Raw genomic sequence first — 90,557 nt, 5'->3', positions numbered from 1 at the left:
GTCTTAGTTTTTTATTATTTTCACTATAAATAATTCTTAAATTGCGAACCATACTATTGCCATATATAATTCTTAAATTGCGAACCATACTATTGCCATATATAAAATAATATGGTAACCTGTTTCAGCAATAATCGGAGAGCAGAAACAAGAAAAGAGGTAAATGATTATGAAGAAGAAATTAATCACAATTGTACTTGGTGTAATGCTTTGTATGAGCATATTAGGAGGCTGTGGACAGAAAGAGACAAAGCAAAATAATACTGCAACCAGTAACAGCGGGGATCAAAATAAGGAAACAACCGAAGAAAAAGAATTGGTTGGAACCATTGATGAGATAAAAGATTTTATGTTTATCATTACAGACGACGATGACACACCATATAGTTTTACTTTCGACAAAAAACCGAAGGGATTGGAAAATATCAGTAACGGTGATACTGTAACCGTAAAATATACAGGTACAATTTCAGAGGTAGATCCGTTCGATGGCGAGGTGATATCTGTTGAAAAGACAAAATAATACCACTTTATCCGCTAAAATATGTGCTGTCATTTTGCTTTCATCTATGGTGCTGAGTGCCTGTGCGGATACTCAGATGACGCAGGAACAGAAGATACCTGCGGATACTCAGCCAGCGCAGGAGCAAAAGATACCTGCTGCAACTTATATGGGAGGGGATAATACTTCTGCCGAGGTCTGCAAAGCGTTAAAGGATGCGGGAGCTTCGCATGTAGATGTATTTCAGGACTGGGTGACTGATTTTGCAGATTCCGCCGGAAAAAATGCAAAATTGGAAGACAATTGGTCAGATCCCCGGAAACTGAAAGCAGATACAGGTAAATGTATGGATGGTTGGGAACAAAATCATGACTATTCGGATACCGACTGCAGAATGACCGCATTTCTTCTGTTAGACGGGATGCTGACGGCTGAATCAACAGAAAAAAAGTATAAGGTACTTATTTAATGTTTGATACAGATGCGATAGATAATGTAGACAGATACGAAATCATAAAAAAGAAAAAGGATATGTTTACTACCCTCTATGGCGAAAAAAAAGTAACAGACAACAAACATCCTGAAACTACATTTTCTAACAATTGGAAGGATCACGGATTTCATATAGACAGCGACAGAATATCTCTTCTCAGCATTGTAATATCCGATCCTGATTCTGATGTCGTTTTTGTAGGTCATACAGGAATACTGATAAAGTATAGCGACTACTATTTATTTGTAGAAAAAATTGCCTTTGAACAGCCATATCAGGCAACAAAAGTTCGTACGATAGATGAATTGCTTCATATTTTATCATTGCGACCGGAATATTTCGGAGACGAGGAGGAAGCCGGACCATTTGTTTATGCTAACGGTAAATATCTCCAAACATTAAAGAAAAGTAATTAACAGCTTATAAAAAAGGATAGGGAATCAACGATAACTATGAAAAAATAATTCTTTCCCTGAATACAGGAATGGATACTTCCTATGATGGCATTAAATCCGTCAACTTGATCGACTGGTTGATTTCAGAATAAAAGTCCAAGAAAAGCATCTCCTCTGAGGTGCTTTTCCCGGCTTAAGCCGTACCTCTCTTAATCTATTTGTACAATAGTTTATATACCGAGTGATGGGCTAGAAAAAATGAGGTCAATCTGATAAGGATTTTTGAGGACACCCTGAAACTATGCGCTTACGATTCTTTACACTAACCTCTCTATATTTCGCACTTGCACCATTCCTTGACATTATAGTAATGTTCAAAAAAAGCTCTCTGTGCAATGCACAGAGAGCTTTTTATATGTAGACCTCTATTTATTTGTGCTGTCTGCATCAATTACAGACTGAATCTGCTTCATAAGGGCATCATAGTTGTCCTTGTTATCAATTCCGCCGAGCATTGGTTCGCCTACAATATTGCCATTTCTGTCAACAAGTATAGTTGTTGGAAAGGCCATGATTTCTGAGGCATATTTACCGGCAGCACTAGAAGAGTCAATTGACAGATTACGATATTTGACACCCTGGCTTTCAAGAACAGAGGCAGCCTCTTTGATAGCTGTTTTATTGCCATCGAAGGTCTCAGTGTTGATGCCAACAACTTCTCCGCCCATTGATTTGATAGCATCATTTAATTCGTTAAGCTGGATAATTCAGCGACACATGGTTTGCAGCCGGTAAACCAGAAATTGACGACTGTTACTGCATTACCGGAAAACAGGCTGTCATCAACCTTATTGCCATCAAAATCCTCACCGGAAAAATCACTGAATACAGATGAGGCTTTAGAGCTGTCCTTCTTGTTATCGTCTGATGATGTATTTTTGTTTTCAAGCTTTGCTATCTGTTCCTCGATTTTTCGTATGGTTTCAATATCCTCATTAAGTGTTTTAAGTTCATCGTCTGTGAATGAATTCTTGTTTGATTCTACAGTACCTGCAAGATAATCAGCATAATTTCCGTTTGGATCGGCGTCACTTTTGTTCATCATGCCAAATGCCTTGTTCCACACATCAGCGTGATCTGCAAAAAGCTGATTTTCCTGCTGATATAAATCATCAAGCCTGGAATCTGATTTGCCGGATGCTTCTGAGCCGGCTTCAGTCTGATTGTTCTTAGAATCTGTGTTGGAAGCTTGCTTTACGCCACATGCTGTAAGTGATAATGCTATGCAGAGTGTAAAAATAGAAATAAATGATAATTTGTTTTTCATGAGTAATTTCTCCTTTAAAATAATAGTAAAATATTTAATAGTTATCTGTTGTCATTTTTTTGACATGACTTTCCCATAAACCGGTAGCAGATGGCGTCCTTCGGACAGGCCTTTATGCAGGCACCGCAGCGTATGCACTCGGGGTGATCCGGTGTCTTACACACATCCACATCCATCTTACATGCCTTTGAGCATTGACCGCATCCGACACATTTGCTGCTATCAACGGTGATTTTGAGCAGGCTGACCTTATTAAATAATGAGTAGATTGCTCCAAGCGGACAAATCCATTTACAGAAGGGCCTGTAAAATAAGATACTTAGTACAATCACTGCAATTAAAATCATACACTTGAAAGAAAAAAGCTTTCCCAGCGCAGAACGGATAGCAGCATTTCCAATAGATAACGGTATAGCACCCTCTAAAACACCCTGAGGACAGATATATTTGCAGAAGAACGGGTCTCCCATTCCTATAGAGTTCGTTACAAGCATTGGAAGAAGTATAACGAAAACAATAAGAATGACATATTTTAGGTACCTAAGAGGCTTTAGTTTGGCTGTGGATAATTTCTTTCCGGGGATTTTATGAAGTAAATCCTGAAACCATCCAAATGGGCACAAAAAACCACATATAAATCTGCCGAGAGTTACACCGAGTAAAATAAAAAATCCGGTTATGTAGTATGAAAACTTAAATTTTGATGACCCGACAACTGCCTGAAATGCCCCTATTGGACAGGCTCCTGTCGCGGCTGGGCAGGAGTAGCAGTTTAATCCGGGTACGCATACTGTTTTTGCATTGCCCTGATATATTTTACCCTTAAATAAATTTAGAATATGAATATTGGTCAGCAGCGTTGCTGCGGCCTGTATCCAGCCACGTATTTTTGCCAATTTTCTTGATAGTAATTTCTTTTCCTTATCCAATTCCGACACACTCCAGACATAGTTTTATTGCTTTACCAAGCACGGTAGCCGCCTCACCTCTGACTGCACCATAGCTTATCATGGATACACCAAGGATAAGCAGAATGATTTGACATGTTTTTTGGTATTTCAACATAATGTTGCTCCTTTTTGTTGTATGGTTGACCAGCTGACTTTGGTATTATACAATATAGGTTGTAAAATTATTGTTAAGAAGCAGGAGAACATTTTGAGATTATTAATTGTTGAGGATGAGAAACAAATATGTGATATGGTTGCAAAGAGTCTGTATGCTGCCGGTTATGAGGTGGATACCTGTTATGATGGGAAAGAGGCTCTTGAATGTATACTGTCGGAGAATTATGATCTGATAGTTTTGGATTTGAATCTGCCGGGGATGGATGGCATGGAGCTTCTTAAGGAGCTTAGAAAATACAATGATGAAACTAAGGTTTTGATATTATCTGCAAGAGGTCAGATTGCTGATAAGGTAGAGGGACTGGATGCAGGAGCAAATGATTACATGGAAAAACCATTCCATCTGCAGGAGCTTGAGGCACGTATCAGAAGCCTGACAAGAAGGAAATTTGTACAGAATGATATATGTCTTAAATGCGGAGAAATAAAGTTTGATACGATTAAACGCGAGGCATATGCAAAGGAAGAGCCGGTTCCACTGACAAGAAAAGAGAATGGTATTTTGGAATATTTACTTATCAATATAGGCAGACCGGTGAGTCAGGAGGAGCTGATAGAGCATGTGTGGGATGCCACGGCAGACAGCTTTAGCGGAGCAATCAGGGTACATATGTCTTCACTTAGAAAAAAGCTTAAGGCGAAGCTGGGATATGATCCCATTCAGAACAAGGTAGGTGAAGGCTATAAAATACGGGAGGAGTCTGACAGATGAAAAGAATGTCGCTACAGTGGAGACTTACGTGCATTACTACATTGTGTATTGCTATTATATGTGGCTGCCTGACTATGTTTGTCTATAAAAATGGTGTGCATTACATCGATTCTCTGCAGGATGCGGTAGAGTCACAGGGGGATGAAAAAGGAAACAAATCAGATGAAATATATATCAGTATACCGGACGATAAGTGGGATGAGTTTGCGGATAAATTTTCGGTTCAGGTGTACAATAATAAGGCCGACTATAAAAGAAACAGTCTGATAATCACGGTTTTGCTGGCGCTTTTGGGAGGTGTCGTCACTTACTTTATAAGCGGGCATGCACTCAGATCAATCAGGGAGTTTTCAGATAAAATTGAAGAGGTACAGGCTCAGAATCTGTCTGATTCAAGAATAGAGGAAAACAATGTTAAGGAACTGAACCAGCTGGGTATTTCTTATAATAAGATGCTTGAGCGTCTGTCGGAAGCATTTGAGATACAGAGACAGTTTACTGCAAATGCAGCACATGAGCTGCGTACTCCATTAGCGTTAATGCAGGTACAGCTTGATTTATATAATTCTGCCTCTCACCCGGGAAATGATGCAGACACTTTGCAGACCATAAAAATGGTTACGGAACAAAATGATAAATTAAACAGGATGGTAAAGACTCTTCTTGACATGAGTGAGCTTCAGACGGTGGGAAGGGATGATAAAATTATATTGGATGCTATTGTTGAAGAGGTTTTGGCAGACCTCGAGCCTCTTGCCGTGGAAAAGAATATAAAGCTGATTGGAAAATGTGAGGATGCCACTATGATAGGCAGCGATATCCTTATTTACAGGCTTGTATACAATCTGGTTGAGAATGCCATCAAATATAATCATCCGCTCGGACAGGTTACCGTAACCGCATGTCAGAGAAACAAGCATGTTTATCTGTCTGTAGAAGATACGGGAAGCGGAATACCAAAGGAGCTTAGGGAGAGAGTGTTCGAGCCATTCTTCCGTGTGGATAAATCCAGAAGCCGGAAGCTGGGTGGCGTAGGGCTAGGTCTTGCTTTTGTCCGTGAAATCGTTAGAGTACATGATGGCAGTATTTGTATCAAATCAGGCAAGACTGGGGGAACGATTTTCGAGGTGACTTTTGCACAGCATTCAATGTCGAAAAATAAGCAGTGATCTGTAATCTACTCACAGACCGCTGCTTATATTTTTGTTGAAACGATAACCTCCCCCCCATACCGTCTGTATGTAGATTGGCTTACTTGGATTATCCTCTATCTTCTCCCGAATATTCCGGATATGGCTCATGATGATGTTGTAATCGCCGGAATAGGATTCTCTAATCTTGAAGGAAATTCGTGAAATAGATTACATAGTATCAAAAGCAAGTAAACTATGATAATTCCTCTCAACCATTTCCCTCGCAACTTATTTTTTTTATCTCTTTTCTTTGCCATATTGTTATTTATGCCTTCATCCTTCTTGACCAGCTCCTTATAGCGAATGGCATACATAGAATACCCATCAAGACAGGAATAGTAATAAGTAGATATGGTGACCAGATAAGCTTCCCAAAAATACGAAAAGTATTAGTTCTGAAAATATCTGTTGAACTTCCTACCAATGGTATTAAATCCAATGCTTTTTGCATCCCATAAGGAAGATATTCTGCAATCATCATTGGTCCATATACAACAGTCAGACTAAGCAGTAAGGTAAGTACATTATTTTTTACAGCCGCTGATATAAACATAACAATTCCGGCAAAACCTATTGCTCCAAGCAGTACAAAAGCATATTCATAAATTTCTGCCTGCAGCATATTCATAGGTGCAACAGCAATCAGCTTGATATTCTGAATCGGCATATCCCATCCGGCAGTTCCCATAAAAAACAACTGTGATATAACAATTGAAACAGCAAGTAATGCAAAAAACTCCACTGTAAACGCTAAACCAGTAAGAATTTTGGCAAGAGCAATTTTCCCCCAACCATTTCGAGTCGTCAATACCAGTGTGCTTGTATTATCATGCCATTCGCCAGCAAATAAAGAGGATAAAACAATACCGAGAAACAAAGCCATCACAACTCCCAGATCCGCAACCATACTACCAAGAAGCGTTGACCAGCCTTCTACCCACTCATAACGAAATGGTTTTTCTACCTTTCCCTCTATCTGATGTAAATACTCTTTTTCAGCTCCTACCTGACCACTGACCTCCAAAAACTCATCAAGCACCTGCTGTCTTCTTTCATAGAAGCCTGTTAACTTATCCGGATCAACATAGCTTATCATCGTTTTATAATTACCGGTATCTCGAAGCTCCGGATACAATGTTCCAAGCCAACTATTAACTATCTTCCAGTCTGTCTTTTCCAGTTCTTCCTCCATACCGTCAGCTTCCATTTGCTGATAATCACTTACTATTTGCTGCAAGGTTTCATCCGTCAATTCTCCACCAAATGAAAGTGCATATCCCTGACTATCCTTTATTACTGTATATCCATCAAAATTATTGCCAAAAGCACTTGTATAGTCATCTGAACTGCCAAAACTGAACCATTGAAACGAAAGTATGCTTCCAAAAATTACATAATAAACAAAACACAACAACACACATATTTTAACAATTTTCTTTCGCCATAACTTTTTATGCTCTAACCAAAATAGTTCCATTCTATTTCACTCCTTCCTCTGTGGGAAAATAAAATAAATAAAGATCTTCCAATGTAGCTTCACAAGGCACCGCTCGCTCACTAGGCATATTGTCTGAAATAATACGCAATATAATTTCTTTTCCTTCGTGCCGTAAATTAGCAACCGTTGTTTTTGTCTGCCATTGTCTAGCTTCTTGTGGAGAAACAGAAAGCTCCCAACCTTCCTACTTTCATCAATACATAAATGATTTGCAATCGTGTATAGATAAGCCTTAAATTTCTTTTTCCCTTTATATCCGGATAAATTCTTAAACAACTTCAAAAATGTTTCCTGAGTCAGGTCTTCTGCTTTTTCCAGATTAGAGCAATGCCACCTACAGTAACGTAAAATAGATGTATAATAGCGTTTTATCAATTCTTCTGCTGCATTTTCATTTCCAAGTAGAATCTGTTCCACTAATTCGTCATCACTCAACACGCATCAGGCTCCTTTCCATTGAATATCTGTATATATATAATAACGGGTTATGCACTTAAAATGATTAAAAGATTCCTCATTTTTTCTTAAAACGAATGAAACGATTAAACCAATATTTTATCTCAACCCCTTTCAGAAATATCAACTAAATCAAACACTACCTTTTTCTCCGCTTAGAGTAATACTTCCCACACCACACAATTTTCTCTATCCCTAAGTATTGCATTTTACAGGCAGTATTATCAATCCTTAAATTTCTTACAAAAATATTTTTCCGCACTTCATCTTTAGAAAGTTGGTGATGATATGAAAATTTACTGGAATAAAGAAAGCAATTCCAAAAATCTGATAGGTCAGAAAGTAAAGGAATTGCGAACTGAAAGGCAGCTTTCGCAAAAAGCACTGGCAGAACAGCTCCAACTTGCCGGATATGAATTTAGTGATTTGACCGTATTACGAATAGAACAAGGGATACGCTTTGTACCAGATTATGAAGTGGTTGCCCTTGCTGAATTTTTCCATGTATCTTGTGAATATCTTTTAGGTGTCAGAAGCGAAAAATAAGCAGTGATCAGTATTTCTTCTTTACAGACCGCTGCTTAAATTTTTGTTGAAACGATAGCCTACACCCCATACCGTCTGTATGTAGATTGGCTGTTCTATCTTTTCTCGTATGTTGCGTATATGGCTCATGACGATGTTGTAATCACCGGAATAGGGTTCTTCCCAGACAAGATCATAGATTTGCTCCTTGCTAAACACCCTCCCCTGACTACTTGCTAACAGATACAGTATTTCAAATTCTCGATTTGTAAGCGTAACTTCTGTATTCCCAGTAATAACACTTCTTTTCGATAAATCTACTATCAATTCGCCTATTTGAATATTTTTTGTTTCCTGAAGCATATTACACCATTAAAAATTCTTGCTATTACTTATTATCTGTAACATTCTCTGATAAGTCTCTTCTTCGTCATCAGAAAATGATAAAACTAATATTTTTCCCATTCTATCACCTATACTAATGAAATATTCTCACTGCCATATTTCATGGATATATGCTTAATCAATACATCCTCTGATTTCTTCCAATGAGAAAATTTTATTTTCTTTCATATATCTCCAAATTCCATCTATGATTTCTACAGTCGCATAAGGATTATGAAAATTTGCAGTTCCAACAGCAACAGCCTTTGCTCCCGCCATAATAAATTCAAGAGCATCTTCGTATGTTGAAATACCACCCATGCCAATCACAGGCGCATCAACGCTATGACAGACCTCATAAACCATTCGCAGTGCCACAGGCATAATACCGGGACCAGAATACCCTCCGATTCTATTTGCAAGTACAGGTTTACGCTTATGTATATCTATTTTCATTCCTCTTAGTGTGTTAATTAGCGAAATTGCATCTGCCCCACCAGAAACAGCAGCTTTTGCTATTTCTGTTATATCACTGACTTCCGGTGACAGTTTTACAATCAAAGGTTGTTTTGCGTAATGACGAACAGCACCCACTATCCGTTCTACAATGTGCGGATCTGTGCCAAAGCTCAATCCACCTTCTTCCACATTTGGACAGGAAATATTAAGTTCCAAAAGATCAATATCACAGTCTGCAAATTTCTCTGCAACCGAACAATACTGTGCCAAAGTATGTCCACAAATATTGACGATTATCTTCGTATCATGAAATCACAAAATCAACTCTTACCAAACAGTTAAGGGAATTGGAAAATGACGGATGGATCAATCGTCAGATTTATCAAGAAATACCTCCCAGAGTAGAATACACTCTTACAGAATTAGCCGAAAGCTTTGTTCCAATTTTAGAGCAAATGAAAGAATGGAGCGAAACACATTTATGCTAATCCTCCGAAAAGGTATCACTGGAAGTGCTCTGCACACAGATGGCACAAACACCAGACTGGATGCCTGATATACTACTTCGAGCAGATGGGTATATCACTGAATTTTATAAAAAAGACTAACGAAAATGGCAGTACTGATCACAGAGACCGATACTGCCATTATGCTTTATTTATTCAATTCTGCTACCATTCTTTTAAGGATTTCATCAACCTGACCGGCGCGTTGTCTGCGCTCGAAGGAACCATTACTAAAATGATCTTCTCTTAAAATCGCAGTAAGCAATGCAGTACATAATTCATAATCTGCATTTGCCACACGCTGTAATTCCTCATTACAATTGATCGGTTCTGTTGTCATGTAATCCGCATAGTTACTTTTTAGATCACCGAGATCTTCAATCAAACTATAATAAGTTCTTTCTCTTCCTGGATGATCAATGACATCCTGAATCATCTGTGCTTTTTCTTTATTTGTCATTGTTCCTTATACCGCCTTCTCAATACCATCAAAATGTGCTGCTGCAATTTCATCTAACTGTTTGGCAATCTCGTCAAATGGTTTATTCAGGTCCAACGTTTTAACGCTAATCTGATTACCATGCATTTGATATACATTATCTGGTTGAATCAAAGCGTCCGTTCTTGCGTACAGCAACATTCCAGAAACCTTGTTATCCTCATCTCCAAATTGATATTCACGATTTTTTACATAAGTAAATATCTGATACAGATTATTTGAATGCAAAGTATGTTTATCAAACTGAACCTGTGTTGTATTAGAATAATACTTGGCATCAATAATCAATACTGTATTTTCTTTTTGAAGGTGAATATCGCTCTGCATTACTGGAAGCATATCTCCAATACCATCATCTAAAGACCACGGTATCTGTGAAGCACTGACGGTTAATTTCGGATAATGCTTTTTATAATATTCGAGAATGAACTTCTCATACAAACGGCACATTCTCTGCTCATCAAGAAAATCCATCAGCTTTGTAGTTCCATCTATGTTTGTTTGGAGCAAACCTTTCACTACTGTTCAATCTTTTTCTGTATGAAATGTTCAATAACATTATTGAACATAATGTCATCAAATTTTTCTCCGGAAAATACGTTATCACAAATTTCTATTAACCAATCGACATCTTTGAACGGAAGCTTGTTCTTCAATAAACGAAGCATTTCCGCAATGTTGGGCTGAATATCTTGCGTTTGATCTGCAAGATAGCACGCATCTTCTGGTTCCGTCAACAACTCCACAGATTTAGAATATATCCATAGTTCTTCTGCAATATCTCCTATTGGAAATTCATCGACATCGGTGACTTTTTTTTCAGGCAAATCATATTTTTCACTAAAGCAGTCAAGCATTTGTGCCGTCACATCCACAGGATATGGATGTAATAATTTATCAAGCGATGAATAATTTTCTGATTCAATTGCCTTCTTGACATCAACAAGCATCTGTCGAGGGAACTGTAAAGCAGCAGAATTTATTTCTTCAAACTCGTTAGCAGATAATATGACTAGATAATCAAAGGGAGCATCAGAAAATGCGATACAACCCAGAAGCCATTCGGTTAAATTGCTTTCCGATGCCATATCAAAATTATCAACTATAATTGGATAATATCTCAACATATCAATGGTATAAATTTTATCAGGAAAATGAATCAAATACTTGGATTTTAATGCCAAAAATCCTTCTTCTGCGATTTTTCTTTCATCTCGACAATACCCATCATACCAATTCCTAATTTGATATTTATCAAAATACTTATTTGGCGAATGTGCCTGATAGTATCTACAGCACATTATTAGTCGCTCTATATTTTGCGTTTCCATAACACAAAGAACCATCTGTCTTTCCTGAAAACCAAAATCAATTGCAATTTCTGCAAAGTAATTCTGCATCGTTACAAGAGAACTTTGAGCTGTTATGAGGTTTACCATAGCCAATCTTTGTTTTTGTTCTTCCTTAGCAAGAAAACCCGCAAACTGATTCATAAAGTTTTGTATGCTTTGAAAGTATTTATTCTTTATTTTTCCTAATCTCTCAGGCACTGTAGCTTTTTCTTCAAAAGGACGATCTTCCTTAGGATATCGTTTTTCACCTGTGGTAATTAAGGCGAAGTCTTCACGAAGTTTATCTACTTCCCCTGCCAAGCCCCCTAATGTTTTTCCGCTAAGAAGTTTATAAATACAGGCACAGCACTTATCTGCAAGCAAACATATATGTTCTCTCACATCAAACCAGTAATTTAACCATTCTGTCACGGTATCAAATTCGTAATTGCTCATAATGGTCTTGTTCCATAGCGACGTAAGATTCTGATGAAACATGATTACAATGTTTCTAATGGACATTTCTTTATGTGCATCGTCGGGAACAGGATAAGCCGCGAGCAAATCAACTGTCGGCTTGAGTGCATCCGCGCAATACAAATCAAAAATAGGCAAGGCTTTGCAAAGGAGTTTCAACCTTGAGACGCTCTGCTCATTTCCCGTTTTAATATTGTGCAATCGAAGGATATATTCAATGTGAATCGCATTTTTTTCGGAATCAATAAATACCCTATGTGATCTGGTCCACTGCTTGAGGTACGTAAGAATACTCTTAAGATTTCGTTCCACAAATTCCATATATTTCTTTCTGTTCCCGCAGTAGGAGAGATACATCAGCGTAGAAATGCACTCCAGCGTCAATTTTTCCGGCTTGCTCCAAAGATCGTCCAGAGAAAATCCGACCGATACATTCCACTCTGGATTGATGTTATAGATCCACTCAGAAATGGAGGCATAGGACATGATGTCCTTTATTCCGTCAAACCGAAGGGTGCACAGTTTCCTATATAGACAATCGCAGAAAACATAGACATACGTTTCCTGCAAACGGCAGGTGGGAATACGCTCCCGTAATCGGCAAAGATATTCTATATTCTTATTATCCGGAAATGTTTCCCGCATTTTGTCCAGCGTATCCATCGACACACCGAAATCCTCAAATACAGCAAAGGGGCACATTTCGGTCGATATAAGGAAAAGACCGCCGTGGGCATCTGCATCGTCAAACATAGCCCGATTGGAAAGGAAATACTGCATCACACTCCCTGAAAAAAGCCCCTGTATTGCAGAAGTATAGTTTGAAAGGTCTTTTTCATCCCATAGACTCTCGACCGCATCGCGGAAAAATGTCTCTTTGTTCAGGGTAAACTCCGGCAGATGAGAAAACAGTATCGATAGGTCCGCTTTGTCCGCCATTTTCATAACTGAAATGGCGGTATTGTCAATTGGCAGGAATTCATGCAGCCTCTCAACAACGTGCTTTGACCGAATTGGATGCAGCCCCTCAATATACCCGCTCTCTTCATTTACATGCACAAGGAACTCGGATTCCATACATTTTAAGAGCTCCCCAAAATCCGATCCAGAATCTTCTGATTGACTCGCATAAAGGTTGACAGCAGAAAGCCTGACTCCGCAAAGATCTGCGAAACATACTTTGCGCAGGATTTCACATTTTGCTTTGCCAGAAGATGATTGTCCTATTTCGGATATTTGTGAGGCTATTCTTTCTGATAACATCTCACCATGAGTAAGCAAGTAGACATACTCTATAAGTAGTTGCCTTTCTGCAATCTTATTCCATGCTCTTTGCCAGCTTGTTATGCTTGGGTGAAGCTGCTTAGCCTCTCCGAATAGATTGAATATCTCTATTGCTTCCTTTTCTTCTAAAGCCGGCTTAATTACTTTCAAAGACTGAATATTGCTCAAGTCGCCACTATAATTATACCAATCCATCTCTCGCGATGTGATGAGCAACTTATAATGACAATGCAATTCGGATTGTAAGAGCTGAACAAGATAATTCCATTTGCTGAGATGGTCATCCAGATTGTCAATTAAGATAAGAATCTTTTCACCAAGCTGAATTCTTGCTTTGAAATATTGGACAATATTCCCAATTTCTTTTATCTCATCACACCATAGTAACTGATATGGTATATATTCATTTTGGAGAATATAAGCTGCCCGCAAAGCCAGCGTGGTTTTTCCTTGCCCACTAGAAGCTTTAATTACAGTAACCATGTTTTCGCAAATAGAATTAATAACATCTTTTTCTAAACTCGGTCGTTTGATTGGAAACCCACTTACTATATCTGCTGGTGTTGCTTTTTTTCCTTCGTAAAAACTACACCCTTCATCAATGCTAGGCTTAGAGTAGTCCAGTTTACGAATCCAACTATGAGCTGGATTTTGAGGACCCTTACTGATATCTATTTTGACAGATTGGATTTTGGAATCTAATTCTGCTTTGGTCACATAGGCCCGCTGCTCCATTTTTTCAAAGCAAAGAATTTTTATGCTATTTGCAAATAATGAAACATTGTCTGTGTTAATCTCATAAATTCTAATTAAGGTTTTTTCAATTTCAGTAGCAAGTATAGATTTTTCAATCTTCTCAAATGACAGATGTGAAATAAATTTATCGAAATCATAAACAGACCAATTCCAAGAAGGATTGTTTTTCTTGATATTTGAAATCACGCCAGCCCAATAGGTGCGTGATTTTTCGTCTAACTTAGATGCAAATATCTTACTTAGATGGCCTTTTGCAACAGGAAAATCATAAACAAGCTTAAAAAATCTATTTTGATCCAGCAAATATGCTTCAAGAAAATTTTTGAGCACATCAGTTAAAAAGCTGGCATCCTGTTTGTTGACAGAATATTTCAACTGTATATGAGTAATATCATTACTACCATTTTTCTGCATGATACAATCAATATCTTCAATCCCCTCAAGCTGGAAAAAATTGCTTGGATTTGATGACGAAAGAATTAAATAACACGAATACAAAAATTGATATGAATACCCCCTGAGTGCAATTTGTCCGCCATCCCTAGAAATACTTAATTCCTGAATATTTGCTTTTGGAGCTGTAACCTTTTTGTTTTTCTTCTTTGTGCTTTTTCCCATATTTCTCCTTTCGTTCTCTTATTACATCTACACGTGCTCTAATCTGTACTTATCAAATTTTCCAATTCAGAATATCGAAAGATTCTATTTCTATTAGGAAGTTTAATGGCATTCATCAATTCCATTTCCTTGTAATGAATAAAACATTTTAGATACTATAATAAAAATCCCGCTGCTTTAATAATACCATCTTCTTAACCCATTTTCTATATAATCTCTTCCAAACAGCGAAAAGCTCCCGAAGGAGCTTTCCATTACCTTAAATATACACTAATTCTTTTAACACAATCTCTTCCGCTGCATTCCGGATGTTATTTACAGCTCCAACCCACACCATCTGATCACGAGCTTTCAATTCTTCCGTAACGCCTTGCTTCTCCATCATCTGACGCACCAGAATATCCATTCTCTCCTGTGCTTCATCGTCCACAGTATTCAGATGTTCTGTCAGTCTGTCTTCCAACATATACAGTGAATACATTGCCGGACGATACTCTTTCAGATATGTTTTCCGCATCATTCCATATTTCCCATAATGCGGTTCTTCATCTGTACTGACAAGATTCGGATAGTAAATTCCGTCTGCGCCAAGTGTGTAGGTTCCACCCATTTTTTCAAATGTGCTTTTCATGTGTTATTCCTCCTTGAAATCAGCGATATCCTTAGATCATCGCATAATATTTCAGGGCAGCCTTGATAGCATCTTCTTTCTCTTTCGGGCATTGCGGAACTCTTGCATTTTCTGATTTTGGAAGATTATAGTTTTCTCCCACTTCAATTCCACATTTGCGTTTTACCTGAGAAATATATAAACTTGGAACCTTCAAGCCAAATTCTTTCAGCACATAATCTTTGATTTCCTGATAGGTTGCTTTCAACTCGGCACAGGTGGCATCCAGCTCGTCCAGGTCTAAGTCGATCTCTATCGTGTCATCTGGTTTTTGTTGGGACAAAAGAACAACCGTCTCCACATGCACCGTCGAGCAAAATAAATCCACGCAGCTCACCCGCTCCACCCGGTATCCGCTCTCCTGCAGCACCACCAGATCTCTCGCCAGACTCGTCGGCTTACATGAGATATATACGATCTCCGGCACACCGTAGTCGATGATCTTCTTGAGTGCCTTCGGATGGATTCCGTCACGCGGCGGATCCAGTACAATATAATCCGGCTTTTCCTCGATCTCGTCGATGACCTTTAAGACATCTCCGGCAATGAAGTCACAGTTTGAAAGTCCGTTAAGTGCCGCATTTTCCCTTGCTGCCTCCACAGCCTCCTCGACGATCTCCACGCCGATCACATGACCTGCTACCGGGGCAATAATCTGGGCAATCGTTCCTGTTCCGCTGTACAGATCAAAGACCGTTTTTCCGGACAGAGCATTGTTCAGAGCGTTCGACGGAGTTTTTCCCGGATCTTCCGTCTGAGCCGCCTTGTCCGCGAAAGTATCCGCAGAAGTATCAGCAGGTGTATGTGCATTTGCCGCACCTGTCAGTACATAATCTCTGGCACGCTGATAGAGAACCTCGGCGCCCTTTGTATTCGTCTGGAAAAAGGAAAATGGTGTGATCCTGAACTGGAGCCCGAGAACGGTTTCCATGAACCAGTCTTTTCCGTAAATGATATGCGTTTCGTCACTTTTGACGACATCGCCGAGACTGTCATTGATGATATGGAGAAATCCGGTCAGGGTTCCTTCCAGAGACTGCTTCTGAAGAAGCTCTGAGAGTTTGTTCAGATGCTCCTCCATCACGACGTCCTCATACTGGGAGGAGGTGACGAGGGCTACTAAAAGCTCTCCTGTTGATTCGGAGCGGCGCACAAGCAGATGGCGTAGAACACCCTCATGGCTGTTTTTGCGGTAATATGGGATCTGATTGTCAGCACAGTAATCACGAACCGTATCCAGAATAAGACGGAAGTCTGGATGCACGATACGGCATCCATTGACATGAATGATATCGTAAAAGCTGCCCTTTTTGTGGAGACCAAGCGTTAATGGTCCGTCCTTCACCTCATCGCCAAAGGAAAATTCCATTTTATTGCGGTATTCCCACTGCTTCGGGCTGGATAAAATTCCATCAAAAACAAAATCAGATATTCCGTCACATACCGGATGCAGCAGATCAAGCACCTGATTTTTCTTTAATTCAAGCTGTTTGTCATATGGAATTGTCTGATAACTGCAACCACCACATGTCCCAAAATGCGGACACTCCGGTTTTGCCGTTTCAATCGCGGAGCGCTCTGTTACCTCCCGCAGGATTCCCTTTGCTTTTCCTTTTCTTGCTTTCTTGATCGATACACGCACCTTCTGCCCCGGGATCACGCCCTTTACCTCAACACGGTGCGTCTCACGCTCTCCTGCTTCATTGGTCTCTTCGATCAGCACAACTCCCTTGTTTGGGAAGTCCACGTGCTCTACAATTCCTTCTACGATCTGTCCTTTTTTCATGTCAGTCTCCATCACATTATTTTGTTTCAAAGTTACCTAATACTTTCAGATTGCTGGCACATTCATGCATGGTTGCCAGTGCATTTTCTACGGAGGATTCATTCAAATTTCCCTCAAGATCAACGAAGAAACGATATTCCCATTTCTTTCCGTGAAGTGGTCTTGATTCAATCTTCGTCAGGTTCATTTCATTGTAATAGAAATTGGCAAGCATGTTATAAAGCGCACCCGGCACATGCTTCACTTCGAAAGCAACACTGATCTTATTGGCATCCTTTAAGAATACCTTCTGATTGGAAATAATGATAAACCGGGTAAAGTTCGTACTCTGGTAATTGATACGTTCCTGTAAAACATCAAGACCAAAGACCTCAGCCGCTCTGGTGCTTGCAATAGCACCATGTGTCTTGTCCTTCTCCTCGGCAATCTTCTTTGCCGCGCCTGCCGTGCTGGCATACTCGATTCCCTGAATATCATGCTCCTCCAAAAACGGAGCACACTGCAAAAGTCCCTGCGGATGGGAATAGACTTCTTTAATGTCCTCTGTCGCAGCGCCCTTCACGCCAAGCAGTGCCTGCTCCACCTTGACCACATGCTCTGCCACGATCGTAATATCATGCTCCACCAGCAGGTCATAAATATCGGTAATACTTCCGGTAGAAGTATTTTCAATCGGCACAACGCCGTATTTTGCCTCACCGTTTGCTACGGTTTCGATCACATCCCGAAAGGTTGTCTTATTAAATGCAGTGATCTTATCGCCAAAATACTCTGACATCGCCTGCTCGGAGAATGCACCTCGCTCCCCAAAATATACGACATGTGTGTCCTCATTGACATCCAGATGATCCACCTGCTCAAACGGGATAGTTGCCGCGCCCGGTCCCAATGTCTGATACTGATATTTTCTGCTGATAGACATGATCTGGCGGAACAGATCTTCTACAGCTGTCTCATTAAATTCCGTGCTGGCATAGCTGCGCAGTGTTTCCAGCTTCTGCTGCTCTCTTTCCGGATCATAGACCTTTTTGCCGGTGCTTCTCTTGTAGGCAGCAACATCATTTGCCACCTCCATACGCTCCTCAAACAGTCTGGTGATCTCCTTATCGATCCTGTCAATCTTTTCTCTGCTTTCTTTTAAATCTACAACCATGTTTTTATCCCCATATCCTTTTCATTCTGTAAACGATTCCTGTCTTTTTATGTTACCATATGCAGGTTCATCCCGCAAGATTTCTTCCCCGCAGAAGCTCTTCCCATATCTATTTGCGGGCAACACCTGTCACCGTAATATACCGTATCCTTTTCGATAAGAACATATATTTTACAGGAAAATATCATCGGTATACGCCATGATCCTCTGGCGAAGTCCCTCGTATTTCTTGCACATATTTAAAATATCATCCTTGGTATATGCAGCTGCCGCTTCGTTGGCATCCCTCAGGATCGATGCATCCTGATAAATATCAGCCAATGCAAAATTGAGCTCTCCACTCTGCCGGATTCCGAACAGATCTCCCGGACCACGCAGCTTCAGATCCTGCTCTGCCACATAGAAGCCGTCGTTGGACCCTCCGAGAATTCCCAGCCGCTCCATTGTTTCCTGCGAACTGTTGCCTGCCATGAATATACAATAGGACTGCGCACTTCCACGACCGACACGACCTCTGAGCTGATGAAGCTGTGCCAGGCCGAACCGCTCTGCATTCTCTACCATCATGACCGTGGCATTCGGAACGTTGATCCCGACCTCAATTACCGTTGTTGAAACAAGTACATCGATCTGACCATCCGCAAATCGCTCCATAATATCATTTTTGGCTCCGGCTTTCATTTTGCCGTGAAGACATTCCACACGGATGGACGGCGCCAGCGTTGCTTTCAGCGTATCCGTATAATCCGTGACATTTTCCGCTTCCATATTGTCACTTTCCTCGACCATCGGGCAGATAATGTATACCTGATGCCCCTGCCGCACCTGCGCCTGAATAAATTCGTACGCCTTCGGACGGTACGCCGTCCCCACAACGCAGTTCTTGATCGGCAGACGGTCAGATGGCATCACATCGATGACGGAAATATCCAAATCCCCGTAAAGAATGATCGCCAAAGTTCTCGGAATCGGCGTTGCACTCATGACAAGCATATGCGGCTCCAGCCCCTTCTCCGAGAATGCCTCTCTCTGCCGGACGCCAAAACGATGCTGCTCATCCGTGACAACAAGTGCAGATCCTTATAATGCACCTTGTCCTGGATCAGCGCATGCGTTCCGATGACAATATCTGACATTCCCATTTCAATTGCTTCATAAGTACGTCGTTTCTGTGCCGCTGTCATGGAGCCAACCAGCAGGTCCACGCGGACATGAAACGGCTCCAGATATTCCTGAAATGTCTTAAAATGCTGCTCGGCAAGCACCTCCGTCGGCACCATGATCGCACCCTGATGACCATTTTCCACGCAGGCAAGCAGTGCAAGCACTGCCACGATCGTCTTACCGGAACCGACATCTCCCTGCACCAGCCGGTTCATGACAATGCCGGATGCCAGATCCTTCCGGATATCCTCCCAGGCATGCTCCTGACCGTCCGTCAGTTTAAACGGCAGGCTTTCCGTAAGCTTTGCCGGCATGTCAAACTGCTCCATCACATAAGGAGATTCCTTCTGATGTTTTCCCTGCTTCATCTGATGAAGTGCCAGCGCAAAAAAGAAAAACTCCTCAAACACGATCCTTCGTCTTGCCTGAATATATTCCTCCTTGTCCTTCGGAAAATGAATTGCCTGAACCGCCTGCTTACGCAGAACAAGCCGGTACTTTTTGCGCATTTCAAGCGGGAGATAATCTCCGGTCAGATCTGTCTCCTTCAAGGCATTTGCCACCGCCTTGCTGACGGCATGATTGGTAAGCCCCGCCGTCAGCGGATAGACCGGCTGCAGCTTGGAAAGCAGCTTGTGATACTCCTCCTCACTCAAAAGCTTTGGCTGCTGCAGACGGTATCTGCCGTTCTTATTGATCACCCGTCCCCGCATGATATAACGCGTCCCCATATGGAGCGTACGCAGGATAAACGGCATATTAAACCAGGTCACTTCGATCTGACCGGTGCTGTCCTTTAAAAATGTACTGACAATCTTCAGATTGCGGGCATACTGCATCCGCGGCTTTGCGGCAAGTGTACCGCAGACCACCACGATATGTCCCTCCTGCACCTGATCGATCGGACGGATATTTTCTACAATCTCATATTCTCTGGGATAAAAGAAGAGAAGCCCTTCCACCGTACTGATGCCCAGTTTGGCAAAAAGCTTCTCGCTCTTCTCTCCGATCCCTTTAATCTCACGAATACTGTCGGATAACTGCATATAAATCCTCATTTCTGAGCAACTACTCTACTGATACAAAGTATGAATATACCGGCTGTCCACCATACTGAACCTCAACCTCCAGATCGTCATGATCCTTCAGGATCAGATCAGCAACAGCCTCTGCGTCCTTCTCCGTCACATCGGCTCCATAGTAAAGGCTGACTAACTCGCTCTCATCGTCTAGCATGCCCTTTACCAGCTCCAGTGTAACCTCCTGCAGCCCCTTTTCAACGGCAACGATCTTCTTATCTGCAATGCCCATATAATCGCCCTGCTTGATATCCTTGCCATCCATCTGCGTATCACGAACCGCATAAGTCACCTGACCGGACTTGACATTCTTCATCTCCTCCGTCATCTGTGCCGTGTTCTCATCGACAGGCTGACCCGGCATGAAATTGATCATTGCCGCAATTCCCTGTGGAATATTGGTCGATGGGATCACGATGACCTCTTTGTCCTCTGTCAGATCTCTCGCCTGCTCTGCTGCCAGAATGATATTACCATTGTTCGGCAGAACATAGACATGATCTGCATCCACCTTCTCCACTGCCTGCAGAATATCATCCGTGCTCGGGTTCATGGTCTGACCGCCCTCGATCACTTCATCTGCACCGAGATCCTTAAAAATATCACTCAGACCTTCTCCCGCAGAAACAACAACAAAGCCGTCTGCCTTATGCTCCTTCGGCTCCTCAGCTTCTGCCTCCGCCTGCTGCTTTGCAACTGTCTCCGCATCGCGGATCAGCTTCTCCTGATGCTCCTCACGCATGTTGTCAATCTTCATGCTGGTCAGAGAACCAAATGTGAGTGCCTTCTCAAAGGCAAGACCCGGATGATTGGTATGAACATGCACCTTGACGATCTCGTCATCCGCAACAACGACAACGCAGTCACCGATATCCTGAAGATATGCCTTCAGCTCCTTCTCCACCTTATCCTGATCTCTCTCAAGCATTATGATAAATTCGGTACAATAACCAAACTTAATATCTGCCGCATCCTCAGAGGTCCTGTCGTCACTGCCGGTGATGCCTTTGCATCCACACCCGTCAGATCAAGGTCTACTTCCTTGCCCTGCAGTGCTGCCAGTGCACCACGCACAAAGGTCATCAGTCCCTCTCCGCCGGAATCTACCACACCTGCCTGCTTCAGGACAGGGAGCATATCCGGTGTACGCTTTAATGTATCCTCCATGTATGCGCTCACTTCCTCGGCAAAGGAAACCATATCATGGCTTTCTCCCTCCATCAGAAGCTCAACGGATCTCTCCGCACCCGCCTTGATCACGGTAAGGATCGTACCCTCCTTCGGCTTCATAACCGCCTTATAAGCAGTATCCGCTGCATGCTGGATACTGTTGCCAAGATCGGTCACCTCAAGATACTCCAGTCCCTTTAACTCCTTCGTGAAGCCACGGAAGATCTGGGACATGATAACGCCGGAGTTACCCCTCGCACCACGCAGGGAGCCGCTGGACATTGCCTTACACAGGCTGTCAACCGTAACGTCCTGCAGCTTATTGATCTCACGAACCGCCGCCATGATCGTCATGGTCATGTTTGTGCCCGTGTCACCGTCCGGTACCGGAAATACATTTAACTCATTAATGTAATCCTTTCTTGACTCCAGCGCCTTGGCACCTGCCAGAAAGCACTTTTTCATCATCAACGCATCTATTCTCTCAACACTCACTTTTTCTTCCTCCTAGAGATTATTTCCTTCTGACATAAAAGTCCGTATCAGTCATCGACAATTCTTACGCCCTCGACTGCAACACTGATACTATCAACTTCCATACCCGTATATGTCTCTACACGGCAGCGAACGTTTTCCAGAATATTCTGGGCAACTGCACGGATGCTCACGCCATACGCAACAATTACATGAAGCTCAATATGGATCTTGTTGTCAACCACCGTTACATTCACACCACGGCTGACATTCTCTCTTTTCAGAAGCTTCGTCACACCGTCCTTGACATTGACAGATGCCATACCGACAATACCGAAGCACTCTGTTGCTGCTGATCCGGCATACTTGGCAAGAACCTCACGGTCAATGACAATATCTCCCATCTCATTACTCATTTTACCCTTCATAGTCCATCCTCCATTCTTTATCAATTCTATCTGATCCGGTCATCTTTCGATGATTCCAGAAAAATGTTCAAATTCACAGCATAATAACATATTCTATAGTATACCCTATTCTTTTCAAAAAAGAAACCTTTTCTTGTGAGGATTCTTTCAAAATGGAGGTACCCTGTGAAACGAATGCTAGGTTTTATCTTATTCTGGATCGCGATCGGCATGTTGCTCATGCTCTGGATCGGCAGCGGCTTTCTTGCGTTCTGCATTATCGTCCTCTGTCTGCTCCTTGGATATTATCTGTTCTGCGGATGTTAAAATGGGCAAAACCTTCTGTTTGCCACTGAATCCATTTCTCTGAAAGCTGCTTCCGCAAACCCTTACGCATCCTTCAAAAATGCCTTGTAACACTTATATGCCTCGTAAACATCCGCCTTGCTTGTCACCTCCCAAGGTGCATGCATGTTGAGAACCGCTACACCGCTGTCAATAACCTCCATGCCGTACAGGGAAAGAATATAAGCGATCGTACCTCCACCGCCGATATCTACCTTTCCAAGCTCAGCCATCTGGTAATTAACGCCATTGTCATCCATGATCCGGCGAAGCGCTGCCAGATATTCCGCATTAGCATCATTGGAACCGGACTTACCACGGGAGCCGGTGAATTTACTGAATACAACGCCCCGTCCCATAAAGGAGGCACTTCTCTTCTCAAAAGCATCTGCAAACAGCGGGTCATACGCAGCGTTAACATCAGAAGAAAGCATACGGCTTGCTGCCATGCATCTTCTCAGCTTAAGATCACTGTAATCTCCCTGCAGATTTAACAGCTCTGCCACAACATTTTCAAAGAAATGAGACTGCATACCGGTTGCACCGACACTGCCGATCTCCTCCTTATCTACCAGAAGACAGCAGGCTGTCTTGTCTACATCCTTTGCCTCTAACATAGCTGCCAGAGAGGTATACGCACAAACTCTGTCATCCTGTCCGTAAGACATGATCATGCTGCGGTCAAAACCCATTTCTCTTGCTCTTCCTGCCGGAACAACCTCTAACTCAGCAGACATGAAGTCATCTTCCTCCATGCCGTAGTTTTCCTTTAAGATTGCAAGAACACCGGCCTTGACAGCATCCTTCTCCTCGTCCTTCAAAGGCATACTTCCGACAAGAATATCTAACTTCTCGCCCTCGATCACCTTTGCCGCCTTCTTCTCCATCTGTGCTCCTGCCAGATGGATCAGCAGATCGGTCACGCAAAATACCGGATCCTCCGTTTTCTCACCGATGCTCACATCCACTGAGGTCCATCCTTCTTCACAATAACACCGTGAATTGCTAACGGCAGTGTCACCCACTGATATTTCTTGATACCGCCATAGTAATGAGTATCAAGATATGCCATATCCTCTGACTCATATAACGGATTCTGCTTTACATCCATACGAGGAGAATCAATATGTGCTCCCAGAATGTTCATGCCTTCCTCCAACGGTTTCTCACCGATCTGGAATAATGCGATCGTCTTATTCATATATGCCGCATATACTTTGTCGCCCTTTTGGAGCTTTTCCCCCTTCTTCAGAACCTCTTCCAGAGGCTGATAGCCATTCTGCTCAGCCTGACGGATCGTCTCCTTTACACATTCCCGCTCTGTCTTGCCGACAGAGAGAAATTCGATATAGTCCTGATTTAACTGCTCCAGTTCCTTTTTGTCTTTGTTTTCATAGGTTTTCCATGCGTTAATACGTTCCATGAAAGTCACCAGCCCTTCTATTTATTTTTACCGGAATGGTAATCTCTGTTTTCCAAACCGGCTGCTACCTTTGCAATCTGCTCTCTGATAAACTGCTCTATGCTTCCGGCACGGCTCTTCTTCTGCTCCACAAACCGGATTCTCCGCAGCAGACCCGCCAGAAGCGGTTCCAGCCTTGTATAGTAATCCTGATACCGCTCCATGGCAATATCATACATTTCCCATACACTCTTGTCAAAATGCTCCTTCGGATTCCATGGACTTGTCCACCTTCTACCCAAAGTATTCATGGCATCTCTCCGGTCCGGCATCCGGTCTGCCACCATCATATTGGCGATCACCGGTCTTCCGAGCACCACAGCCTCAAACCGGCGGACATGCTGCCGTTTCCTTCCGCTGTGATCATAAACATGACGGATCACACCACGCATACAGCGATAGGATGCCTTGATATTTTCATCGAATATCATCAGATGATAGATTCTCTGCAGTGTCCTGCTCATCAGACGTGCGATCACACTAAGCTCTGCCTCCGAAACACGGATCCGCTTCTCCGGATAATAACCCGACGGCATAATTCCCTTTTTTACCATCAGTATCTTCTGATCGATCACCGCCTCCAGCCGCTGATGCGCCGGAAACGATCTTGCTCCGGCGTCCTTTACGCCATCCCTGTAGCCGGATCTGGCATAAATATACGGATGAAGCTCTGTATCCAGCGTATAATGGGACACAAAGCCCAAAAAATAACTGATTCCGATCTCCAGTCCCTGCTTGTTGGAAAGCTTCAGAAGTTCATCCAGAAATACCTCAAAAAACCGGTTGATCTGCGAGGTATGAAGTCTGCTTCCCAGATCCACCTTACGATGCACCAGCTTCATAAACGGATTAAAGAAAAACAGATCCGGTCCCTGGCAGCCCAGCCGGAACACCTCCGGATGCTTTGCCACAACCTCGTTCAGCTTTCCCTTTGTCTCTTGCAGTGCTTCCTCTCCAAATATCTCATGTGCTGCAAATGCAGGCATATTCCCTCCATTCTGTCCGGCACGGCATACGCCGCCGGCTCCTTGTGCTTTTCGGTGATCCCGCGTATCTGTAAACGCCGGCATATACTCCACGCCACAGATATATCACCTTCTCCAATAACCCACAAATCCATTGTCTTACCCAATCCCAACTAATACAGCTCCCGCCGCAAATCCTTTACCTTCCCCAGTCCCCGGCTAAGACAACTCCCGCCGCGGCCAACACTGAAAGCAGAGTATGAAGAAGCTTTGCTTTCAGATATCCGTCTATCTTAATCCCGCTCCCCTGCAGCACACTGTATGTCTGCGCCACACTCGACAGACCTCCAAACGCCGCGATTCCGCAGGCGATGATCCATTTGACCGGTTCCGCCATCGGATACGCCTTCAGATACTCTCCTCCGGTGGTGATCTCGATCACGCCAAGACCGATCAGCTTTGCAAATTCATGGCAGGGCACGATCTTTTCCACAAACTCTGCCAGAATCGAAAACAATATTATATAACCGCCCACCTTCGTCACAGTAACGAAAGAATTAAGGATTGACTGATCCAGTGCATCCATCACCGACACACGATCCTCCTGATAACAGTATTTTACCACATTTTGCCTGTTTTGATAACCGGAAGACACCTTTTTCCGCAAAAAAAGAAATGCATTTAATACGGCAGTACCATACACAACAACCAGCACAACCCATGGCTTTGTAAGCCCCATACAGTACACACCGATATACTCCAGCAGAAACATCGGACTGGCATTATTGCAAAAACCGGTCACATATTGTGCCTCTTCATAAGAAATTTTCTCATCCAGAAGAAGATCCGCCGCCGTTTTTGCGCCCAGCGGATAGCCCGACAGAAATCCAACCGCCATGGCATAGCAGCCATTTTCTGACAGACCAAGCAGACGATGTAAAAACGGATAAAGAAGATGTCCGATCTCTCCTGCAGCTCCGGTCTTCATCATCGTCCCGGAGAATACCATAAACGGAAAAAGTGCCGGCAGCACCACCGTAAACCACAGCAGCAGTCCATCCTTCGATCCCTGATTGACCACTGCCGGGCAGAACAGAAGCACTGCCGGCACCAAACATATACTGATCCAGATCAATTTCTTTTTCATAGGACTCGCTCCGGCATCTCAAACACATTTTCTGCATCTTATGCCACTGTTTCTCGCATTTATCCTATGAAATTTTCCGGAAAATATTCCTGTCATTCCTTAAAACAAGCTTTTATAATCCTCCACATTCAAAGTATTCTCCAAATGACCGTTAAACAGAATTCCTTTTCCTGCACGAAGTGCCGATTTACCGGGTTTGATGGTAAGATCCCCACCTCCGTTAATGCAGATATAACCATCGCTGCATAACGCATCATCTGCCGTCAGTTCACCATTGCCGGCAGTCTGTGAATTGTCCGCTGTGATACTGCCACTGTCAGGTGAAACGTAAAGGGTAGTTCCCGCTTTAACCGCCTTACAGCTTCCTGCTGCTGTCAGATCCTTTCCCGCCTTATTCTGTGCAGTTACTGTCATTTCATCAGGGTTCAGATACAACGTACGGAAGGCGCTGATACCGTCTCCGTTCCGAGCGGTAAGCTGATATTTACCGCCGTCTATACTCATATTACCAAGCTCTGCCAATGCTGGATCTGCTTCAATATCCGCCGCATCAAGTGTTGTCTTTAATGCATCCCCTGCCGCATCTATGGTCAGATCGGCATTTTTCACGAAAAGACCTGTTTTGCCGGAAATACCATTATTGCCGACAGATGCGTCCTCTGCATTTCCGGTTGTCACTTTAATCGTCGCATCCTGAAGCTTCAGGAAGTTCTTACACTGAATGCCATTGCCGTTCTCCGAGCTGATCTGCAGGCTGCCGGAGCCGTTCAACGTCAGAGGTACATTTTTCTTACTCATGATACCTGCGGTATGATCATCAAGATTTAAGTCTGCCGCTCCCTGATCCTCAATCACATTCTCTCCCAGCACGGTAATAATTGCTTTGGATATATCGGTATCTCCGTTTTTGATCGTGATGACACCATTATCCGTCTTTGACGGAGCGGATGCCAGACGAACCCCATCCAGAATCATATGCAGCTCCTGTGATGCTGCCGCAGCGGCATCTGCATCATAGGAAACTTCTATCGTTGCCGCAACCGCATCACCGGATGCTGATCCCTCCGAGTTGATCAGATAAGTTCCCGGTTTCGTGATCGACAACTTGTTTTTCTTTGACAAGGAGGCAACAACATTGCCGTCACTGTCCTTAAATTCCTGTTTGGCTGCTGTCTTAGGAAGCGTGATTTGCACGGCATTGTCAATAGAAACGTTACTGTCACTCTCCTCAAATGTTCCCTTGTAAGCTATAACGTAACCATCTGCCGCATCTCCACAATATCCTTCCTCACCCGGCTGCAAAATATTGACCGGCTTCTCTGTCGGTTCGCTGCTGTGTGCAGGATTATCCGTCGCATCCGGTGTGTCAGAGGTCTCCGGAATATCTGTAACCACCGGCTCCTTGGAATCAATCGGCTCCGGCGTTGTGACCACCGGATCGGTTTCAACCGGAGGATTCGTTACAAACGGTGTTGTGGTCGCATCCGGTGTCTGTGACACTGCCGGTTTGTCCGATGTTACCGGAGCTGTCGGTGTCGTTGCCGGTACTGTTGTCGGAAGCGGCGATGCCACGATTGCTGTCGGTGCACTGACTGCTGTTCCGGTCGGTACATTCGTTGCCCCGGCTGCCTTGATCTGATAGCAGTAATCGCCTCTGTTTCTGTTCGTACCTGCTGTTTTATTAAGCTTTGTCGTTGTCATTTTCTGATTGGTGCGTACCGGATACACCTTCAGAGTTGTCGTTTTGGTAAAGGTAAACTTCTTAGAAGTGCCAGCTTTTACCTTTGTCTTTTGAGCAAATTTGTCAGAGGTCGTATAATAAACCTGATACCCTTTTTGTGCCTTTAACGTGGTTGTGACACTTTCCTGATATACGCCCGCTTTCTTTGACATGGTAAAGCCCTTTGACGGAACTACTTTGATCGTTACTTTGGCAGATTTCTTTCCACTGCTTACCTTCAGCTTTGTCGTTCCCTTTTTCTTTGCAAGGATCAGACCGCTTTTGTCAACGGATGCAATCTTTTTCTTAGAGGATGTAAAAGAAAGCTTCGCATTCTTCTGATTTGCTTTGACCAAAAAGCTGCTTCCCGCAGGCATGTACTTCACCGCCGGCATATTTTTGATCATTACTTTTCCTGCTGCTGATACATCCGGACATACACCGCTTGACAGAAGCAGTGCTCCCGTCAACAGCCATGCCGTCAGCTTACCTGTAGTCCGCCTGAACCCTGTTTTCGTTTGTTTCTTCATAATCTGTCATCCTTTCTCTTATTGTGTCTAACTCTTAAGAACTCTCTCCCCGCCGGCTCATGATTCTGCAAAAGACCACAGCAGCCGCTGTGCTGACTGTCGTAGCGATCAGTCCCGGTACCACAATGGCTGCGGGATTAACCGCACCATACTGCGCCCGGTAGGCGATCACACTCACCGGGATCACCTGCAGCGAGGAAATATTTAAAACCAGAAATGTACACATCTCATCACTGGCTCTTGTCAATGTAATCTTATTAGGATCAGCCTGCTCCCCGGTTTCCTGCCGCTTTCTTTCGGCAAGCCTCTGTCTTTCTAACGGGGCAAGCTCTGCCATCGCCTTTAAGCCCATGGGAGTTGCCGCCCAGCCAAGTCCCAGAATATTGGCAAGGATATTGGCAGTCAGATACTCATTCACGCGGTGTTCTTGGGGAATCCGTGGAAACAAAAAGCTTAGAACCGGACGCAGTCCTCTTGTCATACGATCCAGAAGTCCCGCCTGCCTTGCGACCTCGATCAGTCCTGTCCACATGGACATAATTCCAAGCATTGTCACCGCCATATTTACCGCCTCACCGGCACTGTCAATCGATGCATTGCTCACCGCCTCAACCTGACCGGTGACAATCCCTGCCCCCAGCCCTGCCAGTATCATAAATCCCCATAAATAATTAAGCATAGGTTACCTCCAGATCAATCTACCTGTAGGTAATCTATGCTTATGACATACGTTTTAGTATACCCAATCGCGCGGATTACTCCTCGGATTCATCTTCCGGAGCTTCCTCGCCACCCTCATTCTCGTCGTCTTCAAAATCCAGTGTTACGTATTTTCTGGATTCCTCATCAAGCTCATCGTCTTCGTCGTCAAAGTCGAAATCATCATACTCGTCATCCAGCTCTTCGTCCGGCTCACCGATCAGCTTCTTGGTCAGATAGTATGCACCTGCTGCCATCACGGCAATCGATGTGATACCCATAACACCCTTGAGTAATTTTTTCATGTCTAGCTACCTTCCTTTCCTCTACTTTAATACGTGGTCAGCTTTCTGGTGATATGGAACAGATATGGATCCAGTCCCTTCTCCATCGCCAGTGCTGCCTGAATATCATAATCTACAAACTCTCCGTTCGTATAACCTACGACACGGTTTGTCTTACCCTCACAGAGAAGCTCCACTGCCTTTGCACCCATTGCAGATGCATATACACGATCCTTACAGGTTGGATTACCGCCACGCTGGATATGACCCAGGACGGTTGCTCGTGTCTCAACACCTGTAGCTGCCTCAATGATCTTTGCCATCTCATAGGAATTGCCAACACCCTCGGCATTAACAATTACATGATTCTTCTTGCCAATCTTGTGGCGCTGCTGTATCTTCTCAATAATCTTCTGTATATTTCCATCATATTCCTCTGTCGTCAGAATATACTCTGCACCGCTGGCAATACCTGTCCACAGTGCGATGTGTCCTGCGGTACGTCCCATAACCTCCACAATACTGCAGCGTTCATGTGACTCTGAGGTATCACGGAGCTTGTCCATCGCCTCCATCGCAGTGTTGATCGCCGTATCAAAACCAATGGTATACTCGGTACATGCGATATCCAGATCGATCGTTCCCGGAACGCCGACGGTGTTGATGCCTAACTCAGCAAGCTTGCTGGCTCCCTGAAAGGATCCGTCTCCACCGATTACAACGATGCCGTCAATCCCGTGCTTGCGGCAGATCTCTGCTGCCTTCTCCTGATACTCCTTTTCACGGAACTCCTTACAGCGTGCGGTATAAAGAATCGTACCGCCAAGCTGAATGATATTGGATACGGACAGCGTATCCATCTCCACGATTTCCTCATCCAGAAGACCCGCATATCCTCTCTTGATTCCCATTACCTTTACGCCGTTTGCAATACCGGTACGCACAACTGCGCGAATGGCTGCATTCATTCCGGGCGCATCCCCACCACTTGTCAATACACCAATCGTCTTTACTGCACTACTCATCTTGTCCTCCGTTTCACATAACCGGAAATGCATCTCCAGAATAATATGATCTGCATTCCCTTTTATTTTATCTTTAACGAATCATTTCCAACCTATTCATCGTACCCTCTATTGTACGTCATTCTCGTTTTTTTTTCAAGCAGAAACCAATGATCCTACAACTTTCTCTCCTTCAATGCACTTTCCACAAAATCTTCCAGTACATTTTCGCGGATGACCTGTCTTGCGTTGACATTGCGTCCCGGCGGAAGCTTCTTCATCTGCCTCTCCTCCTCCAGATAAACAATGATCTGATCCGTTCCGTCATATGGAGATAATTTCTCATATAGCTGTGGTTCCTTCTGTTCAAAATCTTCTTTATTTTTAAAACGAAGCCACAGCTCGCATGGAATCATGGAAAATGGAATGATATCCCTTGCAATGATCTTGCCGTCACGGTCGCCGCCCATGTCAGCGCGTCCTCTGATAAACACCTTGGTATCTTCCTGACACAGCTCCTTTTTCTTGCTGTAAATGTCAGGGAACATCAAAACCTCTACAGCACCGTACATATCCTCCAGCGTCAGATATGCCATCAGCTTATTGGTCTTTGTCGTCTTGACGGTTCTTGCCGTGATCATTCCACCGATCACAACATTTTGCTGATGTTCGATCCTCTCCGGCTCCTGACCGGTTTCCTCCTCGCTCTGCCGTACGAAATCCCTGGAGGTACAGGTGGAATTCTGCCGGATCAGAGAAACATATTCCTCAAGCGGATGACCGCTGATATAGATGCCAAGCACTTCCTTCTCATAAGCAAGAAGGTCTTCCTTTTCAAACTCCTCAAGATTCGGGTACGTCACCTCATTTGCATGCTCCAGATCTTCATCTCCCATATCAAACAAAGACAGCTGACCGGACATCGAATCCTTTTTCTCACGATTCACACTGCTTAACATGCTCTGGTAAACCTGAAGCTTCTGTCTCCGGTTGCCCTCCATGCCATCAAATGCACCTGCCTTAATAAAACTTTCCAGACTGCTCTTATTGACCTCCTTGCTGGTCAGACGCTTCATGAAATCCTGCATGGAGCTGAACGGACCACCACGCTCACGCTCCTGCACAATATTGTTGATCACGCCGGAGCCAATTCCCTTGATTGCCGAAAGCGCATAGCGTATTTTACCGTTGGATACAGAAAAATAACTGTAGCCTTCATTGACATCCGGCGGCAGGATCTCAATTTCCATCCGCCGGCACTCCATCACATACTCGACAATCTTTCCTGTATTTTCCTTAACGGAGGTCAGCAAAGATGCCATAAACTCTACCGGATGATAGCATTTCAACCATGCTGTCTGGAAAGTGACCATTCCATATGCAGCCGCATGGGATTTATTAAATGCGTATGCGGCAAAGCTGATCATTTCATCATAGATCTTATTAGCAACTTCCTCCGGAATGCCATTGGCGATACATCCCTTTACGCCCTCTTCCTCATTACCGTACACAAAGTTCTGGCGTTCCGCCTCCATGACCGTTGCTTTCTTTTTGGACATGGCTCGACGCACCAGATCACTTCGTCCATAACTGTAGCCGGCGAGACTACGGACAATCTCCATAACCTGCTCCTGATAAACGATGCAGCCGTAGGTGGTTGCCAGGATCGGCTCAAGCTGCGGACAGTCATAATGAATGCTCTCCCGGTTGCTTCTTCCCTCCAGATACTGCGGAATAAAGTCCATCGGACCCGGACGGTACAGGGAGATACCGGCGACAATTTCCGCCATGCTTTCCGGCTGCAGCTCCTTCATGAACTGCTTCATCCCGGAGCTCTCAAGCTGGAAGATTCCCTCGGTGCGTCCGCTCGAGATCAGCTTCCATACATTCTCATCCTCCAGATCCAGATGCAGCATATCCTCATCGCTCATGCCACACATTCCGGCAGCATTCTGCACAACCGTCAGCGTACGAAGACCAAGGAAATCCATTTTCAGAAGACCAAGCTCCTCCAACGTTGTCATCGTGTACTGCGTTGTGACATTGCCCTCTGAGCCCTTGGATAACGGTACAAAATGATCCACCGGCTCCGGTGCGATCACAACACCTGCCGCATGGATCGAGGTATGCCTCGGAAGCCCCTCCAGCTTCTGGGCCATGTCGAGCAGATACTTTGTCTGCTCATCCGTCTCATAGAGCTGACGAAGATCCGGTATATTTGCAATTGCCTTAGCGATCGTAATATCCTTCTCCATCGGAATAGACTTGGCGATCGTATCCACATAGGAATACGGCATATCAAGAACCCTGCCGACATCACGGATCACTCCTCTTGCCGCCATCGTACCAAAGGTGACAATCTGCGCCACATGATCTCTGCCGTATTTGCGGGTTACATAATCGATGACCTCCTGCCGTCTCTCATAACAAAAATCCACGTCGATATCGGGCATGGTCACACGCTCCGGGTTTAAGAAACGCTCAAACAGGAGATCAAACGCCAGCGGATCGATATTCGTGATCTCCAGACTGTATGCCACAATACTTCCGGCAGCAGAGCCACGTCCCGGTCCTACCACGATTCCCTGCTCTCGCGAATAGTGGATGAAATCCCACACGATCAGGAAATAATCCACAAATCCCATATTCTTAATGGTATTTAACTCGTAATCCAATCTCTCCTGAATCTCCGGGGTCACATCCTCATAGCGCCGCTTGATTCCTTCATAACAAAGATGCTTCAAATACTCCCATGATGTGTATCCCTCCGGCACATCAAATTTCGGCAGCTTATATTTTCCAAATTCAATCTCTACATGACAGCGCCCGGCGATCTTTCCGGTATTCTCCACCGCCTGCAGCGCATATGGGAAAAGCGCCCTCATCTCCTCCTCGGATTTAAGGTAAAACTGACCACCCTCGTATCTCATACGATCCTCGTCCTGTACCTTATGCTGTGTCTGGATACAAAGCAAAATATCATGCGGCTCCGCATCCTCGGCACGGATATAATGCACATCGTTAGTCGCAACAAGCTCCAACCCCGTCTCCTGACTCATGCGCAAAAGCCCCTGATTAACGATCTTCTGCGCATCAATACCATGATCCTGAAGCTCAAGATAGAAATGATCCGGTCCGAAGATCTCCGACAGACGCAGTGCTTCCTTCTTGGCTTCCTCATAAAAGCCCTGACGCAGATTCGACGCAACAACGCCCGCTAGACAGGCACTAAGTGCAATGATGCCCTCATGATATTTCTCGAGCACCTCCGCATCCACTCGCGGCTTATAATAAAACCCCTCCGTAAACCCGATAGAGACAATCTTCATCAGATTGGCATACCCAAGATCATTCTCTGCCAGAAGCACCAGATGGTTATATCGATCCTCCCCCCGGACATTCTCCCGATCAAAGCGCGACCCCGGTGCCACATAAACCTCACAGCCGATCACCGGATTGATTCCTTCCTTTTTCGCCGCCCGGTAGAAATCAATCACCCCATACATATTGCCATGGTCGGTAATGGCGATATTCTCCATGCCAAGTTCCTTCGCCCGGCTCATCAGCTCGCCGATCTTACAGGAGCCATCTAACAGAGAATACTCTGTATGCAGATGCAAGTGTGCAAATCCCATAATCCCAAATCCTTCCTTATAAAGCCAAAAAGCCGTCTGATACAAGATCAAACGCTTATTATGTTCTACAATTATGCCTGTGATGTGCTCAGATACTTAACAATGTCGTCCATCGCATTCTGCTCGTCATCTCCATTGGCAGAAACAACAACTTCCTCACCTGCTGCGAGTCCGAGTGTCATCATTCCCATGATACTCTTGGCATTGACCTTCTTGTCCTCTACCTCAACATAAATGCTGCTGGAATACTGGCTTGCTACCTGAACAAGAACAGCAACCGGTCTTGCCTCCAGACCACTCTGAATCTGAATTTTAATTTTTTTTGTAATCATGGTTACATTTCCTCCTTTTTGAACAAAAACATTAATTTTGCTCCCTCAATTCATCTGCAATATTTCCCAATTTGCGCAGCCGGTGATTGACTCCCGATTTCCCGATCGGTGGCTGAAGCATCTCTCCCAGCTCCTGTAACGAAGCATCCGGATATTCCAGACGCAGCTCTGCCGTTTCCCGCAATCCCTTTGCAAGCTTTCGTAACCCCATATTACATTCTATATACCTGATATCCTCAATCTGCTTCGCCGCTGCAGCAACGGTTTTCCCAATATTCGCCGTCTCGCAGTTGACCTGACGATTCACAGAGTTGCGAACCTCCTTCACAATCCGTATATTTTCAAAGTCCATCAGCGCCACATGTGCCTCCACGACATTCAAAAAATCAACGATCTGTGATCCTTCCTTTATGTATACCACAAAATACCTTTTCCGTTTGACGATCTTGGCTTCCAATTCAAAAAACGCCAGAATCTCCTTAATAAAAGAAGCAAACCCCTCCGAGAGAACTGCAAACTCAAGATGGTATGCTTTCTCCGGATCCGACAATGAACCGGCAGACAGAAACGCCCCCCTCAAAAAGGCACGCTTACAACAGGCATTTTGAATGAGACGATGCTGCTGTCCCAGACAATCCCCTGTAACTACTCCCTGTTCATTCATCAATTTCAATGCTTTCAGTATAGATATAATCGCCTGCTGCCCGGTGACATCAATATAATACTCCCGAACCTCACCGTGAATATTATGGTTTCTGACACGAACATCAACCGGATTATGAAATACACTAACTAATAACATATAAGATTTTCGAGCGACTGTCAAGTTTTCTGTCCGTATTTCCAGATATTCGCCCCCATCATCTCGGCGGCGTATCCTTCCATTCAGATCAAACAGCGCTGCAAGCTCAGCAATCTGACAATGTCTTGCTGCCGGAAGCTGTTTTAAAAGCTCCTGCTTTACCTTGCCGGAAAATGACATATCCTTTCTCATTTCAGCAAACCCTTCTCACTTTCCCTGCTTCCTGTCCTTCTCGATATCACGGTGCTCCACCTTAATACTGTACGGAAGCTGCTTCATGTGCTTTGCCAATGCATTGACGATCGTCACGGAGCGGTGCTTTCCTCCGGTACAGCCAATGCTGATAACAAGCTGATTCTTGCCCTCGAGAATATAATTTGGGATCAAAAATTCCACCATCTCAAAAAGCTGCTTTTCAAAGGTAACCGCCTGTGGCGACGACATGACGTAATCATACACTGGACGGTCATTGCCTGTCTGTGGCTTAAGATCCGGTATATAATATGGATTCGGCAGGAATCGCACATCAAACACAAGATCGGAATCCTCCGGAATGCCATATTTGAAGCCAAACGACAGGATTGTCACAAAAAAGCTCTCGTATTCTTCCTTGCCAAGGAATATCTTATCAATCTCCTGCTTGAGATCGCGCACCAGCATATGACTGGTATCTAAAATATAATCCGCTCTCTTCTTGAGCGGCGCAAGCTCTTCTCTCTCCGCCTCGATCGCCTTGTCCACACGCCCCTGCAGTGCCAGCGGATGGTTACGTCTCGTCTCCTTATACCGCTTGATCAACACGGAGCTGTCTGCTTCCAGAAACAGGATTTCATAACGGATCCCTGCTATAAGCATCTCATCCAGTGTATCATCCAGCTCTGAAAGCCCCTGCTGATTACGGATATCAATACCGATCGCCACCTTGTCCAGACTGTTCTCCTCAAGCATCATTCCCGTCATACGCGGGATCAGACGAACCGGAAGATTGTCCACACAAAAGTACCCCATATCCTCTAACATTTTCATTACGGAATTTCTACCGGCACCGGACATTCCCGTCACTATCACAAATCGCATCGTTATCCTTCTCTTTCCCAATCTGTATCCGGTTCGCCGGCTCACACCTGTTCCGGTACAAATCTGATCGTATTATACTTATTCCACGGATTACTCTCCGCCTTTGACCCCTGCATCATATTATCCAAGTCTCTTTACTTCAAGCTCCAGTTCTACTCCAAACTGCTCATAGACGGCTTTCTGCACATGTTCGATCACCTGCATCGCGTCATGGCAGGTTCCCTTTCCGACATTCACCACAAAGCCGCTGTGCTTCTCGGAAACCATGACATCACCGCAACGGTAGCCTTTCAATCCGGCATCCTGGATCAGCTTTCCGGCAAAATAGCCCTCCGGTCTTTTAAATGTACTTCCCGCACTTCCGTACTCCAACGGCTGCTTTTCTCTTCGCTGTGCATTGAGTTCACGCATCTTCTCCTGAATCTGCTCTGTATCGCCATCCTTAAAAGCAAAATCGGCAGACAGCACGATCAGCTCCTGTTCCTGGATCACGCTATGGCGGTATGAAAGATCCAACTCCTGCGCAGAGAGTTCTCTGATCTGTCCTTCCATATCCATCACCCGGACAGACACGATCACGTCCTTGATCTCCCCTCCATAGGCACCTGCATTCATCGTTACTGCACCACCGAGCGTCCCGGGAATCCCACCTGCAAATTCAAATCCTGTCAACCCCTTTCCGGCCGCCTGCATCGCTGCTTTGGAAAGAAGTACGCCACTTCCGGCTTTCATGAGCGTCTTACCGTCCGATGTCTTTTCTTCTACAAAGGAAATTTCATCGAAGCCCCGCAGAGAGATCATAACACCACGGTAGCCCTCATCTGCCACCAGAAGATTACTGCCATTGCCAAGAATAAAAAACGGAGTATCTGTCCGCCGGCATGCACAGACAAGGCCGGCAAGTGTCTGCTCATCTCCGGTCTCCACATAATAGTCTGCCGGTCCGCCGATACGGAATGTTGTATGTGATGACATCGGCTCATCCCTGTGAACATGCTCTGCCCCGGCAATCTCCTGTAATTTTTCATATTGAATCATATTTTCATTCCTTCCATCCAGATCACTGCAAACAAAAAGCTTTTGACTTCCATATTATCATGCCGGAGTCAAAAAGCATTATACAATATCAAAACAACAAGTTCTTTACATTGAAAAAATCCTGCTGCGAATACCCGCTGCAAGGATTCATAGCGTGCGCGAGAAGATTCGAACTCCCGGCCTTCTGATCCGTAGTCAGACGCTCTATCCAGCTGAGCTACGCGCACAAATTATCTCTCGTACTTCACATCTCTGTTCCGTACTTGAGATATTATATATTAGCTTTTCAAAAAATGCAAGCCCTTTTTTTAATTTTTTTTATTTATTTTTCTTACAGGCTTAAAACAAAAGGATTGCCATGTTACCAAGAACGAGTGTTGCCACGATGGAACACAGGATCAACATACCGTTTTTCTTGCGGAGAACATACAGCAGGATCAGGTTCATCCCATAGATCAGCGCAGAGATACCGAGAGCGATCCATGCCGGGCAGCCAAGCTTTGCCCCGGTACTGATATTCTGTGAGAAAAGGGACAGCATAACTGTCAGCAGGGTACCTGCAATGATCGGACGGATCCAGCGGCTCAGCAGCCGGAATACGCTAAGCGATTCAAAGCATTCATAAATATGGGATACCAGACAGAATACTCCGCCGGACGCCATAACACTGCATGCAAATCCGGCCAGTGCCACAAGGCAGCCTGCCGGAATGCTTCCGCTGCTCATCTCAAAGCCCAGCAGATAACCGATGCCGGACAAGGTCTTACACAAAATAGATCCCGGAAGAAGATTGACTAACGGTACCAGATGACCATAAAAGTCAGCCTTCTCAACAATTCCGGAATTGACAAACATACCGTCCGCAACAGACAGATACGCATCACCGCCTCCAAAGGAAAGGATGGAGGAAAGAAAGCCCTGTCCCAGAAATTCCAGAACATGTCCACCATATAACAGTGCCGGTACAGAAAGCACCGCAAAAAACAGGATCCATGCCATCTCCTCCTGAAGCATCCTTTTCGGAGAAATTTTCTTTTTCTGTCCATCATCCAAAATGCTGCGAACCAGTCCCCAGACTGCCAGAATCACCATCACTGCCCGAAGTCCGTTATAAATATAAGTCTCATACGGCAGATCAAAGCTTAGACATGCAATATATCCCAGGATCAGCACACCGGAAACTGTCAGATTCTTCCGGGTAAACTTGCAGTGTGTGTACAAAATACCAAACATCGACACGCCGAGCACCTGCAACGTTGACAGATGTACGATCGGCGTTCCTTCGAATCCCAGGATTCCATACACTGCTTTCCCGCAGGTCAGCAAAAATACGCCCACCAGGATTACAACCGCACGCTTCCAGCGCCCCTTACTCTCTGCCCGTGCCTCTGCCAGAGTCTTTCTGGAATATTCGGTAAGCAGACATGCAATAAATGCGGAGATACCTATCGAGAGGATCTCTATCTGTGTCAGTACATTTGAATGAAGACGTGACATTGCGACAAGCATTGCCACCGTGATCAGTGCTCCCGGAAATGCAAGCATCAGTGCAGATACTATCATTCCGCCGACACCATATGCCCGCTTGCCAAGTCCGGTGGAAATCTCCATCGGCAGCGCTCCGGGTGTGATGCTTGCCACTAATACATCCTTATTAAACTCTTCCTCCGTGACAAGCTTCCTCTCCTCAACCACTTCTTTTTCGATAACCGGAATCAGAGCACTTCCGCCGCCAAAACCGATAAATCCGATTTTTAAAAGCGCAAGCATCATACCAAATTCACTCTTAAAATCTTTTTTGTTTTTTTCAGTTTTCATGGTATCTCTTCCTCCGTTTCGTTTTGTATTCCATATAGGCTTTGTACCTTAAATATCTCTTGATAAGCTTACTTTGCGTCAAGCTCCAGCTTATTCTTCATGGAGTTGATAATGTAAAAGCCCTTTGCATTCAGACTGTCCTCACGGTTGTAAAGCATCGGGGTATCATCCATCTGACGAAAGACAGCTCCGGCTTCCTCCACGATACACTGCATCGCTGCCGTATCCCACTCCATCGTCGGATAAACGTAATACACCTCCGCATCGCCTTTTGCCACAACACAGCCCTTTAAGGAGCTTCCCATCTTCACAAAATTACTGATCTGATACTTCTCCAAAAGCTGATCCATCTGCTCACAGCCATGGGAGCTGCTCATCACCATACGCAGCTCTTTCATATCCGTACAGTCGGATACCTGAAGCTTCTCCCCCTTTTTATCCTTCGTGTCAAGAAATGCGCCCTGACCCTGTGCCGCATAATATAGCTCACCTGTCACAGGTACATAGATCACACCCATAATGGAATGATGCCGGTAAGACAGTGCAATATTAACCGTAAACTGACCATTTCTCTTGATAAACTCCTTGGTTCCGTCCAATGGATCTACCACGAAGCAGTAATCGTTCTCCAGGCGGGACAGATCATCCTTCTCCTCCTCGGAAAGGATTGCATAGTCCGGAAATGCTTTCTTAAGCGCATCCACAATAATACGGTTTGATGCCTTGTCCGCTGCTGTAAGCGGCATATCTCCATCCTTATAAGTAATCTGCATATCCTCGGCATTCTCATAAACATCCATGATTGCATAACCTGCCTGTACCGCAGCTTCCTTTGCCACAGCAAGCTCTTTTTCCAAATCCATATATTTATCCTCCGTTTATATCATTTTCAATATGATTCATTATAAAATATATTATTTATCATATATATTCTTAACTACAAAGAGGTTTGGCTGCCGGAACAGCCAAACCCTCTTTTATCGTTTTCATACTAATCATACTGCATTACTATGAATATTGCAACCTGTTTTTAATTTTTATCGTCGATCCATTAAAATCCCCCGGATTACAGATACTTCTTCAGCTCTTCCATCAGGTAATCTACAGATTCCTCAACCGTCATACCGGTTGTATCAATCGTGATCTCCGGATTCTCCGGTGCCTCATAAGGACTGGAAATACCTGAGAAGTTTGGAATCTCACCGCTGCGGGCTCTCTTATAAAGACCCTTGACATCTCTTCTCTCACACTCCTCAAGAGGTGTGCTGATGTAGATCTCGATGAAATTGTCATTACCGATGATATCTCTTGCACTGCGGCGGTCACTTGCAAATGGGGAAATAAAGGATGTCAGTGTGATCAATCCGGCATCATTCATCAGTTGGCAACCTCAGCCACACGACGGATGTTCTCGATACGATCCTGCTCCTTGAAACCAAGGTTCTTGTTCAGTCCCATACGAACATTATCTCCATCCAGAAGCATTGTATGCTTGCCCTGTGCAAAGAGTCTCTTCTCTACCTCATTGATCAGAGTAGACTTTCCGGCTCCGGACAGACCTGTCATCCAGATTGTCTTCGGCTCCTGTCCCTTCTGCTGTGCACGAAGATCTCTTGTGATGTCCATATTATGCCATGTCAGGTTGTCATCACGGCGAAGCGGATGCTCAACGACACCACATGCAGATGTCATATTGGTGATACGATCGATCAGAACGAAACCGCCAAGTTCCTTATGATGCTTGAACTCATCGAATACGATCGTGTCAGAGCAGGCAATGTCACAGCAGGCAATCTCGTTCTTATAGAGCTTATCTGTCTGAACATGGGTACCTTCATTGACATCAACCTTATACTTGATATTCATAACAACAGCAGGCACCATCTTGGTTCCAAGCTTCAGGAAATAGTTCTTTCCTGCTACAAGCTTATTATCATCCATCCACAGAAGAGTGGATGTAAACATCTTATTGGTATGCAGATTCACATCCTTACAGAGCATACAGCCTCTGGATACATCGATCTCTGTATCAAGCTGGATCGTTACTGCCTGACCCTTGGAGGCATTATCAACCTCCTTATTTGTATTAAGGATGCTCTTTACCTGAGCTGTCTCACCACTTGGCAGAGAGGTAATCTCATCTCCGACGTGAATCTCGCCAACCTCAACCTGTCCCTGAAAACCACGGAAAGTGCGGTCCGGACGGCTTACACGCTGTACCGGCATAACGAAACCTGTCTCGTCGGAATGATCGGTAACATCGATCGTCTCCAGATAATTCTGAAGAGTACCACCCTTGTACCAAGGTGTCTTTGCAGACTCTGTCGTAATATTATCACCAACTGTTGCAGATACCGGAATAATATGCATTGTCTCGAAATCATACTCTCCGGTCATGATCTTGATCTGCTTTACAATATTCTTAAACTCATTCTCATCGTAATCAATAAGATCCATCTTATTGACCGCATAAACAACATGCTTGATACCCATCAGTGCGCAGATACGTGTATGGCGTCTTGTCTGAACCAGAACGCCCTTGGAAGCGTCCACAAGGATAACCGCCAGATCTGCGAAGGATGCACCAACCGCCATGTTACGGGTATACTCCTCATGACCCGGTGTATCTGCTACGATAAAGCTTCTCTTTTCTGTCGTAAAATAACGATATGCAACATCGATCGTGATTCCCTGCTCACGCTCTGCCATCAGTCCGTCAAGCAGTAAGGAGTAATCAATTGCACCACCGGTACTTCCCACTTTACTATCAAGCTCCAATGCCTTTTCCTGATCCGCGAAGATCAGCTTAGCATCATAAAGCATATGTCCGATCAGTGTGGACTTTCCGTCATCTACACTACCACATGTAATAAATTTCAGTAAACTCTGCATCTTAGAAATACCCCTCTCTCTTTCTTCTTTCCATGCTGCCTGCCGCCTCATTATCAATAACACGGCTGGTTCTCTCGGAAGATACTGCACTCAATGTCTCCTCAATGATCTCATCCAGTGTCTCTGCATCAGATTCTACACCACCGGTCAGCGGATAACATCCTAATGTACGGAAACGAACCTTCTTCATAACCGGCTTCTCGCCTTCCTTCAGACGCATTCTGTCGTCGTCCACCATAATGATGTTGCCATCACGATAAACAACCGGACGCTCCTTGGCAAAATAAAGGGATGGAATCTCGATATTCTCCTGACGGATATACTGCCAGATGTCCTTCTCTGTCCAGTTGGAAAGAGGAAATACTCGCACCTCTTCACCCTTGAACAGCTTTGTATTGTATAACTTCCACATCTCCGGACGCTGGTTCTTCGGATCCCATGCATGTGCGGAATTACGGAATGAGAAGATACGCTCCTTGGCACGGGATTTCTCTTCATCACGTCTGCCACCACCGAATGCTGCTGTAAATTCATACTTGTCCAGTGCCTGCTTCAGTGCCTGCGTCTTCATGATATCTGTATATGCAGAACCATGATCAAATGGATTAATTCCCTGCTTTACACCTTCCTGATTGGTATATACAATCATATCCAATCCGTATTTCTTTGCCATTTTATCACGGAACTCGATCATTTCGTGGAATTTCCATGTGGTATCCACATGAAGAAATGGGAAAGGCGGCTTCTCCGGATAAAATGCCTTCAATGCAAGATGAAGCATTACCGAACTATCCTTTCCAATCGAATACAACATAACCGGCTTTTCACACTCAGCTACAACTTCACGCATAATGTAAATCGCCTCAGCCTCCAGCTCTTCCAAATGTGATAATTGATTCATTGTTTTCCTCCATATATTATTCTTGTTGTGATCTTTCCACTCTGATCTCATTTTTCAGATGGTAGATCTGATTATCAAATTCTACATATACCTGATATTCACCAAGCTCCAGCTGGTCTAACGCCATGCAGAAGCTTTCCTTGCGCGGTCTGGTCTCCAGCCCCTCAAAGCACTGAACATACGACTGCGTTTCGCCGATCAGATAAACATTCTGGACTGTTCCCGGACAAAAAGCAAACAAAAACAGCGTATCGCTCACCCGGATATTCCCAAAATATCTCTTCTTGAGCTTCTCTGCAACAGCCTCCGGCAGGGTCTCCCCATTCACAGACTTATACAAAGCCGGCGGTGCAATGGTTCCCTTTACGGCATCCAGATCATGCTCCAGCGGCACAGAATAAGCCTCTATATCCGGCTTAAACTCCCATGCACTCCGGTAGCGCTTACACAGGCGCAGTCTGTTGATCATCCTTCCGGACTGACCATCCAGTTCCTCGATACATGCCTTCAGATTGTCGGAACGTCTCATCAGCATTCCTGACAGAGATAATATTCTGTCACTCTTCTGCCGATAAAAACATCCTGCATCCCTCTGGCTCTTCACCACAGCAATGCTACGTTCCTTCTGAAAACTCTTTCGGACCGGATCGATATTATAAAAGTCAATCCGTGAATCATCATCTGATTCCGCTCCCTCTGCGGGAACATTTCCCTTATTCTGTATACAGTACAGGCGGAGTTTTAAGCTTCCATCCTCCTGTACCTGAATATTCGGGCTTTCCGGCATATAGCCATCCATCTTCTCCCGATCCACAGACTTCAAAAGCTTGTCCGCAAGCACAGTGCCTCTCCAGATCGACTCCGGAGCCAGTGCCCAGTTGACGGACTGCTTCTCCCAGTCGATCGACAATACCGTATGATACCGTCTCATTGTTAAGATCAGCTGTCCCTGCACATACTGCATACCGCTCGCAACAATCCAGTTGCCCTCGATACGATACTTATCTCCCAGCAGATCCTGAAGCAGACACTTCTTTCGGATCTGTCCGGTATTCCTGTCCAGTTCGATAATGCAGTCATCGGCATAGCCTTTCTCTGACGCCGTCAGCAGGAACAGGGAATCCCCTTTCTGCGCCGCATACCGTCCAACCGGATAATCCAGCACATAGGTCTGATACACTCTGCCCATGTAATCCATCTCATGATACCGGCAGGCTCTGATGCTTCCGTCCGCCGCCATACAGTTCACAGTGGCATCCACATAAAGAAATCTGCCGTTTTCTAATGGGATCATACCCGTCTGATCCGTCTTGATCTGCAGCGAATAGCGTACCTCTCCATTCTGGTCAAATACCACCGGTTTAAACCGGAATCCGTTTACAAGAATGAATGGAAAGCAGGAAGACTCTGAATGCTCTACCTTTGTCACGATATTCTGCTGTCCGAGCGGAATATCTCTTGTGTAAATCCTTAAATCTCTTCGCTGGTACACCTCTCCTGCACTGTCGATCAGTTCCAGGATCAGTTTATTGGTATATCCTTTATAAAGTCCCATGATCGGGACACGATGTCTCGTCGTCATGCGGGTCTCGCCAACAAAATCCGTCCCCTCCGTCTTGCCGAGGATACGATAACGCACCCTGTATTCCTTCGGTGTATTGAACAGAAGCATGGCTGTCTGTACCGATGCACCATAGGGATTCGGGATCACAAGCAGGTGACGAAAACTGAAAATGCGGTCATCCAGAATCTGCTCAAATGCCATATCACGAACCTGACTCTGCCACGCTCTCGGCATCTCCTTTCGAAACGGAGTGTATATCCGCTTTTCACGGTCGATCTGAAATTTATTGCGGTAATTCAGATCCAGCTTTCTTAAATCTTCATCGCTGTAGGTTGTCTTTGTCGCATTTTTAATGTCAATGCGTCTTCCAAATATTCCCACTGATATTATCGTGCAATTGTGTCATTTTTATGAAAAGATCACTTCGGATCCTTCAAAACACACCGCACTCCTCCTTCCAAGTGATTATAACATATTCCCTCAGTAAAAAGCAAAAAATTAGTCATTTTCTGTTTAAAGTTTCATAGTCAGCTGGATTCTCTGTTTTTTCAGATCCACACTCATCACCTTGACATCAACAATATCTCCGACACTGACAACATCCAACGGGTGCTTCACAAAGCCTTTGTCCGACAACTGGGAAATATGAACAAGACCGTCCTGATGCACGCCGATATCCACAAAAGCACCGAAATCAATTACATTGCGCACGGTTCCTTTCAGGATCATCCCCTCCTTCAAATCCTTCATTTCAAGAACATCTGTGCGAAGGATCGGTTTTGGCATTTCATCACGCGGATCTCTTGCCGGTTTTTCCAATTCCTTCACAATATCCTCCAGCGTGATCTCGCCTATTCCAAGCTCCTGTGCCATTTTCTTTTTGTCATGGATACGACCGGCAATTCCCTTTACGCCGGCTTTCTTAATATTCTCTGCAGGCTTTTCCTCAGCAAACTCCGGCCGGCTCTCGCCAAACGCCTTTGCAAATGCGGCACCAAATGCAGAACCGGTATTACGGACAACAAATTCTTTCTTTTTCTTTGTTTTTGGAGCCACGCCACGCTTTCCTGTATTGGCTTTGGCGATCTCACCCTGCAGTTTTTTGACCTCTTCCATCGTCATATCTAACTTCTCCAGAAGCTGTCCTGCTGCCTGATAAGACTCCGGATGCACACTCGTTGCATCCAACGGATTGTCTCCATCCGGGATACGCATAAAGCCCGCACATTGTTCAAACGCCTTCGGACCAAGCTTTGCCACCTTAAGCAGCTGCTTCCGATTCGTAAAACGACCGTTTTCCTCGCGGTATGTGACAATATTTTTCGCAATCGTCTTGGAAATACCTGATATATATTCCAACAGGGAAGCGGATGCCGTGTTCAGATCTACTCCTACTTTATTCACACAATCCTCCACAACACCGGTAAGCGTCTCCGACAGCTTTTTCTGATTCATGTCATGCTGATACTGTCCTACACCGATCGACTGCGGATCGATCTTCACAAGCTCTGCCAGCGGATCCTGGATTCTTCTTGCAATGGATGTGGCGGATCGTTGTCCTACATCAAAGTTCGGGAACTCCTCCGTTGCCAGCTTACTTGCAGAATAAACCGATGCCCCCGCCTCATTGACGATCACATACTGTACCGGTTTCTTAATTTCCTTTAGCATCTCGGCAATGATCTGCTCGGATTCTCTGGATGCCGTTCCGTTTCCGACGGAGATCAGGGAAATATCATACTTGTCAATCAGCTTTTTGACAACCCGCTTCGCTTCATCGACCTTGTTCTGTGGTGCTGTCGGATAGATAACCGTAGTATCCAATACCTTTCCGGTCGGATCCACAACCGCCAGCTTACAGCCGGTACGAAATGCCGGATCCCATCCAAGCACTGTTTTGCCGGCGATCGGCGGAGCCATTAAAAGCTGCTCCAGATTTTTTCCAAAGACACGGATTGCTCCATCCTCAGCCTTCTCTGTCAGTTCATTGCGCACTTCTCTCTCGATCGCCGGTGCGATCAGGCGCTTGTAGCTGTCCTCCACCGCTTCCTCAAGTACTGCTTCGGTATTCGCATTGTCTCCGGCGATCACCTTCTTGTGAAGATACTGCAGAATCCGCTCTTCCGGCGCGATCAGCTTTACAACAAGGATCTTTTCTTTCTCGCCCCGGTTTAACGCAAGCACACGGTGTCCTGCGATCTTGCTGACCTGCTCCTGAAACTCATAATACATTTCATAAACAGACTGCTCTTTCTCGTCCTTTGCAGTGGATGTAATCACACCTTCCTCCATGGTGAGCTTACGGATATATATACGATAATCCGCCTCATCGGAAATCTGCTCCGCAATAATATCCCGCGCACCGTCAATAGCATCCTTTACACTATCAACGCCCTTCTCCTCCGAAAGATACATCTGTGCTTCCTCTTCCAGACTTTTCACTGTCTCCTGTGCCATAATGATCTGTGCAAGACCATCAAGCCCCTTCTCTTTGGCGATTGTTGCTCTCGTTCTTCTCTTCGGGCGGTACGGACGATACAGATCATCCACAACAACCTGTGTCTGTGCTTCCAGAATCTGTTTTTTCAACTCCTCTGTGAGCTTTCCCTGTTCCTCAATACTTGCCAGTACCTGCTGCTTCTTCTCCTCGAGATTGCGCAGATACGTCAGTCGTTCGGAGAGATTTCGAAGCTGCTCATCATCCAGCGAACCGTGTGCCTCCTTACGGTAACGGGCAATAAACGGAATCGTATTGCCTTCATCGATCAATTTAATAACCGATTCAACCTGCCACTCCTTAATCTTTAATTCTTCTGCAATCTTTTTCTGAATATTCATTTTAATCTCCATGAAAGAAAGCGACTGATTCCAGTCGCTTTCCATACTCTCTATCCTTTTTTACGCGACAACATATGTAACGGTGCTAAATTCAGGGAAATCCCCTGTAGACACCGCAGATTGCTGCACTGTTATGCAGTCTCCAAATTTCTGCAGGCAGGTCTGTTATGCAAGACCGGTCTGATCAACACGGATCTTGTTAATGACACCCTCCAGCTGCTCTGCAGCCTTCTGGTACTCGCCCTCGCTCATCTCTTCCGTAACAAACGCAAACTCATCATCATATCCTGCATCAACCATCTTGACATTGCCAAACAGTTTCTTCACCTTGTCAGACTTCTGTGCTTTGATACCGCTGACACGGACAAAGAATACATTTCTTGCATCCTCTGCTGCCACCAGATCAAGCTTCTCTGCATCCCAAAGTGTAATGATATTGACACCTGCATGCTTTGCCGCATCCATGACATCAGAGACAACAGCACTTGCAGTTGCAAGCTTTCCTGCTCCCTGACCGTAGAACATAACATCTCCGACCATATTTCCTTTTACAAGGATCGCATTAAATACGCCGTCTACGCTGTAAAGCGGATGCTCCGGATAAATAAGCTGTGGAGCAACCATTGCACTGACCTTATCGCCAACCTTCTTGCTGGAGCCAAAGATCTTCACCTTTGCTCCCATCTTCTTTGCATATGCGATATCACGGTCTGTGATCTTTGTGATACCCTCTGTATAAATATCCTCGAAATCGAGCTGCTTACCATATGCCAGAGAGGTAAGGATCGCAATCTTACGACATGCATCATATCCCTCCACATCAGCTGTCGGATCCTTCTCAGCATATCCCTTGTCCTGTGCATCCTTCAATACGGAATCAAAATCCGAGCCTTTCTCTGTCATCTCTGTCAGAATATAGTTCGTTGTTCCGTTTAAGATACCGGAGATCTCGAGGATCTCATCCGGTGCAAGGGATGTCTTTAATGGGCGGATGATCGGAATACCACCGCCTACACTTGCCTCAAAGAGGAAGTTGATGTTCTTTTCCTCTGCCAGTGCTAAAAGCTCCGGACCATATGCTGCCACCAGTGCTTTATTGGAGGTACATACGCTCTTGCCGTTCTCCAGACATTTTCTGACAAATTCATAGGCAGGGTGAACTCCTCCCATGGTTTCTACAACAATAGAAATCTCCGGGTCATTTGCAATGATCTCAAAATCATGTACCAGTACCTTTTCAACCGGGTCTCCCGGGAAGTCGCGCAGATCCAGTACATACTTTACTGAGACATCCTTGCCAACTCTCTTTGCAATGATGTCCTTATTCTTATCAAGGATCTCCACTACTCCAGAGCCTACTGTTCCATAACCTAATACTCCTACTTTTACCATGATCGTCCTCCATCCATTTGTCTTAGTGATTTGTTTTTGTGATCCATGCAAGATATGCATTGATAAACGGATCAATATTACCGTCCATCACACCCTGCACATTGGATATTTCTTCGTTCGTTCTGTGATCCTTTACCATTGTATATGGCTGCATTACATATGAGCGGATCTGGCTTCCCCAGCCGATCTCTTTTGACTCGCCGCGGATACCGTTTGCCTTTTCCTGCTGCTCCTGCTGCTTTAAGATAAACAGCTTTGCTTTCAGCATCTGCATTGCTTTATCCTTGTTCATATGCTGGGAGCGCTCATTCTGACACTGTACCACGATACCGGTCGGATAATGCGTGATACGGATTGCCGATGACGTCTTATTAATATGCTGTCCGCCGGCACCGCTGGAGCGGTATGTGTCGATACGGATATCATCGTCTGCGATCTCAATGTCAAGATCCTCCTCAATATCCGGCATAACATCGCAGGACACGAATGAGGTCTGACGCTTTCCTGCCGCATTAAACGGCGAGATACGGACCAATCTGTGAACGCCATGCTCCGATTTCAAATAACCGTAAGCATTCTCACCATTGATCTGCAAAGTAACAGACTTGTAACCCGCCTCGTCACCATCCAGAAAATCGAGCATCTCAACCTGAAAGCCTCTTTTCTCAGCCCATCGCTGATACATACGGCACAGCATGCTCGCCCAATCGCAACTCTCGGTGCCGCCGGCACCTGCATGAAGCGTCAGGATGGCATTATCCTTGTCGTATTCTCCGCACAGAAGCGTCTCAATACGGATGGCTTCATATTCCTTGCAGAATTCCTCATAGCTCTCCTGCACCTCCGGAACCATATCCGTATCGTTCTCTTCCTCTGCGATCTCAATAAGCATCAGCATGTCTTCCCTGTCTGCACAGAGCTTCTCGTAGCGCTCGATCACATCCTTCAGATGCTTACTTTCCTGTACTATCGCTGTAGACTTCTCGGGATTATCCCAAAATCCCGGTTCTTCCATTGTCTTATCCAGCTCTTCAACCCGGTCTTTTTTGTTAGCCAGGTCAAAGTGAATCCCCCATCTCTAACAATGGCTGGGCATAATTTGCCAGGGACTGTTTGATCGCATCAAACTCAACCATCTTATTCACCTCTTTCTTTCCCTTTAAAATATTATGATGTTGGAGGCAAAAGTCATTTGCCCCTGTATCATATTATCTCTCTATCCTTATCGCTGTGTCATTAATATTTTCTGCCACAACACTGTTTATACTTCTTACCGCTTCCACACGGACACGGATCATTTGGCTGGATCTTCTTACTTGTTCTCTTCTTCGGAGCCTTCGCAACAGACTCATCCTTATTGGTTCCTGTCGCCTTGGCAACCTGTTCTCTCTCAACCTTCTGCTCAATCTTGATATGAGTCAGAACCTTGATCGTCTCCTCTGCAATAGAATCAATCATCGCATCGAACATATCAAAACCGGCAAACTTATACTCAACAACAGGATCTCTCTGTCCATATGCCTGGAGACCGATACCCTGACGAAGCTGATCCATATCATCAATATGATCCATCCACTTGCGGTCAATAACCTTTAACAGGATAACACGCTCTACCTCTCTGAACTGCTCCGGCTCAGGGAACTCAGCCTCCTTCGCCTCATATACCTTAACAGCCTCTTCCTGAAGCTGTTCGATCAGCTCAGCCTTTGTACCATGCTTCTTCTGCTCCTCTGTCAGCTCAATTCTCTTAAGCGGAACAACCGGCAGAAGCACATTATTCAGCTCATCGATATCCCAGTCCTCTGCACTCTGTTCTTCACCGATCACATGGCTGACAAGCTTCTCCACCTGCTCCTTTAACATGCTCAGGATCGTATCACGCATATTCTCGCCATCCAGAACCATACGGCGCTCCTTGTAGATGACTTCTCTCTGCTCATTATTGACCTGATCAAACTCTAACAGATTCTTACGAATACCGAAGTTGTTACCCTCGATCTTCTTCTGTGCACTCTCGATCGCACTGGAAAGCATTTTATGTTCTACCTGCTCACCGTCCGGCATTGCATCAAACAGCCCCTTGATACGATCGGAACCGAACAGACGCATCAGATCATCCTCAAGAGAAATATAGAAACGGGACTCACCCGGATCTCCCTGACGACCTGCACGACCACGAAGCTGGTTATCAATACGGCGGGACTCATGACGCTCTGTACCGATGATCTTAAGACCACCGAGCTCCTTTACACCCTCGCCAAGCTTAATATCTGTACCACGACCTGCCATGTTTGTTGCGATCGTTACAGCGCCCATCTGTCCGGCATCAGCGATAATCTCTGCCTCGAGCTCATGGAACTTCGCATTTAATACCTTGTGCGGGATTCCCTTCTTCTGAAGCATCTGACTGAGCATCTCTGAGGTATCGATCGTGATCGTACCCACCAGAACAGGCTGTCCCTTCTCATGTGCCTGTACAATATCAGCAACAACTGCATTGAATTTATCCTTCTTGGTCTTATAAACCGCATCATCATAGTCAATACGGGCAATCGGAAGATTGGTTGGAACCTCAATAACGTCCATACCGTAAATATCACGGAACTCCTTCTCCTCTGTCAATGCAGTACCGGTCATACCGGACTTCTTCTCATATTTATTAAAGAAGTTCTGGAATGTGATCGTAGCGAGCGTCTTACTCTCACGCTTCACCTTCACATGCTCCTTCGCCTCAATTGCCTGATGCAGACCATCAGAGAAACGACGTCCCGGCATAATACGTCCGGTAAACTCATCGACGATTAGTACCTCATCATCCTTTACTACATAGTCCTTATCTCTTGCCATCAGAGAATGTGCACGCAGTGCAAGGTTGATATTGTGCTGCAGCTCCAGATTGTCCGGATCTGCCAGATTATCAACACCAAAGAAACGCTCCGCCTTGCGGACACCCTCTTCTGTGAGGTTCGCATTCTTCTCCTTCTCATCAACAACGTAATCACCGGTCTCCTGCTCATCCTCTGCCATCAGGATATCCATCTTGGAAAGCTCCTTGCGGGTACCTCTGGTCAGCTGCTTCACAAAAATATCACATGCTTCATAAAGCTTTGTGGACTTTCCGCTCTGTCCGGAAATGATCAACGGCGTACGAGCCTCATCGATCAATACGGAATCGACCTCATCGATAATCGCATAATGAAGCTCTCTCTGTACAAGATCCTTCTTATAAACAACCATGTTATCACGAAGATAGTCAAAACCAAGCTCGTTATTCGTCGCATATGTGATATCGCAGTTGTATGCGTCACGTCTCTCATCATTATCCATGGAGTTTAAGATCACACCGACCGTGAGACCAAGGAACTCATGTACCTTTCCCATCCACTCCGCATCACGCTTTGCGAGATAATCATTGACCGTGACAATATGAACACCCTTGCCCTCCAGTGCATTCAAATATGCCGGAAGTGTTGATACCAGTGTCTTACCTTCACCGGTACGCATCTCTGTGATACGCCCCTGATGGAGGATCACACCACCGATCAACTGTACACGATAATGTCTCATATTTAAAACACGCGTTGCAGCCTCTCTGACTGTCGCAAATGCCTCAACCAGAATGTCATCCAGTGTCTCGCCATTCGCCAGTCTCTCCTTAAACTCCGGAGTCTTTGCCTGCAGTTCTTCATCGCTCAGCGCCTCATATTCAGGAGCTAACGCTTCGATTTTATCTACAATCGGTGTAATTCGTTTCAGCTCGTGCTGGCTATGAGTGCCAAAAATCTTTGTAAATAAGCTCATATTATAACCTTACCTTTCCAATACCTGCTCCTGATCGCAGGAAAATATAATTTCAGATAATTCCGAAATTACACTCAAGTATAGCATTTTTCACATTTATAAGCAACTTTTATTTTACGACACGGCGCTGAAGCATTCTGCAGCCACAAAAAAAACGGGTATCCCTCCCGGATACCCGTCTGTATATCATACACCCCACTGTATAATACCTTTCTTATATCACCATCGTCTAGAACTCCGGCTCGATCAGACCATATGTATTACCTTTTCTCTTATATACAACATTCACCTCGTCTGTAGAAGCATTGCGGAATACATAGAAACTGTGTCCGAGAAGCTCCATCTGCAGACATGCCTCCTCAGCCTCCATCGGCTTCATGGCAAATCTCTTGGAGCGGATAATCTTGATCTCCTCGTCATCCTCAATATCCTCTTCTACAAATGCCTTGCTCAGGCTGACTGCTGACTGCTGCTGATCGACAATCTTGTTCTTATATTTACGGAGCTGACGCTCAATAATCTCTTCTACAAGATCAATAGATACATACATATCATCGCTGACCTGCTCTGCTCTGACGATATTGCCTTTCATTGGGATGGTAATCTCTATCTTCTGTCTCTCCTTCTCTACACTCAGGGTCACATGAACTTCTGTCTCTGGTGTGAAATATCTCTCCAGCTTGCCGAGCTTGTCCTGAACGGCAGCCTTCAATCCTTCTGTTACGTCGATGTTCTTACCACTGATAATATACTGCATAAGTCCCCAACTCCTTTACTGTTTAGAATGGTTATATTATACTACACTACCCCGCAATTTGCAAGCAAAAATGAACAAATTGCACAAAAGCATATTCGAACTTCTCTCTCAATAACGTATCGCCGATGCCGATCATATTTCTTATGACGAACAATTTTGAATATGATTTTTGCCTTTTCAATATTTTAAAGCTCTGGAAGGCTGTGTTTGAAAATTATCTTGTCGTTCTACGGTTTTCGAAAAATCTAAATGCTTTGCTGTTTCGATGTTTGATGAACGTGTCTTCCCGTACTCGCCTCAGGGTGGGATTCAGATGTTTCAAAGGGCACTTGCGCTCGCCACTACTTGCACCTTGTTGTTTAAGGTGCTATGTAGTGCTGCGTAGCGCAGTGTAGCGGGAGCGTGCCCGCTGAAATAACTGAACCCACCCAGGAGGCTCAGTCGTCCAGACACGTATTTCATCGAAACATTGCAAAGCAAAGATTTTTCAGAAAACCTAACGATCTGCGTCAATTTTCAAACACAGCCTTCCAGAACAGTTAAACTTCAATGGCAAAAATCATAATGATATATCCTGATCATAAGAAATATGACCGGCATGTACATACTTTCCGGAAGAGAAGTTTGAATATTAAAGGGGATCATCGTTTAATTGTCACACAATTTGTCTGTCAAGATATTTTTCTGTTTTTTATATTTTTATCCTTTTTCACAAAACAAATTTTCTTGTTGACAACTATTTTTTTGTGTAAAAAATGGGTAAAAATTGTGGACAATGTGGATAACTTCGTGAATAACTCCATTTTTCCACATATTTTCCTTCCACAAAATGTGGATAACTATTCACATTTATCTCTTATCTTTGACATTTCTACTAATATAAACTCGTTTGTTTGTGCAATATGTACAATATATCCATTGTCAATCATTTTTTTCGAAAACAAATTGTCTTTTTTATCCACAAATTGTCTGACAATTCATTATTCTTATCCACATTAAGCTTCCCGCTCTCCTCATATATGCAGGGACAAAAGGGCAAAACCAGCGTTTTGCCCTCCAAGAATTGCTTCGCAATTCTCGTTGGCATTCCACCACGTTACGAGCATTTTCCTATACCGGAACAAAAAAGGATGCCGGAAAATCGTATCATTTCCGACACCCTCAGGAGTCTGTTTGTATTGAAGCTTAAATGAATTATTTTGCTGCAATTGCCTCGATCTCAATCAACACATCCTTCGGCAGGCGTGCTACCTCTACGCAGGAGCGTGCCGGATATGGCTCCGGGAAATATTTTCCGTATACTTCGTTGATCTTTCCGAAATCATCCATGTTCTTGATGAATACCACTGTTTTGATCACCTTGTCCATAGAGCTTCCTGCTGCCTCGACAAGATTTTTCAGATTGCCGATTGCCTGATCCGCCTGCTCTGCTGCTGTTGAACCAACAATCTCTCCGGTTGCAGGATTTACAGGGATCACTCCTGATGTGTACACAAGACCATTTACCTCGATTGCCTGTGAATATGGTCCGATTGCTGCCGGCGCCTTATCTGTACTGATTACGTTCTTCATCTTATCCTCCATTCCGCCCACAACCTTCTGTCGTCATGGGACCCCAAATTTCTTATCCATACGGATCTGTTCAGCCAACCTGCCGGGTCGCTTCCGTTTCAAAGTATAACACGTTTCCATTTAGGATTCAAACCATACCTTACACATGGTCAAAAAAGTAAAAATAGAAGGATCGTAAAATAACCAAAAATCATTTCGACAGCTTACCTTCCAATATCTAAGCTGCCTTTTTGTTCTGATTTTATTATCTTCCTCTTTCCCATTTTTTCTTCTTATGGTATGATTATCAAGGTTATAAGGGAACTTTCCATTATCATTGTGAAAGTCCGGGTAAATCATCAAAAACGAAACGAGGATTATTATGTCTGAAAAAATACAACTTGGAAAAACACAGGAACTGATCGTAGTGAAAACCACAGACTTCGGAGTCTATCTTAATACGCCGGGCGGTGAGGATACAGATAAGATTCTTCTGCCAAAGGCGCAGGTTCCAAAGGGAACCCAGCTTAAGGATGCTTTGACGGTATTTGTATACCGTGATTCTGAGGATCGACCGATCGCTACCATGGAGGAGCCGGAGCTTGAATTAGGAGGCGTTGCCCGCCTAAAGGTAAAGGAAGTGACGAAGATCGGTGCTTTTCTGGAAATGGGACTTTCGAAGGATCTGCTGCTTCCATTCAAACAGCAGCTTTATAAGGTAGAGCCGGGAGATGCCGTACTGGTAACGATGTATCTTGATAAGAGTGAGAGACTCTGTGCTTCGATGCATGTTTACGACCGTCTGCGAAATGATTCCGATTACCAGAAGGATGATGAAGTATTTGGCCGTGTCTACGAGATCAGCGATAATTTCGGTGTCTTTGTCGCAGTAGATGATAAATACTCCGCTCTGATCCCGAAGAAGGAGGTCTTTGAGAAGTACCGCATTAACCAGCCGGTCTATGCGCGTGTCTCACAGGTTCTGGAGGACGGCAGATTGTCACTCAGTGTCAAAAAAAAGATTCCGGAGCAGATGGAAGAGGATGCCGAATTTATCCTGCATCGTCTGGAAGATGCCGATGGTTTTCTGCCATATCACGACAAGAGCGCGCCGGAGGAGATCAAAGCACATTTCCATATGAGTAAGAATGCGTTCAAGCGTGCGATCGGACGTCTGATGAAGGAGGGCTATATCACCATCGGTGATGACGGCATCCGCATGAAATAGTACAATTTTTCCTATATCCTAAATAAGGACGAGCTTATGTCAATCATATGCCCGTCCTTTTGTCATTTTATTCTATATAATTTTATTTAATAACATCCTATTCGGTAAAATTCTATTCGACAAAGCTTCCGAACTGACGGAAACGCTCGTACCTCTTCCGCGTAAGCTCATCCGGATCCATCGCAAGAAGTCCCGGAATTTCCTCAAGCAGCGTTTTTTGAAGTTCTGCTGTCACATCGGTCAGATGATTTTCAAGGCCATCCTCCGGCTCCGCAAACATTCTGTCCGCAACATGATTCTCTAACAGGTCTTTCGCTGTCATTTTCATTTTCTCTGCAGCCTCCGCGACTCTGGTCGGATCCTTCCACAAAATACTGGAAAATCCCTCCGGCGATAAGATGGAATATACAGCATGCTCTAACATCCACACCTGATCTGCCACGGCAAGTGCCAGCGCACCGCCACTGCCTCCTTCACCGATAAAAATGCTGATGATCGGCGTCTTTAAACGGGACATCTCCATAAGGTTTCTCGCAATTGCTTCTCCCTGTCCGCGCTCCTCTGCACCGACACCCGGAAATGCACCGGCTGTGTTGATAAACGTGATCACCGGGCGTTTAAACTTCTCCGCCTGTTTCATCAGACGAAGTGCCTTACGGTATCCCTCCGGATTTGGCTGTCCGAAATTGCAGTTGACATTTTCCTCTAAGGTATGTCCCTTCTGGATTCCGATGACGGTAACCGGTTGCCCCTTCAGACTGGCGATTCCACCAATCACTGCACCATCATCTCCAAATAAACGATCTCCGTGAAACTCCATGAAATCATCAAAAATCTCTTCGATAAATTGCTTCGTGCTTGGCCGGTCGATCTGGCGGGCAATGGTCACGGATCTCATACTCTCATTCATTTCCATTCCCTCGCTTTCCCGTCTGATGAAGTTTCAAAATTTTTCCAAGCTCGCCGCGAAGCTCCTCACGGTGAACAATTCTGTCTACAAAACCATGATCCTGCTGAAATTCTGCTCTCTGAAATCCCTCCGGCAGCTTCTGGTGGATCGTTCCCTGGATCACACGCTGACCGGCAAAACCGATCAGTGCTTTAGGCTCTGACAAAATAATATCGCCTAACATCGCAAAGCTTGCTGTAACACCACCCGTTGTCGGATCCGTCAATACGGTGATATATAACAGCCCTGCTGCATCGTGGCGTCCCAGTGCCTCGGACACCTTCGCCATCTGCATCAGCGAAATGATTCCCTCCTGCATTCTGGCTCCACCGGATGTGGTGAAGATAATGACCGGAAGCTTTTCTCCGGTCGCATACTCCACTGCTCTGGTGATCTTCTCACCAACAACGGAACCCATGCTTCCCATCATAAAATGACTGTCCATAATAGCAATTACCGCATCGTTGCCTTCAATCTGGCAACGACCGGTAACAACGGCCTCCCGAAGTCCGGTTTTGTCCTGTGCCTTTCCTACGATCCGATCATAATCCGGATACTCCATCGGATTCTCCGGGATCATATCCGCATCGAACTCCTGAAAGGAACCTTCATCACAGGTAACCGCAATACGCTCTGCCGGTGTCATACGAAAATGTGCACCACAGCTCGGGCAAAGCTTATACTCCGTGATCTCCTTCTTGTAAATGATCATCTTACAGGTATTACACTTGATCCACATACCATTTGGTATCGACGGCCCCTGTTCTTTTTTCTTTTTATCTGATTTTTTCCTGTCTGTCTGTGGTTCCAGAGAAAAATATTTTTTCCTTTTGCTGAATAAATTCACAAGATCCATCCTTTCTGTCTGTCCCATTTTATGTACAGATGAAATGTCATGCTTTCATAATATAAGCAGAACTTCTTGGATTCAGTTCAAATCCTACGAAAATTATTTCAAAATCTTCTCCTCGATAAATGAGGTATCAAACTCCCCGGCAATATAATCGGGATGGCTCAGTATCATCCCCTGAAAATCAATGTTTGTATCTATGCCATCAATAACAAATTCATAGAGAGCTCTGCGCATTTTGGCAATTGCCTCCTCGCGGTCCCTGCCGTGCACGATCACCTTTGCGATCATAGAATCATAGTATGGCGGGATCACATAATCCTGAAATACTGCCGCATCCACACGAAGTCCAAGACCTCCTGCCGGCAGCAACAAGGATCGGATCTTACCCGGGCATGGTGCAAAGTTTCTGTCCGGATTCTCTGCATTGATACGGCACTCGATCGCATGTCCACTGATATGAATATCATCCTGCGTCATAGAAAGCGACTCACCGGCAGCGATCCGGATCTGTTCCTTGATAATATCAACGCCCGTTACCATCTCCGTAACCGGATGCTCCACCTGCACTCTTGTGTTCATTTCCATGAAATAAAATTCCCCGGATCTGTCATAAAGAAACTCGATCGTGCCTGCACTCTGATAACCGGCAGCCTTTGCTGCTCGGACTGCAGCCGCACACATTTCCTCGCGTTTCTCCTGTGTCAGTGCCGGAGACGGTGACTCCTCCAGAACCTTCTGATTCTTTCTCTGCAGAGAACAGTCTCTCTCTCCCAAATGAACCACATTGCCCTGCTGATCTCCTAACACCTGCACCTCAATATGTCTGGCATTCTCGATAAGCTTCTCCATATAGACAGCATCATCGCCGAAGCCCGCCATTGCTTCTGATTTGGCAGATTCATATGCATTCTCCAGCTCATCACGGCTGCGCACAATACGAATGCCCTTTCCGCCGCCACCGGCTGATGCTTTGACCATCACCGGATAACCAAGCCGGTCTGCCACCTCATATGCTTTATCAAGACTCTCAATAACGCCGTCGCTGCCCGGTATTACCGGAACTCCGGCCTTGATCATCATTTCTCTTGCGTTTGCTTTGTTGCCCATTGCATCGATCACGGACGGACTTGGTCCAATGAATTTGATGTTGCATACCTCACACATTGATGCAAATGTACTGTTCTCGGACAGAAAACCAAAGCCCGGATGAATTGCCTGAATCTTCTTCTCTACAGCCACACTGATTATGTTCTGCATATTCAGATAACTCTCAGCCACCTTCGCACCACCGATGCAGACAGCTTCATCTGCCATCTGTGTATGCAGAGCATCTCTGTCTGCCTCCGAAAATACAGCAACCGTTCTAATTCCCATCTCACGACAGGCCCGTATAATACGAACAGCTATTTCACCACGGTTCGCAATTAATATTTTGTCAAACATGCGCTCCTCCATCCCTTTTATGATCAGCCGATCATAAAGATAAATTCTGCCTGTGCAGCAACCTTTCCATCCACATAGGCTGTTCCCTGACCGATTCCGGCATTTTTCTTAAGCTTTACAATAGAAACCTCCATACGAAGGGTATCTCCTGGCACTACCTTCTGCTTAAATTTTGCATTCTTGATACCACCAAAATATGCGGTCTTACCCTTAAACTGCTCCTGGGAAAGAATTGCCACCGCACCGGCCTGTGCCATCGCCTCAACGATCAGCACTCCGGGCATAACCGGTTCTCCCGGAAAATGACCCGCAAAAAACGGCTCGTTCATCGATACGTTCTTGAGCGCTGTTACACTCTCTCCCGGTACCATATCTAAAATGCGGTCTACTAACAGAAACGGCTGACGATGCGGAATGATCTCCATGATCTGTTTAATGTCCATTAAATAATCCATTTCGGTCTCCTCTCTTTATCCGATTCTGAATAACGGCTGTCCAAATTCTACGAAATCACCATCCTGAACCAGAACTTCTTTGATTGTACCTCCGACCGTACTTGGAACCTCATTCATAAACTTCATTGCCTCAATAATGCAGAGTGTATCTCCCTCCGCAACGGTATCTCCAACCTTTACAAACGGATCCTTGTCCTGTGCCGGCTTTGCATAGAAGGTTCCAACGATCGGTGCTGTAACAACACTGCCTTCCTCCTGTGCCTCAACAGCCGGTGCAGAACCGCCTGCCATTGCCTCTCTTGCCCCATTCTGTACGGACGCAACAATGTCCTGCAAATCTGAAAGTGATGGAGCCTCCGGGATCTCCGGCTGTACCGGTAACACCTGCTGGCTTGCTGCCTTGCCGCCATTTCCACGCACCAGACGAAGTCCGTCATTCTCTCTCGTCAGTTCCATTTCTGCCAGATCTGTTTCCTCAAACAGATCGATCAACTGCTTAATCTCTTCGTAACGCATGCTTCCTTCCTTTCCAATCTGCCCTCCGGCAGATATATCCATAAATAATTCCTACTCAGCCTTCCACTTCTTAAAACACAGCACGGCGTTGTGTCCGCCAAAACCGAGAGAATTTGATAATACATACTCCACGTTATCCACCTGACGACCCTCATTCGGGATGATGTCCAGATCACATTCCGGATCCGGTGTCTTGTAATTGATCGTTGCCGGCAGGAAATTATCCTGTATTGCCTTAACACAGATAATCGACTCGATCGCACCGGCTGCTCCCAACAGATGACCTGTCATAGACTTGGTCGAGCTTACCGGCACCTTATATGCCGCATCTCCCATTGCAAGCTTGATTGCTGCTGTCTCACCTATCTCATTGGCATGTGTACTTGTTCCATGTGCATTGATATAGGATACCTGCTCCGGTGTAATTCCGGCTTCCTCCATAGCAAGCTCCATTGCCCTTGCAGCACCGGAGCCATCCGGCAGTGGTGTTGTGATATGGTATGCATCTGCATTGGAACCATAGCCAACGATCTCGCCATAGATCTTTGCACCACGCGCTTTTGCATGCTCTAACTCCTCCAGGATCAGTACACCTGCCCCCTCAGACATAACGAAACCGTCTCTGTCCTTGTCAAACGGCTTACACGCATCCTTTGGATCCGGATTCTTGGATAATGCTGTCAGATTCGTAAATCCTGCAATACCGATACGGCAGATGGCTGCCTCAGCACCGCCCGCAAACATGACATCCTGACGTCCATCCTTGATCTGACGGAATGCATCACCGATCGCATTTGTTCCGGTCGCACATGCAGTCACCACGTTCTCGCAGATTCCCTTTGCACCATAACGGATCGCAATATTTCCTGCTGCCATATTGCCGATCGTCATCGTGATAAACAACGGAGAAACCCTTGCCGGTCCCCTGTCGTTCATCTTGGTAACCTGCTCCTCCATGGTCATCAGTCCACCGACACCGGAGCCTACAATAACACCGACTCTGTCCGCATCTTCCTTTTCCATATCAAGACCACTGTCCTCAAATGCCTGCACTGCTGCACCAAGCGCATACACTGCAAACAGATCGTTTCTCTTGACATCCTTCTTTGTCATGTAAAGCTCCGGATCAAACCCCTCTACCTCTCCGGCAATCTTTACCTTGAACTCTTCCGTGTCAAACTTTGTGATCATCTTGATTCCGCACTTGCCCTTCCGGATATTATCCCAGAAAGTATCCACTGTGCTTCCGAGAGGTGTCACCGCACCCATTCCTGTTACAACAACTCTTCTAGCCATATTTCTTACCCTCATTTCTCTCAGTCTCTGCAACTGTCTGTTCGCTACATTACCATTCCGCCATCAACATTAAGCACCTGACCGGTAATATAATTATTCTCTGCAAGGAACACTGCTGCTCTGGCAATATCCTCAACCTTTCCGGCTCTCTTAAGCGGAATTGCATTTAAGATTGCCTCCTGCACATCCTCCTTCAACACTGCTGTCATATCTGTTTCAACAAAACCCGGAGCGATCGCATTACAGGTGACTCCTCTTGACGCCAGCTCCTTTGCGGTAGATTTGGTCAGACCAATGATACCCGCCTTGGACGCCGCATAATTTGCCTGTCCGATATTGCCGTTGATGCCGACTACAGATGCCATGTTAATGATTGCTCCGCTTCTCTGTTTGAGCATTACACTGCTCGCATGGCGGATCATATTAAAAGTTCCCTTCAGGTTGGTATTGATCACATCGTCAAACTGCTCCTCAGTCATCCTCATCAAAAGCATATCCTTCGTAATACCTGCATTATTGACAAGCACATCCACACTGCCAAGCTCCTTCTTGACCGTTTTGATCATGTCAGCCGCAAATGCAAAATCACTGACATCACCCTGTACCGGCTTGCAGATCACACCAAACGCCTCGATCTCCTTCACGGTCTCCTCATCCAGATGACTGTGATAATTCAATACGATATTACATCCCTCTTCGGCAAATGCCAGAGCGATCGCCTTGCCGATGCCCTTGGCTGCTCCTGTCACAATGACGTTTTTTTCTTTTAACATAATTCCTCCTAAATCACATCTTCCAGGATCTACACGATCTCATGAAGCTTTTTGATTGTTTTGTCCAGAGAGGATAAATCCTCTACATTCATGATATTCACTCCCTTGAGTGTTCTCTTCACAAAACCGGTCAATGCTTTTCCCGGTCCTAACTCAATAAAAGTATCCGCCCCCTGCTCATTCATGTTGCGGATGATATCTGCCCATCTTACCGGACAGCAGATCTGCTTTGTCAAAATCGGAATGATGTCATCCTTTGATGGCACCACCTGTGCATTCACATTGGTATAAACCGGTATCTTCATATCGCTGATATGCATTTTCTCAAGCTCCGGCTTTAAACGGTCGGAGGCTGGCTGTAACAGGCTTGTATGGAAAGGACCGCTCACCTTCAGCTTAACGGCAAGCTTTGCCCCCTTTTCCTTGGCAAGCCTTGCTGCCTCTGCAACCGCCTCTGTCTTACCGGCGATTACGATCTGACCCGGCGCATTGTAATTGGCAGGGACCGCCAGTCCCTTTCCAAGAGCCGTTGCCTCCTCACATGCCTCCTCGACCAGATCTTGATCCAGTCCGATGATCGCATACATTGCTCCCTCACCGGAAGGCACTGCCTCTGTCATAAATCTCCCTCGCTTCTGCACCAGTGCAACGGCCTCCTCGAAGTCCATCGCTCCGCTGGCAACATAAGCGGAATATTCGCCAAGGCTTAATCCGGCTGTCATATCCGCACGGATGCCCTGCTCCTCAAGCACTTTGAATGCCGCAATACTCATTGTTAAAATTGCAGGCTGTGCATACTCTGTCTCTCCTAATTTCTGTTCATCCTGAAAACAAATATCCTTAATCGAATATCCCAATACGGCATCTGCCCGATCAAATATATCCTTAGCCACACTGTAATTCTGGTACAGTTCCTTTCCCATACCTGCATATTGTGCACCCTGTCCACTAAACATAAATACAGTTTTCATGAAAACTCCTCCACGCTTTAAAAGACAGTGCGATCCGATAACAAAATGATGAGAACCCCGTTGGACGAGGTCCTCAACTTTACGGTCTTCACTGTCCGTTTCATCTGCTTGCTGGCGATAATCGTCTTATTTGTTGTTCTCAACAAAGTCTACGATATCTTTTACGGTAACAATAGATTCCGGATCTTCAATTGATACTTCAAACTCGTCTTCAATATCATTGATGATCTGGAAAACATCCAAAGAATCAGCGTCAAGATCATCCTTTACATTTGTATCCAGTGTGATCTCCTCTTCATCCTTTCCAAGCTGTGAAGCAATGATTTCTCTGATCTTCTCAAATACCATTTTCAGTTCCTCCTAAAGAAATTAGTTAATTTTGTTTTATATTGACTGTGATATCACAGTAATACACATGCTCATCCTACCATTGTATCAGCAGTGTTCCCCATGTCAAGCCTCCTCCGAAGCCGCAGAGGATCAACTTGTCCCCCTCATGAAGAAGTCCCTTTTCATTCATTTCATTGAGCGCGATCGGAATACTTGCTGCGGAAGTATTGCCATAATGCTCAATATTGGTATAAAAGCGATCCATCGGAAGCTTTAACTTCTTTGCTGCCACCTCAACGATCCTTGCATTTGCCTGATGCGTGATAAAATATGTAATCTCATCCTTTGATACACCGGACTTTTCAAGCACATTCTCGATGCTTGACACGATCTTCTTGGTTGCAAACTTAAACACGGCTCTTCCATCCATCGTGACATGACCACATTCTGCCTGCGGCTCTATCTCGTTAAAAGCATTGGCAGGTGCCAGACGCCGTGCTGTAAGAACAGCACAATCCTCACCCTTTGCTCCAAGCTCTTCCATCAGAATACCCTGCTGTGATTCAGAACGCTCCAGCAGCACGCCTGCTGCGCCATCTCCAAATAACACACATGTCGAGCGGTCCTGCCAGTCAACGATCTTGGATAATATCTCTCCTCCGATCACCAGCGCGTTCTTATACACACCACAGCGGATAAACTTATCCGCAACACTCACACCATACAAGAATCCCGAGCAGGCTGCCGTCACATCAAATGCTACTGCATTAACTGCACCGATCTCCTTTTGTACCATACACGCAGCACTCGGTGTGCAATAATCCGCCGTAACGGTCGCAACAACAATAAGATCAATATCCTCCGGTGCGATCCCGGCTCTCTCTATAATCTGTCTGGCGGCTTTCGTCGTGTAATACGATAAATCTTCGCCCCCCGAAATATGTCTTTCTCCAATCCCCGTTCTCTGTCTGATCCACTCATCACTGGTATCCATAATCTGTGCCAGATCATCATTGGTAATCACCTGACTCGGAATACCCGCCCCCGTGGCCACTAATCTTGATGTAACCATTTTCTGCTCCTGTTCCTTTTCATATTCACATATCAAGTATATGACACAATACCTCATTACGTCAACACTTGTTTGCAAACGAATTAGGCAAATTTAGATACCAACTCCAGAGAAGCCAGCAAAACATCTGCCTCCAGAGGCTTCGGAATCAAATGCTTGACACCGATGCTTTTCACTTCCTCCATGGTTCCGGCATCACAAAGAGAGCTTAACATCAATATCTTCACAGCCGGATCCTGCTTTTTGAGTATCTCTGCTGTCTCAAGACCATTGAGCCCCGGCATTATGATGTCCAGTATAACAATATCCGGCTTCAATTCCTTGTAAAGCTCGATTGCCTCTTCTCCATCCTTGGCATAACCGATCACTTCATATCCGTTATCTTCCACGATATCCTTGATCTGCTTAGATGCAAAGGGGGAATCATCAACCACCATAATTGTTGTACTCATACGTCGTCTCCTCCATTCTGTTGAAACTCAAACTGAATAATAAACCGAACAAATCCCTGACCATTCCGATAAACAAGCATAATATGATACGCCTGCTCATCTCTGCCATAATCCGGATCGTTTTCTCCAAAATATTCCGGCACAGACAGCTTGGAAACACTGTCCGTCAGCGTATTGATCTTGGATACGATCCTTCCACAGACAACATTCATATATTCATTGATATATAATGCCCGCTCCTCCTCCGGCGGCATGCCGCTCCATACATTCCCGACAGGATCTGGCGATACATATCATGGTTCATTTCGCAACGGATGTTCGCCAGAAAAAATCCTCTTGTGTGTATCATAACTGTAATGATATCACTGTCTCTGCACTGCTTCGAGTCGATCTTTTCCAGATCAACCCCTGCCAGAATCTTCGTCACTGCCATGACTTCCCGTCCGGGGATGCGAAGTATGTCCCGAATATCTTCCAAAACGCTCCACCTCCTCCGTACTTTACTGGTTGTCTTAATCAGATTATCAGTAAGTATCTTTAAAACAAGTCATTTTCTTCAAGGCCAAAACGCTTATTTCTTATTTGTCGAAAAAACGCATTCTTGCATTCTCCGAGGTCCTCTTTGGTTCATTGCCGCCCTTAGGACTGCTGTATAAATTCTCAAAGGATCTTGTCATCGTCCGCTTACATTCCTTGCAGAATCGTCCGGTCAGGATCGGCGCACCGCACTTCTCACACTGGATCACCACCCCGGATTCTTTTGAAAAGCTCAGACGTTCCTCTCGGATCCAGCGCTTCAGCTGCTGAATCGGTACCTCTGTTTCCTCAGAAATAACAGAGATTGAACTGCTCGGATTCTTTAAAATATATTCCTTGACAACACTGAACTTTTCTTCCATCTTGCGGCGGCACTTCGGACACAGCGGTGATCCGTCAAAATTAAATATTGCCCCACACATTTTGCAATTTCTTACGTCCATATCCTACTCTCCTTAATTGCCTTGTCCAATACATACACACAAAAAATAAATCCTGCGGATCCCTGTCTCTTTCAACACGGCAGAACAAGCCTCCATCGTGCTTCCCGTCGTGTAAATGTCATCCATGATTATAACACACTCCGGTATCTGATTCAACTCCCGCACCTGTCTGCCCACCGAAAATGCCCCTGCCAGATTCCGCTTACGTTCTCCCGCCGAAAGCTCCTTCTGCGGTCTGGTATCCTTAATTCTGGCAATCATTTCTGTTCCTACCGGCAGTCCGCTAAGCTTGCCAAAATGTCTGGCAAGAATCTCTGCCTGATTATATCCCCTTCTGCGGTAACGTGCCGGATGAACCGGCACCGGCACAAGCATTCCGGCACCGGTTTGTTTGACCCAGCTCCCATAATGCCTGTATAATTCTTCCGCATAAACAGCACCATATTCCCTGCGGCTGCTATATTTGAAGCGTGCCATCGATTCCTGCATGATACCGTCATAGACAAACAACGCTCTTCCCGCCTCAAACGAACGACTGTTATCCCTGCAGTCCCCGCAAAATTCCTCATCTTCCTCAAGAGGCTTTCCGCATCGCATGCACCGTGGTTCCCGTATATATTGAATATATGTGTGACAGCCGGCACAAATCCCATGCATTCCTGCCGGAAGCACGTCATCACATACCGGACATCTCGCCGGATAAATAAAATCAAGCACTCTGTCACGAAAGCATCCCTGCATCTGCCACCTCCAGTTCCTGAATCCGCTGGCACAGGCTGGAATATCTCTTCTTCTCGTTGATATTGCAGATCATCTGATCCACCATCCTTCTGCTGCCAACGATCGTCACGCACTTTTTGGCACGCGTCACTGCCGTATATAAAAGATTGCGGTTAAACAACATCTTCGGTCCGCTCAGCAGCGGAATGATCACTGCAGGATACTCACTTCCCTGCGACTTATGTATAGTGATCGCATATGCAAGCTCTAATTCCTCCATCTCACTAAATTCATACTCCGCGATCTTTCCTTCCTCAAATTCCACCGTCACGCTCTCCGTCAAGGCTGAGATCGTCCGGATCACTCCACTGTCTCCGTTGAAAACACCCTCTCCCTCTTCGCAGACATCTCCATAAGGATTATACTTCTTCCATTTGAGCTGATAGTTGTTTTTGATCTGCATCACTTTATCATTCTCGCGGAATAAAACACCGTGAAATTCTCTTTCAACCTTGTCCGGCGATGACGGATTCAGATACTTCTGCAGTACATCATTCAGATTCAGCACACCCAATTCACCTTTACGCATCGGTGCCAGAACCTGAATATCATACGGAGATGCGTTGACATACGGTGGCAGTTTCTGGACGATCAGCTGGATCACCACATTGATGATATCCTGAGGCTGATTCCTCTCGAGACTGAAAAAGTCCCTGCTCTCCTTCCTATATTCCACAGGCTCTCCCCGGTTGATCCGGTGGGCATTTAAAATAATATCGCTCTCTGCCGCCTGACGGAATACCTTTTCCAGACGAACCACATGACAAAACTTTGACCGGATGATATCCTTCAGCACATTGCCCGGTCCCACAGATGGAAGCTGGTTGGCATCTCCCACCATAATCAGGCGCGTTCCCGGCACAAGTGCCTGCAACAACGCATGCATCAGATAAATATCCACCATAGACATCTCATCAATGATCACCACATCTGCCTCCAGCGGCTGCAGCTCGTTTCGTTCAAAATGCATACCGTCGCGGTCATCCCCGTCCACAGCACCATTTAACTCGAGCAGACGGTGGATCGTCTGCGCTTCATAACCGGTCGTCTCGGACATTCTCTTTGCCGCTCTGCCGGTCGGCGCCGCCAGAAGAATATCCATTCCCTCTTCCTCAAAAATACGCACAATGGTATTGATCGTTGTGGTTTTTCCGGTACCGGGTCCACCCATGATCACCATCACACCATTTTGCAGTGCCTGAAAAACAGCCCTACGCTGCATCTCATCCAACTCTATCTTCTCGGAACGCTCCACCTCCCGGACCTTCCTTTCCAGATCAGATTCCTTCACCGGAAAGTCCAGATTCAGATCAAGCAGCATTCTGGCACAATTCATCTCCATATAATATAACCGACCGTAATAAAGACATCGCTCTCCGTCAATCTCCCGGCAAATGATCTGTTTATTCATGCACAGCTCGTCCACATGGCAGTCGATCAGTGCCGGCTCCAGTCCTAGAAGCTGCGCCGTCACATCGACAAGCTCTCTCTGCGGCAGGTAACAATGTCCCTGTACCGTGGACTGCTGCAGACAATAGACGATCCCCGCCTGAATACGGAAATCCGAATCCTCATAAAATCCAGCCTGACGCGCGATCTCATCTGCAATCTTAAAGCCCACGCCGGAAATATCCTCTGCCAACTTATACGGATTGGTTCTTAGAACCTCATACATTTCCTGACCATACTGTCTGTATATCTTGACAGCCAGATTCATACTGATTCCATAATCCTGCAAAAAGAGCATCGCCTGTCTCATCTCTCGCTTCTCGTTAAACTGACCGGCAGCCTGGATCGCAAGCTTCATGCTGATCCCCTTGACCTCTGCAAGCCGCTCCGGTTCCTCCTCAAAGATCCGAAAGGTATCCTCCTTAAACTTCTTGACGATCCTCGCCGCAAGTGCCGGTCCAATCCCCTTGATCGCACCGGAACCTAAGTACTTTTCGATCGCCATGGAATCCTCCGGCTGCTTCTCCTCATAGGAGGTCACCTTCATCTGCTCTCCGTATTCTTTATGAAAGACCATATCTCCCCGGACAACAAGATACTGTCCCTCCGCCACATAAGAAAAACAGCCGACGCAGCAGATGTCATCGTCCCATTCCGGGTGCGACAAATGCAGTACCGTGTATCCGTTCTCTTCATTACGAAAAACGATATTCTCTACATATCCTTCGATCTCTTCCATTTCATCCCCCTTTTCCGCCATCTTCCTTCTGCCAAATCTTCCTTTTACAGAAAAACAGCCACTGCAAATAAACAGCGGCCCGTTTGTATGTATATTGTGATTACAGCTTGTACTGTTGCTTCAGATTATCGTATAACTGCTGCGCAAGACCGATCTGACCACTTTCCGTGACCGTATCTGCAAGCTGCTCATTGCGCATATCAGCAAACATCTTGGTGTATTCGCCTTCTTCGTCTTCATTCTCGACAGTTTTCTTGGCTTCCTCGATCATCTTCTGTACGAAATATGACTCAAAGCTTTTGCAGGCTTCCATCAGTTCTTCGTCGGAAGAATCCTTACCGATCCCACCGATCTTGTCAGAGGTTCCTGCTGCAGATGCACTGCTGATCCGTGATGCATAACTGTCGTATAATGATGATACATCTAAAACTGAACTCATAGGAGCTGCTCCTTCCTAACCGGATAAGCTGCACACAGCCATCCGTTCACTGATTATGACCGCAGGTTGTTCGCCTGCTGCAACATCTCATCGGATGCGGTAATTGCCTTGGAATTCATCTCATAAGCACGCTGTGTAACGATCATGTCAACCATCTCGTCCACTGCCTGCACATTGGATGCCTCAAGATATCCATTCTTAACAATACTGCGCTTTAATGCAGCATCATCCCCCTCAATGCGGGCATCTCCGGAAGCATCTGTCGCCAGATAATAGCTGTCACCCGCCTTCTCCAATCCATTTGGATTATTGAACTGTGCCATACCGATATTGATACCAAGCGGAAGTGCATTGCCATCATCTCCCACATAACCGATACCGCCATAGTTATCAAAGCGAAGCTTCGAGGTATCCACATCCTTATCAAAGCTTATCTCCTTGCCGGTCGAATCCAACACTGCATATCCTTCCTGTGTCGTCAAAGACCATCCGCCGGATGTATTTTTAGAAAGATTAAAATGACCGTTTCTGGTATAGCAGATCGTACCGTCCGGCTTTTGCACCATGAACAGTCCATCTCCCTCAACCGCAAAGTCAAATGCAGCATTGGTCGTTGTAAAGGATCCTTGTGTAAACTGCGTTGCGATCGATCCCACCTTCACACCAAGTCCGACCTGCGCTCCGATCGGCTTCTGATTCCCCTCGGAATCGGTCGTCTTCTTCTGGATATTCTGATATAAAAGTGACTGGAAACGTGTCGTCTCCTTCTTGTAACCTGTTGTATTGATATTGGATAAATTGTTGGACAACGTATCCATACTGGTCTGCTGTGCCTTCATGCCGGAAGCAGCCGTCCAAAGAGCTCTCATCATAATGCTATCTCACACCTTTCATCAAACCTTGCCGACATCATTAACCGAATGATTCAACAGGCTGTCCTGTGTCTGAATCATCTTCTGTCCTGCCTCATATGCCCGGGTGATCGTGATCATGTCCACCATCTGGTCGATCACATTGACATTGGACTGCTCCGTATAGCCCTGTTCCAGAGAATAGGTTCCCTTGATCGCCGTTGCACCGTCCACTGTCTCCCAGAAATTATCTCCGTGCTGTTTAAGATAATTATAATCCTCAAAATCCGTGATCTGAATGGTATCCACATAAACATTATCCGCATATACGGCACCATCTCTGTCGATCACGATCTTAGCAGCATCCGTAGGAACCTGAAGGTCTCCCCCCTCTCCCTGCAGATGATTGCCATCACTGTCAACAATAAATCCATCTCGCGTCGCGGTAAAGCAGCCATTCCGGGTGTAATAGGTCTTATCTTCCCCTTTGGCATTAGTTGCGCGAACCGTAAAAAAGCCACTTCCCTGAATCGCAATATCGTATGTATTCTCCGTCTGTCTCAGAGAACCCTGATCCCAGTTCGTATAAGTCTCACCAATCTTAACCCCAAGGCTCATCTTTCCGATCGGCTCATCCACAAAGCCATTGGAACGGTCACGGATCTTGTAGGTCAGCATCTCCTTGAATGCCTGACTGGTCACCTGCTCCTCTTTGTAACCGATCGTTGCCGAATTGGCAAGATTATTGGATATAATATCCAATCTCTTCTGCTCATTATACATGCCTGTATATGCGGTATATAAACCTCTTGTCATGGGCGGCCTCCTTCTTAGAACATCCCGGAAACTTCAACTGACCGGATGGAAATCCAGTCAGTCTGTCTCATAATATATTATCGGCAATCTGCCAATATTTCTTAATCCTCATCGCGCTTTCCGCTCAAAAATTCCACGAACTGACCGGTACCGATCGCTACTGCGGTCATCGGATCCTCTGCGGTCATTGTTGTGATGCCTGTCTTCTCCTCGATCAGCTCCTCCAGACCATAAAGAAGGCTTCCGCCTCCGGTCAGGACGATTCCACGGTCAGAAACATCTGCTGCAAGCTCTGGCGGTGTCTTCTCCAGTACGCTGTGAACAGCTTCCACGATCTGAGATGTGATCTCCTTTAAGGCATCCATCGTCTCATCGGAGGTAACAGTGATCGTCTTAGGAAGACCTGTTACAAGGTTACGTCCACGTACATCCATGGAAACAACCTCCGGACGCTTATATGCAGATCCAATCTGAATCTTGATATCCTCTGCGGTGCGCTCACCGATCAGCAGATTATGTGTCTTACGCATGTAACGTACGATCGCCTCATCAAAGTCATCGCCGGCAACCTTGATCGAAGTGCTGACAACGGTACCACCAAGGGAAATAACAGCGATATCTGCTGTACCGCCTCCGATATCAACGATCATATTACCACATGGTCTGGAGATATCGATACCGGCACCGATTGCTGCCGCAATAGGCTCCTCAATGATCGCAACCTCACGTGCACCTGCCTCGTAGGTTGCATCCTCAACCGCCTTCTTCTCTACCTCTGTAACACCGCTTGGTACACAGACGCTGATGCGCGGCTTTCTGAAACGTGTCTTACCACATGCCTTCTGAATGAAATAGCGCAGCATCTTCTCTGTCACGGTGTAATCAGAAATCACACCCTGACGCAGCGGTCTTACTGCCACAATATTACCAGGTGTACGTCCAAGCATCAGACGTGCATCCTCTCCGATTGCTTTGATCTTATTCGTATCACGATCAAATGCAACAACTGACGGCTCCCTTAAAACAACACCCTTTCCCTTTATATATACAAGTACATTGGCTGTACCAAGATCAATTCCGATATCACTACCAACCATTTTATTTTCTCCTTTCCATGCATCCTATTTCTCTATTTTTTCCGTTTTGTAACAAAAATAAACGTATTCTATGTTATTATATACCATTTTTCTGAGTTTTCAAAGTGTATTTTAAATTTCTGGCAATATTTCAGAAAAAAGTTATAATTACGCATTGAAACTGTACGATATGTATATTACACTGGATTCATATTGGATGAAAATCGGGATTTGTGCTGGTTTTCCATGCAGAAAATACTATGCCTGCAATCTTAAACATGCAGGCTGAGAAAGGATTATAAAATTTCTATGACAACTACTGCTGTTTTTAAACACCGTGAAATACGCGCCGTCAGCCATTTCTGTGCCTGGCGCATTTCCAGATATATACTGATCATTCTGCTTGTTCCTCTTTCTGCGCTGCATTATCCGTCTGCGTTTTATATTATCGCAGCACTGGCTGCACTTCCTGCCGCCGTCAATCTGGCGCTGGATTCCTCTTACCCGGAGCGAAACAATGAGGCTCTCCGGCAGGCAGCACATCCGGACATCATGAAACAGTATCACTTTTCCCGCACCCGTTATCAGGCAGAGCGCTTCGGCTTTGTACTTGCTCTGATCCTGCTTCTTGTGTGGCAGTGGATCCAGCCCACCGAATACTGGTATGACTTTCCGCTCGGCCGCGTTCCGGTCATGGCGCTTTTCTTCTACTATATCAGCCAGACCGTCTTTTATTTCTGTTATCGTTTTGCGATCCGCAAAGCGTGCCGATGATTCTTATAAATTATAAAGAAGACGGTTTCTTCGTCTGCTCCTGAAAATACTGATAAATATCCTGTACGGTCTGATAGGTCAGGCTGGATGTGTCCTCCGTTTTCGCCGCCTCCTTTAAAACCTCCGACATGGACTGCGCCATCTGAGCTGCCTCTGAGCGCTGTGCATTCAGATATGACTCTAAAATTCCTGCAAAGCCGGAAATGCTCTGCGAAGCCCCCAGAAGACTGTCACTGCTGTCTGATCCTCCAAGAAGCCCGCTTAAGCTCTCAAGTCCCTGCACACCACTCAGTGATGAGGTAAGACCTGAACTGACCGCATTCATAAGTCCCGATGTCCCGGAGCTATCACTGTCATCTCCGGAAAGTGCATGAAACATCGTACTCATGGAGTTGTGGTCGATCATATACTGATAATATAAATCCCTCGAAAGATTCGACAGGGATGAAACAGATGAAATATCTGACATAACAATCCTCCAACGTCCAAAACAATATCTACTGCCCTTAAGAATACCATGTGATCTAGCGGCAGTCAACTATCGTGTACTGCAGTTCCCCGTAACGCTCATTGATCCTCGGAATATAAATAATATCCATCACACAGCCGCTTGCATTCCCCTGCTCCAGAGATTCCCACACCACCTCGGAATATTTGGCGCAGATTTCCTTCTTCATGCACTGATCGATCTGAAAATCCACCAGATTATAACGTCTGCCCTGATCACGCACCATAAAACTCCCTACCTGTCCCTCTTTGCCACGGATCTTCACAGAAAGAATCTCCAGACCACGCTTTGCAAAAAGAGCACCCTTATTCTGCTCGCCTACCGGCTGCAACAGATTCAGTTCACGCACCAGATTGCCGCTCACCTCCGCAAGCGCCACCTCACGGTCGATCGTTATCTTTTCGATCAGATCCTTCGGAGTCAGTCTGCACCGCTCATTTAAGGCATCCCGAAGAGACTCAAGCTTCTCCTCCTTCAGCGAAAATCCCGCAGCCATGGCATGACCGCCATATTCAAGCAGAAGCGATGCACAGGCATTTAATTCCTGCTGCATGTGATAGCCCGGGATTGATCTGCCGGAGCCCTTCAGATGATCTCCGGATCTGGTCAATATCATCGTCGGACGGTAATATTTCTCCTTGATCCTTCCTGCCACAATGCCCGCAACACTCTCCGGACACTCCTCCACAAATACAACAAGCACGTTTTGGTCCAGATATCCTTCCTCTTCAATCTGTTTTACTGCCTGTTCGGTTGCCCGTGCGGTAATATCCTTGCGCTCCTCATTCAGCTCGATCAGATGCGCCGCAATCGCATCCGCTTCCTTTTGATCCTCCGCAAGCATCAATTCTACACCAGTAGAAGCATCCCGCAGACGCCCTGCCGCATTAATGCAGGGACCGATTCGGAAACCAATACAGCCGGAATCAACCTCTCTGTTTAGATCCAGTTGCCGGATCAGCGAAGAAAGCCCCTTGTTAGTGCTGTTTTGTATCAGCTCCAGACCACGGCTTACAATGATTCGGTTCTCGCTCTGCAGCGGTACCACATCACAGACGGTTGCCACCGCCGCCATGGACAAAAGCTCATCCAGAAATGCACTTTCCTCCCGCCCCTCAAACAAAGCCTCAATCAGGCGGTATGCCACCGCCGCACCGCACAGTTCCCGCCATGGATACATATTGTCCTTCCGCTTCAGATCCACCACGGCATCTGCCGGTGGAAGCAGTTCCTGTCCCGTTTCATTGTCAAGCGGCACATCGTGGTGATCCGTCACGATCACCGTCATACCAAGCTCCTTGGCGCAGGCAACGGCATCAACAGCGAGATGCCATTGTCGCAGGTAATGATCGTGTCCACATCCTGTTCAAAAGCCTCCCTCGCCATATAATCCCGCACACCGTATCCGTCTCTCTCCCGGTGCGGCACACGCCAGCTCACCTCAGCTCCCAGCTTTCGAAGCCCCTTCACCAGGATGGACGTAGACATCACACCGTCCACATCATAATCGCCGATCACCTGTATTTTCTGATTGTTCTCGATCTTATTGCGTATGATCGAAACCGCATGATCCAGATCATAGATAGCATGCACATCATGCAGCTTATCCATAGACGGATACAGGTAGGCATCCATCGCCTCCCAGTCGTACAGCCCCCTTTTCACAAGAACCTCCGCCAGAATTTCGGAAATTTTATACCGTGCTGCAATCTTTGACAGATCGGCACGGTTTGATTTTATCATCCACTGTTTCATTGTATAACATCCTTTTTTTTGTTATAATTAAATCACACTCTTAGAAAGTATACCATAATTCAGGAAGAAAGGATAATCATCAATGAAATGGATTCAATATAAAGTTCATACAACGACGGACGCCGCAGATATTATTGGGGAGCTGCTCTATGAGCTCGGCATACAGGGCTTTGAGATTTCTGACCATGTTCCTCTGACCCCGGAGGAGGAGAAGCAGATGTATACCGATATCCCGGCGGATCTGGGACCGGATGACGGCAAGGCTGTCCTGACCTTTTATACCGAAGGAGACAATACTCCTGAAGAGAAGGAATTTTACAGCACGGGATCTTCCCTGCGTGATGCTGCAAGTCCTGTCCAGGAGGGGTATCAGGATCCGGAAGAGCTTATTGCCTCTCTGCGCAGCCGCATCGCCGATATGCAGCAGTTCTGTCCGTTCCCGGATCCGGTGATCACCTATTCCGTACAGGACGATGCACAGTGGAAGGATAAATGGAAGGACAGCTTTCACCCATTTCGCGTTACCGATGATCTGATCGTCACTCCTATCTGGGAGCCGGCACCGGAAATTGCAAACGAAAACGATACGATTCTTTTGATCGAGCCGGGTTCTGCTTTCGGTACCGGAACACACGAAACAACACGTCTCTGCATGACTTCCCTGCGAAGCTACATCCACAAAGATACCCGCATCATGGATGCCGGCTGTGGCAGCGGTATTCTTGCGATCGCCGCACTGTTGTACGGTGCGAAAAGTGCATTCTGTCTCGACATTGATCCATCTGCAGTCACCGGAACACAGGAAAATGCCGAGCGAAATCACATTGCCGCAGACAGGATCCGTGCGATCCACGGCAATATCCTTGAGGACAGTGCCGCGATCAAGGCAGAATGTCCGGAACCATTTGACGTAGTCGTTGCCAATATTCTCGCCGATGTGATCATCCCTCTTTCCGGTATGATCCGTCCTTTCCTGAAGCCGGACGGCATCTTCATTTCCTCCGGTATTCTTGCAAGCCGTGGCGATGATGTCCGCAAGGCATTAACCGCCAATCATTTTACGATCATTGAAGAAAACACACTGGGCGAATGGATTTCTTTCGTCGCCAGACCATAGTTTATCCATCCGTTCAAAGAAATAAGCCAAAAGCTGAAGTGACAACATCTTACGCTATTCCTTGCAAACTACTTTGTCCTTAGAACTTCACTACTTTCGGTTCATGTGTGAATGAAGAAAATGTAGCTGTCGCATTTTTAAAATAAAACACCTCTGTATTTCCATCATCAGCGGAGTACATATTCTGTAAAGATGGGTATGCATCAAGCATTGACTGTCTTGCTTCTCTTCTGTCATCCTCTACAAATTCTCCGGTACATACCAATACGAATGACTGCCACTTAAAAATGTCACAGCGTTATTTGGCATCTGCGTCAGAGCAAAAAATACATTACAGAAATCACCCGCTCCCATTGAAATCGAAAATATCCCCAGATAACCCAAAAATGTCCACCCCGAATTGAAAACAAATAACAAAAACGGAATAAATCCAAAACAAATTGTTGGAAATAAACTCATCCAAACAAATTGTCCCTTCGTAAGGTCCTCTGTACTTATCACGAACAGTACCATATTTTTCAAACTCGTATACATAAACACGTCGCCCTTCATCCATATCGCATGTAAAAATTCATGTGGTACAAGAAGCAGAATTGATGCCACTGCCCCCCATGTATTATATTGCCGTCCTGCATAAAAAAATGTAAAAACCACTAATCCTATAAGCAATACAAGCGAAAGTAAGTTAGCTATAATAGCAAATTTGTTCATATCAGGTTCCTTAAACATAATCGCTCCTTCTTGAACACGTTTAGGAAGGATGCTCTCATCTTTAAATTCACCCATATATTTAAACGAAGTCATTTACAAAATCCTCCTTTTTTCTCTAATTGGTGTTGATTTTCAGGAGATTTTATATGTTTTCTCACATAAGAATAAATTAATATCTCAATTCATCTCCGAATCACTACGAACATAGAATGTAGCTCTTCCCGATCCCTTTTTTAAAAGAACACCTTCTTCTACTAATTGTTTTAAAGCCAATTCCACTGATTTTATTCCTATGGAGGGACACAATTCAGTAATATCACTTTTAGTCAGCTTTCCAACTTTGCTATATATCGCTCGCCTGACGATTTCTTTTGCCGAAAGCTTTTCACAAATGGCATCAACAGCAGACGGTGTTTCATATGGAGCAAGCGGTGTAAAAAGCACATATTCTTTCCCGGTTCCGTCCATAGCAGCAATCACATTTTGTGACACTTTGAAATGACCGCCGATACTTTTTTCTGTATATTTATACAAATCCCGATGTAACTGCAAAATGTAATTTGTTGTGATTGGAATATATTCATAGTTCTCATGTATCGTATTTAAAACATCCCTATATCCAAGAATTTCTTCCTCAGCACAATTTTTCGGAGTGGTCTTTTCCTCACAAAGCTGTTTTATCTGTTACTTGTAGTTCGTATTCCCTCAATAGCACTTGATGCCTCTGTACTCTATCGTTTTGCTATTTCTACAAATTTATCTAATTCTTCCGGTTTCTGCTTAATATAAACCTCCTGCCGTCCCTTATATTCATGAATCTGTGCAATAAGCGAGATTATCTCGCTGTCCCATGTTTTCTCTTTTAATGACGAATAATCAAATATTCTCATACTCTATCTCCCAATTAATCTCCTAAATAATATTAGATTTTAGGAGCTAAGTCAATATCAGGTACAAAAGTTCTTATATTATTAGCATTTCTATTTAGATCAAAGTATATCCCCGCACGACCCCCTTTGTCTTTATTCACTTCATAATAATTGCATCACCACACCTAGTATTCCCAACACTGCAATGACAAGGACGAGCAAAACAGGGTACCGCACAAAGTGCAGTACCCTGTTTTTTGATATCTCTTTATTCGATTTAACGATTATGCTTTCTTCTTAGCAAACTTTCTCTTCATAGTGTACCAGAGAGTACCTGTAATGCAAACTGATGAGTATGCACCGCAGATAATACCAGCCATCAGAGGAATTGCGAAATCTCTTACGGAATCCACACCCAGAATTGCCAGCATAAAGATCATGATGAATGTTGTGATAGAAGTATTAATACTTCTTGTCAATGTCTGTGTAATACTGTCATCTACGATCTGATCCAGTACAGAAGAATCCTTACGTCCGTTCAGATTCTCACGGATACGGTCAAAGATTACGATTGTCGCGTTGATAGAATAACCAACAATGGTAAGCATACAAGCGATGAATGTGTTACCAACAGAAATCTTGGAAACAGCATATACCAGAAGCACGATCGCACAGTCATGAAGCAGGGCAAGAACAGCACTGCTTGCGAAAATGACATCCTTGAATCGGAACCAGATATAAAGCAGCATACAAATCGCTGCGATAATAACGGATACGATCGCATTCGTCTTCATCTCATCTGATACAGCTGCACTGATACTATCGTACTGAATGTTCTTTTCCTGTACCTTGAAGTTGCTTACAAGTTGATTGGTAAGATCAGCTCTCTGATCATCCGTAAGCTCTACTGTCTTAACGGAAAGTGTGTTGCTTCCTGCTACGTCTGAAATAACGACATCGTTAGAACCACTTGTCTTACTGAAGATGGACTCAACCTGTTTCTTCAGATCAGCATCGATCTTCTCACCACTGTCAAATGTGACGTTGTAGGTGGTACCACCGAGGAAATCAAGACCATAGTTCAAAATATATCCGATTCGTCCTGTCTTGTTGACTACAAGCATTACGATACATGCGAGGATCAGCACGCCGGAAAGTGCGAAAAACTTCACTCTGTTTGCCACAAACGGGATACGCTTTCTTGCGCCCTCAACACCGAAGTACTTCACATCGTCTACACCGAGCACATACATTGCCTCGAGAAGAAGCTTTGTGATAACAAGTGCTGTGAACATAGACAGGATAATACCGATTGCCAGTGTTGTAGCAAAGCCCTTGATCGTACCGGAACCTTTCAGGTAAAGCACGAAGGCTGCGATCAGGGTAGTAATGTTACCATCCACGATTGCGGACAGCGCCTTATCAAAACCAAGCTTGATACTTGTCTGTACAGACTTGCCTTTGGCAAGCTCCTCCTTGATACGCGTGAATATGATAACGTTGGCATCCACCGCCATACCAATATTCAAAATGATACCTGCTACACCGGGAAGTGTCAGGGTAACATTCAGACCATTTAATACGACAAGCATCAGCACCAGGTAGAACAGAAGCGCAATGGATGCAGCCAGACCAGGCAGTCTGTAGAATACAACCATGAACAGTACCACAAGACCGAATCCGATCGCACCTGCCAAAAGACTTGTCTTGATCGCATCAAGACCAAGCTGTGCTCCGACAACCTGTGACTGCGCTTCCTTCAATTCCAGTGGAAGGGCACCGATACGGATACCTGCTGCAAGCTCCTCTGCATCTGCGAAGGTCTTGAAGCTTCTGGAAATCTGTGCCTTACCGTTCAGGATCTCGCTCTGAACAGCCGGTGACGAAAGCTCTTTTCCATCATAAATGATATAGATTCTCTTCTTAGATGGTGCGGCTTTCTGGGTTGCTGCACCGAACTTCTTTGTTCCCTTCTTATTGAAGGTAATGTCAACGACATTCTCCTTGTTCTTGGTAGTCTCGTCCTGAATCGTGTTCGCCTCAGCGTTCTTCACCTCAGAACCGGAGCAGATAACCTTGCTCTTGTCATATGTAACAGTGCCGTCTTTCTCTACTTTTACATCATCCTCTGATACAAAATCCAGAGAACCTTCCTTACCAAGACTCTTTAATACTTCTTCTGCATCGGCAACACCGGGGATGTCAACCTCGATACGCTTATCACCCTGCTGTACAACAGAGGACTCGGTACTGTATACCTCGGCACGCTGCTGCATCTTCTGAATCGTATCCTTCATCTCAGTGTCTGTCGGAGTATCCTTCACTGCCTCATAAGTGATGCTGACACCACCGGCAAGATCCAGACCAAGTCTGATGTTCTGAGCACTTCCCTTGTGGGCAGCTCCCAGTCCGACCAGAGTCGTGTAACCACAAAATGCGATCGCTGCTATAATAACGATTATAGTCAGCAATCCTTTCCTTTTGTTCTTCATTGCTGCATATCTCCTTTAAATAACTCTTTTTCGTAGAAATTCTCATGCATTTCATCCGCACATGCATAAAAAACCACGTTAAACATCATTATAGCATAGTCATCGAAAGATTGGCAAGGGATTCCTTATAATTCTCCGAAAATGAAAATCACCCCGGAATGCTGTGCATGTGATCACAGCATTCCGGAGTGATTGATCTTATATTTCCTTTATTTACCACTGAAATAAACCTTGCCGCCCTCTGCATCAATCCCCTTATAATAGAACAGCTCCTCAACGGTCACAAGCTGGAATCCCTTTTTGCGTAGCTTCGGCACAAGCTTTTCTACGGCTCCTGCCGTACTCGGATACAGATCATGCATCAGTACAATGTCTCCATCCGAAATGCTCTTGCACTTCTTTAAAATCTTCTTGCTGTTGCGACTCGCCCAGTCCTCTGTATCCACACTCCAGTAGATCATCGGGATCTTGATCGTCCGACGCATCTTATCATTGACATTACCGTACGGAGGTCGCAGCATGGTCGGCTCCTCCCCGTTGATCTTCTTCATGACACGAAAAGCACGTGTCAGCTCTCTGCGGATCTGCTTTTTCTTCATCTTACTCAGATCCCCGTGGTCAAAGGTATGGGTCGAAATCTGATTCCCCTTATTAAATGCATTCTTCATGGTATCCGCATAGCGCTCCACACGATTACCCACCACAAAAAAGGTGGCTCTGGAATCATTCTTTGCCAATACTTTCACAATCCGGTTTGTTACACGGTCATACGGACCATCATCAAAGGTCAGTGCCACCATCGGTTTATCCGGGTCAAGGTCCTTACGGATATGCTCTACTGCCGGTGCCTGCGTCTCCTGCGGTGCTTCCGTTCCCTTTGCTTTCTTTGATTCTCCTGCTTTCTTACTGTTCTCCGCACTGTTGTCCACAGATGCCTCTGTCTTTGTCTGCGTATTTAACCGCTCCCCCTGCCGGTTCAGCCGCACAAGCTGTGCCACCATCGCAATAATGACCACCCCCAGCACAACAGCTGCGCTCATCATGATCCAGACAGATTTCGGATTCTCCTCTGTACGCTGTCTTCTTTTTCTCCTTCTTTTATCGTCTCTGCTCATCACTTACTCACCTTTTCTCACTTTATTTACTTGTGCATTTACGAACATTTTTGTCCCCCTCATTTCGCACATGACCTATCATAACACACTCACTTTTTTTATCATCACATAGCCATTACTATTATGTTAAATAACTATTAACTCTATGATAATTTTTATGCACCTGTGCGGTTTGCCGGCGCAAGCATTCCTCCGATCATCCCTGCCACCGCACAGATCATACCGCTGCTGACTGTCTGAAATCCAAAGTCTGCCCCCGAATGATATATCATTTTCCCGGTCAGAAACAGCACCAGAAAATAACAAAGTCCGATCAGAAGCCCCCACAGAAATTTCTGTCTGCCTTTCACCTGCCCGATGCAAAAGCCGCCAAGAAGTGCCGACACAACATATGCTGTGATCACGCCACCACTGATAAGTCCAGCAGTCATATGCCCCTTCACCATAAACGCCGTTACAACCGCAAGAACAAGCGCCGACACAACAAGCATCCCCACAAGAATGATCAAAAAACGTAATGCATCCCCACTTTTTTTCATAAAAACAAATCCTTCCAAAATCTGCATTGTTTTATTCTCCATTATATGTCAATCTGTGTTAAACTATTCAGGAGAAAAGAGGAAGGAGACTATCATTATGGATTACGTTGATCTTCATACACATTCAAATGCTTCCGATGGCACCTGTTCTCCCGCCGAGGTGGTGATACGTGCTGCCGATAAGGGACTGCGCGCCATCGCACTGACGGATCACGACACGGTTTCCGGCATTGATGAAGCCATACAGGCTGCCCGCGACCATGCACTGCCGCTGCAGGTCATCCCCGGCACGGAACTTTCTGTCGCATACAAGAAGCAGGATATTCATATCGTTGGTCTGTTCATTGACCATCACAATAAAGCATTCCAGGACATGACTGATCTTTTGATCCGGCGCCGTCTGGAGCGCAATGAGGAGATGATACGGCGTTTTAATGCAAACGGCATCCCCGTTACCTACGAGGAACTCACGCAGGGCAATCCTGACGCCGTCATTACCCGCGCGCACTTTGCTCGCTATCTGGTGGATCATCAGATCGTCAAGATACCAAACGAAGCCTTTCACAAATATCTGGATCCGGGATGTCCTTATTTCATCCCACGCGAATATATCCGGCCCGAGGATGGAATCCGCATTATAAGGGATGCCGGCGGTGTTCCTATCCTGGCACACCCGCTTCATTACAAACTTCCCGAAAAGGAACTGGAGGCATTGATCGCACGGCTGAAGGAATCCGGTCTGATGGGAATCGAAGTCAAATATTCTAATCACACAAAACAGGATGAATACTATGCAGGTCAGCTTGCGGCAAAATTTCACCTTCTGCCGAGCGGAGGTTCAGATTTCCACGGAGCGAACAAGCCTGCCATTGACATCGGCACCGGCCGTGGCACACTTGCGGTTCCTTATGAGTATCTGGAAAAGCTTGCCGCAGCCGTTCATTACCCGTTAGAGGCCATGAAAGAATAAAAGTAATGTAAAAGCAAAAGCGTCAATGCGCTAAAAACCAATGCATTGACGCTTTATTTCATATCGGACCGAATTATTTACTCTCGTTGCCCTGCTTATCGATCTCAACGATATTCTCTTTCTTCATTGGGATACGGCAGTTCTTATTGTTACCGAACTCAACGATAACAACCTCATCCATAATGTCAATCACAACGCCGAAGAAACCGCTTGTGGTAAGTACGCTGTCTCCAACCTCCAGTGTGGTCAGAAGAGTGTCGTGCTCCTTCTGCTGCTTCTTCTGTGGACGGATTGCGAAAAACCAGAAAATACCAATGATCGCTGCATAGATTACAACCATGCTGATGATACTCTGTGTTGTGGAAGCCTGTCCACTCGATGACGCTAATACGCTTATTGCATTCATTTTAATTCCTCCATGCTTTCTAATTTTTTCTTTTTATATTCCTGGAAGCAGCCTTTCTCGATTGCTTCCCGAATTTCCTCCATCAAATGGTTATAGAACCAAAGATTGTGTGTCACCATACAACGAAGTCCGAGCATCTCCTTCGCTTTCAACAAATGACGGATATAAGCTCTACTGTATCTGCGACAAACCGGACATCCGCAGTCCTCATCCAACGGTCTGTCGTCCCTCTCATACCTTGCATTGAACAGGTTCATCTTACCGTGGTTGGTGTATGCATGACCGTGACGGCCGTTACGTGCCGGATAAACGCAGTCAAAGAAGTCAACACCGCGCTCTACCGATTCCAGAATATTCTGCGGCGTTCCAACACCCATCAGATAAGTAGGCTTATCCTGCGGCAGATAATCCATCGTCTTCTCGATCACATCGTACATCTCCTCATGTGTCTCGCCGACAGCAAGACCACCGAGTGCGTAACCGTCCAGATCCATCTCTGAGATCCTCTTGGCATGCTCAATACGGATATCCTGGAATGTACCGCCCTGATCGATACCAAACAGGAGCTGGTTCGGATTCAGAGTCTCCTCCAGACTATTGAGCCGCTTCATCTCCTTCTGGCAACGCTCCAGCCATCTTGTCGTTCTGTCCACAGAATCCTGCATATACTTTCTGGTCGCCGGATGCGGCGGACACTCGTCAAATGCCATCGCAATCGTAGAGGCAAGATGTGACTGTATCCGCATACTCTCCTCCGGACCCATGAAAATACGGTGCCCATCAATATGAGAGTTGAAATAAACGCCCTCTTCCTTGATCTTGCGCAGTCCTGCAAGGGAAAACACCTGAAATCCACCGGAATCTGTCAGCACCGGCTTATCCCATACCGCAAACTTGCGGATACCCCCCATATCGTAAACCACATCATCCCCCGGACGCACATGAAGGTGATAGGTGTTGCACAGCATGATCTGTGTATGGATCTCCTCAAGATCCCTGGTCGATACCGCACCCTTGATTGCACCGATCGTACCAACATTCATAAATACCGGTGTCTCCACCGTACCATGAACCGTCTCCAGCCTGGCACGCTTCGCCATGCCATCCTTACATAATACCTTATACATTGCTTATAACTTCCTCCAATATGTCTATCCGCGATAATAGCACCGCAATGCCCTGCCTGTCAATATCTCCGGAATAAATCTAATAAGAATTTAATAATTAAGACAATCACCACGACCGGTATAACAACCGTCACAGTAACCTTCAGTACGAAGATCAGTACAGCACCGACAATGATCGCAATCGAGATCAGCAGCACATAACGAAACAGCTTGTCGTACCACTTGTCTCCAAAGCCACCGATATCATCACTCTCGTAGCTGCCCTCATTTCTGCTCTCTCTGCTGTAATCGTCCCTTGCCTGCTCCTTATAAAAGTCAGCCATCGGTCCCTTTGCAGCAGTAAACGAATCGATCAGTGTTCTTGCGATCAGACGCGGATCGCCAAGCTCCTCGCAGACCTCCCTTTCCGGGCGTCCGCTCTCCGCAAAATAATTATCATAATAGCGAATATTATCCTCGATATCCTGAACCGGAATATTTCCCTCCAATGCCATACGCAGCTCTGATAGAAATTCTCGTTTCGTCATCCTCTATCCTCCATTATAGAAACAACTTTGCAGCCTGTATCAAATACAGACTGCAAAGCTGCTATACCAGATGAAACGACAGATGCTGTCAGTTTATGCTCTGCCATTTCCGCCTATTCATTTGTTCAAACTAGTTGAAAGCCTTTCCAACTGATCCGAAGAGCTCCATCTTCTCCTTAACAGTAGCCTTGATAGCCTCTGCGCCCGGAGCAAGAAGCTTACGAGGATCAAATCCCTTACCCTCGAGATCCTTACCTTCCTCGATGTACTTACGTGTAGCTTCCTGGAATGCAAGCTGACACTCTGTATTTACGTTGATCTTTGCAACACCAAGAGAGATTGCTTTCTTGATCATATCTGCAGGAATACCTGTACCACCATGAAGTACCAGAGGCATATCTCCTGTCTTAGCCTGAATTGCATCAAGAGTCTCAAAGCTCAGACCAGCCCAGTTCTCAGGATATTTACCATGAATATTACCGATACCTGCTGCAAGCATTGTTACACCAAGATCTGCAACCTTCTTACACTCCTCAGGATCTGCACACTCGCCGGCACCGATGACACCATCTTCCTCGCCACCGATTGAACCAACCTCTGCCTCAAGAGAAAGACCAAGAATGTCACATGCGTTGACAAGCTCTGTTGTCTTCTGTACGTTCTCCTCGATCGGAAGGCTGGAACCATCAAACATAATAGAAGAGAATCCTGCGTTGATACAAGCCTTTGCGCCTTCGAATGAACCATGGTCAAGGTGAAGTGCTACAGGAACTGTAATGTTAAGCTCCTCGATCATACCCTTTACCATACCAACGATAGTCTTATAACCGCACATATACTTTCCGGCACCCTCAGATACACCAAGGATAACCGGTGACTCAAGCTCCTGAGCTGTCTGAAGAATAGACTTTGTCCACTCAAGGTTGTTGATGTTAAACTGACCTACTGCATAGTGACCTGCTTTTGCTTTTGTAAGCATTTCTTTTGCTGATACTAACATAATCCTAATCCTCCATTTGTAAAATTCACTACAAAACCTTAATTCGTTGCTATTATATACCATTTTTTCAAAAAAGAAAATAGCAATTCCATAAAATATTAATGAAATAACGCTTTTATCTCACTCATACGCTCCGCTGCCAGATCATATCCTTCCTGCCATGACCGGCGAAGCACCTTCACATCCTTCTCCATACTTTTGAGAGGATGCTCCGGTCTGAGGATCACGGCACGTCCCTGTTTCTCCAGCTCTTCACAGAGCTTCACGGAGCGGTTGTACTTCTTATAGCGGTGAACCAATGCCCTTGCTACGGCCGGATATTTCTTCTCGATCCGGCGCGCGATCAGAATATCTGACTTGCGGCATTCCTTGATATATCCCTTCGGTCTGGTCAGCACGACCAGTACCTTGTCGCAGCCATCGCTCAACACCTTGTCGATCGGGATCGGATTGGACAGACCACCGTCGAAATACTCCCTGCCATGGATCACGGCCGGAGGTATGATCGCCGGCAGTGCACAGGTGCCATGAAACACCTCAAACCGCTCATCCACATCCTTCTGCGTAAAATACTGTACACGCCCTGTCTGTGCATCCGTTGTGACCGCAATAAATTTCCCGTCATAATTCTGAAATGTTTCCATATCAAACGGAACATGAATATTGGGAATATCACGGAACGCAAACTGAATGCCAAACATACTTTTCTCCTTGAACAGATTGCGCTTGCCCATGTATCGCTTATCATTGCGGTACTTTTCGAGCACCTCGATATTACGCCCTCTCTGTCTGGAAACATAGGACGCTGCATCCGCACAGCCTGCCGAAACACCAATGCAGTACGGAAACATGATATCCTCATCCAGCAGAGCATCCATTACGCCACAACTGAACACCGGGCGAAATGTGCCACCTTCAAATAAAACCGCCGGCATACCAATCATCCCTTCCTCATCCACTGACTACTCTACAGAAACCACCTTGTAATCCTGCTCTTCCACCGCCTTTGTAAGAACATCGTCCTCTACCGGCTGCTCAAGTGTTACAACCGCAGTTCCTTTCTCATGGCTTGCTACCGCCTCCGTCACACCGTCAATTGCCTCCAGAGCCTTCTTCACATGAGCCTCACAGTGTCCACACATCATTCCTTCGATCTTAATCGTCTTTGTCATTGTCTCTACCTCTTCTTTCTTATTATCGTTGTTATCGGAAATAAATTCTACACAAATCGCATCCTTCCTCTTGCGTTCCCTGCCCGCATCATGGATCCGGAACAGATTCAGCCGCAGGGCGTTGGTAACTACACAGAAGCTTGATAAACTCATGGCAGCTGCTCCAAACATCGGATTGAGCTTCCAGCCAAACAGCGGTATCCATACACCTGCTGCCAGAGGAATGCCGATCACATTGTAAAAGAACGCCCAGAAAAGATTCTCATGAATATTGCGCAGAGCCGCACGGCTTAAGCGGATCGCTGCCGGAACATCACTGAGTCTGCTCTTCATCAACACAACGTCTGCCGCATCGATCGCCACATCCGTACCTGCACCGATCGCAATCCCCATATCCGCTCTTGTCAATGCCGGCGCATCATTGATACCATCACCGACCATCGCAACCTTACCAAACTTCTGCAGTTCGCGAATCACGCTCTCCTTGCCATCCGGCAGTACATCGGCTACAACCTGATCCACACCTGCCTGCGCCCCGATTGCCTCCGCCGTTCTACGATTGTCTCCTGTCAGCATAACGACATGGATTCCCATGTTCTGCAGCTCGCGGATTGCCTGCGGGCTGTCCTCCTTCATGACATCTGCCACGGCGATCATACCGATGTAGCTTTCGTCACGCACAAAACAAAGAGGTGTCTTACCCTGACCGGCAAGCTTCTGTGCCTGCTTCTGCACTTCCTGTGGAATCTGAACCTGACTGCTGATATATGCCACGCTTCCTCCCATAAGTTTAACCCCGTCGCAGACTGCAGAAAGACCATTGCCCGGATGCGCTTTAAAATCACTTACTTCCTTAGAGCTTACACCCTTTTGGGTTCCATAGTCAAGAACCGCTTTCGCTAACGGATGCTCGCTCATCTGCTCCAGATGATAGGCATCCTCCAAAAGCTGCTGCTCTAAGATATTCTCTGCAGGAAGAAGGTCTGTCACACGGGGTTCTCCCTTCGTGATCGTGCCTGTTTTGTCCAGAGCAACAATCGCTGTCTTACCGGTCTCTTCCATAGAAACTGCCGTCTTAAATAAGATACCGTTTCTGGCACCTACACCGTTTGCCACCATGATCGCCACCGGCGTCGCCAGACCAAGAGCACACGGACAACTGATCACGAGAACGGAAATACCTCTTGCCAGCGCAAAGCCGACACTCTGCCCTGCAAGCAGCCAGACAATAATGGTCACAACCGCAATTGTTACAACTGCCGGTACAAAGATTCCGGAAACACGGTCAGCGATCTTGGCGATCGGAGCCTTTGTTGCCGCCGCATCACTGACCATCTGAATAATCTTTGATAATGCCGTATCCTCTCCGACTCTGGCCGCCTCACAGCGAAGCACACCGGACTGGTTAATGGTTCCGGCGGAGACGCCGTCTCCGGCAGCCTTGTCCACCGGGATACTCTCCCCGGTCAGTGCCGATTCGTCTACCGCACTGTCGCCCTCCAGCACCACGCCGTCTACCGGAATATCGGCACCGGGACGTACAATGTAGACATCTCCTTTTTTGACCTGCTCAACCGGAACTTCCTTCTCTTCCCCATCCACAAACAGTACTGCCGTTTTCGGTGCCAGATCCATGAGTCCCTTCAATGCATTCGTGGTCTTTCCCTTAGAATATGCCTCTAACATCTTTCCCACAGTGATCAGCGTCAGGATCATTGCCGCAGATTCAAAATAAAACTCATGCATATACCCCATGACCGCATCTGCATCGCCGCGCACCTGCGCACCAGTCATGGCAAACAGCGCATAGGTGCTGTACCCAAATGCTGCAGAAGAGCCAAGTGCCACAAGCGTATCCATATTCGGTGCTCCGTGCCACAGACTTGTAAAACCACTGATGAAAAACTTCTGATTCAGTACCATAATGATCACTGTCAGCAAAAGCTGTGCAAGTCCCATAGCCACATGATTGCCGTCTAAAAAAGACGGAAGCGGCCATCCCCACATCACATGTCCCATCGACAAATACATCAAAAGCAGCAAAAAAACAATTGACGACAACAGTCTTCTTCGCAGTACCGGCGTCTCGCGGTCCTTCAGGGAATCCTCCAGTGCCTGAATATTTCCTGCACTTTCTCCCTTATCGGAAGCGCCCTTCGGACTGGCTCCGTAGCCTGCCTGCTGTACTGCCTCAATGATCCGGCTCTGGGATGCGGTTCCTTCTACACCCATAGAATTAGTTAGAAGACTAACCGAGCAGGAGGTCACCCCCTCCACTGCCGACACAGCCTTTTCTACCCGGGCACTGCAGGCTGCACAGCTCATTCCGGTTACAATATATTGTTCCATGGTAATCCACACTTCCTCTCTTTTCCTGAAATACTTATTTCATCAGCTTCTGTAAGGTGACAACCAGATCATCCACCGTATCCTCGCGTCCATCCAGAATGTCCTGACGGACACATGTTTTGATATGGTTTGCCAGAAGAACCTTATTAAAGCTGTTCAAGGCTGCATTGACCGCCGATACCTGCATTAGAATATCCGTGCAGTAGGCATCCTCTTCGACCATCCGCTTGATTCCGCGGACCTGTCCCTCGATCCTGCTCAGCCGGTTGACAAGATCCTTGTACTCCTTCTCCTGCCGCTGTTTTTTCCGTCCACAGCAACAGCACTTTTTGTCCTCATTATTCCCGTGTTCCATCGAAATCATTCCTCCCTTTTCCGGCAAGATTATATACCCCCATGGGGTATATTGTCAATACTCTGTTTTTGTGATATCCATGTAATAACTGTACATTTTTTATCAATAGCTGAAGCTTCCCATACCTCAAATTGATGTATGCCCATAATATTTCTTATGTCCGGAAAATAAAATATCAATTTTGCCTGAGAAATCACTTGATCCGTGAACTATGACTAAAAAATTGACGCAGATCAGTAGGATTTCCGAAAAATCTTTGCTTTGCAATGCTTTGATAAATACGCATCCGCACGACTGAGCCCCA

General features: G+C 45.5%; 77 protein-coding genes, 1 tRNA gene and 12 pseudogenes. 12 read left to right on the top strand and 78 right to left on the bottom strand.

Going from position 1 to position 90,557, the window contains the following annotated elements; genetic code table 11:
* Positions 1–169 precede the first annotated feature (169 nt).
* Genes DXA20_RS08080 through DXA20_RS17155 form a run of 3 tightly spaced genes read left to right on the top strand, consistent with a single transcriptional unit; the run spans position 170 to position 1,411 of the window.
* Positions 170–523 (top strand): hypothetical protein, encoded by a 354-nt coding sequence (locus tag DXA20_RS08080; RefSeq protein WP_022306385.1) that lies wholly within the window; start codon positions 170–172, stop codon positions 521–523.
* Complete coding sequence (locus DXA20_RS17160; protein WP_279222362.1) at positions 507–971, top strand: DUF4300 family protein; 465 nt, start codon at positions 507–509, stop codon at positions 969–971. The genes DXA20_RS08080 and DXA20_RS17160 overlap by 17 nt, the downstream gene beginning before the upstream one ends.
* Positions 971–1,411 (top strand): DUF4300 family protein, encoded by a 441-nt coding sequence (locus DXA20_RS17155; RefSeq protein ID WP_279222361.1) that lies wholly within the window; start codon positions 971–973, stop codon positions 1,409–1,411. Before DXA20_RS17160 ends, DXA20_RS17155 begins: the two co-directional genes overlap by 1 nt.
* Before the next feature lie 404 nt (positions 1,412–1,815).
* Here DXA20_RS17155 and DXA20_RS18390 read toward each other — a convergent pair.
* From DXA20_RS18390 to DXA20_RS08055, 3 genes and pseudogenes are all read right to left on the bottom strand, one after another.
* Positions 1,816–2,717, bottom strand: a pseudogene (locus DXA20_RS18390) (TlpA disulfide reductase family protein).
* Positions 2,718–2,758: 41 nt separating this feature from the next.
* A complete protein-coding gene (locus tag DXA20_RS08060) occupies positions 2,759–3,646 on the bottom strand; it encodes a 4Fe-4S binding protein (RefSeq protein WP_118559943.1) in 888 nt (295 codons plus the stop codon).
* On the bottom strand, positions 3,639–3,782 hold the full coding sequence (locus DXA20_RS08055; RefSeq protein ID WP_009263530.1) for a CD1871A family CXXC motif-containing protein: 144 nt from the start codon (positions 3,780–3,782) through the stop codon (positions 3,639–3,641). Before DXA20_RS08055 ends, DXA20_RS08060 begins: the two co-directional genes overlap by 8 nt.
* Before the next feature lie 93 nt (positions 3,783–3,875).
* Between DXA20_RS08055 and DXA20_RS08050 the strand changes: the two genes are divergently transcribed.
* Together DXA20_RS08050 and DXA20_RS08045 are read left to right on the top strand one after the other, a co-directional pair.
* Complete coding sequence (locus tag DXA20_RS08050; protein WP_022024520.1) at positions 3,876–4,556, top strand: response regulator transcription factor; 681 nt, start codon at positions 3,876–3,878, stop codon at positions 4,554–4,556.
* On the top strand, positions 4,553–5,725 hold the full coding sequence (locus tag DXA20_RS08045) for a sensor histidine kinase (protein ID WP_118559939.1): 1,173 nt from the start codon (positions 4,553–4,555) through the stop codon (positions 5,723–5,725). The genes DXA20_RS08050 and DXA20_RS08045 overlap by 4 nt, the downstream gene beginning before the upstream one ends.
* 12 nt (positions 5,726–5,737) lie before the next feature.
* Here DXA20_RS08045 and DXA20_RS08040 read toward each other — a convergent pair whose 3' ends face one another.
* The 3 genes from DXA20_RS08040 to DXA20_RS16745 all read right to left on the bottom strand — a co-directional run bounded on the left by DXA20_RS08040 (position 5,738) and on the right by DXA20_RS16745 (position 7,685).
* Positions 5,738–5,857: a winged helix-turn-helix domain-containing protein gene (locus tag DXA20_RS08040; protein WP_442969686.1), complete on the bottom strand. Its 120-nt coding sequence runs from the start codon at positions 5,855–5,857 to the stop codon at positions 5,738–5,740.
* A 157-nt stretch (positions 5,858–6,014) separates the two neighbouring features.
* Positions 6,015–7,226, bottom strand: coding sequence for an ABC transporter permease subunit (locus DXA20_RS08030; protein WP_118559937.1), 1,212 nt, complete (start codon positions 7,224–7,226; stop codon positions 6,015–6,017).
* Positions 7,227–7,232: 6 nt separating this feature from the next.
* The gene (locus DXA20_RS16745; RefSeq protein ID WP_243100577.1) at positions 7,233–7,685 is read right to left on the bottom strand and encodes an RNA polymerase sigma factor; all 453 of its coding nucleotides are present in this window, start codon (positions 7,683–7,685) and stop codon (positions 7,233–7,235) included.
* Positions 7,686–7,991: 306 nt separating this feature from the next.
* Between DXA20_RS16745 and DXA20_RS08015 the strand changes: the two genes are divergently transcribed.
* Positions 7,992–8,249, top strand: coding sequence for a helix-turn-helix domain-containing protein (locus DXA20_RS08015; RefSeq protein WP_118559935.1), 258 nt, complete (start codon positions 7,992–7,994; stop codon positions 8,247–8,249).
* Between the two features lie 21 nt (positions 8,250–8,270).
* Here the strand turns inward: DXA20_RS08015 and DXA20_RS08010 are convergent, their stop codons facing one another.
* Positions 8,271–8,591, bottom strand: coding sequence for a winged helix-turn-helix domain-containing protein (locus DXA20_RS08010; RefSeq protein ID WP_243100576.1), 321 nt, complete (start codon positions 8,589–8,591; stop codon positions 8,271–8,273).
* Between the two features lie 156 nt (positions 8,592–8,747).
* Positions 8,748–9,380, bottom strand: a pseudogene (locus DXA20_RS08005) (dihydroorotate dehydrogenase); the annotation flags it as partial.
* Here DXA20_RS08005 and DXA20_RS18385 point away from each other — a divergent pair.
* A pseudogene (locus DXA20_RS18385) lies at positions 9,380–9,559 on the top strand (winged helix-turn-helix transcriptional regulator); the annotation flags it as partial. The pseudogenes DXA20_RS08005 and DXA20_RS18385 overlap by 1 nt on opposite strands.
* Before the next feature lie 166 nt (positions 9,560–9,725).
* Here the strand turns inward: DXA20_RS18385 and DXA20_RS07990 are convergent.
* The 9 genes and pseudogenes from DXA20_RS07990 to DXA20_RS07950 all read right to left on the bottom strand — a co-directional run bounded on the left by DXA20_RS07990 (position 9,726) and on the right by DXA20_RS07950 (position 22,466).
* Positions 9,726–10,037 (bottom strand): DUF6508 domain-containing protein, encoded by a 312-nt coding sequence (locus DXA20_RS07990; RefSeq protein ID WP_118559931.1) that lies wholly within the window; start codon positions 10,035–10,037, stop codon positions 9,726–9,728.
* Between the two features lie 6 nt (positions 10,038–10,043).
* A pseudogene (locus tag DXA20_RS07985) lies at positions 10,044–10,547 on the bottom strand (5-methylcytosine restriction system specificity protein McrC); the annotation flags it as partial.
* Positions 10,548–10,594: 47 nt separating this feature from the next.
* Positions 10,595–14,542 carry a P-loop NTPase gene (locus DXA20_RS07980; RefSeq protein ID WP_118559929.1) on the bottom strand — a complete coding sequence of 1,316 codons (3,948 nt, stop codon included), beginning with the start codon at positions 14,540–14,542 and terminating at the stop codon, positions 10,595–10,597.
* Between the two features lie 259 nt (positions 14,543–14,801).
* Positions 14,802–15,173 (bottom strand): TnpV protein, encoded by a 372-nt coding sequence (locus DXA20_RS07975; protein ID WP_118559927.1) that lies wholly within the window; start codon positions 15,171–15,173, stop codon positions 14,802–14,804.
* A 31-nt stretch (positions 15,174–15,204) separates the two neighbouring features.
* Entirely contained in the window at positions 15,205–16,998 is a 1,794-nt protein-coding gene (locus DXA20_RS07970) for a class I SAM-dependent RNA methyltransferase (RefSeq protein WP_118559925.1), read from the bottom strand.
* A 16-nt stretch (positions 16,999–17,014) separates the two neighbouring features.
* Positions 17,015–18,151: a prephenate dehydratase gene (gene pheA, locus DXA20_RS07965; protein ID WP_118559923.1), complete on the bottom strand. Its 1,137-nt coding sequence runs from the start codon at positions 18,149–18,151 to the stop codon at positions 17,015–17,017.
* Between the two features lie 171 nt (positions 18,152–18,322).
* A pseudogene (gene recG / locus DXA20_RS18640) lies at positions 18,323–20,361 on the bottom strand (ATP-dependent DNA helicase RecG).
* A 22-nt stretch (positions 20,362–20,383) separates the two neighbouring features.
* Positions 20,384–22,059 (bottom strand): annotated as a pseudogene (locus tag DXA20_RS18380) (DAK2 domain-containing protein).
* A gap of 47 nt (positions 22,060–22,106) precedes the next feature.
* Positions 22,107–22,466 (bottom strand): Asp23/Gls24 family envelope stress response protein, encoded by a 360-nt coding sequence (locus tag DXA20_RS07950; RefSeq protein ID WP_022305655.1) that lies wholly within the window; start codon positions 22,464–22,466, stop codon positions 22,107–22,109.
* Positions 22,467–22,631: 165 nt separating this feature from the next.
* Between DXA20_RS07950 and DXA20_RS16405 the strand changes: the two genes are divergently transcribed.
* Positions 22,632–22,772 carry a hypothetical protein gene (locus DXA20_RS16405; protein WP_199877065.1) on the top strand — a complete coding sequence of 47 codons (141 nt, stop codon included), beginning with the start codon at positions 22,632–22,634 and terminating at the stop codon, positions 22,770–22,772.
* 62 nt (positions 22,773–22,834) lie between these two features.
* On the opposite strand, the pseudogene DXA20_RS07945 reads toward DXA20_RS16405, so the two are convergent.
* The 25 genes and pseudogenes from DXA20_RS07945 to DXA20_RS07830 form a co-directional block, all read right to left on the bottom strand.
* Positions 22,835–24,213 (bottom strand): annotated as a pseudogene (locus DXA20_RS07945) (aminopeptidase).
* Positions 24,214–24,230: 17 nt separating this feature from the next.
* The gene (locus tag DXA20_RS07940; RefSeq protein WP_147403719.1) at positions 24,231–25,322 is read right to left on the bottom strand and encodes a zinc dependent phospholipase C family protein; all 1,092 of its coding nucleotides are present in this window, start codon (positions 25,320–25,322) and stop codon (positions 24,231–24,233) included.
* Between the two features lie 94 nt (positions 25,323–25,416).
* The gene (locus DXA20_RS07935) at positions 25,417–26,364 is read right to left on the bottom strand and encodes a hypothetical protein (protein WP_118559919.1); all 948 of its coding nucleotides are present in this window, start codon (positions 26,362–26,364) and stop codon (positions 25,417–25,419) included.
* A 99-nt stretch (positions 26,365–26,463) separates the two neighbouring features.
* Positions 26,464–28,614, bottom strand: a complete 2,151-nt coding sequence (locus tag DXA20_RS07930; protein WP_118559917.1) for a carbohydrate-binding domain-containing protein — start codon at positions 28,612–28,614, stop codon at positions 26,464–26,466.
* Between the two features lie 34 nt (positions 28,615–28,648).
* Positions 28,649–29,293, bottom strand: a complete 645-nt coding sequence (locus DXA20_RS07925) for a nucleoside recognition domain-containing protein (protein ID WP_118559915.1) — start codon at positions 29,291–29,293, stop codon at positions 28,649–28,651.
* Positions 29,294–29,369: 76 nt separating this feature from the next.
* Positions 29,370–29,618 (bottom strand): hypothetical protein, encoded by a 249-nt coding sequence (locus DXA20_RS07920; RefSeq protein ID WP_022305662.1) that lies wholly within the window; start codon positions 29,616–29,618, stop codon positions 29,370–29,372.
* A 26-nt stretch (positions 29,619–29,644) separates the two neighbouring features.
* Positions 29,645–30,622 (bottom strand): 6-phosphofructokinase, encoded by a 978-nt coding sequence (gene pfkA / locus DXA20_RS07915; protein WP_022305663.1) that lies wholly within the window; start codon positions 30,620–30,622, stop codon positions 29,645–29,647.
* Between the two features lie 155 nt (positions 30,623–30,777).
* The gene (locus tag DXA20_RS07910) at positions 30,778–34,236 is read right to left on the bottom strand and encodes a DNA polymerase III subunit alpha (protein ID WP_118559913.1); all 3,459 of its coding nucleotides are present in this window, start codon (positions 34,234–34,236) and stop codon (positions 30,778–30,780) included.
* 71 nt (positions 34,237–34,307) lie between these two features.
* Positions 34,308–34,568 carry an HPr family phosphocarrier protein gene (locus DXA20_RS07905; protein ID WP_022305665.1) on the bottom strand — a complete coding sequence of 87 codons (261 nt, stop codon included), beginning with the start codon at positions 34,566–34,568 and terminating at the stop codon, positions 34,308–34,310.
* Between the two features lie 31 nt (positions 34,569–34,599).
* A complete protein-coding gene (gene whiA, locus DXA20_RS07900) occupies positions 34,600–35,550 on the bottom strand; it encodes a DNA-binding protein WhiA (protein WP_118559957.1) in 951 nt (316 codons plus the stop codon).
* A 27-nt stretch (positions 35,551–35,577) separates the two neighbouring features.
* Positions 35,578–36,447 (bottom strand): RNase adapter RapZ, encoded by an 870-nt coding sequence (gene rapZ / locus DXA20_RS07895; RefSeq protein ID WP_022305667.1) that lies wholly within the window; start codon positions 36,445–36,447, stop codon positions 35,578–35,580.
* A gap of 120 nt (positions 36,448–36,567) precedes the next feature.
* Positions 36,568–37,485 (bottom strand): UDP-N-acetylmuramate dehydrogenase, encoded by a 918-nt coding sequence (gene murB, locus DXA20_RS07890; RefSeq protein ID WP_118559911.1) that lies wholly within the window; start codon positions 37,483–37,485, stop codon positions 36,568–36,570.
* A gap of 153 nt (positions 37,486–37,638) precedes the next feature.
* Positions 37,639–37,712: transfer RNA gene (locus tag DXA20_RS07885), tRNA-Arg, on the bottom strand.
* Positions 37,713–37,824: 112 nt separating this feature from the next.
* Positions 37,825–39,303 carry a chromate transporter gene (locus DXA20_RS07880; RefSeq protein WP_118559909.1) on the bottom strand — a complete coding sequence of 493 codons (1,479 nt, stop codon included), beginning with the start codon at positions 39,301–39,303 and terminating at the stop codon, positions 37,825–37,827.
* A gap of 68 nt (positions 39,304–39,371) precedes the next feature.
* The gene (gene cysQ, locus DXA20_RS07875) at positions 39,372–40,166 is read right to left on the bottom strand and encodes a 3'(2'),5'-bisphosphate nucleotidase CysQ (protein WP_118559907.1); all 795 of its coding nucleotides are present in this window, start codon (positions 40,164–40,166) and stop codon (positions 39,372–39,374) included.
* A 203-nt stretch (positions 40,167–40,369) separates the two neighbouring features.
* A pseudogene (gene cysC, locus DXA20_RS18375) lies at positions 40,370–40,824 on the bottom strand (adenylyl-sulfate kinase); the annotation flags it as partial.
* Between the two features lie 144 nt (positions 40,825–40,968).
* Positions 40,969–42,195 (bottom strand): annotated as a pseudogene (locus tag DXA20_RS07870) (sulfate adenylyltransferase subunit 1); the annotation flags it as partial.
* Position 42,196: 1 nt separating this feature from the next.
* Positions 42,197–43,096 (bottom strand): sulfate adenylyltransferase subunit CysD, encoded by a 900-nt coding sequence (gene cysD, locus DXA20_RS07865; RefSeq protein ID WP_243100575.1) that lies wholly within the window; start codon positions 43,094–43,096, stop codon positions 42,197–42,199.
* Between the two features lie 16 nt (positions 43,097–43,112).
* Entirely contained in the window at positions 43,113–45,041 is a 1,929-nt protein-coding gene (locus DXA20_RS07860) for an aryl-sulfate sulfotransferase (protein ID WP_118559903.1), read from the bottom strand.
* Between the two features lie 132 nt (positions 45,042–45,173).
* A complete protein-coding gene (locus tag DXA20_RS07855) occupies positions 45,174–47,498 on the bottom strand; it encodes a Tex family protein (protein WP_118559955.1) in 2,325 nt (774 codons plus the stop codon).
* A gap of 165 nt (positions 47,499–47,663) precedes the next feature.
* Complete coding sequence (locus DXA20_RS07850; protein ID WP_022305676.1) at positions 47,664–48,890, bottom strand: homoserine dehydrogenase; 1,227 nt, start codon at positions 48,888–48,890, stop codon at positions 47,664–47,666.
* A gap of 22 nt (positions 48,891–48,912) precedes the next feature.
* Positions 48,913–50,026 (bottom strand): peptide chain release factor 2 gene (gene prfB, locus DXA20_RS07845; protein ID WP_118559901.1). Its coding sequence is split into 2 segments (ribosomal slippage): positions 48,913–49,950 and positions 49,952–50,026, totalling 1,113 coding nucleotides; the frame shifts between segments, so codons are not numbered across the junction.
* A gap of 100 nt (positions 50,027–50,126) precedes the next feature.
* Positions 50,127–52,691, bottom strand: coding sequence for a preprotein translocase subunit SecA (gene secA / locus DXA20_RS07840; protein ID WP_022305678.1), 2,565 nt, complete (start codon positions 52,689–52,691; stop codon positions 50,127–50,129).
* Positions 52,692–52,920: 229 nt separating this feature from the next.
* Entirely contained in the window at positions 52,921–53,448 is a 528-nt protein-coding gene (gene hpf / locus DXA20_RS07835; RefSeq protein ID WP_022305679.1) for a ribosome hibernation-promoting factor, HPF/YfiA family, read from the bottom strand.
* A gap of 1,194 nt (positions 53,449–54,642) precedes the next feature.
* Entirely contained in the window at positions 54,643–55,020 is a 378-nt protein-coding gene (locus DXA20_RS07830) for a RidA family protein (protein WP_022305680.1), read from the bottom strand.
* A 361-nt stretch (positions 55,021–55,381) separates the two neighbouring features.
* Here DXA20_RS07830 and DXA20_RS07825 point away from each other — a divergent pair, with 361 nt between their 5' ends.
* A complete protein-coding gene (locus DXA20_RS07825) occupies positions 55,382–56,227 on the top strand; it encodes a CvfB family protein (RefSeq protein WP_243100574.1) in 846 nt (281 codons plus the stop codon).
* Between the two features lie 112 nt (positions 56,228–56,339).
* Here DXA20_RS07825 and DXA20_RS18635 read toward each other — a convergent pair.
* From DXA20_RS18635 to DXA20_RS07725, 19 genes and pseudogenes are all read right to left on the bottom strand, one after another.
* A pseudogene (locus DXA20_RS18635) lies at positions 56,340–58,032 on the bottom strand (acetyl-CoA carboxylase carboxyltransferase subunit alpha).
* A 93-nt stretch (positions 58,033–58,125) separates the two neighbouring features.
* Entirely contained in the window at positions 58,126–59,472 is a 1,347-nt protein-coding gene (locus DXA20_RS07810) for an acetyl-CoA carboxylase biotin carboxylase subunit (protein WP_118559951.1), read from the bottom strand.
* A gap of 23 nt (positions 59,473–59,495) precedes the next feature.
* A complete protein-coding gene (gene fabZ / locus DXA20_RS07805; protein WP_022305685.1) occupies positions 59,496–59,927 on the bottom strand; it encodes a 3-hydroxyacyl-ACP dehydratase FabZ in 432 nt (143 codons plus the stop codon).
* A 15-nt stretch (positions 59,928–59,942) separates the two neighbouring features.
* Positions 59,943–60,485, bottom strand: a complete 543-nt coding sequence (accB, locus tag DXA20_RS07800; RefSeq protein ID WP_022305686.1) for an acetyl-CoA carboxylase biotin carboxyl carrier protein — start codon at positions 60,483–60,485, stop codon at positions 59,943–59,945.
* A gap of 9 nt (positions 60,486–60,494) precedes the next feature.
* Entirely contained in the window at positions 60,495–61,739 is a 1,245-nt protein-coding gene (gene fabF / locus DXA20_RS07795; RefSeq protein WP_118559897.1) for a beta-ketoacyl-ACP synthase II, read from the bottom strand.
* A gap of 44 nt (positions 61,740–61,783) precedes the next feature.
* Positions 61,784–62,512 carry a 3-oxoacyl-[acyl-carrier-protein] reductase gene (gene fabG, locus DXA20_RS07790; RefSeq protein ID WP_022305688.1) on the bottom strand — a complete coding sequence of 243 codons (729 nt, stop codon included), beginning with the start codon at positions 62,510–62,512 and terminating at the stop codon, positions 61,784–61,786.
* 29 nt (positions 62,513–62,541) lie between these two features.
* Positions 62,542–63,483: an ACP S-malonyltransferase gene (gene fabD, locus DXA20_RS07785; protein WP_118559893.1), complete on the bottom strand. Its 942-nt coding sequence runs from the start codon at positions 63,481–63,483 to the stop codon at positions 62,542–62,544.
* A gap of 126 nt (positions 63,484–63,609) precedes the next feature.
* On the bottom strand, positions 63,610–63,831 hold the full coding sequence (locus DXA20_RS07780) for an acyl carrier protein (RefSeq protein ID WP_022305690.1): 222 nt from the start codon (positions 63,829–63,831) through the stop codon (positions 63,610–63,612).
* A gap of 76 nt (positions 63,832–63,907) precedes the next feature.
* On the bottom strand, positions 63,908–64,885 hold the full coding sequence (locus DXA20_RS07775; RefSeq protein ID WP_118559947.1) for a beta-ketoacyl-ACP synthase III: 978 nt from the start codon (positions 64,883–64,885) through the stop codon (positions 63,908–63,910).
* An 83-nt stretch (positions 64,886–64,968) separates the two neighbouring features.
* Positions 64,969–65,337, bottom strand: a complete 369-nt coding sequence (locus tag DXA20_RS07770; RefSeq protein WP_118559891.1) for a response regulator transcription factor — start codon at positions 65,335–65,337, stop codon at positions 64,969–64,971.
* Positions 65,334–65,549 (bottom strand): hypothetical protein, encoded by a 216-nt coding sequence (locus DXA20_RS07765; protein WP_118559889.1) that lies wholly within the window; start codon positions 65,547–65,549, stop codon positions 65,334–65,336. The genes DXA20_RS07770 and DXA20_RS07765 overlap by 4 nt, the downstream gene beginning before the upstream one ends.
* Positions 65,546–65,815 (bottom strand): hypothetical protein, encoded by a 270-nt coding sequence (locus tag DXA20_RS07760; protein WP_147403717.1) that lies wholly within the window; start codon positions 65,813–65,815, stop codon positions 65,546–65,548. Before DXA20_RS07760 ends, DXA20_RS07765 begins: the two co-directional genes overlap by 4 nt.
* A gap of 100 nt (positions 65,816–65,915) precedes the next feature.
* Positions 65,916–66,317 (bottom strand): hypothetical protein, encoded by a 402-nt coding sequence (locus DXA20_RS07755; RefSeq protein ID WP_022305694.1) that lies wholly within the window; start codon positions 66,315–66,317, stop codon positions 65,916–65,918.
* A 12-nt stretch (positions 66,318–66,329) separates the two neighbouring features.
* Complete coding sequence (locus DXA20_RS07750; RefSeq protein WP_118559885.1) at positions 66,330–67,058, bottom strand: ComF family protein; 729 nt, start codon at positions 67,056–67,058, stop codon at positions 66,330–66,332.
* Positions 67,039–69,285: an SF1B family DNA helicase RecD2 gene (recD2, locus tag DXA20_RS07745; protein WP_118559945.1), complete on the bottom strand. Its 2,247-nt coding sequence runs from the start codon at positions 69,283–69,285 to the stop codon at positions 67,039–67,041. Before recD2 ends, DXA20_RS07750 begins: the two co-directional genes overlap by 20 nt.
* A 100-nt stretch (positions 69,286–69,385) precedes the next feature.
* On the bottom strand, positions 69,386–69,724 hold the full coding sequence (locus tag DXA20_RS07740) for a rod-binding protein (protein ID WP_022305697.1): 339 nt from the start codon (positions 69,722–69,724) through the stop codon (positions 69,386–69,388).
* Between the two features lie 53 nt (positions 69,725–69,777).
* Entirely contained in the window at positions 69,778–70,596 is an 819-nt protein-coding gene (locus DXA20_RS07735) for a flagellar hook-basal body protein (RefSeq protein ID WP_022305698.1), read from the bottom strand.
* 21 nt (positions 70,597–70,617) lie between these two features.
* Entirely contained in the window at positions 70,618–71,391 is a 774-nt protein-coding gene (locus DXA20_RS07730; RefSeq protein WP_118559883.1) for a flagellar hook-basal body protein, read from the bottom strand.
* A gap of 101 nt (positions 71,392–71,492) precedes the next feature.
* A complete protein-coding gene (locus DXA20_RS07725) occupies positions 71,493–72,488 on the bottom strand; it encodes a rod shape-determining protein (protein ID WP_022305700.1) in 996 nt (331 codons plus the stop codon).
* A gap of 288 nt (positions 72,489–72,776) precedes the next feature.
* Between DXA20_RS07725 and DXA20_RS07720 the strand changes: the two genes are divergently transcribed.
* Positions 72,777–73,241 (top strand): hypothetical protein, encoded by a 465-nt coding sequence (locus tag DXA20_RS07720; RefSeq protein ID WP_118559881.1) that lies wholly within the window; start codon positions 72,777–72,779, stop codon positions 73,239–73,241.
* Between the two features lie 10 nt (positions 73,242–73,251).
* Here the strand turns inward: DXA20_RS07720 and DXA20_RS07715 are convergent, their stop codons facing one another.
* From DXA20_RS07715 to DXA20_RS18630, 3 genes and pseudogenes are all read right to left on the bottom strand, one after another.
* The gene (locus DXA20_RS07715) at positions 73,252–73,710 is read right to left on the bottom strand and encodes a hypothetical protein (protein WP_118559879.1); all 459 of its coding nucleotides are present in this window, start codon (positions 73,708–73,710) and stop codon (positions 73,252–73,254) included.
* Between the two features lie 55 nt (positions 73,711–73,765).
* The gene (locus DXA20_RS07710) at positions 73,766–74,593 is read right to left on the bottom strand and encodes a DHHA1 domain-containing protein (RefSeq protein ID WP_442969687.1); all 828 of its coding nucleotides are present in this window, start codon (positions 74,591–74,593) and stop codon (positions 73,766–73,768) included.
* A gap of 276 nt (positions 74,594–74,869) precedes the next feature.
* A pseudogene (locus DXA20_RS18630) lies at positions 74,870–75,237 on the bottom strand (DHH family phosphoesterase); the annotation flags it as partial.
* Positions 75,238–75,586: 349 nt separating this feature from the next.
* Here DXA20_RS18630 and prmA point away from each other — a divergent pair.
* Positions 75,587–76,621, top strand: a complete 1,035-nt coding sequence (gene prmA / locus DXA20_RS07700; protein ID WP_118559873.1) for a 50S ribosomal protein L11 methyltransferase — start codon at positions 75,587–75,589, stop codon at positions 76,619–76,621.
* A gap of 79 nt (positions 76,622–76,700) precedes the next feature.
* Here prmA and DXA20_RS18370 read toward each other — a convergent pair.
* From DXA20_RS18370 to DXA20_RS07670, 7 genes and pseudogenes are all read right to left on the bottom strand, one after another.
* Positions 76,701–76,874 (bottom strand): annotated as a pseudogene (locus DXA20_RS18370) (pyridoxamine 5'-phosphate oxidase family protein); the annotation flags it as partial.
* The gene (locus tag DXA20_RS17150) at positions 76,862–77,332 is read right to left on the bottom strand and encodes a DUF3267 domain-containing protein (RefSeq protein WP_279222363.1); all 471 of its coding nucleotides are present in this window, start codon (positions 77,330–77,332) and stop codon (positions 76,862–76,864) included. The gene DXA20_RS17150 and the pseudogene DXA20_RS18370, both read right to left, overlap by 13 nt.
* Positions 77,333–77,509: 177 nt before the next feature.
* On the bottom strand, positions 77,510–77,866 hold the full coding sequence (locus DXA20_RS17680) for a hypothetical protein (protein WP_330420696.1): 357 nt from the start codon (positions 77,864–77,866) through the stop codon (positions 77,510–77,512).
* Between the two features lie 197 nt (positions 77,867–78,063).
* Complete coding sequence (locus DXA20_RS17675; RefSeq protein WP_330420695.1) at positions 78,064–78,222, bottom strand: hypothetical protein; 159 nt, start codon at positions 78,220–78,222, stop codon at positions 78,064–78,066.
* A 263-nt stretch (positions 78,223–78,485) separates the two neighbouring features.
* Positions 78,486–80,693, bottom strand: coding sequence for a protein translocase subunit SecD (secD, locus tag DXA20_RS07680; protein WP_118559870.1), 2,208 nt, complete (start codon positions 80,691–80,693; stop codon positions 78,486–78,488).
* Positions 80,694–80,902: 209 nt separating this feature from the next.
* Positions 80,903–81,808, bottom strand: a complete 906-nt coding sequence (locus DXA20_RS07675) for a polysaccharide deacetylase family protein (protein WP_118559869.1) — start codon at positions 81,806–81,808, stop codon at positions 80,903–80,905.
* Between the two features lie 155 nt (positions 81,809–81,963).
* The gene (locus tag DXA20_RS07670; RefSeq protein WP_158577166.1) at positions 81,964–82,347 is read right to left on the bottom strand and encodes a TIGR04086 family membrane protein; all 384 of its coding nucleotides are present in this window, start codon (positions 82,345–82,347) and stop codon (positions 81,964–81,966) included.
* A gap of 97 nt (positions 82,348–82,444) precedes the next feature.
* On the opposite strand from DXA20_RS07670, the gene DXA20_RS07665 reads away from it, so the two are divergent.
* Positions 82,445–83,317 carry a PHP domain-containing protein gene (locus tag DXA20_RS07665; protein WP_118559867.1) on the top strand — a complete coding sequence of 291 codons (873 nt, stop codon included), beginning with the start codon at positions 82,445–82,447 and terminating at the stop codon, positions 83,315–83,317.
* 73 nt (positions 83,318–83,390) lie between these two features.
* Here the strand turns inward: DXA20_RS07665 and yajC are convergent, their stop codons facing one another.
* The 7 genes from yajC to DXA20_RS07630 form a co-directional block, all read right to left on the bottom strand.
* The gene (yajC, locus tag DXA20_RS07660; RefSeq protein ID WP_022305711.1) at positions 83,391–83,723 is read right to left on the bottom strand and encodes a preprotein translocase subunit YajC; all 333 of its coding nucleotides are present in this window, start codon (positions 83,721–83,723) and stop codon (positions 83,391–83,393) included.
* The gene (gene tgt / locus DXA20_RS07655; protein ID WP_022305712.1) at positions 83,720–84,850 is read right to left on the bottom strand and encodes a tRNA guanosine(34) transglycosylase Tgt; all 1,131 of its coding nucleotides are present in this window, start codon (positions 84,848–84,850) and stop codon (positions 83,720–83,722) included. Before tgt ends, yajC begins: the two co-directional genes overlap by 4 nt.
* A 59-nt stretch (positions 84,851–84,909) precedes the next feature.
* Positions 84,910–85,377 (bottom strand): DUF1700 domain-containing protein, encoded by a 468-nt coding sequence (locus tag DXA20_RS07650; RefSeq protein WP_022305713.1) that lies wholly within the window; start codon positions 85,375–85,377, stop codon positions 84,910–84,912.
* Between the two features lie 130 nt (positions 85,378–85,507).
* Positions 85,508–86,377, bottom strand: coding sequence for a class II fructose-1,6-bisphosphate aldolase (fba, locus tag DXA20_RS07645; protein WP_022305714.1), 870 nt, complete (start codon positions 86,375–86,377; stop codon positions 85,508–85,510).
* Positions 86,378–86,475: 98 nt separating this feature from the next.
* Positions 86,476–87,312, bottom strand: a complete 837-nt coding sequence (locus DXA20_RS07640; protein ID WP_118559866.1) for a patatin-like phospholipase family protein — start codon at positions 87,310–87,312, stop codon at positions 86,476–86,478.
* 27 nt (positions 87,313–87,339) lie between these two features.
* Positions 87,340–89,898: a heavy metal translocating P-type ATPase gene (locus tag DXA20_RS07635; RefSeq protein WP_118559865.1), complete on the bottom strand. Its 2,559-nt coding sequence runs from the start codon at positions 89,896–89,898 to the stop codon at positions 87,340–87,342.
* A gap of 34 nt (positions 89,899–89,932) precedes the next feature.
* Complete coding sequence (locus DXA20_RS07630; RefSeq protein ID WP_118559864.1) at positions 89,933–90,253, bottom strand: metal-sensing transcriptional repressor; 321 nt, start codon at positions 90,251–90,253, stop codon at positions 89,933–89,935.
* Between the last annotated feature and the right edge of the window lie 304 nt (positions 90,254–90,557).

Source organism: Roseburia sp. AM59-24XD, from assembly GCF_003478445.1.
Taxonomy (GTDB): Bacteria; Bacillota; Clostridia; order Lachnospirales; family Lachnospiraceae; genus Jutongia.
This window is presented reverse-complemented; position numbering and strand designations above follow the sequence as displayed.

Bases quoted from the DNA above. Each gene is read 5' to 3' on its own strand.
- DXA20_RS08080 (WP_022306385.1), top strand. From the start codon at position 170: ATGAAGAAGAAATTAATCACAATTGTACTTGGTGTAATGCTTTGTATG.
- DXA20_RS17155 (WP_279222361.1), top strand. From the start codon at position 971: ATGTTTGATACAGATGCGATAGATAATGTAGACAGATACGAAATCATA.
- DXA20_RS08055 (WP_009263530.1), bottom strand. From the start codon at position 3,782: ATGTTGAAATACCAAAAAACATGTCAAATCATTCTGCTTATCCTTGGT.
- DXA20_RS08045 (WP_118559939.1), top strand. From the start codon at position 4,553: ATGAAAAGAATGTCGCTACAGTGGAGACTTACGTGCATTACTACATTG.
- DXA20_RS08040 (WP_442969686.1), bottom strand. From the start codon at position 5,857: ATGAGCCATATCCGGAATATTCGGGAGAAGATAGAGGATAATCCAAGT.
- DXA20_RS08030 (WP_118559937.1), bottom strand. From the start codon at position 7,226: ATGGAACTATTTTGGTTAGAGCATAAAAAGTTATGGCGAAAGAAAATT.
- DXA20_RS08015 (WP_118559935.1), top strand. From the start codon at position 7,992: ATGAAAATTTACTGGAATAAAGAAAGCAATTCCAAAAATCTGATAGGT.
- DXA20_RS08010 (WP_243100576.1), bottom strand. From the start codon at position 8,591: ATGCTTCAGGAAACAAAAAATATTCAAATAGGCGAATTGATAGTAGAT.
- DXA20_RS07990 (WP_118559931.1), bottom strand. From the start codon at position 10,037: ATGACAAATAAAGAAAAAGCACAGATGATTCAGGATGTCATTGATCAT.
- DXA20_RS07980 (WP_118559929.1), bottom strand. From the start codon at position 14,542: ATGGGAAAAAGCACAAAGAAGAAAAACAAAAAGGTTACAGCTCCAAAA.
- DXA20_RS07975 (WP_118559927.1), bottom strand. From the start codon at position 15,173: ATGAAAAGCACATTTGAAAAAATGGGTGGAACCTACACACTTGGCGCA.
- DXA20_RS07970 (WP_118559925.1), bottom strand. From the start codon at position 16,998: ATGAAAAAAGGACAGATCGTAGAAGGAATTGTAGAGCACGTGGACTTC.
- pheA (WP_118559923.1), bottom strand. From the start codon at position 18,151: ATGGTTGTAGATTTAAAAGAAAGCAGAGAAAAGATTGACAGGATCGAT.
- DXA20_RS07950 (WP_022305655.1), bottom strand. From the start codon at position 22,466: ATGAAGGGTAAAATGAGTAATGAGATGGGAGATATTGTCATTGACCGT.
- DXA20_RS07940 (WP_147403719.1), bottom strand. From the start codon at position 25,322: ATGCCGGCGTTTACAGATACGCGGGATCACCGAAAAGCACAAGGAGCC.
- DXA20_RS07935 (WP_118559919.1), bottom strand. From the start codon at position 26,364: ATGAAAAAGAAATTGATCTGGATCAGTATATGTTTGGTGCCGGCAGTG.
- DXA20_RS07930 (WP_118559917.1), bottom strand. From the start codon at position 28,614: ATGAAGAAACAAACGAAAACAGGGTTCAGGCGGACTACAGGTAAGCTG.
- DXA20_RS07925 (WP_118559915.1), bottom strand. From the start codon at position 29,293: ATGCTTAATTATTTATGGGGATTTATGATACTGGCAGGGCTGGGGGCA.
- DXA20_RS07920 (WP_022305662.1), bottom strand. From the start codon at position 29,618: ATGAAAAAATTACTCAAGGGTGTTATGGGTATCACATCGATTGCCGTG.
- pfkA (WP_022305663.1), bottom strand. From the start codon at position 30,622: ATGAGTAGTGCAGTAAAGACGATTGGTGTATTGACAAGTGGTGGGGAT.
- DXA20_RS07910 (WP_118559913.1), bottom strand. From the start codon at position 34,236: ATGGGATTTGCACACTTGCATCTGCATACAGAGTATTCTCTGTTAGAT.
- DXA20_RS07905 (WP_022305665.1), bottom strand. From the start codon at position 34,568: ATGATTACAAAAAAAATTAAAATTCAGATTCAGAGTGGTCTGGAGGCA.
- whiA (WP_118559957.1), bottom strand. From the start codon at position 35,550: ATGTCATTTTCCGGCAAGGTAAAGCAGGAGCTTTTAAAACAGCTTCCG.
- rapZ (WP_022305667.1), bottom strand. From the start codon at position 36,447: ATGCGATTTGTGATAGTGACGGGAATGTCCGGTGCCGGTAGAAATTCC.
- murB (WP_118559911.1), bottom strand. From the start codon at position 37,485: ATGATTCAATATGAAAAATTACAGGAGATTGCCGGGGCAGAGCATGTT.
- DXA20_RS07880 (WP_118559909.1), bottom strand. From the start codon at position 39,303: ATGAAAACTGAAAAAAACAAAAAAGATTTTAAGAGTGAATTTGGTATG.
- cysQ (WP_118559907.1), bottom strand. From the start codon at position 40,166: ATGGATTTGGAAAAAGAGCTTGCTGTGGCAAAGGAAGCTGCGGTACAG.
- cysD (WP_243100575.1), bottom strand. From the start codon at position 43,096: ATGAATCAATTATCACATTTGGAAGAGCTGGAGGCTGAGGCGATTTAC.
- DXA20_RS07855 (WP_118559955.1), bottom strand. From the start codon at position 47,498: ATGAATATTCAGAAAAAGATTGCAGAAGAATTAAAGATTAAGGAGTGG.
- DXA20_RS07850 (WP_022305676.1), bottom strand. From the start codon at position 48,890: ATGGTAAAAGTAGGAGTATTAGGTTATGGAACAGTAGGCTCTGGAGTA.
- secA (WP_022305678.1), bottom strand. From the start codon at position 52,691: ATGAGCTTATTTACAAAGATTTTTGGCACTCATAGCCAGCACGAGCTG.
- hpf (WP_022305679.1), bottom strand. From the start codon at position 53,448: ATGCAGTATATTATCAGTGGTAAGAACATCGACGTAACAGAAGGATTG.
- DXA20_RS07830 (WP_022305680.1), bottom strand. From the start codon at position 55,020: ATGAAGAACGTAATCAGTACAGATAAGGCGCCGGCAGCAATCGGACCA.
- DXA20_RS07825 (WP_243100574.1), top strand. From the start codon at position 55,382: ATGTCTGAAAAAATACAACTTGGAAAAACACAGGAACTGATCGTAGTG.
- DXA20_RS07810 (WP_118559951.1), bottom strand. From the start codon at position 59,472: ATGTTTGACAAAATATTAATTGCGAACCGTGGTGAAATAGCTGTTCGT.
- fabZ (WP_022305685.1), bottom strand. From the start codon at position 59,927: ATGGATTATTTAATGGACATTAAACAGATCATGGAGATCATTCCGCAT.
- accB (WP_022305686.1), bottom strand. From the start codon at position 60,485: ATGGATATATCTGCCGGAGGGCAGATTGGAAAGGAAGGAAGCATGCGT.
- fabF (WP_118559897.1), bottom strand. From the start codon at position 61,739: ATGGCTAGAAGAGTTGTTGTAACAGGAATGGGTGCGGTGACACCTCTC.
- fabG (WP_022305688.1), bottom strand. From the start codon at position 62,512: ATGTTAAAAGAAAAAAACGTCATTGTGACAGGAGCAGCCAAGGGCATC.
- fabD (WP_118559893.1), bottom strand. From the start codon at position 63,483: ATGAAAACTGTATTTATGTTTAGTGGACAGGGTGCACAATATGCAGGT.
- DXA20_RS07780 (WP_022305690.1), bottom strand. From the start codon at position 63,831: ATGGTATTTGAGAAGATCAGAGAAATCATTGCTTCACAGCTTGGAAAG.
- DXA20_RS07775 (WP_118559947.1), bottom strand. From the start codon at position 64,885: ATGGTTACATCAAGATTAGTGGCCACGGGGGCGGGTATTCCGAGTCAG.
- DXA20_RS07770 (WP_118559891.1), bottom strand. From the start codon at position 65,337: ATGAGTACAACAATTATGGTGGTTGATGATTCCCCCTTTGCATCTAAG.
- DXA20_RS07765 (WP_118559889.1), bottom strand. From the start codon at position 65,549: ATGAATGTTGTCTGTGGAAGGATCGTATCCAAGATCAATACGCTGACG.
- DXA20_RS07755 (WP_022305694.1), bottom strand. From the start codon at position 66,317: ATGGACGTAAGAAATTGCAAAATGTGTGGGGCAATATTTAATTTTGAC.
- DXA20_RS07750 (WP_118559885.1), bottom strand. From the start codon at position 67,058: ATGCAGGGATGCTTTCGTGACAGAGTGCTTGATTTTATTTATCCGGCG.
- recD2 (WP_118559945.1), bottom strand. From the start codon at position 69,285: ATGGAAGAGATCGAAGGATATGTAGAGAATATCGTTTTTCGTAATGAA.
- DXA20_RS07740 (WP_022305697.1), bottom strand. From the start codon at position 69,724: ATGAGTTCAGTTTTAGATGTATCATCATTATACGACAGTTATGCATCA.
- DXA20_RS07735 (WP_022305698.1), bottom strand. From the start codon at position 70,596: ATGATGAGAGCTCTTTGGACGGCTGCTTCCGGCATGAAGGCACAGCAG.
- DXA20_RS07730 (WP_118559883.1), bottom strand. From the start codon at position 71,391: ATGACAAGAGGTTTATATACCGCATATACAGGCATGTATAATGAGCAG.
- DXA20_RS07725 (WP_022305700.1), bottom strand. From the start codon at position 72,488: ATGGTTGGTAGTGATATCGGAATTGATCTTGGTACAGCCAATGTACTT.
- DXA20_RS07720 (WP_118559881.1), top strand. From the start codon at position 72,777: ATGACAACTACTGCTGTTTTTAAACACCGTGAAATACGCGCCGTCAGC.
- DXA20_RS07715 (WP_118559879.1), bottom strand. From the start codon at position 73,710: ATGTCAGATATTTCATCTGTTTCATCCCTGTCGAATCTTTCGAGGGAT.
- DXA20_RS07710 (WP_442969687.1), bottom strand. From the start codon at position 74,593: ATGCTTGCGGAGGATCAAAAGGAAGCGGATGCGATTGCGGCGCATCTG.
- prmA (WP_118559873.1), top strand. From the start codon at position 75,587: ATGAAATGGATTCAATATAAAGTTCATACAACGACGGACGCCGCAGAT.
- DXA20_RS17150 (WP_279222363.1), bottom strand. From the start codon at position 77,332: ATGAACAAATTTGCTATTATAGCTAACTTACTTTCGCTTGTATTGCTT.
- DXA20_RS17675 (WP_330420695.1), bottom strand. From the start codon at position 78,222: ATGAGAATATTTGATTATTCGTCATTAAAAGAGAAAACATGGGACAGC.
- secD (WP_118559870.1), bottom strand. From the start codon at position 80,693: ATGAAGAACAAAAGGAAAGGATTGCTGACTATAATCGTTATTATAGCA.
- DXA20_RS07675 (WP_118559869.1), bottom strand. From the start codon at position 81,808: ATGAGCAGAGACGATAAAAGAAGGAGAAAAAGAAGACAGCGTACAGAG.
- DXA20_RS07670 (WP_158577166.1), bottom strand. From the start codon at position 82,347: ATGAAAAAAAGTGGGGATGCATTACGTTTTTTGATCATTCTTGTGGGG.
- DXA20_RS07665 (WP_118559867.1), top strand. From the start codon at position 82,445: ATGGATTACGTTGATCTTCATACACATTCAAATGCTTCCGATGGCACC.
- yajC (WP_022305711.1), bottom strand. From the start codon at position 83,723: ATGAATGCAATAAGCGTATTAGCGTCATCGAGTGGACAGGCTTCCACA.
- tgt (WP_022305712.1), bottom strand. From the start codon at position 84,850: ATGTATAAGGTATTATGTAAGGATGGCATGGCGAAGCGTGCCAGGCTG.
- DXA20_RS07650 (WP_022305713.1), bottom strand. From the start codon at position 85,377: ATGACGAAACGAGAATTTCTATCAGAGCTGCGTATGGCATTGGAGGGA.
- fba (WP_022305714.1), bottom strand. From the start codon at position 86,377: ATGTTAGTATCAGCAAAAGAAATGCTTACAAAAGCAAAAGCAGGTCAC.
- DXA20_RS07640 (WP_118559866.1), bottom strand. From the start codon at position 87,312: ATGCCGGCGGTTTTATTTGAAGGTGGCACATTTCGCCCGGTGTTCAGT.
- DXA20_RS07635 (WP_118559865.1), bottom strand. From the start codon at position 89,898: ATGGAACAATATATTGTAACCGGAATGAGCTGTGCAGCCTGCAGTGCC.
- DXA20_RS07630 (WP_118559864.1), bottom strand. From the start codon at position 90,253: ATGGAACACGGGAATAATGAGGACAAAAAGTGCTGTTGCTGTGGACGG.